At 73.3% G+C, this 113,783-nt stretch carries 99 protein-coding genes and 1 riboswitch (1 of these 100 only partly in view); of the genes, 30 read left to right on the top strand and 69 right to left on the bottom strand.

Going from position 1 to position 113,783, the window contains the following annotated elements; all coding sequences use genetic code 11:
- A protein-coding gene (gene eccB, locus ACNJ93_RS23790; protein ID WP_418959456.1) for a type VII secretion protein EccB crosses the window boundary here: on the bottom strand, positions 1 to 486 show its 5' end (the start). 969 nt of this gene lie to the left of the window's left edge; the window shows 486 of its 1,455 coding nt (coding positions 1-486); the start codon lies at positions 484 to 486; the stop codon falls past the left edge of the window.
- Between the two features lie 227 nt (positions 487 to 713).
- Between eccB and eccE the strand changes: the two genes are divergently transcribed.
- The 9 genes from eccE (at position 714) to ACNJ93_RS23745 (ending at position 13,200) form a co-directional block, all read left to right on the top strand.
- The gene (gene eccE, locus ACNJ93_RS23785) at positions 714 to 2,078 is read left to right on the top strand and encodes a type VII secretion protein EccE (RefSeq protein WP_418959455.1); all 1,365 of its coding nucleotides are present in this window, start codon (positions 714 to 716) and stop codon (positions 2,076 to 2,078) included.
- The gene (locus ACNJ93_RS23780) at positions 2,075 to 2,791 is read left to right on the top strand and encodes a hypothetical protein (RefSeq protein WP_418959454.1); all 717 of its coding nucleotides are present in this window, start codon (positions 2,075 to 2,077) and stop codon (positions 2,789 to 2,791) included. The genes eccE and ACNJ93_RS23780 overlap by 4 nt, the downstream gene beginning before the upstream one ends.
- 309 nt (positions 2,792 to 3,100) lie before the next feature.
- On the top strand, positions 3,101 to 6,454 hold the full coding sequence (locus tag ACNJ93_RS23775; RefSeq protein ID WP_418959453.1) for an SCO5717 family growth-regulating ATPase: 3,354 nt from the start codon (positions 3,101 to 3,103) through the stop codon (positions 6,452 to 6,454).
- A gap of 172 nt (positions 6,455 to 6,626) precedes the next feature.
- Positions 6,627 to 8,483: an ABC transporter substrate-binding protein gene (locus tag ACNJ93_RS23770; protein WP_418959452.1), complete on the top strand. Its 1,857-nt coding sequence runs from the start codon at positions 6,627 to 6,629 to the stop codon at positions 8,481 to 8,483.
- Between the two features lie 3 nt (positions 8,484 to 8,486).
- Positions 8,487 to 9,560: an ABC transporter permease gene (locus ACNJ93_RS23765; protein ID WP_418959451.1), complete on the top strand. Its 1,074-nt coding sequence runs from the start codon at positions 8,487 to 8,489 to the stop codon at positions 9,558 to 9,560.
- Positions 9,557 to 10,444, top strand: coding sequence for an ABC transporter permease (locus ACNJ93_RS23760; protein ID WP_418959450.1), 888 nt, complete (start codon positions 9,557 to 9,559; stop codon positions 10,442 to 10,444). Before ACNJ93_RS23765 ends, ACNJ93_RS23760 begins: the two co-directional genes overlap by 4 nt.
- Positions 10,441 to 11,406: an ABC transporter ATP-binding protein gene (locus ACNJ93_RS23755; RefSeq protein WP_418959449.1), complete on the top strand. Its 966-nt coding sequence runs from the start codon at positions 10,441 to 10,443 to the stop codon at positions 11,404 to 11,406. The genes ACNJ93_RS23760 and ACNJ93_RS23755 overlap by 4 nt, the downstream gene beginning before the upstream one ends.
- Positions 11,403 to 12,371 (top strand): ABC transporter ATP-binding protein, encoded by a 969-nt coding sequence (locus ACNJ93_RS23750; RefSeq protein WP_418959448.1) that lies wholly within the window; start codon positions 11,403 to 11,405, stop codon positions 12,369 to 12,371. The genes ACNJ93_RS23755 and ACNJ93_RS23750 overlap by 4 nt, the downstream gene beginning before the upstream one ends.
- Positions 12,372 to 12,408: 37 nt before the next feature.
- Positions 12,409 to 13,200, top strand: a complete 792-nt coding sequence (locus tag ACNJ93_RS23745; protein WP_418959447.1) for a hypothetical protein — start codon at positions 12,409 to 12,411, stop codon at positions 13,198 to 13,200.
- On the opposite strand, the gene ACNJ93_RS23740 is transcribed toward ACNJ93_RS23745, so the two are convergent.
- The 9 genes from ACNJ93_RS23740 to rimP form a co-directional block, all read right to left on the bottom strand.
- A complete protein-coding gene (locus tag ACNJ93_RS23740; RefSeq protein ID WP_418959446.1) occupies positions 13,170 to 14,138 on the bottom strand; it encodes a bifunctional riboflavin kinase/FAD synthetase in 969 nt (322 codons plus the stop codon). The two genes, ACNJ93_RS23745 and ACNJ93_RS23740, sit on opposite strands and share 31 nt — an antisense overlap.
- A 40-nt stretch (positions 14,139 to 14,178) precedes the next feature.
- Positions 14,179 to 17,817 carry a serine protease gene (locus ACNJ93_RS23735; RefSeq protein ID WP_418959445.1) on the bottom strand — a complete coding sequence of 1,213 codons (3,639 nt, stop codon included), beginning with the start codon at positions 17,815 to 17,817 and terminating at the stop codon, positions 14,179 to 14,181.
- A gap of 204 nt (positions 17,818 to 18,021) precedes the next feature.
- Positions 18,022 to 18,924 carry a tRNA pseudouridine(55) synthase TruB gene (gene truB, locus ACNJ93_RS23730; protein WP_418959444.1) on the bottom strand — a complete coding sequence of 301 codons (903 nt, stop codon included), beginning with the start codon at positions 18,922 to 18,924 and terminating at the stop codon, positions 18,022 to 18,024.
- Positions 18,921 to 19,361, bottom strand: a complete 441-nt coding sequence (gene rbfA / locus ACNJ93_RS23725; protein WP_418959443.1) for a 30S ribosome-binding factor RbfA — start codon at positions 19,359 to 19,361, stop codon at positions 18,921 to 18,923. Before rbfA ends, truB begins: the two co-directional genes overlap by 4 nt.
- Before the next feature lie 29 nt (positions 19,362 to 19,390).
- On the bottom strand, positions 19,391 to 19,684 hold the full coding sequence (locus ACNJ93_RS23720) for a DUF503 domain-containing protein (protein WP_418959442.1): 294 nt from the start codon (positions 19,682 to 19,684) through the stop codon (positions 19,391 to 19,393).
- A gap of 137 nt (positions 19,685 to 19,821) precedes the next feature.
- Positions 19,822 to 22,857, bottom strand: coding sequence for a translation initiation factor IF-2 (gene infB, locus ACNJ93_RS23715; RefSeq protein ID WP_418959441.1), 3,036 nt, complete (start codon positions 22,855 to 22,857; stop codon positions 19,822 to 19,824).
- 145 nt (positions 22,858 to 23,002) lie between these two features.
- Positions 23,003 to 23,272 carry a YlxR family protein gene (locus ACNJ93_RS23710; RefSeq protein WP_418961505.1) on the bottom strand — a complete coding sequence of 90 codons (270 nt, stop codon included), beginning with the start codon at positions 23,270 to 23,272 and terminating at the stop codon, positions 23,003 to 23,005.
- Between the two features lie 122 nt (positions 23,273 to 23,394).
- Positions 23,395 to 24,387 carry a transcription termination factor NusA gene (gene nusA / locus ACNJ93_RS23705; RefSeq protein WP_418959440.1) on the bottom strand — a complete coding sequence of 331 codons (993 nt, stop codon included), beginning with the start codon at positions 24,385 to 24,387 and terminating at the stop codon, positions 23,395 to 23,397.
- Positions 24,388 to 24,389: 2 nt separating this feature from the next.
- A complete protein-coding gene (gene rimP, locus ACNJ93_RS23700; protein WP_418959439.1) occupies positions 24,390 to 24,887 on the bottom strand; it encodes a ribosome maturation factor RimP in 498 nt (165 codons plus the stop codon).
- Positions 24,888 to 25,034: 147 nt separating this feature from the next.
- Between rimP and ACNJ93_RS23695 the strand changes: the two genes are divergently transcribed.
- From ACNJ93_RS23695 to ACNJ93_RS23680, 4 genes are all read left to right on the top strand, one after another.
- Complete coding sequence (locus ACNJ93_RS23695) at positions 25,035 to 25,586, top strand: hypothetical protein (protein ID WP_418959438.1); 552 nt, start codon at positions 25,035 to 25,037, stop codon at positions 25,584 to 25,586.
- Complete coding sequence (locus tag ACNJ93_RS23690; RefSeq protein WP_418959437.1) at positions 25,583 to 25,999, top strand: ferritin-like domain-containing protein; 417 nt, start codon at positions 25,583 to 25,585, stop codon at positions 25,997 to 25,999. Before ACNJ93_RS23695 ends, ACNJ93_RS23690 begins: the two co-directional genes overlap by 4 nt.
- 32 nt (positions 26,000 to 26,031) lie before the next feature.
- A complete protein-coding gene (locus ACNJ93_RS23685; RefSeq protein WP_418959436.1) occupies positions 26,032 to 26,931 on the top strand; it encodes an aminoglycoside phosphotransferase family protein in 900 nt (299 codons plus the stop codon).
- Between the two features lie 105 nt (positions 26,932 to 27,036).
- Positions 27,037 to 27,957: a slipin family protein gene (locus tag ACNJ93_RS23680; protein ID WP_418959435.1), complete on the top strand. Its 921-nt coding sequence runs from the start codon at positions 27,037 to 27,039 to the stop codon at positions 27,955 to 27,957.
- A gap of 315 nt (positions 27,958 to 28,272) precedes the next feature.
- Here ACNJ93_RS23680 and ACNJ93_RS23675 read toward each other — a convergent pair whose 3' ends face one another.
- From ACNJ93_RS23675 to ACNJ93_RS23615, 13 genes are all read right to left on the bottom strand, one after another.
- Positions 28,273 to 29,973: a proline--tRNA ligase gene (locus ACNJ93_RS23675; protein ID WP_418959434.1), complete on the bottom strand. Its 1,701-nt coding sequence runs from the start codon at positions 29,971 to 29,973 to the stop codon at positions 28,273 to 28,275.
- Positions 29,974 to 30,044: 71 nt separating this feature from the next.
- Positions 30,045 to 30,602 (bottom strand): GNAT family N-acetyltransferase, encoded by a 558-nt coding sequence (locus ACNJ93_RS23670; RefSeq protein WP_418959433.1) that lies wholly within the window; start codon positions 30,600 to 30,602, stop codon positions 30,045 to 30,047.
- Positions 30,603 to 30,622: 20 nt separating this feature from the next.
- Positions 30,623 to 31,468: a GNAT family N-acetyltransferase gene (locus tag ACNJ93_RS23665; RefSeq protein WP_418959432.1), complete on the bottom strand. Its 846-nt coding sequence runs from the start codon at positions 31,466 to 31,468 to the stop codon at positions 30,623 to 30,625.
- A 152-nt stretch (positions 31,469 to 31,620) separates the two neighbouring features.
- Complete coding sequence (gene ispG, locus ACNJ93_RS23660) at positions 31,621 to 32,778, bottom strand: flavodoxin-dependent (E)-4-hydroxy-3-methylbut-2-enyl-diphosphate synthase (protein ID WP_418959431.1); 1,158 nt, start codon at positions 32,776 to 32,778, stop codon at positions 31,621 to 31,623.
- Between the two features lie 139 nt (positions 32,779 to 32,917).
- Positions 32,918 to 34,234 (bottom strand): M50 family metallopeptidase, encoded by a 1,317-nt coding sequence (locus ACNJ93_RS23655; RefSeq protein WP_418959430.1) that lies wholly within the window; start codon positions 34,232 to 34,234, stop codon positions 32,918 to 32,920.
- Complete coding sequence (gene dxr, locus ACNJ93_RS23650; protein WP_418959429.1) at positions 34,231 to 35,478, bottom strand: 1-deoxy-D-xylulose-5-phosphate reductoisomerase; 1,248 nt, start codon at positions 35,476 to 35,478, stop codon at positions 34,231 to 34,233. The genes ACNJ93_RS23655 and dxr overlap by 4 nt, the downstream gene beginning before the upstream one ends.
- 52 nt (positions 35,479 to 35,530) lie before the next feature.
- Positions 35,531 to 36,256 (bottom strand): hypothetical protein, encoded by a 726-nt coding sequence (locus tag ACNJ93_RS23645; protein ID WP_418959428.1) that lies wholly within the window; start codon positions 36,254 to 36,256, stop codon positions 35,531 to 35,533.
- 94 nt (positions 36,257 to 36,350) lie between these two features.
- Positions 36,351 to 37,601, bottom strand: coding sequence for a 3-phosphoshikimate 1-carboxyvinyltransferase (gene aroA, locus ACNJ93_RS23640; protein WP_418959427.1), 1,251 nt, complete (start codon positions 37,599 to 37,601; stop codon positions 36,351 to 36,353).
- Positions 37,602 to 37,693: 92 nt separating this feature from the next.
- Entirely contained in the window at positions 37,694 to 39,616 is a 1,923-nt protein-coding gene (locus tag ACNJ93_RS23635; RefSeq protein ID WP_418959426.1) for an acyl-CoA dehydrogenase family protein, read from the bottom strand.
- Positions 39,617 to 39,717: 101 nt separating this feature from the next.
- Entirely contained in the window at positions 39,718 to 41,118 is a 1,401-nt protein-coding gene (locus ACNJ93_RS23630) for a GH1 family beta-glucosidase (RefSeq protein WP_418959425.1), read from the bottom strand.
- A 62-nt stretch (positions 41,119 to 41,180) separates the two neighbouring features.
- Positions 41,181 to 42,083, bottom strand: a complete 903-nt coding sequence (locus ACNJ93_RS23625; protein WP_418959424.1) for a carbohydrate ABC transporter permease — start codon at positions 42,081 to 42,083, stop codon at positions 41,181 to 41,183.
- Complete coding sequence (locus ACNJ93_RS23620) at positions 42,080 to 43,027, bottom strand: carbohydrate ABC transporter permease (RefSeq protein ID WP_418959423.1); 948 nt, start codon at positions 43,025 to 43,027, stop codon at positions 42,080 to 42,082. The genes ACNJ93_RS23625 and ACNJ93_RS23620 overlap by 4 nt, the downstream gene beginning before the upstream one ends.
- Positions 43,028 to 43,396: 369 nt before the next feature.
- On the bottom strand, positions 43,397 to 44,698 hold the full coding sequence (locus ACNJ93_RS23615) for an extracellular solute-binding protein (RefSeq protein ID WP_418959422.1): 1,302 nt from the start codon (positions 44,696 to 44,698) through the stop codon (positions 43,397 to 43,399).
- A 283-nt stretch (positions 44,699 to 44,981) separates the two neighbouring features.
- Here ACNJ93_RS23615 and ACNJ93_RS23610 point away from each other — a divergent pair, with 283 nt between their 5' ends.
- Positions 44,982 to 47,750 (top strand): glycosyl hydrolase, encoded by a 2,769-nt coding sequence (locus tag ACNJ93_RS23610; protein ID WP_418959421.1) that lies wholly within the window; start codon positions 44,982 to 44,984, stop codon positions 47,748 to 47,750.
- Positions 47,751 to 47,847: 97 nt separating this feature from the next.
- Here ACNJ93_RS23610 and ACNJ93_RS23605 read toward each other — a convergent pair whose 3' ends face one another.
- The 5 genes from ACNJ93_RS23605 to ACNJ93_RS23585 form a co-directional block, all read right to left on the bottom strand.
- Positions 47,848 to 48,873, bottom strand: coding sequence for a LacI family DNA-binding transcriptional regulator (locus tag ACNJ93_RS23605; RefSeq protein ID WP_418959420.1), 1,026 nt, complete (start codon positions 48,871 to 48,873; stop codon positions 47,848 to 47,850).
- A gap of 237 nt (positions 48,874 to 49,110) precedes the next feature.
- Positions 49,111 to 50,556: an aldehyde dehydrogenase family protein gene (locus ACNJ93_RS23600; RefSeq protein ID WP_418959419.1), complete on the bottom strand. Its 1,446-nt coding sequence runs from the start codon at positions 50,554 to 50,556 to the stop codon at positions 49,111 to 49,113.
- Between the two features lie 148 nt (positions 50,557 to 50,704).
- Entirely contained in the window at positions 50,705 to 51,694 is a 990-nt protein-coding gene (locus ACNJ93_RS23595) for an EamA family transporter (RefSeq protein ID WP_418959418.1), read from the bottom strand.
- A 158-nt stretch (positions 51,695 to 51,852) separates the two neighbouring features.
- A complete protein-coding gene (locus ACNJ93_RS23590; protein WP_418959417.1) occupies positions 51,853 to 53,415 on the bottom strand; it encodes a PucR family transcriptional regulator in 1,563 nt (520 codons plus the stop codon).
- A 168-nt stretch (positions 53,416 to 53,583) separates the two neighbouring features.
- Positions 53,584 to 56,181 carry an ATP/GTP-binding protein gene (locus ACNJ93_RS23585; RefSeq protein WP_418959416.1) on the bottom strand — a complete coding sequence of 866 codons (2,598 nt, stop codon included), beginning with the start codon at positions 56,179 to 56,181 and terminating at the stop codon, positions 53,584 to 53,586.
- A 286-nt stretch (positions 56,182 to 56,467) separates the two neighbouring features.
- On the opposite strand from ACNJ93_RS23585, the gene gabT reads away from it, so the two are divergent.
- On the top strand, positions 56,468 to 57,802 hold the full coding sequence (gene gabT, locus ACNJ93_RS23580; RefSeq protein ID WP_418959415.1) for a 4-aminobutyrate--2-oxoglutarate transaminase: 1,335 nt from the start codon (positions 56,468 to 56,470) through the stop codon (positions 57,800 to 57,802).
- An 89-nt stretch (positions 57,803 to 57,891) separates the two neighbouring features.
- Complete coding sequence (locus ACNJ93_RS23575) at positions 57,892 to 58,653, top strand: phosphatase PAP2 family protein (RefSeq protein WP_418959414.1); 762 nt, start codon at positions 57,892 to 57,894, stop codon at positions 58,651 to 58,653.
- A 35-nt stretch (positions 58,654 to 58,688) separates the two neighbouring features.
- Here the strand turns inward: ACNJ93_RS23575 and ACNJ93_RS23570 are convergent, their stop codons facing one another.
- The 7 genes from ACNJ93_RS23570 to ACNJ93_RS23540 form a co-directional block, all read right to left on the bottom strand.
- Complete coding sequence (locus tag ACNJ93_RS23570; RefSeq protein ID WP_418959413.1) at positions 58,689 to 59,147, bottom strand: hypothetical protein; 459 nt, start codon at positions 59,145 to 59,147, stop codon at positions 58,689 to 58,691.
- A gap of 191 nt (positions 59,148 to 59,338) precedes the next feature.
- Complete coding sequence (locus ACNJ93_RS23565) at positions 59,339 to 60,757, bottom strand: NAD(P)/FAD-dependent oxidoreductase (RefSeq protein ID WP_418959412.1); 1,419 nt, start codon at positions 60,755 to 60,757, stop codon at positions 59,339 to 59,341.
- A 25-nt stretch (positions 60,758 to 60,782) separates the two neighbouring features.
- Positions 60,783 to 61,577, bottom strand: a complete 795-nt coding sequence (locus ACNJ93_RS23560) for an ABC transporter permease (RefSeq protein ID WP_418959411.1) — start codon at positions 61,575 to 61,577, stop codon at positions 60,783 to 60,785.
- Positions 61,577 to 62,506 carry an ABC transporter permease gene (locus ACNJ93_RS23555; protein WP_418959410.1) on the bottom strand — a complete coding sequence of 310 codons (930 nt, stop codon included), beginning with the start codon at positions 62,504 to 62,506 and terminating at the stop codon, positions 61,577 to 61,579. Before ACNJ93_RS23555 ends, ACNJ93_RS23560 begins: the two co-directional genes overlap by 1 nt.
- A 91-nt stretch (positions 62,507 to 62,597) precedes the next feature.
- The gene (locus tag ACNJ93_RS23550; protein WP_418959409.1) at positions 62,598 to 63,749 is read right to left on the bottom strand and encodes an ABC transporter ATP-binding protein; all 1,152 of its coding nucleotides are present in this window, start codon (positions 63,747 to 63,749) and stop codon (positions 62,598 to 62,600) included.
- 46 nt (positions 63,750 to 63,795) lie between these two features.
- Positions 63,796 to 65,043 (bottom strand): polyamine ABC transporter substrate-binding protein, encoded by a 1,248-nt coding sequence (locus tag ACNJ93_RS23545; protein ID WP_418959408.1) that lies wholly within the window; start codon positions 65,041 to 65,043, stop codon positions 63,796 to 63,798.
- Between the two features lie 54 nt (positions 65,044 to 65,097).
- Entirely contained in the window at positions 65,098 to 66,612 is a 1,515-nt protein-coding gene (locus ACNJ93_RS23540) for a gamma-aminobutyraldehyde dehydrogenase (RefSeq protein WP_418959407.1), read from the bottom strand.
- 175 nt (positions 66,613 to 66,787) lie between these two features.
- On the opposite strand from ACNJ93_RS23540, the gene ACNJ93_RS23535 reads away from it, so the two are divergent.
- Positions 66,788 to 67,345, top strand: a complete 558-nt coding sequence (locus tag ACNJ93_RS23535) for an NADAR family protein (protein ID WP_418959406.1) — start codon at positions 66,788 to 66,790, stop codon at positions 67,343 to 67,345.
- 41 nt (positions 67,346 to 67,386) lie between these two features.
- On the opposite strand, the gene ACNJ93_RS23530 is transcribed toward ACNJ93_RS23535, so the two are convergent.
- A complete protein-coding gene (locus tag ACNJ93_RS23530; protein ID WP_418959405.1) occupies positions 67,387 to 68,058 on the bottom strand; it encodes a DUF4190 domain-containing protein in 672 nt (223 codons plus the stop codon).
- A gap of 91 nt (positions 68,059 to 68,149) precedes the next feature.
- Here ACNJ93_RS23530 and ACNJ93_RS23525 point away from each other — a divergent pair, with 91 nt between their 5' ends.
- The 5 genes from ACNJ93_RS23525 (at position 68,150) to ACNJ93_RS23505 (ending at position 73,060) form a co-directional block, all read left to right on the top strand.
- Positions 68,150 to 69,181 (top strand): adenosine deaminase, encoded by a 1,032-nt coding sequence (locus ACNJ93_RS23525; protein WP_418959404.1) that lies wholly within the window; start codon positions 68,150 to 68,152, stop codon positions 69,179 to 69,181.
- A gap of 38 nt (positions 69,182 to 69,219) precedes the next feature.
- Positions 69,220 to 69,909, top strand: a complete 690-nt coding sequence (locus tag ACNJ93_RS23520) for a glycerophosphodiester phosphodiesterase (RefSeq protein WP_418959403.1) — start codon at positions 69,220 to 69,222, stop codon at positions 69,907 to 69,909.
- Positions 69,910 to 69,941: 32 nt separating this feature from the next.
- Positions 69,942 to 71,066 (top strand): sensor histidine kinase, encoded by a 1,125-nt coding sequence (locus tag ACNJ93_RS23515; RefSeq protein ID WP_418961504.1) that lies wholly within the window; start codon positions 69,942 to 69,944, stop codon positions 71,064 to 71,066.
- The gene (locus tag ACNJ93_RS23510) at positions 71,063 to 71,755 is read left to right on the top strand and encodes a response regulator (RefSeq protein WP_418959402.1); all 693 of its coding nucleotides are present in this window, start codon (positions 71,063 to 71,065) and stop codon (positions 71,753 to 71,755) included. Before ACNJ93_RS23515 ends, ACNJ93_RS23510 begins: the two co-directional genes overlap by 4 nt.
- 108 nt (positions 71,756 to 71,863) lie before the next feature.
- A complete protein-coding gene (locus ACNJ93_RS23505) occupies positions 71,864 to 73,060 on the top strand; it encodes a serine hydrolase domain-containing protein (RefSeq protein ID WP_418959401.1) in 1,197 nt (398 codons plus the stop codon).
- On the opposite strand, the gene ACNJ93_RS23500 is transcribed toward ACNJ93_RS23505, so the two are convergent.
- Positions 73,008 to 73,544: a hypothetical protein gene (locus tag ACNJ93_RS23500; protein WP_418959400.1), complete on the bottom strand. Its 537-nt coding sequence runs from the start codon at positions 73,542 to 73,544 to the stop codon at positions 73,008 to 73,010. The genes ACNJ93_RS23505 and ACNJ93_RS23500 overlap by 53 nt on opposite strands.
- A 65-nt stretch (positions 73,545 to 73,609) precedes the next feature.
- Between ACNJ93_RS23500 and ACNJ93_RS23495 the strand changes: the two genes are divergently transcribed.
- Complete coding sequence (locus tag ACNJ93_RS23495; RefSeq protein ID WP_418959399.1) at positions 73,610 to 73,999, top strand: hypothetical protein; 390 nt, start codon at positions 73,610 to 73,612, stop codon at positions 73,997 to 73,999.
- 85 nt (positions 74,000 to 74,084) lie between these two features.
- Here the strand turns inward: ACNJ93_RS23495 and ACNJ93_RS23490 are convergent, their stop codons facing one another.
- On the bottom strand, positions 74,085 to 75,521 hold the full coding sequence (locus ACNJ93_RS23490; RefSeq protein WP_418959398.1) for a gamma-aminobutyraldehyde dehydrogenase: 1,437 nt from the start codon (positions 75,519 to 75,521) through the stop codon (positions 74,085 to 74,087).
- 203 nt (positions 75,522 to 75,724) lie between these two features.
- Between ACNJ93_RS23490 and ACNJ93_RS23485 the strand changes: the two genes are divergently transcribed.
- The 5 genes from ACNJ93_RS23485 (at position 75,725) to ACNJ93_RS23465 (ending at position 80,712) form a co-directional block, all read left to right on the top strand.
- Positions 75,725 to 76,216 carry an Lrp/AsnC family transcriptional regulator gene (locus tag ACNJ93_RS23485; protein ID WP_418959397.1) on the top strand — a complete coding sequence of 164 codons (492 nt, stop codon included), beginning with the start codon at positions 75,725 to 75,727 and terminating at the stop codon, positions 76,214 to 76,216.
- A complete protein-coding gene (locus ACNJ93_RS23480) occupies positions 76,201 to 77,580 on the top strand; it encodes an aspartate aminotransferase family protein (protein ID WP_418959396.1) in 1,380 nt (459 codons plus the stop codon). The genes ACNJ93_RS23485 and ACNJ93_RS23480 overlap by 16 nt, the downstream gene beginning before the upstream one ends.
- Before the next feature lie 209 nt (positions 77,581 to 77,789).
- Positions 77,790 to 78,518, top strand: coding sequence for an ABC transporter ATP-binding protein (locus ACNJ93_RS23475; protein ID WP_418959395.1), 729 nt, complete (start codon positions 77,790 to 77,792; stop codon positions 78,516 to 78,518).
- A complete protein-coding gene (locus ACNJ93_RS23470; RefSeq protein ID WP_418959394.1) occupies positions 78,500 to 79,636 on the top strand; it encodes a hypothetical protein in 1,137 nt (378 codons plus the stop codon). The genes ACNJ93_RS23475 and ACNJ93_RS23470 overlap by 19 nt, the downstream gene beginning before the upstream one ends.
- A 107-nt stretch (positions 79,637 to 79,743) precedes the next feature.
- Entirely contained in the window at positions 79,744 to 80,712 is a 969-nt protein-coding gene (locus tag ACNJ93_RS23465) for a hypothetical protein (protein ID WP_418959393.1), read from the top strand.
- A gap of 13 nt (positions 80,713 to 80,725) precedes the next feature.
- Here ACNJ93_RS23465 and ACNJ93_RS23460 read toward each other — a convergent pair whose 3' ends face one another.
- The 9 genes from ACNJ93_RS23460 to rpsB all read right to left on the bottom strand — a co-directional run bounded on the left by ACNJ93_RS23460 (position 80,726) and on the right by rpsB (position 90,398).
- Positions 80,726 to 81,754, bottom strand: coding sequence for an ABC transporter ATP-binding protein (locus ACNJ93_RS23460; RefSeq protein ID WP_418959392.1), 1,029 nt, complete (start codon positions 81,752 to 81,754; stop codon positions 80,726 to 80,728).
- Positions 81,754 to 83,367: an ABC transporter permease gene (locus ACNJ93_RS23455; protein ID WP_418959391.1), complete on the bottom strand. Its 1,614-nt coding sequence runs from the start codon at positions 83,365 to 83,367 to the stop codon at positions 81,754 to 81,756. The genes ACNJ93_RS23460 and ACNJ93_RS23455 overlap by 1 nt, the downstream gene beginning before the upstream one ends.
- Before the next feature lie 59 nt (positions 83,368 to 83,426).
- Entirely contained in the window at positions 83,427 to 84,521 is a 1,095-nt protein-coding gene (locus tag ACNJ93_RS23450) for a thiamine ABC transporter substrate-binding protein (RefSeq protein WP_418959390.1), read from the bottom strand.
- Between the two features lie 81 nt (positions 84,522 to 84,602).
- Positions 84,603 to 84,728, bottom strand: a riboswitch (TPP riboswitch).
- Positions 84,729 to 84,757: 29 nt separating this feature from the next.
- Positions 84,758 to 85,870 carry a 23S rRNA (adenine(2503)-C(2))-methyltransferase RlmN gene (rlmN, locus tag ACNJ93_RS23445; protein ID WP_418959389.1) on the bottom strand — a complete coding sequence of 371 codons (1,113 nt, stop codon included), beginning with the start codon at positions 85,868 to 85,870 and terminating at the stop codon, positions 84,758 to 84,760.
- A gap of 108 nt (positions 85,871 to 85,978) precedes the next feature.
- Entirely contained in the window at positions 85,979 to 87,010 is a 1,032-nt protein-coding gene (locus ACNJ93_RS23440; RefSeq protein ID WP_418959388.1) for a phosphatidate cytidylyltransferase, read from the bottom strand.
- On the bottom strand, positions 87,010 to 87,567 hold the full coding sequence (gene frr, locus ACNJ93_RS23435) for a ribosome recycling factor (RefSeq protein WP_418959387.1): 558 nt from the start codon (positions 87,565 to 87,567) through the stop codon (positions 87,010 to 87,012). Before frr ends, ACNJ93_RS23440 begins: the two co-directional genes overlap by 1 nt.
- 121 nt (positions 87,568 to 87,688) lie before the next feature.
- Positions 87,689 to 88,453 (bottom strand): UMP kinase, encoded by a 765-nt coding sequence (pyrH, locus tag ACNJ93_RS23430; RefSeq protein ID WP_418959386.1) that lies wholly within the window; start codon positions 88,451 to 88,453, stop codon positions 87,689 to 87,691.
- 157 nt (positions 88,454 to 88,610) lie between these two features.
- Positions 88,611 to 89,447 (bottom strand): translation elongation factor Ts, encoded by an 837-nt coding sequence (gene tsf / locus ACNJ93_RS23425; protein WP_418959385.1) that lies wholly within the window; start codon positions 89,445 to 89,447, stop codon positions 88,611 to 88,613.
- 102 nt (positions 89,448 to 89,549) lie between these two features.
- Positions 89,550 to 90,398, bottom strand: coding sequence for a 30S ribosomal protein S2 (gene rpsB / locus ACNJ93_RS23420; protein WP_418959384.1), 849 nt, complete (start codon positions 90,396 to 90,398; stop codon positions 89,550 to 89,552).
- A gap of 253 nt (positions 90,399 to 90,651) precedes the next feature.
- Between rpsB and ACNJ93_RS23415 the strand changes: the two genes are divergently transcribed.
- Positions 90,652 to 91,128, top strand: coding sequence for a peptidoglycan DD-metalloendopeptidase family protein (locus ACNJ93_RS23415; protein ID WP_418959383.1), 477 nt, complete (start codon positions 90,652 to 90,654; stop codon positions 91,126 to 91,128).
- Positions 91,129 to 91,143: 15 nt separating this feature from the next.
- On the opposite strand, the gene ACNJ93_RS23410 is transcribed toward ACNJ93_RS23415, so the two are convergent.
- From ACNJ93_RS23410 to ACNJ93_RS23330, 17 genes are all read right to left on the bottom strand, one after another.
- Positions 91,144 to 91,704 carry a TetR/AcrR family transcriptional regulator gene (locus ACNJ93_RS23410; RefSeq protein WP_418961503.1) on the bottom strand — a complete coding sequence of 187 codons (561 nt, stop codon included), beginning with the start codon at positions 91,702 to 91,704 and terminating at the stop codon, positions 91,144 to 91,146.
- 53 nt (positions 91,705 to 91,757) lie between these two features.
- Positions 91,758 to 92,594 (bottom strand): RNA polymerase sigma factor WhiG, encoded by an 837-nt coding sequence (gene whiG / locus ACNJ93_RS23405; RefSeq protein ID WP_418959382.1) that lies wholly within the window; start codon positions 92,592 to 92,594, stop codon positions 91,758 to 91,760.
- A 218-nt stretch (positions 92,595 to 92,812) separates the two neighbouring features.
- Positions 92,813 to 94,162 (bottom strand): DNA-processing protein DprA, encoded by a 1,350-nt coding sequence (gene dprA / locus ACNJ93_RS23400; RefSeq protein WP_418959381.1) that lies wholly within the window; start codon positions 94,160 to 94,162, stop codon positions 92,813 to 92,815.
- Positions 94,159 to 95,793 carry a YifB family Mg chelatase-like AAA ATPase gene (locus tag ACNJ93_RS23395; protein ID WP_418959380.1) on the bottom strand — a complete coding sequence of 545 codons (1,635 nt, stop codon included), beginning with the start codon at positions 95,791 to 95,793 and terminating at the stop codon, positions 94,159 to 94,161. Before ACNJ93_RS23395 ends, dprA begins: the two co-directional genes overlap by 4 nt.
- Positions 95,794 to 96,159 (bottom strand): YraN family protein, encoded by a 366-nt coding sequence (locus tag ACNJ93_RS23390; RefSeq protein WP_418959379.1) that lies wholly within the window; start codon positions 96,157 to 96,159, stop codon positions 95,794 to 95,796.
- Positions 96,160 to 96,285: 126 nt separating this feature from the next.
- Positions 96,286 to 96,594, bottom strand: coding sequence for a DUF2469 domain-containing protein (locus tag ACNJ93_RS23385; protein WP_055510545.1), 309 nt, complete (start codon positions 96,592 to 96,594; stop codon positions 96,286 to 96,288).
- Between the two features lie 55 nt (positions 96,595 to 96,649).
- Positions 96,650 to 97,171, bottom strand: a complete 522-nt coding sequence (locus ACNJ93_RS23380) for an NUDIX hydrolase (protein WP_418959378.1) — start codon at positions 97,169 to 97,171, stop codon at positions 96,650 to 96,652.
- A 74-nt stretch (positions 97,172 to 97,245) separates the two neighbouring features.
- A complete protein-coding gene (gene lepB, locus ACNJ93_RS23375; RefSeq protein WP_418959377.1) occupies positions 97,246 to 97,998 on the bottom strand; it encodes a signal peptidase I in 753 nt (250 codons plus the stop codon).
- 192 nt (positions 97,999 to 98,190) lie between these two features.
- Positions 98,191 to 99,111, bottom strand: a complete 921-nt coding sequence (gene lepB / locus ACNJ93_RS23370) for a signal peptidase I (protein WP_418961502.1) — start codon at positions 99,109 to 99,111, stop codon at positions 98,191 to 98,193.
- Entirely contained in the window at positions 99,062 to 100,090 is a 1,029-nt protein-coding gene (lepB, locus tag ACNJ93_RS23365) for a signal peptidase I (RefSeq protein ID WP_418959376.1), read from the bottom strand. The genes lepB (ACNJ93_RS23370) and lepB (ACNJ93_RS23365) overlap by 50 nt, the downstream gene beginning before the upstream one ends.
- Positions 100,083 to 100,916: a signal peptidase I gene (gene lepB / locus ACNJ93_RS23360; protein ID WP_418959375.1), complete on the bottom strand. Its 834-nt coding sequence runs from the start codon at positions 100,914 to 100,916 to the stop codon at positions 100,083 to 100,085. Before lepB (ACNJ93_RS23360) ends, lepB (ACNJ93_RS23365) begins: the two co-directional genes overlap by 8 nt.
- Positions 100,917 to 100,976: 60 nt before the next feature.
- Positions 100,977 to 101,327, bottom strand: a complete 351-nt coding sequence (gene rplS, locus ACNJ93_RS23355; RefSeq protein ID WP_418959374.1) for a 50S ribosomal protein L19 — start codon at positions 101,325 to 101,327, stop codon at positions 100,977 to 100,979.
- 132 nt (positions 101,328 to 101,459) lie between these two features.
- A complete protein-coding gene (gene trmD / locus ACNJ93_RS23350; protein WP_418959373.1) occupies positions 101,460 to 102,281 on the bottom strand; it encodes a tRNA (guanosine(37)-N1)-methyltransferase TrmD in 822 nt (273 codons plus the stop codon).
- On the bottom strand, positions 102,278 to 102,919 hold the full coding sequence (gene rimM, locus ACNJ93_RS23345) for a ribosome maturation factor RimM (protein ID WP_418959372.1): 642 nt from the start codon (positions 102,917 to 102,919) through the stop codon (positions 102,278 to 102,280). Before rimM ends, trmD begins: the two co-directional genes overlap by 4 nt.
- 82 nt (positions 102,920 to 103,001) lie before the next feature.
- The gene (locus ACNJ93_RS23340) at positions 103,002 to 103,241 is read right to left on the bottom strand and encodes an RNA-binding protein (protein WP_005311361.1); all 240 of its coding nucleotides are present in this window, start codon (positions 103,239 to 103,241) and stop codon (positions 103,002 to 103,004) included.
- Between the two features lie 2 nt (positions 103,242 to 103,243).
- Complete coding sequence (gene rpsP / locus ACNJ93_RS23335) at positions 103,244 to 103,684, bottom strand: 30S ribosomal protein S16 (RefSeq protein ID WP_418959371.1); 441 nt, start codon at positions 103,682 to 103,684, stop codon at positions 103,244 to 103,246.
- Between the two features lie 193 nt (positions 103,685 to 103,877).
- Positions 103,878 to 104,471, bottom strand: coding sequence for a hypothetical protein (locus ACNJ93_RS23330; RefSeq protein ID WP_418959370.1), 594 nt, complete (start codon positions 104,469 to 104,471; stop codon positions 103,878 to 103,880).
- Positions 104,472 to 104,886: 415 nt separating this feature from the next.
- Between ACNJ93_RS23330 and ACNJ93_RS23325 the strand changes: the two genes are divergently transcribed.
- Positions 104,887 to 105,639 carry an SAM-dependent methyltransferase gene (locus ACNJ93_RS23325; RefSeq protein WP_418959369.1) on the top strand — a complete coding sequence of 251 codons (753 nt, stop codon included), beginning with the start codon at positions 104,887 to 104,889 and terminating at the stop codon, positions 105,637 to 105,639.
- A 163-nt stretch (positions 105,640 to 105,802) separates the two neighbouring features.
- Here the strand turns inward: ACNJ93_RS23325 and ftsH are convergent, their stop codons facing one another.
- The 5 genes from ftsH to ACNJ93_RS23300 form a co-directional block, all read right to left on the bottom strand.
- Positions 105,803 to 107,725, bottom strand: a complete 1,923-nt coding sequence (gene ftsH, locus ACNJ93_RS23320) for an ATP-dependent zinc metalloprotease FtsH (protein WP_418959368.1) — start codon at positions 107,723 to 107,725, stop codon at positions 105,803 to 105,805.
- Between the two features lie 109 nt (positions 107,726 to 107,834).
- Positions 107,835 to 109,385 (bottom strand): signal recognition particle protein, encoded by a 1,551-nt coding sequence (gene ffh / locus ACNJ93_RS23315; protein WP_418959367.1) that lies wholly within the window; start codon positions 109,383 to 109,385, stop codon positions 107,835 to 107,837.
- Between the two features lie 224 nt (positions 109,386 to 109,609).
- Positions 109,610 to 112,054, bottom strand: a complete 2,445-nt coding sequence (locus ACNJ93_RS23310) for a [protein-PII] uridylyltransferase (protein WP_418959366.1) — start codon at positions 112,052 to 112,054, stop codon at positions 109,610 to 109,612.
- A 21-nt stretch (positions 112,055 to 112,075) separates the two neighbouring features.
- Positions 112,076 to 112,414: a P-II family nitrogen regulator gene (locus ACNJ93_RS23305; protein ID WP_030117734.1), complete on the bottom strand. Its 339-nt coding sequence runs from the start codon at positions 112,412 to 112,414 to the stop codon at positions 112,076 to 112,078.
- On the bottom strand, positions 112,411 to 113,760 hold the full coding sequence (locus tag ACNJ93_RS23300) for an ammonium transporter (protein WP_418959365.1): 1,350 nt from the start codon (positions 113,758 to 113,760) through the stop codon (positions 112,411 to 112,413). Before ACNJ93_RS23300 ends, ACNJ93_RS23305 begins: the two co-directional genes overlap by 4 nt.
- Positions 113,761 to 113,783 lie beyond the last annotated feature (23 nt).

Below are 113,783 nucleotides of genomic sequence, written 5' to 3'. Positions count from 1 at the left end.
GGCCCAGCGCTTGGCGCGGCCGGCCTCGTCCGGGGCGGGCAGCCGGTCGGGGGCATAGGGGATGCCGAGGATCGGGCCGCGCGGCGGGCGGCCCGCGTCGAGGACCTCGTCGTCGACGTACACGACCTCGAAGGCGCGCGGGTCGAGCAGGAGCCGGGCGGAGGCGAGGTTGAGGACGGGGTGGAGGAGCGTGCGGCGATGCTCGCCCCGGCCGGTCGTCAGCACGACGTAGCGGGTGGTGGACTGCTTGCCGACGACCACCTTCGTGCCCGGGGTGTCCCAGCCCTTGGGGGCCTTGGGCGCGAGCATCCCCCAGGCGCCGAAGCCGGCGAGCAGCAGCGCGGCCGTGACGAGTCCGGGGACGACCGCGCGCAGCGGGGCGGGCGCGCCCTCGTCCGTGCCGGCGGGCGAGGGGCGGAGGAACGCCGCCAGGGTGCGCTTCTTCGCGAAGGTGTACGCGCTCAGCTCGTCCCGCCGTGCCGCCATGGGTCCCCGTTCCCCGTCTCCGCCCGGTCCTCGCCCCGTGTCCGCCGCGCCGTCGCCCCGTCCGGCGCGTTCTCCGCCGGGCCGCGCCGGGGCCGGTGACGGCGCCGGGCCCCTACTATGCCCTCCGACCGGCCCGTTGTGCGGAGCGGGTACGGTGACCGGGCGCCGGCCGGGGCGTCGAAGCCCCGGCGGGCCGGGGCGATCGGGACGACTTCGGGGGATTCGGCATGGCTTTCGCGACAGGGACGCGGCCGGGCGAGGCCGCGGCTCCGCCCGCCCCGTCCGCCCCGGGCACGCCCGGTCCGGCGGTCCGCCCGCCCGTCCCGCCGGCCTCCGCACCGCCCGCACCGGCCTCCTCCCCGGCGTCGCCGGGCGGGCTCGTGCTCCGGCCCGTCGCCGGGCCCGGGCGGCCGGGCTCGTTCCGATTGCAACAGCTCGTCCTGCTCCAACTGGCCGCCGCCCTGCTGCTCGTGGCCCGCGCCGTCGACCCCCTGCTGCTCGCGCCGGCGGGCGTCGTCGCCGGTGCGCTGGTGCTGCTCGCCGTGGCGCGCCGCCGCCGGCGGGCGCTGCCGGAGTGGCTGGCGACGGCGCTCGCGTTCCGGGCGCGGACCCGGCGGGCGGCGACGGCCGCCGTGCCGGCGGGGACGGACCCGGGCCTCGCGCCGGTCGTGGAGTGCAGTCCGGCGCTGCGCACGTACTCGTTCGGCGACGACGCGGGCGACTCGGCTCGGGAGCGGCGGCCGGTCGGGCTGATCGGCGACGAGACGTTCCTGACCGCCGTCGTCCACGTGGAGGCCGACCACGGCGCCCTCCGGCGGGCGCTGCCGCTGCCGGTCGGGCTGGTGCACGAGGCGCTGGACGCGGACGGGATCCGGCTGGAGTCGGCGCAGATCGTGCAGCACACGCGGCCCGCGCCGCCGGCGTCCGACGGCTCCGTGGCGTCGCGCAACTACGCGCCGCTGCATGCCCTTTCGGGCACGCCCGCGCTCCGTCTCACGTGGATCGCGCTCAAGCTCGACCCGGAGCTGTGCCCGGAGGCCGTCGCGGCGCGCGGCGGCGGGGCGCTCGGGGCGCGGCGGTGCGTCGTACACGCCGCGGACCGGCTGGCGAGCCGGCTGGCCGGGGCCGGGTTCCGGGCCGCCGTACTGACCGAGCAGGAGGTGACGGCGGCGCTCGCGACCTCGGCCGGCGCGGACGCGCGCGCCCTGGCCGAGCCGGTACGGGGACGGGCGCGGGCCCCGCGGACGCGGGAGACGGCGCGGACCTGGCGGTGCGACGACAGCCTGCACACCACGTACGCGGTCGACCGCTGGCCGCGCCTCGACGGCGGCGCGGCGCCGGGGCCCCTGGCGCGGCTGTCCGCGCCGTCCGCCGCCGCGACGACGTTCAGCCTCACGCTGAGCGGCGGCGACGGGCGGGAGGCCGTGGTGGCCGGGCACGTACGGGTCACGGTGCGCGAGGAGGCGGGCCTGCGGGCGGCGCGGCGCGAACTGGAGCGGGCGGCACGGGAGGTGCGGGCCGGGCTCGTGCGCCTGGACCGGGAGCAGGTGCCGGGCATGCTGGCGACGCTGCCGCTGGGAGGGGCGCGATGAGGTGGCCGGCCGGCCTGGGGCGCGGGCTCGCCGGGCCGCGGCGCGGGCGGCACGCCGTACCCGTGGACCGACTCGGCCTGCTGGCGCTGCCGTTGGGCGACGACGGGGTGGTGATCGGCGTGGACCCGGACGGCGGGCCGGCCGTGCTCGGGCTCAACAGCCCCGCCCCGTACGCCGTCACGCTGGTCGGCGGCCTGTGGACGGCGCAGGTCCTCGCGCTGCGCGCCGCCGGCGCGGGGACGCGGGTCGTCGTGGAGACGGGCCGGGCGGCGGAGTGGGAGGCGCCGGCGCGGGCCGCGGGCGACGAGGACGGTACGCCGCGGGTGACGGTGCACGGGGTGGGGCGGGTGCCGCCGCCGGGCGCGTCGGCCGACCGTCCCGTGCTCGTCGTGCGGGACTGCGGGACGCGGCCGCCGCGCGGGCGGATCGCGGCCGCGCCCTGGCAGGCGGTGCTGACGCTGCTGCCGCATGTGAGTCCCGTCGCACCGGGGTTGATGCGGACGTCGGAACTGGTCGGGGTGCAACGGGTCTCTCCGGACGAAGCGGAACAGATCGGCTGGATCATGGGCCTTCCGCCCACGGAGACCGACGCGTTGCCGACGCTGGCGGACGGCGTGACGCTGTGGTGCACACCACGCGACCGGCGGCTGGCGATGACCCGGCCCACGGACGCGGAGTCCGGACTCCTGGGCGCCGCACGCCGGATGGACTGACGCCCCGCCCGCGCGGACGTTCCCGTGGACCGGATCCGGCCCGCGCCGGACATTCCGTGGACCGGATCCCGCCCGCGCGGACGCCCCCACGGCCTCGCGCCGGGGAGGCGGAGGGTCACTCGCGAACGACGGACAGGTCACGGTCATGTCCGGGACAGGACCCGGGAGACCGGCTGCCCTGCCGCACTGACACCCTTGACGTTTAGGGTGGGAGGGTGCGGGAGCCGGGCGGATCCGGACCGGACCGGAACATGGAGCGGTCGCCCCGCTCAGGAAGCACAACGGTGCTCGACCACACCAGGAGGCAAAGTGAACGGCGATCGTGACGACATCCGGGCGGGCTGGACCCCACCGCCCGACGGTCAGTCCGACGCGGAGCCCGCCGAGAAGTCGGGTGAGTTCACCATCGACTACACCCCGCCGGCCTGGTACACGCAGAACGCGTCGGGGGACGCCGAGGCAGCGGGCGCGGGGGCCGCTCCCGCGGCCGGTGGCACGACTCCGCCGCCCCCGCCGCCGACGGGCGCTCCCGTGGCGATGCCGGGCCTGCCCTCCGGCGGCGGCTTCGAGCCCAACTGGGCTCCCGCGCCGCCTCCCGCGCCGGGCCAGGACGCGTCGCAGGGCGCGGGGGCGCCTGCGGCGGGTCCCGCGTACGACGCCGCCGCCTCGGCGTCCGCGCCGGGCGACGAGGCCCCGCGGCCGGCCGTCCCGGACATGCCGTCGGTGCCGGTGCTGGCCGACCCGTTCGGCTCGGGCGACGTGGAGAGCGGCGCGACCATGCGCTTCTCGCCGGCCGCGCTGAAGAAGGAACTGGCCGAGCTGGAGGCGCGCGAGAAGGCCGCGAACGCCGGGGACGGCGATGCGGACGGCTCCGAGGGCGCGCTCGCGAAGGCCGACGGCGAGGCCCCCTCCGGCTCCTCCGACGGCTCCGGGCCCTCCGACGACGACGCGGCTCCGGCTCCCGCTCCGAACGAGGGCTTCGCCCTGGACCTGGACAAGGACCGGTACGAGGACGCCTCCGGCGACACGGACACGGCCGCCGAGGCGCAGGGCGACGCGGACGCGTCCGCCGACGCCGACTCTGCGCCGGGCGAGCCGGTCGACGCCCCGGTGAACGACGCGGTCCCCGCGAACGCGGAGCCGAACGACGCCGTCCCGGCGGACGCGGTCCCGAACGACGCGGTCCCGAGCGACGCCGTGCCGAACGACGCGGTCCCGGCCGACGCCGTGCCGAACGACGCGCTGCCCGCGCTGCCCCCGGCCGGTCCGACGCCGGGCGGCGAGGGGGCGCCGGGCGTCGTCGTGCCGCCGGCGCCGCAGGGCGGACTGCCCGCGCTGCCGGGCGGTTTCGCGCCGGCCCCGCAGGCCGGCGGCCTGCCGCCGCTGCCGCCCGCCTTCCAGACCGCGCAGCCCTCGGGCGCGCCGCAGTGGCCCGTGTCGGCGCCCAGCGGCGACCAGTCCGCGCTGCCCGCTCCGGCGCAGAACCCGGTGCCGCAGGGCGGTTACGGCTTCCCGCAACCCGACCAGACGGGCCGGCCGGGCCAGCCCGGTCAGCCGCAGGCCGAGATGCCGCCGCAGGCCCCCGTGCCCGTACCGGCGTGGCCGGCGCAGCAGCCGGGCGCAGGGGCCGCCCCCGTACCGCCGCAGGGCGGCTACGGCTTCCCGCAGCCGAACCAGCCCGGGCAGCCGGGTCAGCCGCACCAGCCCGGTCAGCCCGTGCCGCCGGCCGCGCCGCAGGCGCAGGGCGGTGCCGCGCCGCTGCCCGCCCCGGCGCAGAACCCCGCGCTGCCGCCGGCCGCGGACGCCAACGCCCCGGCCCCGCAGGGCGGCTACGGCTTCCCCCAGCCCGGCCAGCCGCTGCCCCCGCAGGTCCCGCAGCAGCCGCAGGGCCACGAGGCCAACGCCCCGGCCCCGCAGGGCGGTTACGGCTTCCCGCAGCCGAACCAGCCGGGTCAGCCCGGTCATCCGGGTCAGCCCGGTCAGCCGCAGGACCCCAACGCGGCGGTCCCGCAGCCGCCGGCCGGGCCGGTCGACCCGCGCACCGGCGCGGCCTGGCCGCAGCCGGTCACGCACGACCAGCGCGAGCGCTCCGTGCCGGGCGCGCCGCTCGGCTACACCGCCGCGGTGGAGCTGTCCTCGGACCGGCTGCTGCGCAACACCAAGCAGAAGCCCAAGTCCAGCCGCATCCCGGGCGCGGCCGCGCGCTTCAAGCTGGGCGGCAAGAAGGAGGAGGCGGAGCGGCAGCGCAAGCTGGAGCTGATCCGCACGCCGGTGCTCTCCTGCTACCGCATCGCGGTCATCTCCCTGAAGGGCGGCGTCGGCAAGACCACGACGACGACCGCGCTCGGCGCGACCCTGGCCACCGAGCGGCAGGACAAGATCCTGGCGATCGACGCCAACCCGGACGCGGGCACCCTGGGCCGCCGCGTGCGGCGCGAGACCGGTGCGACCATCCGCGACCTGGTGCAGGCGATCCCGTACCTGAACTCGTACATGGACATCCGCCGGTTCACCTCGCAGGCGCCGTCGGGTCTGGAGATCCTCGCCAACGACGTGGACCCGGCCGTCTCGACGACGTTCAACGACGAGGACTACCGCCGGGCGATCGACGTCCTGGGCAAGCAGTACCCGATCATCCTGACCGACTCGGGCACGGGTCTGCTCTACAGCGCCATGCGCGGGGTGCTCGACCTCGCCGACCAGCTGATCATCATCTCGACGCCGTCGGTCGACGGCGCGTCGAGCGCGTCGACGACGCTGGACTGGCTCTCCGCGCACGGATACGCGGAGCTGGTGCAGCGGTCGATCACGGTCATCTCCGGGGTCCGCGAGACCGGCAAGATGATCAAGGTCGACGACATCGTGTCGCACTTCGAGACCCGCTGCCGCGGCGTCGTCGTGGTGCCGTTCGACGAGCACCTGGCGGCGGGCGCCGAGGTCGACCTCGACATGATGCGGCCGAAGGTGCGCGAGGCGTACTTCAACCTGTCGGCGATGGTGGCCGAGGACTTCGCGCGGGCGCAGCAGGCGCAGGGGCTGTGGACCGGTGGCGCGCCGGGCCAGATGCCGCCGCACATGGCCCCGCCGATGCCGGGCCAGCAGGTCCCGGGCCAGCCGATGCCCGGCCAGCCCGGACAGCCGATGCCCGGACAGCCGATGCCGGGGCAGCCGATGCCGGGGCAGCCCGGCCAGCCCGGCCAGCCCGGCCAGCCGCCGATGGGCCAGGGGTACGCGCCCCAGCAGCCGGCCCCCGGTCAGCCGTACGGCGCCCCGCAGCCGTACCCGCAGCAGCAGCCGGGCGTCCCGGGCCAGCCGCCGCAGGCCGCCCCGGGCCAGCCGATGCCCGGCCAGCAGGGAGCCCCCGGCCAGCCGGGTCAACAGCCCGGCCAGCCGCCGCAGGCGTGGCAGCAGCAGGCCCCCGGCGCCCAGCCCCTGCCGGGCCAGCCGTTCCCGGGCCAGCCCGGCCAGCCCGGCGCGCCGTTCCAGGGGCACCCCGGTCAGCCGGGTCAGCCGCCGCTCGGTCAGCCGGGTCAGCCCGGTCAGCCCGGCGTGCCGGCCGTCCCGCCCGCCCCCGGCGCGCAGCCGGATTCCGCGAACCCGGCGCCGCCCGCCGGCTGGCCGCAGCAGCAGCCTCCGCAGGCGCCGCCAGCCCCTCAGCAGTAGGGCTTCAAGGGTCTGGACCAATGAGGGCCCGCACCGTCTCCACGGTGCGGGCCCTTTTCGTATTCCCGCAGTCCACAAGGGGTTTGACTCATCGTTGACGCGCCCCGCCGTCGCTGATAGACCTTCGCTTCACCGATTGGCGCCCCAAGATCCACGACGCGAGGTCAGTCCTATGGTCATGGTCAAGGTTCCATCCCGCCCGGTCCTCCGACGTCCCCTGACGCGCCTGCTCCTCGCGGTCGGCGTCACCGCCACCGCCCTCGTGGCCGTCCCGTCCGCCGCGCAGGCCGCCCCGCCGGCCGAGGGCGGGGACGCGAAGGGCGGGGGCAAGGTGCTCACCGTCGCCGTCTCGCAGAGCGTCGACTCGCTCAGCCCGTTCCTCGCCCAGAAGCTGCTGACGACCAGCATCCACCGGCTGGCGTACGAGTACCTCACCAACTACGACGTGAAGGACGCCAAGCCGATCCCGGGCCTGGCCACCGCGTGGACGTCCTCGGCGGACAAGCTGACGTGGACGTACACGATCCGCAAGGACTCGAAGTGGTCCGACGGCAGACCGGCCACCGCCGAGGACGCGGCGTGGACCTTCAACAAGATGATGACCGATCCGAACGCGGCCACCGCGAACGGCAGTTTCACCGCCAACTTCGCCGAGGTGACCGCCAAGGACCCGCAGACCCTCGTCATCCGGCTGAAGAAGCCGCAGGCCACGATGACGGCGCTCGACGTGCCGATCGTGCCCAAGCACGTCTGGGAGAAGGTCACCGACATCTCGAAGTTCAACAACGACCAGAGCTTCCCGATCGTCGGCAACGGGCCCTTCGTCATCACGGACTTCAAGGTCGACCAGTACCTGAAGCTGAAGCCGAACAAGACGTTCTGGCGCGGTGCGCCCAAGTTCGACGAGCTGGTGTTCAAGTACTACAAGGACGGTGACGCGGCCGTCGCGGCCCTGCAGAAGGGCGAGGTGTCGTTCGTCCCGAACCTCACCCCGGCGCAGGCCGAGGCGCTGAAGTCGGCGAAGAACATCAAGGTGAACGACGCCCCCGGCCGCCGCTTCTTCGCGCTCGCCACCAACCCGGGCGCGCGCGCCAAGGACGGCAAGAAGTTCGGCAACGGCCATCCGGCGCTGCTCGACCCGGCGGTCCGCAAGGCGCTGTTCCTCGCGGTGGACCGCGCGACCATCGTCGACAAGGTGTTCCAGGGCCATGCCGTCGAGGGCGAGGGCTACATCCCGCCGCGCTTCGGCGCGTACTTCTGGAAGCCGAGCGGCGCGCAGACGCTCGCGTACGACCCGGCGAAGGCGGAGCAGCTGCTCGACCAGGCCGGGTACAAGAAGAACGCGGCCGGCAAGCGGGTCGGCAAGGACGGCCGGGCGCTGGACTTCCGGATCCTGTGCCACGCCACCGACCCGAACGACAAGGCGATCGGCAAGTACCTGCAGGAGTGGTGGGGCAAGCTGGGCATCGGCCTGAAGGTCGAGTGCCTGGACAGCGTCTCCGACCCGTGGGTGAAGGGCGACTACGACCTGGCGTTCGACGGCTGGTCGGTGAACCCGGACCCGGACTACGTGCTGTCCATCCACACCTGCGGCGCGCTGCCCGCGACGCCGAAGGACACCGGCGCGACGGACAACTTCATCTGCGACCCGCAGTTCGACGCGCTGTACGCGCAGCAGGCGGTCGAGTACGACGCGGCCAAGCGGGCGGATCTGGTGAAGCGGATGCAGTCGCGGCTGTACGACACGGGGTACATGAACATCATGGCGTACCCGAACGCCCTCGAGGCGTACCGCACGGACCACATCGCGTCGATCACGACGATGCCCGAGGCCGCGGGCAACATCTACGGCCAGGACGGCTACTGGAGCTGGTGGTCGGCGGTGCCGGCCGGCAGCGGCTCCGACGCGGAGGGCGCCGGTTCCTCGACGGGCGTCTGGCTGATCATCGGCCCCGCCGTGATCATCCTCGCGGGAGTGGGCCTCTGGGCTGCCCGTCGCCGCCGCGCCACCGCCGACGACCGCGAGTAGCGGATGACGACGGCGAGCACGCCGGCCGACGTGGCGCGTCCCCCGGAAGGCACGGGTACGGCGGGGCGCGCCGCGGACGGCGCGGCGCAGGGCACGGCCGGCGCGTATCTGCGGCACGCGGCGGGCAGGCTGGGCGGCGCGGCCGTCTCGCTGCTCGCCGTCCTCGTGACGAGTTTCTTCCTGTTCCGGATCATCCCGGGCGACCCGGTGCGGGCGATGACCCACGGGGTGCCGACCTCGGCGGAGCAACTGGCGACGCTGCGGAGGCAGTTCGGGCTCGATCTGCCGCTGTGGCAGCAGTTCACGGACTACTGCGCGAAGGCGCTGACCGGGGATCTGGGGATGTCGTACCAGTTCCGCGCGCCGGTCGGGGAGCTGATCGTCCAGAAGCTGCCGGCGACGCTGCTGCTGACCGGGGTCGCGGTGCTGCTGTACTCGGCGCTGGGGCTGTGGCTGGGGACGCGTTCGGCCTGGCGGCACGGCAGTCTGGGCGACCGCCTGAACACGGGCGTGGCGCTGACGCTGTGGTCGGTGCCGTCGTTCTGGCTGGGGCTGCTGCTGATCATCGTGTTCTCGGTGGGCGTGGGCCCGGTGCCGGGCCTCTTCCCGACCGGCGGGATGGAGTCGGGCGACGGCTCGACCGGGTTCGCGTACGTGCTGGACGTGGCGCACCACATGGTGCTGCCGGTGCTGACGCTGGTGGCGGTCGGGTACGCGCAGACGCTGCTGGTGATGCGGTCGTCGCTGCTGGACGAGATGGGCGGCGACTATCTGACGACGGCGCGGGCGAAGGGGCTGCGGGACGACGCGGTGCGCCGCCGGCACGCGGTGCCGAACGCGCTGCTGCCGACGGTGACGATGGTCTTCATCAACCTGGGCCATGTGGCGGCCGGTTCGATCTTGGTGGAGACGGTGTACTCCTGGCCCGGCCTGGGCGGGCTGTTCTACCAGGCGCTGAGCGTGCCGGACCTGCCGCTGGTGCAGGGGCTGTTCGTGGTGTTCGCGGGGGCGATGATCGTGATGAACCTGCTGGCCGATCTGCTGTATCCGCTGCTCGATCCCCGGGTGGGCCGATGACCTCCTCTCTGGTGTGGCAGCGCCGGGGCGCCTCCGCCGCGCGCTTCTGGCAGAAGTACCGCACGCACCGGGCCGGGCTGTACGGTCTCGCCGGGCTCGCGCTGATCGCGCTGCTGGCGCTGGCGGCGCCGTGGCTGGTGGGCGCGGACGTGCAGTCGGTGACGAACGCGCCGGGCACGGCGCTGGAGTCGCCGAGCGCCGAGTTCCCGCTGGGCACCGACCAGTTCGGGCGTTCGCTGCTGGGGCTGCTGGTGTGGGGCGCGCGGATCTCGCTGCTCGTGGGGGTGCTCGCGGCGGCGCTGTCGGTGGCGATCGGGACGCTGGTCGGGATCGTGGCCGGGCACTACGGGGGCTGGTTCGCCACGGTCGTCATGCGGATCACGGACTGGTTCCTGGTGATGCCGGCGCTGGTCCTGGCGATCGTGCTGGCGACGGTGATGTCGCGGTCGGTGTGGACGGTGATCCTGGCGATCGGGGTGACCTGCTGGCCGACCACGGCGCGGCTGGTGCGGGCGCAGACGATCGCGGTGGAGTCCCGCCCGTACATCGAGCGGGCGAAGGCGCTCGGCGGCGGACATGCGCATGTGATGACCCGTCATGTGCTGCCGAACGTGATGCCGCTGGTGCTGGCGCAGACGACGCTGATGATCTCGGCGGCGATCCTGACGGAGGCGACGCTGGCGTTCCTGGGCCTCGGCGATCCGACGGTGGTGTCGTGGGGCGGGATGCTCCAGGACGCGCGGGAGGCGGGCGCGGTGTCCTCCGGGCACTGGTGGTACCTGGCCCCGCCGGGGCTGGCGATCGCGCTGGTGGCGCTGGCGTTCACGCTGTGCGGGCGGGCGATCGAGCAGGTGCTCAACCCGAAGCTGGGGGTGGGACGGTGAGCCTGCTGGAGATCCGGGACCTGTCGGTGACGTACGGCTCCGGCGCGGCGGCGGTGCCGGCGGTCCGCGGGGTGGACCTGACGCTGGAGGCCGGGCGGAAGCTGGGCGTGGCGGGCGAGTCCGGCTGCGGGAAGTCGACGATGGCGCTGGCGCTGCTGCGGCTGCTGCCGGCGTCGGCGCGGCTGAGCGGGCGGATCCTGCTCGACGGCGAGGACGTCCTGACCATGAAGTGGGGGCGGCTGCGGGCGGTGCGGTGGGCGGGGGCGTCGATCGTCTTCCAGGGCGCGATGCACTCGCTGAACGCGGTGCGGCGGGTGGGCGACCAGATCGCGGAGCCGCTGCTCGTGCACGGCCGGGCGACGCCGGCCGGGGCGCGGCGGAAGGTCGTGGCGCTGCTCGACCAGGTGGGGCTGCCGGCGGCGCGGGCGGACGCGTACCCGCACGAGCTGTCCGGCGGGCAGCGGCAGCGCGTGATGATCGCGATGGCGCTGGCCTGCGAGCCGCGGCTGATCGTGGCGGACGAGCCGACGACGGCGCTGGACGTGATGATCCAGGCGCAGATCCTGCGGCTGATCGAGGGCCTGGTGGCGGACCAGGACATCGCCCTGCTGATGATCAGCCACGATCTGGCGGTGCTGGCCGACACCTGCGACCGGCTCGCGGTGATGTACGCGGGGCGGATCGTGGAGGAGGGCCCGGCGCGGCAGGTGTACGAGGAGGCGGCGCACCCGTACGGGCGGGCGCTGTCCTCGGCGTTCCCGAGGATCGGCGACCCGGCGTCCCGGCGGGCGCCGCGGGGGCTGCCCGGCGATCCGCCGGACCCCGCGGCCCTGCCGGGGGGCTGCGCGTTCCATCCGCGCTGCCCTGTGGCGGTGGCGGCGTGCGGGTCGGAGGACCAGGAGCTGAGGGCCGCGGGCGAGGCCCGCAGGGCGGCCTGCGTACACGTGGGGAGCGGTGGGTGACGGGCTTGCTGACGGCACAGGGGCTGCGGGTGGTGTTCCCCGGGCGGCGGGGCGCGCCGCCGGCGCGGGCGGTGGACGGGGTGGACCTGGAGATCGGGGCCGGCGAGATCGTGGCCCTGGTCGGCGAGTCGGGCTGCGGGAAGTCGACGCTGGCCCGGGCGCTCCTGGGCCTGGTGCGGCCGACGGAGGGCGCGGTGTCCTTGGGGGGTATGCCGCTCGGGTACGGATCGCGGGCGCTGAAGGCGCACCGGAAGCGGGTGCAGCTCGTCCTCCAGGACCCGAGCGGTTCGCTGAACCCGCGGCACACGGTGTACGAGGCGGTCGCGGAGGGCCTGCGGATCCACGGGTACGAGGGGGACGAGCGCGCGGCGGTCGCGGAGGCGCTGTCACGGGCGGGCCTGCGGCCCCCCGAGCGCTTCTTCCTCCGCTACCCGCACGAGCTGTCGGGCGGTCAGCGGCAGCGGGTGGTGATCGCGGGGGCGCTGGTGCTGGGCCCGGAGCTGATCGTCGCGGACGAGCCGGTGGCGTCGCTGGACGCGTCGGTGCGCGGCGAGATCCTGGCGCTGCTGCTGCGCCTGCGCGACGAGTTGGGGCTGTCCGCGCTGGTGGTGACGCACGACCTGGGCCTGGCGTGGAACATCGCGGACCGGGTGGCGGTGATGTACCTGGGCCGGATCGTGGAGACCGGCTCGGTGGAGTCGGTCCTCACGGCCCCGCGGCACCCGTACACCCAGGCGCTCCTGTCGGTCCTCCCGGAGTCCCAGGAGCCCCCGGTCGTCCTCTCGGGCGAGCCCCCGGACCCGTCCCGCATCCCGTCCGGCTGCCGCTTCCACGCCCGCTGCCACGTGCTGGCAAACGGCAGGGCGGCCGAGGTGGCGACCCGCTGCCGCGAGGAGCCCCTCCCCGTCCTTCCCGGTCACCTCGGTGACCGGGCGGCCTGCCACTGGGCGGCCGGGGCACCCTGACGGGTGGGATGTCAGTGGCGGCTGACAGTCTGGGCCCATGCAGACGCCCGGACTCGACGCAGCCGAAGACGCCCCGCCGGAGCCCGGGGAGGACCTGACGGACCTCCCGGGCTTCTGGGCGGCCCATCTGATGTGGCTGTGCGGGACGGAGGACGAGGAGCCGGAGCCCGAGTGGTTCGGGGTCGACGGGGCCGATGTGGACGAGGCGTTCGAGGCGCTGTCCGATCCGGAGCGCCGGTTCGTCCTCCGCGTCCCGTTCGGCGGCGGGCACGTGGTGGAGATGCGGGTGCACAGCCTGCCGGGCGAGTTCGGCACGGAGTACGTCGTCACGCACCCGGCGTGGGACCGCGAGGGCCATCTCGCCACGCTCGACGGCCACTACGCGGGCCCGGGCCTGGCGTGGCGCGAACTCGTCCACACAGCCGGCACGCCGGACCTCGCGGCCCCCGGCCTCCACGACCCGCACACCCGCCTGCTGTTGCTCCTGCCCGCCCTCGGCGACGCCGACCTCCCGCCCGAGGCTGCCGAGGTCGTCCGCGAGGCCCTCGTCGGGGCCGGCATCCCGGAGCCCGAGGCACCACGGCTCAGCGAGGCCCTCCTCACGGACCACCCCTTCTGGGACCCGCCCAGCTGGGGCCCGTCCGCCACCACGTCCCCGCTCTCCGGAGCCGCACCGACGGACGACTCTTTCGACGGCATCCTCGTCTGCGACGAACCCCACAGCCCCCGCAACGGCCTCCGCCTGGCCCAGGGCATCACCCCCGAGCAGACCCGCTCCCTGGCCGAGGCCCTGGGCACCTACCCCTCGGTGCGGTGTTCGCGGTCGTAGGTGTCGGTGAGTTCGCGGGAGCGCTTGACGTCGTCGGACATGGCTTCGAGGAGGTCGTCGAGGGTGTCGAACTTCTGCATGCCGCGGACGTAGGCGAGGAAGTCCACCGTCACGTGGAGGCCGTACAGGTCCAGGCCGACGCGGTCGATGGCGTACGCCTCGACGGTGCGTTCCGTGCCGTCGAACTGGGGGTTGGTGCCGACGGAGATGGCGGCGGGCATGCGCTCGCCGTTCGCGGTGAGCCAGCCGGCGTAGACGCCGTCGGCGGGGATCGCGGTGTGCGGCAGGGTCTCGACGTTGGCCGTGGGGAAGCCGAGCTCGCGGCCGCGCTGCGCGCCGCGGACGACGACGCCCTCGACGCGGTGCGGGCGGCCCAGGATCTCGGCGGCACCGCGCATGTCGCCCTCGGCGACCAGGCGGCGGGTGAGGGTGGACGAGAACGGCGCGCCGCCGCCCGCGTCGCCGCTGACGTACAGGTCGACGACCTCGACCTCGTAGTCGTACGTGCGGCCCAGCTCGGTCAGGTACTCGACCGTGCCCGCGGCCTTGTGTCCGAAGCGGAAGTTCGGGCCCTCGATGACGGCCTTCGCGTGCAGCTTGTCGACGAGGACCTTCACGATGAAGTCCGCCGGGGACAGCTTCGAGAAGTCCGCCGTGAAGGGCAGGATCAGGCAGGCGTCGACGCCCAGCTCGGCCATCAGCTCCGCGCGGCGGTGGTGCGGGGCCAGCAGCGGCGGGTGACTGCCGGGGCGGACGACCTCGCTGGGGTGCGGGTCGAAGGTGACGACGACGGACGGCACACCGAGCTCGCGCGCCTTCTCCACCGCCCGCCCGATGATCAGCTGGTGTCCGCGGTGCACACCGTCGTAGGAGCCGATGGTGACGACGCTGCGTCCCCAGTCCTGGGGAATGTCCTCCAAGCCACGCCAGCGCTGCACTGTGACCGCTCCTCGTCCGCCTGTTCGCCCATTACGCCGATTACGCAGGTCTAAGGGTGCCATGTCCGCGGCCGTCGGTCGGCATCGGCATGGAACTGCCCAGCGTCTCGACGGTGCGCCGGGCGCTGGGGCCCACCACGGCGGCCCATTCGCGCGGCGCGTCCGCGAGCCAGGCGGCCACCAGTCCGGCGAAGCCGGGGGCCTCGCGGGCGAGCCCGACGAGCCGCTGGTCGAACCGGGTGGCGCCCTCCGGGGTGCGGACGAGCAGCAGCCCGACGCGGTGCACCAGCGCCCGCGTGCGGGGCTCGCTGCGCTGCTCCGCCGCGTGGGCGGCTGCGGCCAGGAGCGCGTCGAGCACGCCGGGTTCGGGCGCGCCGTCCAGACGGTCGAGGAGTACGTCGAGCAGTTCGCCGCGCAGGTGCCGGGAGGCCCCGGTGCCGGGCGCCGCGAGCGGGCCGGCGAGGGCGAGCCGCACCGGCTCGGCGCCGTCCCGGACGAGCCGTTCCACCAGCGGGTGGAGCACCGCGCGACCCACGGGCCCGTCCTCGAAGCGCCGGTCGACGAACGCGGCGACGTGTGCGGCGCCCTCGGGGCGCTGCCGGGCGTAGTCCAGGACGAGTTCGGCGATCCGGCGGGCGAGCCCGGGCGCGGACACCTCCGCGAGCGCGGCCAGCACGGGCCCGTCGTCGGCGGAGGCCCCGAGCAGCCGCTCGCGCAGCGCGTCCAGCACCGGCTCGGGCTCGGCGGCGAGGCCGTCGAGCAGCGCGGCGAGCCCCACGGCGCCCTCCGCGAGGGCCTGCGGCAGGTACCGGGCGCGGGTCACCGGGTCCAGGACGAGGATGCCGAGCGCGGCCGCGTGCAGGCCCTGGTCGCCGGGCCGGGCGAGCAGCGCGAGGGCGGCGTACCGCAGCAGCGCCCGGTCGTCCGGGGCGAGGTCCCGGCGGGCGACGAGCCGCCCGTACGTCGCCGCGGCGGACCGCCGCTGGGCGCGGCCGTCGTCGTGCGCCCACCGGTCCACGGCCCGGCACAGCGCGGCGGGCTCGTCCTCGACGAGGCCGGCGAGCAGTTCGTCGGCGCGCGGGTGGGCGGTCGCGACCAGCGCCTCGCAGAGGTCGTCGACGGCATCGCCGCGGTGCGCGTACAGCAGCGCCTGCGCGGCTGCGGCGACGCCGGTCCGCTCGTCCCCGAACCACCGGCACAGCAGCGGCTGCACCCCCCGTGGGTCGGCGACCAGCCGCTCGGCGGCGGCGTCGAGGTACCGCGCCGTCGGCGGCCCGTCCGGCCGGTCGGCGGGGACGAGGCGGCGCAGAAGGTCGAGGCGGTCGTCCTCCGGGATGCGCAGAGCGGTCCAGAAGGCGGGCCCGAAGGGCCCCGGGGCGAGCGCCGCGGTGCCGACGGCGTCCGCCAGACGGCGCAGGACCGGCAGGTACGGGCGCACGGCCGGGACCCGCAGCAGCACCTCGCGGAGCAGGCGGCGCGCCCACCAACGAGCGTCCTCCCGCCGCGCCGCCGGATCCCACGGGTCGCCGGACGCGACCGGGCCCGCCGCGGCCCCCGCCGGATCCCACTGGTGGCCGGACGCGGCCGCCCCGGCCCCTGCCGGATCCCACAGGCCGTCGGACGCTGCCGATTCCGTCCCAGCCCCAGCCGGACCCCACGAGTCTTCGGACGCGACCGACTCCGCCCCGGCCACCGCCGGACGCCACGCGTCGCCGGACCCGGCCAATCCCGCCCCAGCCCCCGCCGGACCCCCCGGGCCTTCGGGCGCTGCCCGGTCCGCCCCGGTCTCACCGAGGCGCTCGGCGGCGTCCACCAGCGCGCCCAGCCGCCCGGCGAGCGCCGTCGGGCCCTGCGTTCGGTCGAGGAGCAGGAGCGCCTCCAGGACGGGGGCGATGCGGTGCCGTGGTACGGGGTGGGAGCCCGCGGCACCCGGTTCCGCGTCGCCGTCGGCGTACCGGTGCACCAGGGCGTGCAGGGCCGCGTCGACCTCCAGGTGGGCCCCCTGGAGCCAGTCGGCGAGCTCCTCGTGGGCGAAGCGGTAGCCGGGGCCCGCGGGGACCAGGAGGCCCTCGGTGAGGACGGCGGAGGCCCAGCCGGTGCGCCAGGGGAACAGGGCCTCGAAGGCGGCCCGGTCCAGTTCGCCCTGGCCGGGACCCAGGCAGCGGCGGGCCGCCTCATGGACCTGGCCGGCGACCCGCGCCGCCAGGCGCCGTACCTCGGGGCCGGCCGGCACCGGACGCCGGCCGGCCGCGATGCGCACGGTCACGCGCAGGCACATCAGGTCGAGGTGGGCGGTGAAGATCTCGTCCCGGCCGGGCCGCCCCTCCACGTCCGCCGGAAGCGCGGCCCGCACCTCGGCCAGCAGGCGCAGGGCCAGCGGGTGCGCGGCGGCCTCGGGGGCGACCGCCGAGTCCGCCAGCCCGTGGCGCTCCCGGGCCAGCCGGGCGTCGGGCCCCGGCAGGGGCCCCAGGCGCACGGTGCGCGTCTCGCCGCCGTAGCGGTGCGCGGTCTGCTCCCAGTGCTCCGGGCGGCAGCCGACGGCGAGCCTGACGGCGTGCCGGCGCAGCCACTCCCCCGTGGCCCGGGTCCAGCCGGGCAGCCGGTGCGCGAGCGCCGGCGGCATCTCCTCGGGGGCGTCCAGCACGACGAGCAGGGGCCGGCCGCCCTCGTGGGCCAGCCGGGCCGCGTCCTGCGGGCCGGTGGCCGCCGGGTCGCCGGCCGCCCCGGAGGCGGCGACGATCCGCCCGGCCCGCTCCAGCGCGCGGGCGACCGCGTCGGCCAGACAGGTGTCGTCGGCCCGCAGGTCCGCCCCGCGCAGCCACACCGTGGGCGCGGGCTCGTCGCCGCGGGCCCGGCGGGCGCACAGGGCGGCGAGTTCCGTCGTACGGCCGGTGCCGGGCGCGCCGACGAGCGCCAGCACCAAGGCGTCGCTCTTCGGGAACGCCGCGGTCTCCCGCGCGCAGTCGGCCCGCTCGACGGGCTCGGGCCCCTCCCCCGGGCAGGCCGGCGGCGCGCCGGTCGCGGTGAGCTCCAGGACGCCCGCGAGGTTGAGGTCGGCCCCGTAGCAGGGGACGGTCGCGGCGTTGCGCCGCAGCAGGGCGCCGAGCGGCCCGGTCGCGGACCGGGGCAGCGGCAGCGCGTGCCCGCCGGCCCGCCGCCGCCCGTGCAGCGCGGTGCCGAGGACGGCGAGCACCGCGCCGGTGGCAACGTCGAGCACCGGCCCGCCGGCCGCTTCGCCGCTGCGTCGCAGCGCCTCGCGGCCGTCGGTGCCGATGGCGAGTTCGAGGACGCCGTCGACGGTGTGGCTCTGTTCGGTGGCCGTGTACGTGACGGGGCCGGTGCCCAGGACCCGCGCCTCGCGCCAGCCGCCCGCCGGGAGCCGTACGTACGTGCCCGGTTCGATAGACGCGGTGTCGCGGGCCGCGACCGGCAGCGGGCGGACGCCGAGGCCCTCGCTGCGGATCAGGGCGAGCCCGGCCTCGGGCAGGGCGGTGACGTCGGCGGCGCGGGCGACCCAGCTGCGGCCGCCGGGCGCGTCGAGGACGACGCGGGCGAGGCCGTCGACGGTCTCGTGGCCGGTGACGACGGTGCCGCGGTCGTCCGCGACGAAGCCGCTCCCCCGCGCCCGCCCCGCGGGATCGCAGATCCGCACCAGCGTCGCCCGGTCCCCGCGTCCCATGGGTCGACGGTAGTTCGGCGGTGATCACCGACCAAGCCGAGCGGGCGAACGCGCCCCCGCGCGCTCCCCGTCTCGCTCCGAGCGCCCGCCCGTTGGGGTGAACCCGGGGCGCGCGGCGGACAGACACTCGGCGGAGGGGGGTCGTGGGGCGGTCGCGCGGACGCGCGCGCCCGCCCCACGGCAGTACTCCGCGGACGAGCCGTCTCAGCCGAAGACGGCCAGGCTCTTCGCCCGCCCCTTCTGGTTCTCCACCAGCGCGAGCAGCCGGTTCCCCGGCCCGAAGACCGCCACCGGGCCCGGTCCGGTCTCCGGCATGTCCAGGCGGACGCCGTTCAGCAGCAGCCGGGCACGCCTCTCGTCCACCTCCCAGCGGACGAACGCCGCCGCGGCCGCCTCGGCGACCGGCATGACCGTCAGCTCCTGCTGGAGCTGGTCCAGCGTGCGGGCCGCGTCCAGCTTGTACGGGCCGACGCGGGTGCGCCGCAGCGCGGTGAGGTGGCCGCCCACGCCGAGCCCGGCGCCCAGGTCGCGGGCGAGGGCGCGGATGTACGTGCCGGAGGAGCAGACGACGGAGACGACCAGGTCGACGACGGGCGTGCCGTCCTCGGCGACGGCCTCGCGGACGTCGTACACCTGGAACGACGAGACGGTGACCGGCCGGGCCGGGATCTCGAAGTCCTCGCCGCCGCGCACCCGCGCGTACGACCGCTTGCCGTCGATCTTGATGGCGGAGACCTTCGACGGGACCTGCATGATGGCACCGGTGAGCTCGGCCACGCCCGCGTCGATCTGCTCGCGGGTGACCTTCGACGCGTCGACCGACGCCGTGATCTCGCCCTCGGCGTCGTCGGTGATCGTGGTCTGTCCGAGCCTGATGGTGCCCAGGTACTCCTTCTCGGTCAGCGCGAGGTGACCGAGGAGCTTGGTGGCCCGCTCGACGCCGAGGACGAGCACGCCGGTCGCCATCGGGTCGAGGGTGCCGGCGTGGCCGACGCGGCGGGTCCGGGCGATCCCGCGCATCTTCGCCACGACGTCGTGCGAAGTGAAGCCCGACGGCTTGTCGACGATGACAAGCCCGTCGGGCGTCCTGTCGTGCTGCTGGCTCATTCGGCGGCTTCGTCCTCGCCCGGCTTCTTGTACGGGTCGGGCTCGCCGGCGTACGTGGCGCCGGAGGACGCCTCGCGCACCTTCTCGTCGGAGGCGCGCGCCTTGTCGAGGAGGTCCTCGATGGTGCGGGCGTTCTCCGGGAGGGCGTCCGCGACGAAGGTCAGCGTCGGGGTGAACTTGGTGCCGGCGGCCCGGCCGACGGCCGAGCGCAGGATGCCCTTGGCGCTCTCCAGGCCGGCCGCGGCGCTCGCCCGCTCCTCGTCGTCGCCGTAGACCGTGTAGAAGACCGTGGCCTCCCGCAGGTCGCCGGTGACGCGGGTGTCCGTGATCGTCACGTGCGTTCCCAGGCGCGGGTCCTTGATGCCGCGCTGCAGCTTCTCGGCGACCACCTCCCGGATGAGGTCCGCCAGCTTTTTCGCCCGCGCGTTGTCGGCCACTGGTCCTTCTCCTTCTTTGCCTTGCTCATTCAGTCTTCATCAGTGTGGAGCCGCCGTCGCACCGACAGCAGTTCCACCTCGGGCCGGGCGGCGACCAGCCGCTCGCACCGGTCCAGTACGTCCGACACGAACCTCGCGTCGCCGGACACCAGCGCCACTCCCAGCTGGGTCCTGCGGTGGATGTTCTGGTCGCCCACCTCGGCCGCGCTCACGGAGAACTTCCGCTGGAGCTCGGCGACGATGGGCCGGACGAGGGAGCGCTTCTCCTTCAGCGAGCGCACGTCGCCGAGGAGCAGATCGAAGGACAGAGTCCCCACATACATGAATGTCCGGATGTCCCGCCGGTTCGGGGTCAGTGGCCCCGCCGACCACTTGGCGGGGACACCAGAACCGTACACGCAACGGCCGGGGCCGATCGACGGAATTCCTTCCGCCGACCGGCCCCTTCCGGTACCACCGATCAGGCGCGCGGCTTCTCGCGCATCTCGTAGGTGGCGATGACATCGTCGACCTTGATGTCGTTGTAGTTGCCGAGGTTGATACCGCCCTCGAAGCCCTCGCGGAGCTCGGTGACGTCGTCCTTGAAGCGACGCAGACCCGAGATGGTGAGGTTCTCCGCCACGACCTTGCCGTCGCGGATGAGGCGCGCCTTGCTGTTGCGCTTGACCTCGCCCGAGCGGACCAGGACACCGGCGATGTTGCCCAGCTTGGACGAGCGGAAGACCTCGCGGATCTCCGCCGTACCGAGCTCGACCTCTTCGAACTCCGGCTTCAGCATGCCCTTCAGGGCCGCCTCGATCTCCTCGATCGCCTGGTAGATGACCGAGTAGTAGCGGACCTCGACGCCCTCGCGCTCGGCCATCTGCGAGGCACGGCCGGCCGCGCGGACGTTGAAGCCGATGACGATCGCGTCGGAGCCCATCGCCAGGTTGATGTCCGACTCCGTGACCTCACCGACGCCGCGGTGCAGGACCCGGATGTCGACCTCCTCGCCGACGTCGAGCTGGAGCAGCGAGGACTCCAGGGCTTCGACGGAACCGGAGGCGTCACCCTTGATGATGAGGTTGAGCTGCTGGATCTCGCCGGCGGCGATGATCTTGTCGAGGTCCTCGATGGACACCCGGCGGGTGCGCTTGGCGAAGGCCGCGTTGCGCTCGCGCGCCGCGCGCTTCTCGGCGATCTGCCGGGCCGTGCGGTCCTCGTCGACGACCAGGAAGTTGTCGCCGGCGCCCGGGACGTTGGTGAGACCCAGGACGAGGACGGGAGTCGACGGGGTCGCCTCCTCGACGTTGTTGCCCTTGTCGTCGAGCATCGCCCGGACGCGGCCGTACGCGTCGCCGACCACCATCGTGTCGCCGATGCGCAGCGTTCCGCGCTGGACCAGGACCGTCGAGACCGCACCGCGACCGCGGTCGAGGTGGGACTCGATCGCGATGCCCTGCGCGTCCTGCTCCGGGTTGGCCCGCAGGTCGAGCGAGGCGTCGGCGGTGAGGATGACGGCCTCGAGCAGCTGCTCGATGTGCAGCCCCTGCTTGGCGGAGATGTCGACGAACATGGTGTCGCCGCCGTACTCCTCGGCCACCAGGCCGTACTCGGTCAGCTGACCGCGCACCTTGGTCGGGTCCGCGCCCTCGACGTCGATCTTGTTGACCGCGACCACGATCGGCACGTCGGCCGCCTTGGCGTGGTTCAGCGCCTCGACCGTCTGCGGCATGACACCGTCGTTGGCCGCCACCACGAGGATCGCGATGTCGGTCGACTTCGCACCACGGGCACGCATGGCGGTGAACGCCTCGTGACCCGGGGTGTCGATGAAGGTGATCTTGCGCTCTTCGTCGTTGACCTGGGTGGAGACCTGGTAGGCACCGATGTGCTGGGTGATGCCGCCGGCCTCGCCCGCGACCACGTTGGTCTTGCGGATCGCGTCGAGGAGTCGGGTCTTGCCGTGGTCGACGTGACCCATGACGGTCACGACCGGCGGACGCGCGACGAGGAACTCCTCGCCGCCCTCGTCCTCGCCGAACTCGATGTCGAAGGACTCGAGCAGCTCACGGTCCTCCTCCTCCGGCGAGACGATCTGAACGGTGTAGTTCATCTCGTCGCCGAGGAGCTGCAGCGTCTCGTCGGAGACGGACTGCGTGGCCGTGACCATCTCGCCGAGGTTCATCATGACCGCGACGAGCGACGCCGGGTTGGCGTTGATCTTCTCCGCGAAGTCGGTGAGGGACGCACCGCGCGACAGGCGAATGGTCTCGCCGTTGCCGCGAGGCAGCATCACGCCGCCCACGGACGGGGCCTGCATGGCCTCGTACTCCTGGCGCCTCTGCCGCTTCGACTTGCGGCCCCTGCGGGCCGGACCGCCGGGACGGCCGAAGGCGCCCTGCGTGCCACCGCGGCCACCGGGGCCACCGGGACGGCCACCGAAGCCGGGACGACCGCCGAAGCCGCCGCCACCGCCGCCGGGACCACCCGGACGACCGCCGCCGCCACCGCCGCCGGGACGGCCGGCGAAGCCGCCGCCACCGCCGCCGGGACCGGCCGGACGGCCGGCGAAGCCGGGACGACCGCCGCCGCCCGGACCGCCCGGACGACCGCCGGCCGCGGGACCGCGGCCGCCGGGGCCGGGGCGCGGGCCGGCAGCGGGACGCTGCGGCATCATGCCGGGGTTCGGACGGTTGCCGCCGGGGGCGCCGCCGGGACGCGGGGCCTGCGGACGCGGCATGCTGCCCGGGGTCGGGCGCGGAGCGCCGCCCTGCGGGCGGGGAGCACCGCCGGGACCGCCCTGCGGACGCGGAGCGCCCGGAACGGCGCCGGGGCCGCCGGGACGCGGAGCGCCGCCGCCGGGACGGGGTGCCTGCGGGCGCGCCATGCCGGTGGAGCCGCCGGAGGTGAAGGGGTTGTTGCCCGGACGCGGGCCGGCCGGACGGCCACCCGGACGCGGGGCCTGCTGGCCGCCGGGACGCGGGGCCTGACCCGGACGCGGGGCCTGCTGGCCCGGCCGGGAGGCCGGACGCGGACCGGGAGCCGCACCGGGGCGCGGACCGGCGGCCGGGGCCGACGGAGGCGCGGTGAACTCGGGGGCGGCCGGAGCCGGGGCGGCGGGCGCCGGCTTGGGCGCTGCCGCGGGCTTCGGGCCCGGGGTGGGACGCGGGCCGGGAGCCGGCGCCGCGGAGGGCTTCTCCGCCGCCGCGGGCTTGGGCGCCGGGGTGGGCGCGCCAGGCTTCGGGGCAGCAGTACGTGCCGCCGCCGGCGCCGGGGACGGCGCGGGGGCGGGCTTGGGGGACGGCGCGGCCTTGCGGGGCGCGCCGGGCTTTGCTGCGGTCTTGCCGGCGGAGCCGGGACCCTGCAGCGCGTCAGTCAACTTGCGCACAACCGGCGCCTCGATGGTCGAAGACGCCGAACGGACGAATTCACCGAGTTCCTGGAGCTTGGCCATGACGACCTTGCTCTCCACACCGAACTCCTTGGCGAGTTCGTATACCCGGACCTTAGCCACTTCGCTCCTTTTAGGTCCGGTTACCGCCGGACCGTCGCTACTTCATGGGCGTACTCATCGCGTACTCATCGAGTGCTCATCGCAATCTCGACCTACTTCCAACTCGCGAGGTACCTGACCGCACGGGGTTCCGTGCCGTACTTCTTTACTGGTCGAACAGCTCTGCCAGTGCCGCCGTGTCCAGCGGCCCCGGGACCTTGAAGGCCCGCGGGAACGCCCGGCGGCGGACCGCCAGGCCGAGACAGACCGAGGCGGGATGCAGATACGCACCCCGGCCGGGCAGCGTACCGCGATGATCGGGGACGCAGACGCCCTCGACCGCCACGATGCGCAGCAGATCGGTCTTGGCCGCTCGCTCCCGGCAGCCCACACAGGTTCGTTCAGGGCACGCCCGGGCACGCGTCCGGCCAGACACAATCAAGTCTACCTCCCCGTACCGACCTCACCCGTTTGGGGCAAAAATCGAACGGTCGTTTGTCGTGATCTCGCCGTAGCACAACGTCACCACGGCGCGACCTGTTCCCGCAGTCCGCCCTCCTACTCGGCGGGCTGCTGCTCCGTGTCGGGACGGATGTCGATCCGCCAGCCGGTCAGGCGGGCGGCGAGGCGGGCGTTCTGGCCCTCCTTGCCGATCGCCAGCGACAGCTGGTAGTCGGGCACGGTCACCCGGGCGGACCGGGCGCCGAGGTCGACGATCTCCACCTTCGAGACCCGGGCCGGGGACAGTGCGTTGGCCACCATCTCCGCCGGGTCGTCCGACCAGTCGACGATATCGATCTTCTCGCCGAGCAGCTCGGCCATCACGTTGCGGACCCGGCTGCCCATGGGGCCGATGCAGGCGCCCTTGGCGTTCAGACCCGGACGGGTGGCGCGGACCGCGATCTTGGTGCGGTGGCCGGCCTCGCGGGCGATGGCCGCGATCTCGACGGAACCGTCCGCGATCTCGGGCACCTCCAGCGCGAAGAGCTTCTTCACCAGGTTGGGGTGCGTACGCGAAAGGGTGACGGACGGACCGCGCACGCCCTTCGCCACGCGGACCACGTACGTGCGCAGCCGCAGGCCGTGCTTGTAGTCCTCGCCCGGCACCTGCTCCTGCACCGGAAGAATGGCTTCCAGCTTGTCGTCCAGCTTGACCAGGACGTTCTTCGGGTCCTTGCCCTGCTGCACCTGGCCGGCCACGATGTCGCCCTCGCGGCGGGCGTACTCGCCGAAGGTGACGTCGTTCTCGGCGTCCCGCAGCCGCTGCTGGATGACCTGCCGGGCGGTGCTGGCGGCGATCCGGCCGAAGTCCGACGGGGTGTCGTCGAACTCCTTGGGCTCCTGCCCCTCCTCCAGCTCGGCGGGGTCTTCCTCCGCCCACACCGTCACGTGACCGGACTGCCGGTTCAGCTCGACCCGGGCGTGACGGCGGGCGGAGGGGGTGCGGTGGTAGGCGATGAGGAGGGCCGACTCGATCGCCTCGACCAGCATCTCGAAGGAGATCTCCTTCTCCTGTGCCAAGCCCTTCAGGAGCTTCACGTCGATGTCCACGGCTACGCCTCCTCTTCCTTCTTGTCCTTGCGGTTGAACTCGATCTCCACGCGCGCCTTGGCGATGTCGGCGAACTCGACCCGGCGGGCGGTGGGCTTGCGCCCCTTCACGCCCGGCACCTCCATGTCCATGCCGTCCTCGTCCACGGTGAGGATCCGTGCGACCAGCTCCTCGCCCTCGTGCAGCTGCAGCTTGACCAGGCGGCCGGTGGCGCGCACGTAGTGGCGGTGCTGGGTGAGCGGGCGGTCGGCGCCCGGCGAGGTGACCTCGAGGTTGTACTCGCCCTCGCCCATCGCGTCCGTCTCGTCGAGCTTCGCGGAGACGGCGCGGCTCAGATCGGCGCAGGCGTCCAGATCCACGCCCTCGTCGGAATCGACGATGATCCTCAGCATTCCGCGGCGGCCCGCCCGGGACAGTTCGATGTCCTCGAGTTCGAGGTCATGCGCGTGAACGAGCGGCTCCACGAGCTCGCGCAGCCTGTCGCTCTGGGGGGTGCTCATCCGGGTGACTCCTCGGCCGCGTGTGCTGTTGTGGGATCGTCGCGTGTCAGACCAAAGGGTATCCGGTCCGGAGGGGTGTTGCCGTCCACCGGCGCGGTGGCCGCGGGTACGCTCGCCTGCGGTGATCTTCGATCGAGGGAGAGACGCGTGGGGCGCACGGTGACGATCGGCAGGCGCGCGCTCCTGGCGGCGGGCGCGGCCACCCTCGCGGCCTGCTCGGCCCCGGCGGAGGAGGGCGCGCCGAAGCGCCTGTCGGCCGCGGAGCGGGCGGCGCGGGCCGAACTGGCGCTGCGCCGGCGCGCGGTCGCGGCGAGCACGGCGCTGCGGGAACGTTACGACGCCACCCTGACGGCCCATCCGGCGCTGACGGACCGGCTGACGCCGCTGCGGGCCTCGGCGGCGGCGCACGTGAAGGCGCTGGCGGAGGGACTGCCGGCGGACCCGCCCGGGAAGACGGAGAAAGCCGCGGCCGGTTCGGCCGGGCAGGTGACCGCGCCGCCCGCCGCGGCCGTGACCGCCGATCCGGCCGCGGCCGTGCGGGAGCTCGCGGGCCTGGCGCGGCGGACCGCCGACGCGCACGGGGCCGCGCTGCTCGACGCGCCGCCCGAGTACGCCCGGCTGCTCGCCTCCGTGGCGGCGGCGGCCGCCGCGCACGCCGCCCTGCTGACCGCCCCCGAACCGGTGAGGAGCACCCGATGAGCGCCCTCGACGCCGCCCGCGCCGCGCTCAGCGCGGAGCACGCCGCCGTGTACGGCTACGGGGTCGTCGGCGGCCAGATCGGCGACGCCCGCCGGGCCGAGGCCCGGGCCGCGTACGACGCGCATCGCGCCCGCCGCGAGAGCCTGGGGCGGACCGTGCGGGACCTCGGCGGCGAGCCGCCGGCGGCCGCCGCCGCGTACGCGCTGCCCTTCGCGGTGCCGGACGCGGCCGCGGCGGCGCGGCTGGCGGCGGAGCTGGAGGACCGGGTCGCCGGGGTGTACGCCGACCTGGTGCGCGCGGCGGACGGACCGCTGCGCGCGGAGGCGGCGAGCGCGCTGCGCGAGGCCGCGGTGCGCGCCGCCCGGTGGCGCGGCGCCGACGTAACCTTTCCTGGGCTCGCCGAGCGCGCGTGACCACGCACGATCAGTAAGGAAACAGTGCAGGCATGGGTTTCGAACCGCCGCAGCGGCTGACGCGGGCGCTCGGCGAGACGTACGGGGACGCGGCGGCGGCCGAGTGGCTGGGCGCGCTCCCGGCGCTGGCCGAGGAGGCGCTGGGGCGGGCCTCGCTGACGGCCGAACGGGTGGTCGCGCCCGGCGGGCGCAGCAGCCTGGTGGTCCTCGTGCGCCGGCCCGACGGCACGCCCGCGGCGCTCAAGCTGGCGCCCGTGTTCACCCGTCCGGACCTGGAGCGCGCGGCGCTCGCGCACTGGAACGGCTGGGGCGCGGTGGAGGCGGTGGAGTCCGAGGACGGCACGTCGCTGCTGCTCGAACGGCTGCACCCGGAGGTGTCGCTGCGGTCGCTGCCGGACGCGAAGGCGCTGCTTGAGGCGGCCGGGGTGGTGCGCAAGCTGTGGGTGGAGCCGCCCGCCGGCCATGGTTTCGAGTCGGTTGCGGAGCGTACGGAGCGGCAGGCGGCCGCGCTGGAGCCCCACCGGGCGGACGCGGCGGCCGGGGCCCTGGCCTCGGCGGCGCTTCAGGCGCGGGACGAGCTGCTGGCCGGGGAGTCGGAGTCGGTGCTGCTGCACGGCTGCTTCCGGGAGGGCAAGGTGCTGGCCGGGGATCGCGCGCCGTGGCTGGCCGTCGGGCCGGAGCCGCTGGTGGGCGAGCGGGCGTACGACTTGGCGCGGCTGGTCAGGGACCGGGTGGAGGACCTGGTCGCGGCGAGCGCGGGCGCGTCGGCGGCGCGGCGGCGGCTGAACCGGCTCGCGGACTCGGTGGACGTGGACCGGGAGCGGCTGCGCGGCTGGACGCTGTTCCGCGCGGTGGAGTCGGCGGCGCGGTCGCTGGCGGCCGGGCGGCGGCAGGAGGCGGAAGTGCTGCTGGAGTTCGCGGGCTGGCTGTAGTTCGGGGGCGGCTGTAGTTCTGCGGCCGGCTGTAGTTCGGCGACCGGCGGGAGGGGAATACCCCTTCTGTAGCTTTTGTGGCGTTTTCGGCCTCTGGGGGTCGTCATGGTCGAGGAACTGCTGGCCGCAGCGGCGGGGCTCGGTGTAGCCGTCGCGGTGTACGGCGCGGCCGCGGCACGCGTGGTCAAGCAGTACGAGCGGGGCGTGGTGTTCCGTTTCGGCCGGCTGCGGGACCAGGTGCGGCAGCCGGGGTTCACGATGATCGTTCCGCTGGTGGACCGGCTGCACAAGGTGAACATGCAGATCGTGACGATGCCGGTGCCCGCGCAGGAGGGCATCACCCGGGACAACGTGACCGTGCGGGTGGACGCCGTCGTGTACTTCAAGGTGGTGGACGCGGCCGAGGCGCTGGTGCGGGTGGAGGACTACAAGTTCGCCGTCTCGCAGATGGCCCAGACCTCCCTGCGGTCGATCATCGGCAAGAGCGAGCTGGACGATCTGCTCTCCAACCGGGAGAAGCTCAACGAGGGCCTGGAGCTGATGCTCGACTCGCCGGCGATCGGCTGGGGCGTGCAGATCGACCGGGTCGAGATCAAGGACGTGTCGCTGCCGGAGACGATGAAGCGCTCGATGGCCCGGCAGGCGGAGGCGGACCGGGAGCGGCGGGCGCGGGTGATCAACGCGGACGCGGAGCTGCAGGCGTCGAAGAAGCTGGCGGAGGCGGCGCACCAGATGGCGGACGCGCCGTCGGCGCTGCAGCTGCGGCTGCTGCAGACGGTGATGGCGGTGGCGGCGGAGAAGAACTCGACGCTGGTGCTGCCGATCCCGGTGGAGCTCCTGCGCTTCCTGGAGCGCGGCACGCCGGGGGCGGCGGCCGCCGGGGAGGAACAGGAGCCCGCGCCCGAGGTGGTGCCGCCGAGCCCGGCGTACCTGCGCGGGGCGGCGGACGCGGCCGAGGGCTTCGACGCGATCGAGGACCTGACCGGCGCGCCGGTCGAACCCTCCCCCAAGGAGGAGGACGCGTAGCGCCCGCCGAAGCCGGCGACCCCACCGCTGTGGGCCGGTCCCGTGGGTGCGCCCCGCCCCCGCTGTGGGCAGTCGTTCCGCTGGGGTGGAACGGGTGGGCACAGCGGGGCGGCGCCTTTGCGCGCGCCTGCGCCCGTTGCCGTAACCCGCACCACCTGTACACCGCGCGGGGGTGCGGGTCCACGCGCGGAAGCGGAACGCGCCCGCAAGGGCGCCGTCCCGTGTGCCCACCCGCCCCGCCCTGAGGGACGACTGCCCACACGGCGGCGGCTGGGCCCGGGGGTGCGCCCCCGGGCCCGGAGCCTCCAGGGGCCGTCAGGCGGTGAGGCGGGCGAGGGCGTCTTCGACCGTGAGTTCCTCGCGGTCGCCCGTGCGGCGGTCCTTCAGTTCCACGACGCCCTCCGCCGCGCGGCGGCCGGCGACGAGGATCTTCGGGACGCCGATCAGCTCCGCGTCGGTGAACTTCACGCCCGGGGAGACGCCCGCACGGTCGTCGACGAGGACGCGCAGGCCCGCCGTGGAGAGCTTCTCCGAGACCTCGAGCGCCAGCTCGGTCTGGAGCGCCTTGCCCGCGGCGACGACGTGGACGTCCGCCGGAGCGACCTCCGCCGGCCAGCACAGGCCCTTGTCGTCGGCGGACTGCTCCGCCAGCGCGGCCACGGCGCGCGAGACGCCGATGCCGTACGAGCCCATGGTCACGCGGACCGGCTTGCCGTTCTGGCCCAGCACGTCGAGCTTCAGCGCGTCCGCATACTTGCGGCCCAGCTGGAAGATGTGGCCGATCTCGATCGCGCGGTCCAGCTTCAGACCGGTGCCGCACTTCGGGCAGGGGTCGCCGTCCTGGACGACGACGACGTCCACGTACTCGTCGACCTCGAAGTCACGGCCCGCGACGACGTTCTTCGCGTGCATGCCCTCCTTGTTGGCGCCCGTGATCCAGGAGGTGCCGGGGGCGACCCGCGGGTCGGCGACGTACTTCACCTTGTCCAGGCCCTGCGGGCCGACGTAGCCGCGGACGAGGTCCGGACGGGCGGCGAAGTCGGTCTCGGTGACCATCTCGACCGTGGCCGGCGCGAAGTGCGCCTCGACCTTGCCGAGGTCGACCTCGCGGTCGCCGGGCACGCCCACGGCGACGATCTCGCCGTCGACCTTCACCAGGAGGTTCTTCAGGGTGGCGGAGGCCGGCACGCCGAGCGAGGCGGCCAGGGTCTCGATGGTCGGGGTGTCGGGGGTGGGGATGTCCTCGGCGGCGGCGACACCCGTGGCGTCCTGCGCCTTCAGCTCGTACGTGATCGCCTCGGTGTTCGCGGCGAAGTCGCAGTTCGGGCAGTCCGCGAAGGTGTCCTCGCCGGCCTCGGCCGGGGCGAGGAACTCCTCGGACTTCGAGCCGCCCATCGCTCCGGCGGTGGCCGCGCAGATGCGGTAGTCGAGGCCGAGCCTCTGGAAGATCCGCTGGTAGGCGTCGCGGTGGAGGGCGTAGGAGTGGGCCAGGCCCTCGTCCTCCAGGTCGAAGGAGTACGAGTCCTTCATCAGGAACTCGCGGCCGCGCAGGATGCCGGCCCGGGGCCGCGCCTCGTCGCGGTACTTCGGCGCGATCTGGTACAGCACGACCGGCAGGTCCTTGTAGGAGGAGCACTGGTCCTTCACCAGCAGGGTGAAGATCTCCTCGTGCGTCGGGCCGAGCAGGTAGTCGCCGCCCTTGCGGTCCTTGAGCCGGAACAGCTCGGCGCCGTACTCGTCCCAGCGGCCGGTGGCGTCGTACGGCTCGCGGGGCAGCAGCGAGGGCAGCGAGACCTCCTGCGCGCCGATCGCGTCCATCTCCTCGCGGACGATGCGCTCGACGTTGGCGAGCACCTTCTTGCCGAGGGGCAGCCAGCTCCAGATTCCGGCGGCGGTGCGGCGGACGTAGCCGGCGCGGACGAGGAGCTTGTGGCTGAGGACCTCGGCGTCCGCCGGGTCGTCGCGCAGCGTCTTCGCCATCAACTGGGACATGCGCTGGACCGGTGCGTTGGCCATGGTTCTCGTACTCCTGCCGGATGTTTAGGTGATGGCTAGGAGGTTAGCCCCGGCGTGCCTCGACCCGGAAATCAGATACCCGTGCCGCCCGGCCGCCGCAGCGGCAGCGGGGCGCCCATCACCGCGTACGGCCGGGCCGCGGACGGGAAGCGGACCCGGCGGGCGAGGTCGGTGTAGCCGAGGCTGCGGTACAGGGCGCGGGCGGGGCTCTCGGTGTCGATGGCGGAGAGGATCGAACGGGGCTCGGCGGCGGTGTCGGTGATCGTGGTGATCAGTGCGCGGCCGAGGCCCCGGCCCTGGTACGCGGGGTGGACGTGGAGTTCGGTGATGACGAAGGAGTCGTCGAGCCAGCCGGCGTGGCCGCCGGCCCGCAGATACGGCTCGACGACGGTGGACCACCAGTGGGTGCGGTCGTTGGGCATGCCGTACACGAAGCCGACGAGCCGGCCCTCCGGGGTGAGCGCCCCGTACGCGCGGGCCCCCGGGTTGCGCAGGTGCCGCAGCACGATGCCGTGGCGCACGGCGATCTCGTCGTCGCTCAGCCCGAAGGCGAGGGCCTGCACCGCGAGCGCCTCGTCGACGCGCGCGGCGAGGTCGACCGGTCCGACCGTGATCTCGGCGTCATCCATGCGCGCACCCTACAAGCGGGTCAGAAGAGCACGCTCATGAACGCCCCGACCTCGCGGAAGCCGACCCGGCGGTAGGCGGCGCGGGCGGGGGCGTTGTAGTCGTTGACGTACAGGCTGACGACGGGGGCGACGTCGGCGAGGGCGTAGCGCAGCACGGCGGCCATGCCGGTCTCGGACAGGCCGCGGCCGCGGTGGTCGGGGTGGACCCAGACGCCCTGGATCTGGCAGGCATGCCGGGTCGCGGCACCGATCTCGGCCTTGAAGACGACGGTGCCGTCCTCGAAGCGGGCGAAGGACCGTCCGGAGCCGACGAGTTCGGCGACGCGGGCCTGGTAGAGCAGTCCGCCGTCGCCGGCCATCGGCGAGATGCCGACCTCCTCGGTGAACATGGCCACGCAGGCGGGCATGATCGCGTCCATCTCGTCCTTCCGGACGCGGCGCACGAGGGGGTCGGGGGCGATGTCCGCGGAGGGTTCCTCGGTGACCATGAGCGGCTGGTGGGCGCGGACGTCGCGGGCGGGGCCCCAGCCGGGCTCCAGGAGCCGCCAGAGCCGGGCGGTGGGTTCGGCGGGGCCGACGATGGAGGAGCAGCGGCGGCCGATGCGGCGGGCGCGGTCCGCGAAGGCGCGCACGGCCTCGGGGGTGGCGCAGATGGGGACGAGGTTGGCGCCGGAGTAGCACATCGAGCGCAGCCGGCCGTCCTCGTACCAGCCCCACATCTCACCGCCGAGGCGCCACGGGTCGAGCCCGGCGGCCTGGACGCGGGCGGTGACGAAGGCGTTCTCGACGGGCTCGCTCTCCAGGAGGGCGAGGGCGGCGCCGAGGTCGCCCGGGTCGAGCACCCGGAGGTTGGTCTGCGTCAACACGAGGGCCGCTCCAGCACTCCTTCGCGGCAACGACAGGATGTCGGCCTGCTGATCTGTGGAACTCTACCCGCCCTGCCGCGGCGGCACCGCTCCTGCGCGGAAGGGCCCGCCACGACTGTGGCGGGCCCGGTTCCCCGGCGGGTGGCGCCGGCTCAGCCGACGGTGAGGACCTCGGGCTCGCCGGAGGCTACGCCGTCCTTCTCCATCTGCTCGGCGATCTTCATCGCCTCCTCGATCAGGGTCTCGACGATCTTCGACTCGGGGACGGTCTTGATGACCTCGCCCTTCACGAAGATCTGGCCCTTGCCGTTGCCGGAGGCGACGCCGAGGTCGGCCTCACGGGCCTCGCCGGGGCCGTTGACGACGCAGCCCATGACGGCGACGCGCAGCGGGACCTCCATGCCCTCCAGGCCGGCGGTGACCTCTTCGGCGAGCTTGTACACGTCGACCTGGGCGCGGCCGCAGGACGGGCAGGAGACGATCTCCAGGCGGCGCTGGCGCAGGTTCAGCGACTCGAGGATCTGGATGCCGACCTTGATCTCCTCGGCCGGCGGGGCGGAGAGGGAGACCCGGATGGTGTCGCCGATGCCCTCGGAGAGCAGCGCGCCGAAGGCGACCGCGGACTTGATGGTGCCCTGGAAGGCGGGGCCGGCCTCGGTGACGCCGAGGTGCAGCGGGTAGTCGCACTGGGCGGCGAGCTGGCGGTAGGCGTTGACCATCACGACCGGGTCGTTGTGCTTGACCGAGATCTTGATGTCGCGGAAGCCGTGCTCCTCGAAGAGGGAGGCCTCCCAGAGGGCGGACTCGACGAGCGCCTCGGGGGTGGCCTTGCCGTACTTCTTCAGCAGCCGGGCGTCCAGCGAGCCGGCGTTGACGCCGATGCGGATGGGGGTGCCGGCCTCGGAGGCCGCCTTGGCGATCTCCTTGACCTTGTCGTCGAACTGCTTGATGTTGCCCGGGTTGACGCGGACGGCGGCGCAGCCGGCGTCGATCGCGGCGAAGACGTACTTCGGCTGGAAGTGGATGTCGGCGATGACCGGGATCTGCGACTTCTTCGCGATGGTGGCGAGCGCGTCGGCGTCGTCCTGCGTGGGGCAGGCGACCCGGACGATCTGACAGCCGGAGGCGGTGAGCTCGGCGATCTGCTGGAGCGTCGCGCCGATGTCGGAGGTGCGCGTCGTGGTCATCGACTGCACGGAGACGGGCGCGTCGCCGCCGACGGCCACGGACCCGACCATGATCTGGCGGCTCTTGCGCCGCTCGGCGAGCTTGGTCGGTACGGACGGCATACCGAGAGAAATCGCGGTCATCAGCTGTGCAACCCCAAGTGTGGCCAGGTGTGGATCGAGTCCCGTACGGCTGCGGGCTCCGGCCTTCAGAGGTTACAGCCCCGGGGGCGGGCGGCCGGACACCACGGGTGTCCGGCCGCCCGTACGGACTCGCGTCCGGTCAGGTGATCCTGACCGGATTGACGATGTCGGCGACGAGGACGAGCAGCGTGAAGCAGACGAAGACGCCCGCCACCACGTACGCCACCGGCATCAGCTTCGCCACGTCGAACGGACCCGGGTCCGGCCGCTTGAAGAGGCGGGCGGTGTGCCGGCGGACCGATTCCCAGAGTGCTCCGGCGATGTGGCCGCCGTCCAGAGGGAGCAGCGGCAGCATGTTGAACAGGAACAGGGAGACGTTGAACATCACGACGATGTTCATGATCCAGACGAGGATCCGCTCCGGCGGGGCCTCGACGGTCATCAGCTCGCCGGTGAGCCGGGCCGCGCCGACCACGCCGACCGGGGAGTCCTGGGCGCGTTCCCCGTCGCCGAAGGCGGCGTCCCACAGGGCGGGGATCTTGCCGGGCAGGGCGACGACGGACTGGGCGCCGGCCTGGACGAGGTCGCCCATGCGCTCGGTGGTCTCGCCGAAGCCGAGGGCCTGGACCTCGCTCTTGGAGACGAAGCCGAGGTAGCCGGCGGGCTCGTAGACCAGCGGCTGGACGAGCTTCCCGTCCTCGTCCTTCTTCGGGACCTTGTTCTCGACGAGCGTCGGGTGCAGGTCGAGCCGCTGTCCGGCCCGCTCGACGGTGACGGTGGCGGGGCCGATGGTGGCGCGGATGCGCTCGGAGAGGGTGTTCCAGTCCTCGACGGGCTTGCCGTTGAAGGCGACGATCTTGTCGCCCTCCTTCAGGCCGGCCGCGTGCGCGGGAGAGACGGGGTCGCCCTTCCGGCAGCTGCCGGCGTCGGCGCGCTTCTGGCTCTGGTCGATGACGCACTTCTGGACGCCGGCGACCTTGGTGGTCTGGCCCTCGATGCCCAGGGTCATCATGCTGCCGAAGAACAGCACGACGGCCAGGACCAGGTTCATGAACGGGCCGGCGAACATGACGATCACGCGCTTCCACGGCTTGCGCGTGTAGAAGAGCCGGTGCTCGTCGCCGGGCTGGAGCTCCTCGAAGGAGGCCTCCCGGGCGTCCTCGATCATGCTGCGCCAGGGGGAGGTGGAGCGGGCCTCGACGCGGCCGTCCTTGCCGGGCGGGAACATGCCGATCATGCGGATGTAGCCGCCGGCCGGGACTGCCTTGATCCCGTACTCCGTCTCGCCGCGCTTCCTCGACCAGATGGTGGGGCCGAAGCCGACCATGTACTGCGGCACGCGGATGCCGAAGAGCTTCGCGGTCGAGAGGTGCCCGAGCTCGTGCCAGGCGATCGACACGAGCAGCCCCACGGCGAACAGCACGATGCCGAGGGTGTAGAGCAGCACTTCCGTCATGCGCGCGCCTCCAGGAGCGACTTCGCCGCCAGTTCGCGGGCCCGGGCCCGGGCCCAGGTCTCCGCTTCGAGGACGTCGGACACGGTGAGCGAGGTTCCCGTGGGGGTGCCGTGCTCCGCGACGACGGCCGTGACGGTGTCCATGATGCCGTTGAACGGCAGCCGGCAGTCCAGGAAGGCGTCCACGCACTCCTCGTTCGCGGCGTTGAACACCGCCGGGGCGGTGCCGCCCAGGGCGCCGACGTGCCGGGCGAGTCCGACGGAGGGGAAGGCCTCGTCGTCCAGCGGGAAGAACTCCCAGGTGGACGCCTTCGACCAGTCGAAGGCGGGGGCGGCGTCCGGCACCCGTTCGGGCCAGCCGATGCCGATGGCGATCGGGCCGCGCATGTCGGGCGGGGTGGCCTGGGCGAGGGTGGAGCCGTCGGTGAACTCGACCATGGAGTGCACGTACGACTGGGGGTGGACGACGACCTCGATGCGGTCGAAGGGGATGTCGTAGAGCAGGTGCGCCTCGATGACCTCCAGGCCCTTGTTGACCAGGGTGGCGCTGTTGACCGTGATGACCGGGCCCATGGCCCAGGTCGGGTGGGCGAGCGCGTCCTCCCGGGTGACGTGCGCGAGCTCGGCGCGGGTGCGGCCGCGGAACGGGCCGCCGGAGGCGGTGACGACCAGTTTGCGGACGTCGGCGCGGGTGCCGGCGGCGAGTGCCTGGAACAGCGCGGCGTGCTCGGAGTCGACGGGGATGATCTGGCCCGGCGCGGCCAGGGCCTTGACCAGGGGGCCGCCGACGATCAACGACTCCTTGTTGGCCAGGGCGAGGGTGCGGCCCGCCTTCAGGGCGGCGAGGGTCGGGGCGAGGCCGATGGAGCCGGTGATGCCGTTGAGGACGGTGTGGCAGGCGGATGCGGCCACTTCGGTGGCGGCGTCCGGCCCGGCCAGGATCTCGGGCAGCGGCTCGGCGCCGTACCGCTCCTTCAGCGCCTCGGTCAGCTCCGGCACGGCCTCCTCGCGGGCGACGGCCACGGTGCGGACCTTCAGCCGGTGGGCCTGCTCGGCGAGGAGCGCGACCCGGCCGCCGGACGCCGCCAGCGCGGTGACGCGGAAGCGGTCGGGGTTGCGCAGGACGAGGTCGACGGCCTGGGTGCCGATGGACCCGGTGGCGCCGAGGACGACGATGTCCCGGCGGCCTTCGGCGGTGTCGAAGGCGGTGTGCGGGTCCGCGAGAGGAGAGGGGCGATCGCTCATGCCCCCCATTCTTGCCTCATTCACCGGCCGCCCCGACAGCGCGGTGGGCGGCTCAGGCCTTGGCGGCGCCCTGGAACTTCTGCCACTGGGCGTCGATCACCTCGGGCGGCACTCCCCCGATGTCCTTGGTGTCGGTGATCTCCCCGCGGAAGGACAGGGTGGTGGTGCCGGACCGGACGACCGTCAGGTACTCGTACAGCTTCAGCGAGCCCTTGACGTCGAGGATGGTGAACCGGAAGGCGACGGCCTCGTCGCCGAGCTTCGGCGCGGGCAGCGTCTCCACCTTCAGGTACCGCGCCTGAGCCACGGCCCGCTGCTCGGTGAAGCCGCCGGCGCACTGCTTGCCGGCGGTGTTCAGGCTCTTCATGACGGTGGCCGCGCCGTCCGAGCCGTAGGCGCGCAGGGTGACGGCGACGGTGGTGCCGGTCAGCTCGTCGGGGACGTCGGCCTTGCGGTGGACCTCGGCGGCCGGGTCCGGGTCCGCGACCTCCTTGGCGAGGCTGACCAGCGGCTGGCAGACGGCCCGGTCGGCGGTGTACGACTCGCCGAGCGGGGCGCCGAGGGTGTACTCGGAGGCGGTGTACCGGCCGACCTTCTGGCCGTCGGCGAGGGCGGCGGCCTTCAGCCGGTCGAGGGTGAGGGCGCCGGTGGTGTCGGGGGCGGCGGGGGGTGTGGCGCTCGCGGTGGCCCTCGGCTTGTCGCCACCGCCCTCGGAGGCGCCGCCGCAGCCGGTGAGCAGCGTGCCGCCGAGGAGGGCGGCGACGGCCGCGGCCGTCATCGGTCGTGTGTGTGTCCCCGTACGCGTCCCCATGTCCTGCCCCTGTCGGTGGTGTTCGTGACCCGCCCCGATTATCGGCGGCGGGCCGGGGCGGTCAGACGGCGGCCCTGCGGAACTCCTCGAAGGCCTGGTGGAATCCGGGGAACGTCTTGCGGACGCAGCCGGGGTCGTCGAAGGAGATCCCGGGGGTGCGCAGCGCGGTCACGGCGAAGGACATGACGATGCGGTGGTCGCCGTGGGTGGCGATCTCGACGGGTCCGGCGGGGGTGCCGGGGTGGATCTCGATCCAGTCGGGACCGGTGTGGACGGTGATGCCGAGCCGGCGCAGGTTCTCGGCGCAGGCGTCGAGGCGGTCGCACTCCTTGACCCGGGTGTTGGCGACGTCCTCGATGCGGACCGGGCCGTCGGCGAAGGGCGCGAGGGCGGCGAGGGTCGGCATGGTGTCGGAGATGTCCCGCATGTTGACCGTCAGACCGCGCAGGGCGCCGGTGGAGCGGACGGTGGTGCGGTCGTCCGCGAGGTCGACGTCGGCGCCCATGCGGCGCAGCACTTCGACGAAGCCGAGGTCGCCCTGGAGGGCGTCCTTGCCGAGGCCGGGGACGGTGACGGAGCCGCCGGGGAGGAGGGCGGCGGCCGCGAAGAAGTAGCTGGAGGTGGAGGCGTCGGGCTCGACTGCGTAGGTGGTGGCGGTGTAGCCGGTGGGCTCGACGGTGTACGTGCGGCCCTGCGGGCCGTCCTCGCGGGTCACGGTGGCGCCGAAGGCGCGCATCATCGCGAGCGTGATCTCGACGTACGGCTCGGAGACGAGGTCGGTCACGGTGACGGCCAGGCCCTCGGCGGTGAGCGGGCCGAGCATGAGCAGGGCGGTGAGGTACTGGGACGACTGGCCCGCGTCCAGGGTCAGCGCCCCTCCCTTGATGCCCCGGGCGGTGACGGTGAGCGGGTGGTGGCCCTCGTGCTCCTCGTGCCGCAGGTCGACGCCGAGGGTGCGCAGGGCGGTGGTGAGGGGGCCGAGGGGGCGGCGGCGCATCTGGGCGGAGGCGTCGAAGCGGTAGGTGCCGTGGCCGGCGGCGGCGAGGGTGGGCAGGAAGCGGGCCGTGGTGGCGCCGTCGCGGCAGTAGACGTCGGCGGCGTCACGGCCGGGGCCCTCGGGGCGGCCGGTGATGTGCCAGGCGTCCTCCTCCTGCCGCACCTCGTAGCCGAGGGCCTTCAGCCCCTCGGCGAAGCCCTCGGTGTCGTCGGACCGCAGCGGCCGCAGGAGGGTCGTGGTGCCTCGTGCGGCGGCGGCCAGGAAGAGGGCGCGGGCGGTCACGGACTTGGAGCCGGGGATGTCGATGACGGTCACGCCCCCATCCTGCCGGGCCACCCCCCGGCACGACGCCCCGTCCCGCATCCCGGACCCCCGGCTCCGTCAGGTCCGTCGCCGGCCGGGCGCGGTCAGGGGATGCGGCGGTGGACGTTCTCGTGCCCGGACGGGCCCGGGGCGGGGTCGGCGATCCACGGGGCGTCGCCGGACTGGTCGACGACGCCCTCCTCCAGCCATGCGTACGCGCCTGCGAGGACGCCGTCCACGACCCGGCGGTCCACGTCGTCCGTGTTGGCCCACAGGCGGCCGAACAGCTCCTCCACCCGCAGCCGGGACTGGCGGCAGAACGCGTCGGCCAGGCGGTACGCCTCGCGGCCGTGGTCGCCGGTCGCCCGCAGGTGCTCGGCCCGCACGCACGCCGCGCTCATCGCGAACAGTTCCGCGCCGATGTCGACGATCCGCCCGAGGAACGCCTGCTTCGTCTCCATCCGGCCCTGCCAGCGCGACATCGCGTAGAACGTCGAGCGCGCCAGCTTCCGTGACGTGCGCTCCACGTACCGCACGTGCGGGGCCAGCTCGCCGAACTCCGCGTACGCGCCCGGCACCTGCCCCGGCCCGGCGACCAGCTTCGGCAGCCAGCGGGCGTAGAAACCGCCGGCCTTCGCGCCGGCCCGCGCCTTGTCGGAGAGCGACTTCTCGGGGTCGATGAGGTCGCCCGCGACGGCCAGGTGCGCGTCGACCGCCTCGCGGGCGATCAGCAGGTGCATGATCTCCGTCGAGCCCTCGAAGATCCGGTTGATCCGCAGGTCCCGCAGCAACTGCTCGGCGGGGACCGCCCGTTCGCCGCGCGCCGCGAGCGAGGCGGCCGTCTCGTACCCGCGGCCGCCGCGGATCTGCACCAGCTCGTCCGCCATCAGCCAGGCCATCTCGGAGCCGTACAGCTTCGCGAGCGCCGCCTCGATGCGGATGTCGTTGCGGTCCTCGTCGGCCATCTGCGACGCGAGGTCGACCATCGCCTCCAGCGCGAAGGTGGTCGCCGCGATGAAGGAGATCTTCACCCCGACCGCCTCGTGCTTCGCGACCGGCCGCCCCCACTGCTCCCGCACCGCCGACCACTCGCGGGCGATCTTCAGGCACCACTTGCCGGCCCCGACGCACGCCGCGGGCAGCGAGAGCCGTCCCGTGTTGAGCGTCGTCAGGGCGATCTTGAGGCCGGCGCCCTCCGGGCCGATCCGGTTCGCCGCGGGCACGCGGACGCCGTGGAAGCGGGTCACCCCGTTCTCCAGGCCGCGCAGGCCCATGAACGCGTTGCGGTGCTCGACCGTGATCCCCGGCGAGTCCGCCTCGACGACGAAGGCGGTGATCCCGCCCCGGTGGCCCTCCGAGCTCGGCACCCGGGCCATGACGACGAGCAGGTCGGCGACCACGCCGTTGGTCGTCCAGAGCTTCACGCCGTCGAGCACGTAGTCGTCCCCGTCCGGCACCGCCGTCGTCGCGAGCCGCGCCGGGTCCGAGCCGACGTCCGGCTCGGTGAGCAGGAACGCCGAGATGTCGCTGCGCGCGAGCCGCGGCAGGAGCGTCTCCTTCTGCTCCCGCGTCCCGAACAGCTTCAGCGGCTGCGGCACGCCGATCGACTGGTGGGCGGAGAGCAGCGCGCCCAGCGCCGGGCTCACGGAGCCCACGAGCGCCAGGGCCTTGTTGTAGTACACCTGGGTGAGGCCGAGCCCGCCGTACTTCGGGTCGATCTTCATGCCGAGCGCGCCGAGCTCCTTCAGCCCGGCCACGACCTCGTCCGGCACCCGTGCCTCGCGCTCGATCAGCGCCCCGTCGACACGGGTCTCGCAGAACTCCTTCAGCCGGGCCAGGAACGCCTCGCCCCGTCGCACGTCCTCGTCCGCGGGCAGCGGATGCGGGTGGATGAGGTCCAGGCGGAAGCGGCCGAGGAAGAGTTCCTTGGCGAAGCTGGGCTTGCGCCAGTCCTGTTCTCGTGCCGCCTCGGCGACCTGTCGCGCTTCTCGTTCGGTGACCTTGGGCCGCTGGGTGGGTGCGGTCATGAGGAGCTCACCTCGCCGCTCGTCGGGGGCCTTGTGGCTACTCGTCCGTCGTACCCGATATCCGGGGGTTCGGAAAGGGGGGCCCGGCCACCGGAGTGACGTCAGTCGATCAGGCCGCCCCGGGCGATGACGTCGGCGTACCACCGGGCGCTGGACTTCGGGGTGCGGCGCTGGGTCGCGAAGTCGACGTGGACGATGCCGAACCGCTTGCCGTACCCGTACGCCCATTCGAAGTTGTCGAGCAGCGACCACAGGAAGTAGCCCCGTACGTCGGCGCCGTCCTCGATCGCGCGGTGCACGGCCGCCAGGTGGGCGCGCAGGTACGCCACCCGCTCGGGGTCCTTCACCGCGCCGGACGGGTCGGCGTAGTCGTCGTACGCCGCGCCGTTCTCGGTGACCATCAGCGGCAGGCCGGGCAGCTCGTCCCGCAGCCGGATCAGCAGGTCGTGCAGGCCGTCGGCGTCGACGGGCCAGTCCATCGCGGTCCGCGGCCCGGGGAGCGGGACGAAGCGGACGTGCCGTTCCGCGCCCGCCCACGGCGAGGGCGACTCGGAGGAGCCGGCGGCGACCTCGGCCGGCGCGTAGTAGTTGATGCCGAGCGAGTCGAGAGGGGCGGCGGCGGTCCGCAGGTCGCCGTCCTGGACGAAGGCCCAGTCGGTGATCTCCGCCGTGTCGCGGACGAGGTCCTCGGGGAGCCGGCCGTGGAACACCGGATCGAGGAAGATCCGGTTGCCGACGGCGTCGATCCGGCGGGCCGCGTCCCGGTCCTCGGGCGTGTCGGAGTGCGCCCGGACGGCGTGCAGGTTGAGCGTCAGGGACACCTCGGCCGGGGCGGGCAGCGCGGCGCGCAGCGCCTGGACGGCGAGGCCGTGGGCCAGGTTGAGGTGGTGGGCGGCGCGCAGCGAGTCGAGGGCGCTGGTGCGGCCGGGGGCGTGGACGCCGCTGCCGTAGCCGAGGAAGGCGGCGCACCAGGGCTCGTTGAGCGTGGTCCAGGTGGCCACGCGGTCGCCGAGCGCCTCGGCGGCGAGGCCCGCGTACTCGGCGAAGCGGTACGCGGTCTCCCGGTGCGGCCAGCCGCCCGCGTCCTCCAGCTCCTGCGGGAGGTCCCAGTGGTAGAGGGTGGCCACCGGCCGGATGCCGGCCTCGCGCAGTTCGTCGGTCAGCCGCCGGTAGAAGTCCAGGCCCTTGCGGGCGGCCGGGCCGGCGCCGGTCGGCCGGATCCGGGGCCAGGCGAGGGAGAAGCGGTAGTCGGTCACGCCGAGGTCCCGCATCAGCGCGATGTCCTCGCTCACCCGGTGGTAGTGGTCGGCGGCGGTGTCGCCGGTGTCGCCGTTGCGGACCTTGCCGGGGACGCGGCTGAACGTGTCCCAGATGGACGGGGTGCGGCCGTCCTCGGCGGCCGCGCCCTCGATCTGGTACGCGGCGGTCGCGGTGCCCCAGCGGAACCCCGCGGGGAACCGGAGCGGCGTGGCGGTGGCGGGGCGGGCGTCGAGCGCGGTCATGGGCGGAGAACTCCCGGGGATGAGGGGGTGGTGGGGAAAGGTGGAGCGGGTGGGCCCTGCGGTCAGCCCTTGACCGCGCCCTGCATGATGCCGCCGACGATCTGCCGGCCCAGCAGGCCGAAGACCAGCAGGACGGGCAGCGTGCCGAGCAGGGTGCCGGCCATGATCACGGACTGGTCGTCGACGTAGCCGCCGCCGAGCTGCCGCAGGGCGACCTGGACGGTCGGCTCGGAGGAGGACAGGGCGACGATGGGCCAGAAGAAGTCGTTCCAGGCCGCCATGAAGGTCAGCAGGCCCAGGACGGCCATGCCGGGCCGGGCGACGGGCACCACGATCGACCAGAAGATCCGTGCGCTGGAGGCGCCGTCGACGCGGGCCGCCTCGATCAGCTCGTCGGGCAGCGACTGCACGAGGTACTGGCGCATGAAGAACACGCCGAAGGCGGACACGAGGCCGGGCAGGATGACGGCCTGGAGCTGGTTCACCCACTGCAGTTCGGCGATCAGCATGAACAGCGGGATCACGCCGAGCTGCGGCGGGATCATCATCGTGCCCACGGTGACGGCGAGCAGCGCGCCCCGGCCGCGGAAGCGGAGCTTGGCGAAGGCGAAGCCGGCGAGGGTGCAGCACAGCACGGTGCCGACGGTGATGGACCCGGACACGACGAGGGAGTTGAGGAGCGCGGTGCCGATGTCCGCCTCCTCCGTCACCTTCTCGAAGTTCTCCATGAGGTGCGGGCCGGGCAGCAGCGACGGCGGGACCTTGGCCAGGTCGGCGTTGGAGCGGCTGGCCGCGACGAGCGTCCAGTAGAACGGGAAGGCCGAGACGAGCACGGCGACGACGAGGATCGCGTAGGCGAGTCTCCCGCCCCGCATCGTGCGGCCCGCGCCGGACCGGCGCCGTGCGCGGGCGGCCGGGCGCTCGGGCGCGGGGGCGGGGGCCGGCGGGGTGGCGAGCGCGGTCATCGGCCGGCCTCCTTGCGGGAACGGCGGCGGACGATCAGGGCGTTGACCCCGACGACCACCAGGATCAGCAGGAACATCACCCAGGCGATGGCGGCGGCCCGGCCCAGGTGGAAGAAGCCCCAGCCCTGCTCGTACATGTACAGGCCGAGCGTCTGGTACTGGTGCGAGATGCCGCCGGAGGCGGAGCCCTCGAAGAGCAGCGGCTCGCCGAACAGCTGGGTCGCGCCGATCGTGGAGACGATGACCGTGAAGACGATCGTGGGCCGCAGCCCCGGCAGGGTGACGTGGAAGAACTGTCGCAGGCGGGAGGCCCCGTCCATCTCGGCGGCCTCGTAGAGCTCCTGCGGGATGGACTGCATGCCCGCGAGGTAGATCAGCGCGTTGTAGCCCGTCCAGCGCCAGACGACGATGGTGGACACGGCGACCTGGGAGGCGAGGGTGCCGGTCTGCCAGTCGACGGGGCCGATGCCGACGAGCCCGAGCGCGTAGTTGACCAGCCCGAAGTCGTGGCCGAAGAGCTGCGCGAAGACGAGCGTGGCGGCGGCGACGGAGGTCGCGTACGGGAGCAGCATCGCGGTGCGGAAGAACGTCCGGCCGCGCAGGCGGTGGTTGAGCAGGTGGGCGAGGCCGAGCGCCATCACCAGCTGGGGGACGGTGGAGATCACCCCGATGGTGAAGGTGTTGCGCAGCGCGGTCCAGAAGAACTCGTCGTTCAGCAGCGCGGTGTAGTTGCCGAGCCCGCGCCATTCCATGTCGCCGGGCGTCTGGAGTTCGACCCGGTAGAGCGAGACGAAGGCGGTGTAGATCAGGGGGAAGAGCCCGAAGGCCGCGAAGAGGGTGAAGAACGGGGCGAGGTAGGCGTACGGGGAGAGCGTGCGCCACGCGCGCCGGACGCTGGACGTCCGGCTCAGTGGTGACGGTCGCGCGGGTGCGGTCAGGGTCACGCTGCGGCCCTTCGGGAGGAGGCGGTGCCGGGGGTCGAGGAGGGGCGGGACGGACGTACGGACGGGAGTGGGCCTCCGGCGCGGCCCGGGGCGGGGCGGGGCGGGGCGGGAGAGGAGGTGCCCGGGCCGGGCCGGAGGCGGTCGGGGGGCGGGGCGGGACTGGGGGCGGGGCGGGACTGGGGGCGGGAGTGGGGCGGCGGTCGGAGTGCGGCGGGCCGGAGGCCGCCGACCGTCCCGGTCGGCCGGCCTCGGACGGTCGGCTTCGGACGGCCGGTCGGCGTCGTCGGCCGGCGTCGACCGCCAGGCCCGGCTCGCGCGGTCGCTCAGTCCGGTCCCGCAGCCCCATCAGCCCGTCAACCCGTCAACCCGTCAACCCAGGGTGTTCGCGACGCCCTTCTTGGCGTTCTCCCAGGCCTTCTCCGGGGCCGTGCCCTTGCGCTCGACCTCGCTCAGCGCGTTGGTGATCTGCTGGGCGACGTTCTGGTCGTGCACGCCGAGGACCTGCACCGGGGCGGCCTTGGCGGCCTCGCCGAAGATCCTGCCGATCGGGGCGCCGGAGAAGTACGGGTCCGTCGCGTCGGCGATCTGCGTGATGGCGCCGGTCGACGACGGGAAGTTGCCCTGCTTGGTGAAGATCTTGGCCTGCTGCTCGGGCGCGGTGAGCCACTTGATCAGCTCGTACGCCTCCTTCTTGTGCTTCGCGGCGCGCGGCACGGCGAGGTACGAGCCGCCCCAGTTGCCGGCGCCGCCGGGCAGCGCGGCGACGTCCCACTTGCCCTTGCCGGACTCGCCGGCCTGGCCCTTGATGTAGCCGAGCATCCACGCGGGGCAGGGGATCGTGGCGAACGAACCGGCCGCGAACGCCTGGTTCCACTGCGGCGACCACTGGTCGAGCTTGGCGCTCAGACCCGCCTCGCTCGCCTGGACGGCGGTGTTCCAGGCGGTCTTGAGCGCCGGGTTGGTCTCCCAGATCAGCTCGCCGGACGCGTTGTAGTACCGCTCCTTCTGCTGGCCGATCATGACCGAGTAGAGGCTGCCGACGCTGTCCAGCCAGGCGCTCTTGCCGGGGGCCTTCGCCTTGTACTGCTCGCCGAGCTTCAGGTAGCCGTCCCAGGTGGACCAGCGCTTCGCCAGCTCCGTGCGGTCGGTCGGCAGGCCGGCCTGCTTCAGCAGGTCGGTGCGGTAGCACATCGCCTCGGGGCCGACGTCGGTGCCGAGGCCGAGCACCTCGCCCCCGCGCCCGGTGGCCGCCGCCCACTTCGCCTCGGCGAACTGCCCCTTGAGGGAGTCCGCGCCGTACTTCCGCAGGTCCACGAACTTGTCGGCCTGCTGCTGCGCCACTGAGGCGATCCGGCCCACTTCGACGGCCTGGACGTCGGCGAGACCGCCGCCGCCGGCGAGCCGCGTCTGCAGCGACTTCCAGTAGTCGGCCTCGTCCTCGGTGTCCGTCTGCTTGATCGTGACGTTCGGGTGGAGCTTCTCGTACTCGGCGTAGAGGCCGGCCTCCTTGTAGCCGAAGGAGCCGAACAGGTCGACGGTGATCGTGACCTTCCCGCCCGCCGCGTCGGCGGCGCCCTCGGACGCACCCCCGCAGGCGGCCAGCAAGGACCCGGCGAGGGCGAGCGCCCCCAGGCGGACGGCGGCTCTCGCGGCGGCTCGGGCAGTGGGCATGAGGGGCCTCCCTTGGCTCAGGCTCGAACGAGAGCAGCCTTGAGAGCGCTCTCAGAATGGGCCAGAGCTTGCCTACGCCGCGCGCGATCCGTCAAGACTCGAACGCACAACGACCTGGATCCGGCCTCAACTTCCCCTGTTGCGCGAAGTATTGACACCCCTGTTTCCAGAGGCTTACGTTTCCGGCCGGTCTGAGAGCGCTCTCGGATTCGACTCGCGGACACGACCAGCCGCGTCCCGCATGGCCCCCTGCCGCCCATCGTGATCGACACGAGGTGCCCCCATGCCCTTCCTCCCCCACCCACGCCCGGCCGCCGCCCTGGCGCTGGCCGCGGCCCTGACCGCCGTCGGGCTCGGCCCCGCCGCCGCCCCCGCGGCGGCCGCCGCCGTCCCCGTCGGCGCCGGCAGCTACTCCGACACCCGCCCCGCCGGCACGTCCGGCCCCACCACGAACACCGGCGCCCCGGTGACCCCCAAGGTCACCGCCGCCGCCCGGGACCTCCCGGTGCCCACCAACGACTGGTGGTCCTCGCTCGCCTTCCAGCGCTACGGCGACAACCCGTACTCCACCCCCATGTACGGCCACCCGCTCACGTACCAGGCGGTCGCGGGCGGACTGCAGATCGGCTACCCGACGAGCCCCGCGATCGTCGGGGACGGCCGCCAGTACGAGTTCGCCCACAAGCCCGACCTCACCCTCGGCCTCACCGGCCTCAACTCCCCCGACACCAAGGCGGACGCCTGGTCCGACTGGACCGTCACCCCGTACTGGTCGGACGGCGCCCGCACCCTGCGCGCCACCATCGGCCACGGCCTGCCCTACGTGTACGCCCAGGGCACCGGCGGCAACGCCCAGATCACCACCGCGGGCGCGCCCGCCGTCTTCGCCGACCAGGGCAACGTCCTCGGCATCACCGTCGCGGGCCACCACTACGCCCTCTTCGCCCCCAGCGGCAGCGACTGGAACGTCTCCGGCACCACCATCAGCGCCGGCCTCGGCGGCCGGGACTACTTCTCGCTCGCGGTGCTGCCCTCCCCCGACGCCCTCGCGACGTACCGGAAGTACGCGTTCAGCTTCGTCACCGGCTCCCGCGTCGACTGGAGCACCGGCGGCGGCACCGTCCGCGCCACGTACTCCCTGACCACCCAGGCCAAGGAGGGCACGGAGCGGGGCACCCTCCAGGCGCTCTACCGGCACCAGTGGCTGCACACCGCCGACGCCCTCACCGGGTACACGTACGTCTCGCCGCGCGGCACCATGAAGGTCCGCGAGGGCACGTCCTTCAGCACCGTGCAGAAGGCCGCCCCGGTCCTGCCCGCCCTCCCCCGGACGAGCGCCGTCGACACCGCGCGGCTGCGCGGCCACCTGAACGAGGTCCTCTCCTCCGCCGACCCGTTCTCCGGGGCCGTCGACACGTACTGGACCGGCAAGGCGCTCGGCAAGCTGGCCCAACTGGCGCCGCTGGCCGACCAGATCGGCGAGACCGCGGCACGCGACCGGCTGCTCGCGCTGCTCAAGGGCCGGCTCCAGGACTGGTTCACCGCCGGCGGGGCCAACGAGTTCGCGTACGACCGCCAGTGGAAGAGCCTCACCGGCTACCCCGCCTCGTACGGCAGCGACACCGAACTCAACGACCACCACTTCCACTACGGCTACTACGTCTACGCGGCCGCGGTCATCGCCCAGTACGACCCGGGCTGGGCCGCCGACTCCGCCTGGGGCGGGATGGTGAGGACCCTGATCCGGGACACCGCCAACCCCAGCCGCACCGACGCCTCCTTCCCGTTCCTGCGCGGCTTCGACGTCTACGCCGGGCACAGCTGGGCCTCCGGCCACCAGGGCTTCGCCGCCGGCAACAACCAGGAGTCCTCCTCCGAGTCCACCAACCTCAGCGCGGCGCTCGTGCTGTGGGGCTCGGCCACCGGTGACACCGCCCTGCGGGACCTCGGCGGCTACCTGCTCGCCACCGAGAGCGAGGCCGTCGCCCAGTACTGGTTCGACGCCGACCAGCAGGTCTTCCCCGCCTCCTTCGGCCACGACACCGTGGGCATGGTCTGGGGCAGCGGCGGCGCGTACGCCACCTGGTGGACCGCCAACCCCGAGGAGATCCACGGGATCAACGCCCTCCCGATCACCGCCGGCGGCTCCCTCCAGCTCGGTGCCCACCCCGCCGCGATCCGGCGCAACCTGGCCGAGATGGAGCGGGAGAACGGCGGGCCGGCCGTGGAATGGCGGGACGTCCTGTGGGAGTTCGAGGCCCTCGCCGACCCGGTCGCCGCGAAGGCGAAGTGGGACGCGGGCCACGCCGGGTACACCCCGGAGGCGGGCGAGTCCAAGGCGCACACGTACCACTGGATCACGGCCCTGAACGCCTTCGGCGCCCCCGATGCCTCGGTGACCGGCGACCTGCCGACCTCCGCGGTCTTCACGAAGAACGGCGTCCGCACGTACGCGGCCCACAACCACGGCTCCACCGCGCGCACCGTGACCTTCTCGGACGGCAAGACCCTGACCGTCCCCGCCCGCTCCACCGCCACCGGAACCGGGAGCGGCACCACTCCCGATCCGTCCACCGGGAACACCTTCCAACTCCGGTCCGGGGGCCTGCTCACCACGGCCACCGGCGGCACGCCCGGCAGCGACACCATCCCCTCCGCCGGCGGCGCCAACCACGACGGCACGCCCTACCGGCCCCTGGTGTACGAGGCGCGCGGGGTGAACGGGACGCTCAGGCCGGGCGCCTCGACCGCGTTCCGCCTGCCGGTGGACGCCGGCACCGCCGTCGGGCTCGGGCAGCAGGCCCGGGTCAGCTACGACCTCACCGGGGACGGCACCTTCGACCGGACGGAGACGTACCACTACTTCGCGACCGACCCGGTCGCCGGCTGGGAGGAGTACAACCAGTCCCGCGGCCTGAAGTCCGCCACCGGCACGCTCGGGAACCTGCGGAACGGAACGGTGCGCCTGGAGGTGTGGAGCGCGATCGGCAACGCCGACTCGCGCCTGCGGACGGGGACCGACACGGCCGTCGTGGTCGTCCCGTACGACTGACGCCGGTGACGACGGCGGCGGGTGCGGGGCCGAGGCCCCGCACCCGCCGTTTCCTCATGCCCGCGCCCGCCGTTTCCTCATACCCGCGCCCGCCGCCTCATGCCGAGGCGCGCCGGACCAGGCTCGTCTGGGTGATCACGGACGCCGAGGCCGCCTCTGCGGCCCCGTCCAGGAGCCGCATCAGCAGCTTGACCATCAACCGGCCCATGCCCTCGATGTCCTGACGGACCGTGGTGAGCGCCGGGTCGGTGTCCCTGACCACCGCGTCCATGTCGTCGAAGCCGACCACCGCCACGTCCTGCGGCACCCGGATCCCGCGTTCGCGCAGCAGGCCCAGTGCCCCCGCGGCCATCAGGTCGTTCGCCGCGAAGACCGCGTCGAGGTCCGGCCGCCGCTCCAGCAGTTCGGCCATGGCCCGGGCGCCGCTCTCGCGGGTGAAGTCGCCCTGGCACAGCAGCGCCGGGTCGGCGTCGACCAGGACGTCGTGGTAGCCGGCGATCCGGTCCTGGGCGGAGGTCTGGTCGCGCGGACCGGCGATGTGCGCGATGCGCTCGCGGCCGAGGGACACCAAGTGCCGTACGGCCTCCCGCGCGCCGCCTCGGTTGTCGCAGTCCACGAACGGCACGGTCACGCCGGAGCCGGCGGGGCGGCCCCCGAACACCGCGGGGACGCTGCTCCGGGCGATCAGGGCGGGCAGCCGGTCGTCGCTGTGCAGGGAGAACGCGAGGGCCCCGTCGACGTGGCCGCCGTTCAGGTAGCGCTCGATCCGCTGGTGGTCGCCCGGGCCCTCCACCCACAGCAGCACGAGCTGGGTGTCATGGGTCGTCAGCTCCCGGCTGATCCCGCGCACCTGGCGCTCGAAGAAGGGGTCCGAGAAGATCCGGAACTCCGGCTCCGCGATGATGACGGCCACCGCGCCGTGGCGCCGGGTGACCAGCGAGCGGGCCGCGTGGTTCGGCACGTAGCCCAGTTCCTCGACGGCCTTGCGCACCTTGTCCACCAGGGCCCGGCGCACGCCCGCACCGCCGTTGACGACCCGGGAGACCGTCGCCCGGGACACACCGGCGTGCGCCGCGACGGCCTCCAGCGTGGGGCGGGACGCCCCCGTGGTCTGCTCGGGCAAGGCGGGAACTCCTCGTCATTCATGGTGCGGCCGCGGCCCGTCGTGGCGCGGTCCGGCCGCACGCCGTTCCGACGCCGACCAGGATAGACGCAGCCGCCGACATTCTGAGAGCGCTCTCAGGATCTGGGCCGTCCTCGTCCCGGGCACGAGGACGGCCCGAACCCCCGCACAGTGGGTTCGGGCCGCCGGTCTCGGTGGCGTACGGGCGCACGTGCCGGCGCGCGCCCGTACGGTGCGTCAGAGCGCCAGGCCGGTGAGGACCAGGACGCGCTCGTAGGTGTAGTCGTCCATCGCGTACTTGACGCCCTCGCGGCCGACGCCGGACTTCTTGGCGCCGCCGTACGGCATCTGGTCGGCGCGGTACGAGGGGACGTCGCCGATGATCACGCCGCCGACCTCGAGGGCGCGGTGGGCGCGGAAGGCGGCCTGCAGGTCGTGCGTGAAGACGCCGGCCTGGAGGCCGAAGTCCGAGTCGTTGACCGCGGCGAACGCCTCGGCCTCGCCGTCGGCCTTGGAGACGGTGAGGACCGGGCCGAAGACCTCGCAGCGGGCCAGGGTGACGTCGTCCGGCAGGTCGGCGAGGACGGTCGGGGCGTACGAGGCGCCGTCCCGCTTGCCGCCGGCGAGCAGCTTCGCGCCGGCCGCGACGGCCTCGTCCACCCAGGACTCGACGCGCTTCGCGGCGTTCTCGTCGACCAGCGGGCCGACGTCGGTGGCGTCGTCCGCCGGGTCGCCGGTGACCTGCGCCTCGACGGCCGCGACGATCTTCGGGAGCAGCCGGTCGTACACGGACGCGTCGGCGATCACCCGCTGCACGGAGATGCAGGACTGGCCGCCCTGGTAGTTGGAGAAGGTGGCGATGCGGGTCGCCGCCCAGTCCAGGTCCTCCTCGGAGGCCCAGTCGCCGAGGACGACGGCCGCCGCGTTGCCGCCGAGCTCCAGGGTGCAGTGCTTGTGCGGCACGGACTCCTGGATGGCGTAGCCGACCTTGTCGGAGCCGGTGAAGGAGATGACCGGGAGGCGCTCGTCCTGGACGAGGGCGGGCATCCGCTCGTTCGGCACGGTCAGCACGGACCAGGAGCCGGCCGGCAGGTCGGTCTCGGCCAGCAGCTCGCCGAGCACCAGCGAGGAGATCGGGGTGGCCGGGGCCGGCTTGAGGATGATGGGGGCGCCGGCGGCGATGGCCGGGGCGACCTTGTGGGCGCTGAGGTTCAGCGGGAAGTTGAACGGCGCGATGCCGAGCACGACGCCCTTGGGGATACGGCGGGTGAGGGCCAGCCGGCCGACGCCGCCGGCGTCGGTGTCCAGGCGCTGGGCCTCGCCGCTGTTGAAGCGGCGGGCCTCCTCGGCGGCCCAGCGGAACACGGAGACGGCGCGGCCGACCTCGCCGCGGGCCCACTTGATGGGCTTGCCGTTCTCGGCGGAGATCAGCTGGGCGATCTCCTCGGAACGCTCGACGAGCCGCTTCGACACGTGGTCGAGGGCGGCGGCACGGACGTGCGCCGGGGTGGCGGCGAACTCGTCCACGACGGCGTGGGCCGCGGCGACGGCCTCCTCGACCTGGGCCTCGGTGGGCACGCTGACCTTGCCGACGAGCCGGCCGTCCCAGGAGGACGTCACGTCGAAGGTCGTCTCGCCGGTGGCCTCGCGGCCGGCGAGCCAGAAGGCGTGGGTGGCAGTCATTGCGGGCCCGGCCCTTTCGTGTGCGGTCGTCGCGGGAGGGGCGCTCCCGCTTGTCGTCACTCACGTTAGGGCCGAGCGCGCGCCCGGTGGTTTGTCCGGGATGGAGTGGTGGCGGCGGGGCTCTGTCCGGTTTGGCCGAAGCGGCAGGTCAGCGGCGCCGCTCCGTGGACACGATGAGCCCGACGCCGAGGACGACGACCGCGCCGCCGAGCACGATGGGCAGGGTGAGGGCCTCGCCCAGGATCAGCGCGCCGAGCAGCACGGCGACGACCGGGTTGACGTACGCGTACGTGGCGACCAGCGACAGCGGCGCGGTCTGCAGCAGCCAGGCGTAGGCGGTGAAGGCGACGACCGAGCCGAAGACCACGAGGTAGGCCCAGGCGACCCAGGAGCGGGTGGAGATCTCGCCGACGTCGAGGCCGAGGTGCTCGCCGCGGGTCAGCGCGAGCGCGGTGCAGGCGAGTCCGCCGGCCAGCATCTCGTACGCGCTCGCCGTGAACGGGTTCTTCGGCATCGGGATCCGCGAGGACGAGAAGGAGCCCGAGGACCACAGCAGCGTGCCGAGGACGACCAGGAGCACCCCGCCCAGGTGGACGTCGCCGGTCAGGCCGGGCAGCGTCAGGACGGCGAGCCCGGCGAGGCCGAGCAGCACGCCGGCGACGCCGCCGAGGGTGGGCCGCTCGCCGAAGCACGCCTTGATGATCACGACCCAGGCCGGGACGACGGCGACGAGGAGCGCGGCGAGGCCGGAGTGGATGGAGGTCTCGGCGAGGGTGATGAGCCCGTTGCCGCCGAGGAGCAGCAGGACGCCGACGAGGGCCGCGGAGCCGAGCTGCCGGGGGGTCACCTTCAGCGCCGCGACGCCCTGGCGCGCGGCGATGATCGCGGCGAGCAGCAGTCCCGCGACGACGAAGCGGGCGCCGGCGGAGAGGAACGGCGGCATGGTCTCGACGACCACCCGGATCCCGAGGTACGTCGAGCCCCAGACGACGTACACGATGGCGAGCGCCGCCCATATCGCGCCGGTGATCCGGCGGCCGGCGGGAGCGGGGGGCGCGGCGGGGGCGACGGAGGGGGTGGCGGTGGCGTCGGGCGGTGACGGGACCTCGGAGGCCGGCTCGGCGGCAGGGCTTGTCATGAACAAGAGCGTAGAGACGCCTGTCGCGAAAGGCCAAGAATTTTGCCCGAGTTCGGGCACCGCAAGCGGAATTCGGACGCGGACTTCGGGTTCCAGAAGGTGTCCGGCGAAGGCGCGTGCCGGGCGTCGCGGGCCGGACAGGACTTTTCGGGCGCTGCCTACGCGCTTGCACCGTCCTCGCCGGTCGCCTTCAGCGCCAGCCACAGCTCCATCCGGACGTCCGGATCGTCGAGGGAACGGCCGAGGATCTCCTCGACCCGGCGCATCCGGTAGCGCAGGGTGTGCCGGTGCACGCCCAGGTCCGCGGCCGCCGCGTCCCACTGGCCGTGCCGGGACAGCCAGGCCCGCAGCGAGGCGACCAGATCGCCCCGCCCGGTGGCGTCGTGCTCGCGCAGCGCGCGCAGCATCCCGTCGGCGAAGGCCCGTACCGCGTCGTCGGCGAGCAGCGGCAGCACCGAACCGGCCGCCAGCTCCTCGTGCTCGACCAGGGCGCGCCCGCGCCGCCTGGCCACGGACAGGGCCTGCTCGGCCTGCTTGTACGCCGCGCTCGCCGCGCTCGGCCCGGTCGGCGCCGACAGGCCCACGACGACCCCGGCGTCCTCGGCCTCCCGCTCCGCGTACCCCTCGCAGGCCGCGACGACGGCCCCGCCGTCGCCCGCCAGGACCACCAGCCGGTCGTCGTTCTCCGGCACCGCGAGCACCGCCTCGCCCGCCCGGGCCGCGGCCGACTCCAGCGCCTCCGCCAGCACCGGCAGCGGCGGCTCCGCGTCCGTCGCGGCGCCCGCCGCCGGCTCGGCGATCAGCAGCCGGAACGGCGCGTCGAGCAGCCCGCCGTACAGATCGCCGGCCACGGCGCGGGCGTGGTCGGGCTGCCCGGAGAGCAGCATCCGCAGCACCGCCGCGCCGAGCCGCTGCTCGGCGGCCTGGAGGGAGCGCGAGCGCTCCGTGGTCAGGGTCAGGAGGGCGATCGCCGAGTGCACCGCGTACCGCTCGGCCGTGCCCAGCGGGGCGCCCGTGCCGACCGCGAGGGCGCCGCGCACCCGCCGTCCGGTGCCGAGGGACTGCAGCTCGACGCGGTCGTCCGTGCCGCCGACCACCGCGCTCGCCGGGGCGGGCCGCTCGCGCAGCCGCTCCACGTCCGCGGTCAGCCGGGCCGCCCGGCGCGCCGCCCAGTCCGGCGAGACCGCGAGCACGGAGCCGGAGGCGTCGTACAGCGCGGCCCAGCCGTCGACGTGGGCGGCCAGCCGGGCGACCACCGCGTCCGGTCCCTCGGCGAGGGCCGCCCGGGTCAGCTCGCGCTGCGCCTCGAAACCGGCGGTCACCGCGCGGTACTGGTCCGCCGCGATCGCCGCCGACACGGCCTTGCTGATCGCCAGGAACGGGGTGCGGCGCGGCACCTCCAGGAGCGGCAGCCCCTCCGCGCGGGCCGCGTCGACCAGCGGCTGCGGGATGTCCTCGTAGTTCACGCCGATCGCGAAGCCGAGCCCGACGACGCCCGCGCCGACGAGCCGCCGCACGTACCGCCGGGTGGTCTCGGCGTCCTCCGCGTCCAGCGTCAGCGCGGTGGTGAGCAGCAGCTCGCCGCCCTCCATGTAGGGGACGGGGTCGGCCAGCTCGCTGACGTGCGCCCAGCGCACGGGCGTGTCGAGCCGGTCCTCTCCGGCGCGGACCGTGAGTTTGAGGGCGGAGTGCTGGACGAGGGACGCGAGGGTGGGCGGCATGGACCGTCGGACCTTTGAGCAGAGGACTGCCTCGGCAGGGGAGTGCCTCCGGCAGCGGGCGGGCGCCGCTCCGGGGAGCGGCGCCCCCCGATTCTGCCAGGGCGGTCCGGCCCGCGCGTCCGGTCCCGGACACCCGCGCGCGGCCCGCACGGCCGTGCCCGGCCGGGGTCAGCCGCGCAGGTCCACCAGGAGCGGCGGGGTGCTCCCGCCCCGTACGTCGGTCAGGGACAGCACCGCGTGCCCGGCCGGCACCTCGTGCGCCAGCTCGGAGGCGGACCAGCGCTCCCGCTCCACCTCGCGCACCGTGACCGCGTCCGTCGTCACCGCCTTGCCGGTGATCATCTTCCGTACGGCGTGCAGCGCCCGGGTCATCGGCTGGTCGGCGAACACCGTGTGGTGGGCGACCTCGGTGGTCTCCACCCGCTCGGTGCCCCACGCCTCGGCGAAGGCCCGGCCGTCCCAGGTGGTGACCCCGGAGTACGCCATCCGGCAGCCCACCGCCGCCAGCAGCTGCCCGTGCAGCGCCTCGGGCACCTCGGCGAGGGTCCGCAGCGCCAGCACCACGCCCGCGTTCTGCGGCCGCAGCCGCGCAAGCCCGCGCACGGTCCCCGGGGTCAGCGCCCCGGCCGCGTCGTCCAGGACCAGGCAGACGAAGTGCCGGCGGCCGGTGTCGGCGCGGGCGACCGCCTGGAACTGGGCGAGCAGCAGCCGGGCAAGGAGCCGCCCGGTCTCCTCGTGGCCGCCCTCGGGCAGCGCGACCCGCACCCGCAGCGGATGCGTGCCGACGGAGCGCAGCGAGAACGGCCGTACGCCGCTGCCGCCGCCGAAGAACTCGGCGAAAACGGGCCGGTCGAGCGAGGCGAGCCGGTCGGCGAGCGCCGGGCCGACGTCGGCGGCGGTGCCGGCCTGCCGGATCCGGGACTCCAGCTCCCGGCGCATCCCCGGCGCGGCGTCGGCCGGCAGCCGGCCGAGCAGCCCCTGCAGGGTCTCCGGGCGGCCCTCCAGCAGCTCGCGCAGCGCCGGGACGCCCGGGAACGCGCCGTACGCCTCGCGGTACGGGCCGATCAGCTGGGCCAGCGCGGTCGCGGCCCGCCGGGTCTCGACGCCCTCGACGTCGCCGACCAGGCCCTCGGCGAGGAGCGCGGCGGCCTCGTCGGGGTCGGTGGCCCCGGCGTACAGGTCGAGGTCGTGGCGCGAGGCCGGGTCGCCGAGCCGGATCACCACGTCGTACGCGTCGTCCGGGCCCAGCGGCGCCCCGGCCGCGCCGACGGCGACGACCGCGCAGGCCCCGGTGAGCGCCTGCAGGGTGAGCGACTCGACGAGCGGCGCGGTCAGGGTGCGGGTCTTGCCAGCACCGGACGGGCCGACGGCCAGCAGCGAGGTGCCGAGCAGTCCGGCGTCCAGGGCGGCGCCGGCGCCCTGGTAGGCGTGCGGGGTGCGTTCGGCGGGGGCGTACCGGCCGAGACGGACCTGTCCGAGGAGCAGGTCGTGCTCGGCGGCGCGGCGCGACAGGTCCCGGCCGCCGGAGGGGTGCAGCGCCGCCTCGGCCCCCTGCGCGACGACCGTGTCGACGAAGGCGGCCCGGCGGCGGGCGTCGCCACGGGCGAGCGTCCAGGCGCGGCGGACCCGGGCGACGTCCACGTCGTTCATCCGCCCGGCGCGGACCTCGGCGGTCAGCACCTCGGCGGCCCGCGGCTCGCCGGCGGCGCGCAGCTCGGGCCACTGGGAGGCGGGCGGTTCGGGGGCGGCGGCCCCGGCGGGCCGCGGCGAGCGGCTGCGCCACCGCTTGAACAGCGGCAGCCAGCCGCCGACCCGGGCGAAGGGCCAGACGACGGCGGCGGTGATCACGGCGTACAGGGGGTACACCAGGAACGGCGAGGTGAGCACGGTGTAGCCGTCGCCGACGAGCACGACGAGCGACAGCACGGGCTGGGCGATCGGCAGCGGGTCCCAGCCGACGCCGAAGGCGCTCGGCCAGACGAACACGAGCGCGGCCAGCGCGCCCGCCGCGGTCAGCGCGGCGCGGGTGCCGGGGCCGAAGCGGTCGAGGTAGTGGTGGACCACCTTGCCCCAGGAGCCGAGGCGGGCGACGGCGTACGCGATGAGGAGGAAGACGACGCCGCTGTAGACGACGTGGGCCTCCGCGCCGCGCCAGTCGCGGGGCGAGGTGGTGCCGCTGTGCCACCACTCGGCGGGGGTGAGGGTCTGCAGCGGGATCCAGAGGTACGGCACGGTGCCGCGCCGCCACGCGGACCACAGGATCAGCCCGACGGCCAGCGGGATCAGCAGGCCGGCGACGGTGATGGGCGCGAGCCGGGCCGGCTCGCGGCGCGGCGGCTCCACGTACCGGAACCTCCAGATCCCGAGCCCGGCCCGGGGCCGCGGCGCGTCCAGCCACGCGACGACGGCGGACCCGGCCCGGGACGGCTGCTCGGACCCGCCCGTGGGCGGGCCGCTCGGCCGGGGCGGCGGCGCACTGGGCCGCGGCGGGACGCCGGGCGGCGCGGAGGCGGTCTCCGGAGCGGGAACGCCCTCCGGAGCCGGGGCGCTCGACGAGGCCGCCGGACCGCCCGGCGGAGCCGGGGCCTGGGCCGGCGACGGACCCTGGGCCGGAGCCGGGGCCTGGGCCGGTACGGGCGGGGGGCTCGGCGGGCTCGGCGGGCGCCGGTTCCCGGCGCGCTCGGGCGCGTCGCCGCGCGTGCCCCGGGCCTCGTACGCGCCGTCCGTCTCCGTGCCCCGGGCCTCGTACGTGCCGTCCGTCTCCATGTCCCGCTTCCCCCTGACCCGCCGGGCCGCGCCGCACCGCATCTGTCCGACCGTCAATCTAGTGCCCCGGCAGGGGAGGTTCACCGTTCTGCGGACGCGTCTCGCGCCCCGGCCGGGCCGAGCGCCGCACAATGGGGGTCGGCCCGCCCTCCGACCCCGCTATGTCCGCCGCGGACAACGACCGACCCCCAACACTCCCGATCGGCGCATGCCCGCCCCCGGCCCGCCCGCCTAGCCTGCGGGAGAAACCCGCACAGTGCGTCCAGAACACCCCCAGGAGCCCCGCATGAACGCTGTCCCGCAGGAGCGGCGCGTCGTCACCGCCATCCCCGGTCCGAAGTCGCAGGAGCTTCAGGCCCGCCGCCTCGACGCCGTGGCCGGCGGCGTGGGCTCCGTACTGCCCGTCTTCACGGCCAAGGCCGGCGGCGGCGTCATCGAGGACGTCGACGGCAACCGTCTGATCGACTTCGGCTCCGGCATCGCCGTGACGACCGTCGGCGCCTCCGCCGAGGCCGTGGTGCGCCGCGCCACCGCGCAGCTCGCCGACTTCACCCACACCTGTTTCATGGTCACCCCGTACGAGGGCTACGTCGAGGTCTGCGAGGCACTCGCCGAGCTGACCCCGGGCGACCACGCGAAGAAGTCCGCGCTGTTCAACTCCGGCGCCGAGGCCGTCGAGAACGCGGTCAAGATCGCCCGCTCGTACACCAAGCGCCAGGCTGTCGTCGTCTTCGACCACGGCTACCACGGCCGCACCAACCTGACCATGGCGCTGACGGCGAAGAACATGCCGTACAAGCACGGCTTCGGGCCGTTCGCCCCCGAGGTCTACCGCGTGCCGGTCGCCTACGGCTACCGCTGGCCCACCGGCCCGGAGAACTGCGGCCCCGAGGCCGCCGCCCAGGCGATCGACCAGATCACCAAGCAGATCGGCGCCGAGAACGTCGCCGCGATCATCATCGAGCCGGTCCTCGGCGAGGGCGGCTTCATCGAGCCGGCCAAGGGCTTCCTGCCGGCGATCGTGAAGTTCGCCAACGACAACGGCATCGTCTTCGTCGCGGACGAGATCCAGTCCGGCTTCTGCCGCACCGGCCAGTGGTTCGCCTGCGAGGACGAGGGCATCGTCCCGGACCTGATCACCACCGCCAAGGGCATCGCCGGCGGTCTGCCGCTGGCGGCCGTGACCGGCCGCGCCGAGATCATGGACTCCGTCCACGGCGGCGGCCTGGGCGGCACCTACGGCGGCAACCCGGTGGCCTGCGCCGGAGCGCTGGGCGCGATCGAGACCATGAAGGAGCTCGACCTCAACGCCGCGGCGAAGAACATCGAGTCGATCATGAAGTCGCGGCTGACCGCGATGCAGGAGAAGTACGAGATCATCGGCGACATCCGCGGCCGCGGCGCCATGATCGCCATCGAGCTGGTCAAGGACCCGGCCACCAAGGAGCCGAACCCGGAGGCCGCCGGCGCCCTGGCCAAGGCCTGCCACGCGGAGGGCGTGCTCGTCCTCACCTGCGGCACCTACGGCAACGTGCTCCGCTTCCTGCCGCCGCTGGTCATCGGCGACGACCTCCTGAACGAGGGTCTCGACGTCATCGAGTCCGCCTTCGCCCGGATCTGACCGTACGTGTGAAGAGGTTGTGGGGGGCCGATGGCGGGTTGGAGTTCCGGCTGTCGGTCCCCCCGGCCTCTGCCGTACGGTTTCTGCAGATGAGAGAAACACCCCGCCCGCAGGGGACTGCGGGCAACGGGGCGGAGCCTCCCCAGCCTCGCCCTGACCGTGCCCTCGCGCACACCGCTGGAGCCCCCGGCTCCGGAACTCCTCACCGATCGGACGGTCGCCCGCCCCACACCCCCCGGGGCGCGCGGCAGCCCGGTCCCCGCGACCGCCCCGGAGCAACCCCCCCTGCTCCGGGGCGGTCGGCCGTGTTCTGGGCCCTCCTGGTCCTGGCCGTGACCACCTGGCAGGTCCTCGTCCGGGGCCCGCTGGCCCGCCTGGACGAGCGCGTCTCGCGCGCCGTGGTCGACACCGTCCCCCGCCCGCTCTCCGAACTCGGCGCGGACCTGGGGAACATGGAGGTCGCGCTGCCGGTCCTCGGCTGCGCCGCCGCGTACGCCGCCTGGCGCGGCCACCGCCGGGCCGCGCTCCTCGCCGTGCTCGCCATGGCCGCCGTCCCCCTCCTCGTGATCCCGCTGAAGGAGTGGACGGCCCGCCCCGGCCCCCTGGAACCCTGGGCCGCCGGCTACTTCCCGTCCGGCCACACCGCCACCGCCCTGGTCGCCTACTGCGGCGCGGCGATGCTCGTACGGCGGCGCTGGACGATGCCCGTCGCCTGGGCGCTCACCGCGGCGACGGGCATCGGACTGGTCCTGCGGGGCTACCACTGGCCGCTGGACGTGCTGGCCAGCGTCTGTCTGGGCCTGCTGATCCTGACCGCCGGCGCCCGCGGCACGCGCGGGCGGTCCGGCTGACGCGCCCGCGTGCCGGCCGAACGCGCCGGCCGCCGCTACTCCCCCGGCTCCCGGGCCAGTTGGCCCGCCGCCTCGTGCATGGCGAGTTCGAGGAGGGTGGGGTCGGTGAGGGTGCCCGAGCCGTCCGGGGGGACGAGCCAGCGGACCGCGCCGTTGGCCCGGCCCGGGTACGGCACGACGATCCAGGTGCCGCCGCCCGCGCCCCGTACGCCGGTGCCGACCCAGCGGGTGACCGTGCCCGGCGGGACGAAGAAGCCCATGCGGGCGTCGCCGAAGTCGGCGAGGACCGGCCCGGGCCGGTCCACCAGGCGGGTGAGCACGTCGAGCGTCGGATAGCCGAGCTCGGCCGGCAGGATCAGCACGTCCCAGCGCCGGCCGGCGGGCAGCAGGGCCACCCCGAGCGGGTTGCGCTCCCACTCCCACCGGCAGGCGTCGGGGTTCGGCGCCACCGAGACGAGCCACTCCACCGCGGCCTTGGCCCCCGAAGCAGTCATCGCGAACGGTCTCCCTTCGAAGCGCGGACACCATGTCCACACGCCCTGAGAGAGCGCTCGGCCCCGATCATTACGCGATTCCGGGGAGGAAATCCGCAGCGTGGGGAAGCAAAAAGGATTCGCCCGGCGTGCGCCCCGCGCACACCGGGCGTATCACCCGATGAACGGCCGAACCGCCGTCCCGCCGGCCGTCAGCTGTCGAAGCCGAGGCCCAGCCGGTCCATGGCCTTCAGCCACAGGTTCCGCCGGCCGCCGTTCTCGTCGGCGCGGGCCAGCGACCACTTGGTGAGCCCGATCCCGGCCCACGCCAGCGGCTCCGGCGGGAACGGCAGCGGCTTGGAGCGGACCATCTCCAGCTCCGTGCGCTCGGTGCGCTCCCCCGCCAGCAGGTCCAGCATCACGTCCGCGCCGAACCGCGTCGCGCCCACGCCGAGACCGGTGAACCCGGCCGCGTACGCGACCTTCCCCTTGTACGCCGTGCCGAAGAAGGCCGAGAAGCGCGAGCAGGTGTCGATCGCGCCGCCCCAGGCGTGGCTGAAGCGCAGCCCCTCCAGCTGCGGGAAGCAGCGGAAGAAGTGCTCGGCGAGCGTGAGGTACGTCTCCGGGCGCTGGTCCATCTCGGCGCGCACCCGCCCGCCGAACGCGTACACCGCGTCGTAGCCGCCCCACAGGATGCGGTGGTCGGCGGTGATCCGGAAGTAGTGGAACTGGTTGGCGCTGTCGCCGAGGCCCTGCCGGTTCTTCCAGCCGACCGAGGCCAGCTGCTCGGGGCTCAGCGGCTCGGTCATCAGGGCGTAGTCGTACACCGGGACGGTGTAGTGGCGCAGCCGCTTGACCAGGGACGGGAAGACGTTGGTGCCGAGGGCGACGCGACGGGCGACGATCCTGCCGTACGGGGTCTTCACGCCCATGCCGGGGCCGACGGCGAGCAGGTCGAGGGCGGGGGTGTTCTCGTAGATCCGCACCCCGGCCTCCTGGCAGGCCCGCTTCAGGCCCCACGCCAGCTTGGCGGGGTGGAGCATGGCGACGCCGCGGCGGTCCCACAGGCCGCCGAGGAAGGTCGGCGAGTCGACCTCGGCGCGGACGGCGTCCCGGTCGAGGAGTTCGAGGCCGCCGGCGAGTCCGCGCCGGTCGGCCTCGGCGTACCAGTCGTGGAGCTCCTCGACCTGGTGCGGCTCGGTGGCGACGTCGATCTCGCCGGTCCGTTCGAAGTCGCAGTCGATGCCGTAGCGTGCGACGGCCTCCTCGATGGCGTCGAGGTTGGCCTCGCCGAGCCGCTCCAGGGTCGCCAGCTCGTCGGGCCAGCGGGCCAGCCCGTTGCCGAAGCCGTGGGTGAGGGAGGCGGCGCAGAAGCCGCCGTTGCGGCCCGAGGCGGCCCAGCCCGCCTCGTGGCCCTCGATGAGCACGACGTCCCGGGAGGGATCGCGCTCCTTGGCGAGGAGCGCGGTCCACAGTCCGCTGTATCCGCCGCCGACGACGAGGAGATCGCAGTTCTCGGTGTCGGTGAGGGCGGGCAGCGCTCCGGGCTTGCCGGGGTCTTCCAGCCAGAAGGGGACGGGCTGGGCGTCGGAGAGTGATTGTGCAGCGAGACGCATGGCGACTGGGGCCATGGTTTCCAACTCCTTCAGGCGTTGCTCAGGTTGTCGCTTGTTTCTTCCGCCGGTTCGCGAGGAGCTGGCCGGCGACGACCACCAGGACGGCGATGACGAACATGGCCGTGCCGATGACGTTGATCTGGACGGGCGTACCGCGCTGGGCCGAGCCCCAGACGAACATGGGGAAGGTGACGGTGTTGCCCGAGTTGAAGTTGGTGATGATGAAGTCGTCGAAGGAGAGCGCGAAGGACAGCAGCGCTCCGGACGCGATGCCCGGCGCGGCGATCGGCAGGGTCACCCGCAGGAAGGTCTGCACGGGCCCGGCGTAGAGGTCACGCGCGGCCTCCTCCAGGCGCGGGTCCATCGACAGCACGCGCGCCTTGACGGCGGCGACGACGAAGCTGAGGCAGAACATGATGTGGGCGATGAGGATCGTCCAGAAGCCCAGCTCGATGCCCATGTTGAGGAAGAGAGCGAGCAGCGAGGCCGCCATGACGATCTCCGGCATGGCCATGGGCATGAAGATCAGCGAGTTCACCGCGCCGCGCGCCCGGAAGCGGTAGCGGACCAGCGCGAAGGCGATCATCGTGCCCAGCGCGGTCGCGCCGAGGGTGGCCCACAGCGCGATCTGCAGGGACAGCGAGAGCGAGCCGCACAGGTCGGCCACTCCGCAGGGGTCCTGCCACGCCTCCAGGGAGAACTCCCGCCAGGCGTAGTTGAACTTGCCGGCCGGGTTGTTGAAGGAGAACACCGTGACGACGACGTTCGGCAGGATCAGGTACGCGAGCGTGAACAGGCCCGCGAGCACGACGAGGTTCCGACGGAGCCAGCGCATCAGACCAGGTCCTCCGTTCCCGCGCGGCGGATGTAGACGGTGACCATGACCAGCACGATCGCCATGAGGATGAACGACAGCGCGGCGGCGGTCGGGTAGTCGAGGATGCGCAGGTACTGCGACTGGATCACGTTTCCGATCATGCGGGTGTCCGTGGAGCCGAGGAGTTCGGCGTTGACGTAGTCGCCGCTCGCCGGGATGAAGGTGAGCAGGGTGCCGGAGACGACGCCCGGCATCGACAGCGGGAAGGTCACCTTGCGGAAGGTGGTGACCGGGGAGGCGTACAGGTCCTTGGCGGCCTCGTGCAGCCGGCCGTCGATCCGCTCCAGCGAGGTGTAGAGCGGCAGGATCATGAACGGCAGGAAGTTGTACGTGAGGCCGCAGACCACCGCCAGCGGGGTGGCGAGCACGCGCTCGCCCTCGGTCCAGCCGATCCAGCTCGTCACGTCGAGGACGTGCAGGGTGTTGAGGACGCCGACCACGATGCTGTCGTCGGCCAGGATCGTCTTCCAGGCCAGCGTCCGGATGAGGAAGCTGGTGAAGAACGGGGCGATGACCAGGACCAGCAGCACGTTGCGCCAGCGGCCGGCGCGGAAGGCGATCAGGTACGCCAGCGGGTAGCCGAGCAGCAGGCACAGGACGGTGGCGGTGCCCGCGTACAGCAGGGAGCGGACGAACTGCGGCCAGTACTCCTGGAAGGCGTCCCAGTACGTCTGGAAGTGCCAGGTGACCTGGAAGCCCTGTTCCAGGGAGCCGGTCTGCACGGAGGTGGACGCCTGGTACACCATCGGCAGCACGAAGAACACGAGCAGCCAGACGATGCCGGGCAGCAGCAGCCAGTACGGGACGAGCCGCTTGCGGCGCGAGGGCTTGCGCAGCACCGGCTCGGGCACGGCCGGCGGCGCCTCCTTCGTCAATGTCGTGCTCATGCTGCACCTCCCATGTTCGCTTCTCCGCCCGCGAGGCGCAGAGGTGCGGGCATCGTCGCCGACTGCGGGCCGGTGGCCTCGCGTGCGTCGCTCACAGCGCGTCCTCCACCGTCTCGACGCCCGCGTCGATGTCCTGGGCCGCGTCGAGGCCGAAGGTGTGGGCCGGGTTCCAGTGCAGGACGACCTCGGCGCCGGGCACCAGGCGGGTGTCGCGCTCGACGTTCTGCTCGTAGACCTGGAGTTCGGCGCCCGCCGGGCTGTTCACCACGTACTGGGTGGAGACGCCGATGAAGGACGAGTCGGCGATGCGGCCGGTGACCCGGTTGCGTCCGTCGGCGATCCGGCCCGCGTCGTCGGCGTGCGCGAGCGAGATCTTCTCCGGGCGGACGCCCACCAGGAGCTTGCCGCCGGTGCGGACGGCGTCGGTGCAGCGGTCGCCGGGGACGCGGAGCTTGCCGCCGCCCGCGGTGACCACGACCTCCGTGCCGCCGGTCTCGACGACCTCGGCCTCGATGAGGTTGGAGGTGCCGAGGAAGTTCGCGACGAAGGTGGTGCGCGGGTTCTCGTACAGGTCGGCGGGCGCGCCGAGCTGCTCGACGCGGCCGCCGTTCATCACCGCGACCTGGTCGGCCATGGTCATGGCCTCCTCCTGGTCGTGGGTGACGTGCACGAAGGTGATGCCGACCTCGGTCTGGATCCGCTTCAGCTCCAGCTGCATCTGGCGGCGCAGCTTCAGGTCGAGGGCGCCGAGCGGCTCGTCGAGGAGGAGCACCTGCGGGTGGTTGATCAGGGCGCGGGCGACGGCGACGCGCTGCTGCTGGCCGCCGGAGAGCTGGTGCGGCTTGTGCTTGGCCTTGTCGCCGAGCTGGACCAGCTCCAGCATCTCGTCGACCTGCTTCTTCACGGACTTGATGCCGCGGCGGCGCAGTCCGAAGGCGACGTTCTCGAAGATGTCCATGTGCGGGAAGAGCGCGTAGGACTGGAAGACGGTGTTGACCGGCCGCTTGTGGGGCGGCAGGTCGGTGACGTCCTTGTCGCCGAGGAAGACGGTGCCGGTGGTGGGCTCCTCCAGGCCGGCGATCATGCGCAGCGTGGTGGTCTTGCCGCAGCCGGAGGCGCCGAGCAGGGCGAAGAAGGAGCCCTGCGGCACGGTCAGGTCGAGCGGGTGGACGGCGGTGAAGGCGCCGTAGGTCTTGCTGATCCCGGAGAGACGGACGTCGCCGCCGGTGTTCGTGTCAGTCATGGGTGCGATCCCAGGGTGTCGAGGGGCTGGAGGGCTGGGGACCGGCTCAGGCGCCGATGAGCTTGGCGAACTTCTCCTCGTACGCCGTCTCTTCCTTGCTGCTGAGGGAGCGGAAGGCGCGGGACTTCGCCGCCATCGCCTTGTCGGGCAGGATCAGCGTGTTGCTCGCGAGCTCCGGATCGATCTTGGCGAGCTCGTCCTTCACCCCGTCGACCGGGCAGACGTAGTTGATGTACGCGGCGAGCTGGGCCGCGACCGGGAGTTCGTAGTAGTAGTCGATGAGCTTCTCGGCGTTGGTCTTGTGCCGGGCCTGCGCCGGGACCAGCAGGTTGTCGCTGGAGGTGATGTAACCGGCGGACGGGATCGCGAACTTGATGTCCGGGTTGTCGGCCTGCAGCTGGATCACGTCGCCGGCCCAGGCGAGACAGGCCGCCAGGTCGCCCTTGTCGAGGTCCGAGGTGTAGTCGTTGCCGGTGAAGCGGCGGATCTGCTTGGTGTCGACGCCCTTCTGGAGCCGGCCGAGCGCCGCGTCGAAGTCGGCGTCGGTGAAGGAGCCCGGGTCCTTGCCCATGTCGATGAGCGTCATGCCGATCGAGTCGCGCATCTCGGTGAGGAAGCCGACCCGGCCCTTGAGGGCGGGGTCGTCGAGCAGCTGGGTGACCGAGTCGACCTTCCTGCCGCCGGTGGCCTTGGAGTTGTACGCGATGACCGTGGAGATGCCGGTCCACGGGTACGAGTACGAGCGGCCCGGGTCCCAGTCGGGGCGGCGGAACTGCGCGGAGAGGTTGGCGTACGCGTTCGGCAGGTTCGCCGGGTCGAGCTTCTGCGCCCAGCCGAGGCGGATGATGCGGGCGGCCAGCCAGTCGGTGACGCAGATCAGGTCGCGGCCGGTGTCCTGGCCCGCGGCGAGCTGGGGTTTGATCTTGCCGAAGAACTCGACGTTGTCGTTGATGTCCTCGGTGTACTTGACCTTGATCCCGGTCCGCTTGGTGAACGCCTCCAGCGTCGGCCGGGACTTCTCGTCCTCGCTGACGTCCATGTACTCGGTCCAGTTGGAGAAGGAGAGGGTCTTCTCCTTGGCCGAGACGTCGATGGAGGCGGGCCCCTGGCCCTCCCGCTTCGCCGGCGGGATGCCACAGGCGCTCAGCCCGGCGAGACCGCCGAGGGTGAGCGCGCCGACGCCGCCGGCGCGCAGCATCGAACGGCGGGTGAGCGCGCCCCGGCCGCTCGTGAGACTGCGCCGCATCGCCGCTTCCTGCGCGGCGGACAGGCTGTCGGGCTCGTACTGCTCCATGCGCTGTGCCCTTTCGGGAGGGTGTCGGGCCGCTGGTCGGGCGGCGAACAGGTGCTATCGGTCCCCGAAGATCGTGCGGTGCCAGTCCTTCGCGGCGACCGCCGTATTGTCGAACATGACGTGCTTGACCTGCGTGTACTCCTCGAAGGAGTAGGCGGACATGTCCTTTCCGAAGCCGGACGCACGGAAGCCTCCGTGCGGCATCTCGCTGATGATCGGGATGTGGTCGTTGATCCACACGCAGCCCGCCTTGATCTCGCGGGTGGCGCGGTTCGCCCGGTAGACGTCGCGGCTCCACGCGGAGGCGGCGAGTCCGTACGGGGTGTCGTTGGCGAGCCGGATGCCCTCGTCGTCGCCGTCGAAGGGCAGCACGACGAGCACCGGTCCGAAGATCTCCGACTGCACGACCTCGCTGTCCTGCGCCGCGTCGGTGATCAGTGTGGGCCGGTAGTACGCGCCCTTGGCGAGCTCTCCGCCGGGGGCCTCGCCGCCGGTGACGACGGTGGCGTAGCCGCGGGCGCGGTCGACGAAGCCGGCGACGCGGTCGCGCTGGGCGTGGCTGATGAGCGGGCCGAGGTCGGTGGACGGGTCGAAGGGGTCGCCGAGCCGGACGGACTCCATCAGCTCCGCGACCCGCTCGACGAAGGCCCGGTACAGCGGGCGCTGGACGTAGGCGCGGGTGGCGGCGGTGCAGTCCTGGCCGCTGTTGATGAGCGAGGCGGCGACGGCGCCGTGCGCGGCGGCCTCGGGGTCGGCGTCGTCGAAGACGACGAAGGGCGCCTTGCCGCCGAGTTCGAGGTGGAGCCGCTTGACGGTGGCGGTGGCGAGTTCGGCGACCCGCTTGCCGACGGCGGTCGAGCCGGTGAAGGAGGTCATCGCGACGTCGGGGTGGCCGACGAGGTGCTCGCCCGCGTCGCGGCCGGCGCCGGTGACGATGTTGACGACGCCGTCGGGGATGCCGGCCTCCGTGGCCGCCTGGGCGAACATCAGGGAGGTGAGCGGGGTGAGCTCGGCCGGCTTGAGGACGATCGTGTTGCCCGCGGCGATCGCCGGGAGGATCTTCCAGGCGGCCATCTGGAGCGGGTAGTTCCAGGGGGCGATGGAGCCGACCACGCCGATCGGCTCGCGCCGGACGTACGAGGTGTGGTCGCCGCTGTACTCGCCGGCCGACTGGCCCTGCAGATGGCGGGCCGCGCCGGCGAAGAAGGCGGTGTTGTCGACGGTGCCGGGCACGTCGAACTCGGTGGACAGCTTGACGGGCTTGCCGCACTGCAGCGACTCGGCGGCGGCGAACTCCTCGGCGCGCGCGGCGAGGACGCCCGCGAAGCGGTGCAGCGCGTCGGAACGCTCGCCGGGGGTGGCGCCGGCCCAGCCGGGGAACGCGTCCCGGGCGACGGCGACGGCGGCGTCCACGTCGGCCGGGGAGGCGAGCTCGTAGTCGTACACCGCGTCGCCGGTGGCCGGGTCGACGACGCTGTGGGTCCTCCCGGACGTACCGGGGCGCAGCCGTCCGCCGATGTACTGCGCCCCGTCCGCGAAGCGGTCCGTTGCCTGGAAGCGGTTGCCCATGACGCTCTCCGTTGTCCCAGCTCGAATTGAGTGCCGATCCTGGCAGAGGGCCGCCGGTCCAACAAGTGATTCCGTCGTTGCCTTTTTATTACGCGACGGAATCGGTCGACCAAGTGTCGAGGTGGCCGGAAAATCTCGGTACGGAGTGTCCGTGGCAGCTGTCAGACTCGCGTGCATGGGGATGCTCGAGGAACTGACACAGCAGGTCAACGAGGGTGGGAAGGTCAAGTTCCTGCACTTCTGGGGCCATCGGCCGCGGCACGACGGACAGCTCTCGGCGAGCTGTCTGAGCCAGTGGTGGCCGTCGCCGTTCGAGGTCGACGGCGTACGCTACGCGACCGCCGAGCACTGGATGATGGCCGGGAAGGCCCGCCTGTTCGGCGACGCGGAGGCGGAGCGGGCGGCCCTGGAGGCGACGAGCCCGGCGGCGGCCAAGAAGGCCGGCCGGCTGGTCCGGGGCTTCGACGAGACGGTCTGGGAGCGGGAGCGCTTCGGGCTGGTCGTGGCCGGCAGCGTCCACAAGTTCGGCTCGGACGAGGGCCTGCGGGCGTTCCTGCTCGGTACCGGTCAGAGGGTGCTGGTGGAGGCGAGCCCGCTGGACCGGATCTGGGGCATCGGACTGGCCGCGGACGATCCGCGCGCCTTCGACCCGGCGCGCTGGCGGGGCCTGAACCTGCTGGGCTTCGCGCTGATGGAGGCGCGCGAGCGGCTGCGGCAGGGCCGGGACGCCTGAGCCGGGCCCGCGGGCCCGGCTCGGCGCGTCATGACGGACGGTCAGCGGCGGTCGGTGACGACCAGGCTGGTCTTGAACGGGTCGTCGTCGCTGCCGCTCTCCTTGTCCCACTTCTCGGCGTTGGCGATGATGAAGCCGAAGAGCGCGATCATGGCGACGCCGAGGACCACGCCGATCGAGCCCATGATGATGCCGGCCAGCGCCTGGCCCGCGTTGTTGGCCTCGCCGCGCTGGACGCGCTTGCGTCCCAGGATGCCGAAGATCAGCGCGAGCGCGCCGAGGACGATGCTCGGCAGGCCGTAGAAGCAGAAGAGGCAGAGGGCCAGGATGCCGAGCACCATGCTCGCGGTGCCCATCCCGTTCTGCGGCTGCTGCCCCCAGCCCTGCTGGCCGTAGCCGTACGCCGGGTAGGCCGGGGCGGGGTAGCCGTACGCGCCGCCGGGCGGCGTGGGGGCCGTCGGGTAGCCGTAGCCCGGACCGGTCGGGGCCACCGGGGGCGGCGGCACGTCACCGGTCGGCACGCCCGCGGGCGGGGTCACCGACGGCATGGCCGCCATCGTCGGCTGGTCGTGCACGGTCGGCGGCGTGGGCGCGGCGGGCTGTCCGGACGTCTTGCCGAGGTCGACGCGCTCCGGCGGCGCCCACGGGTCCGCGGGGTCGAAGCCGCCCTGGCCGCTCTGGCCGCCCTGCGCGGCTCCGCTGCTGTCGGTCATGGTCCTCCCCCATCGTGGTCCGCTCATGCTACGACCTCGTTCGGACACGGGTGCGGCCCGGCCTCCGGCGGCCCCCGCCTACGATGACCCGATGACCGATCTGCATCCGTTCATCGCGGGCCTGCCGAAGGCCGAGCTGCACGTCCACCACGTCGGGTCCGCGTCCCCGCGGATCGTCGCCGAGCTCGCCGCCCGGCACCCCGACTCGAAGGTGCCCACCGACCCCGAGGCGCTCGCCGACTACTTCGTCTTCACCGACTTCGCGCACTTCATCGAGGTCTACCTGTCGGTCGTGGACCTGGTCCGCACCCCCGAGGACGTCCGGCTGCTGACCTTCGAGGTCGCCCGCGACATGGCCCGGCAGAACATCCGGTACGCCGAGCTGACCGTGACGCCGTACAGCTCCACCCGCCGCGGCATCGACGAGCGGGCGTTCATGGACGCGATCGAGGACGCCCGCCGGGCCGCCGAGGCCGAGCTGGGCGTCGTCCTGCGCTGGTGCTTCGACATCCCGGGCGAGGCCGGCCTGGAGGCCGCCGCCGAGACCGCCCGGCTCGCCGTCACCGACGGGCTGCGCCCCGAGGGCCTGGTGTCCTTCGGGCTCGGCGGCCCCGAGATCGGCGTGCCGCGCCCGCAGTTCAAGCCGTACTTCGACCAGGCGCGCGCGGCCGGTCTGCGTTCCGTCCCGCACGCCGGAGAGACCACCGGCCCCGAGACCGTCTGGGACGCGTTGAACGAGCTGGGCGCGGAGCGCATCGGCCACGGCACCAGCTCGGTGCGGGACCCGAAGCTGCTCGCGCACCTGGCCGAGCACCGGATCGCGCTGGAGGTCTGCCCGACGTCCAACATCGCGACCCGCGCGGTGGCCCGGCTGGAGGAGCACCCGATCCGGCAGATGGCCGAGGCCGGGGTGCTGGTGACGGTCAACAGCGACGACCCGCCGATGTTCGGCACCGACCTGAACAACGAGTACGCGGTGGCGGCCCGGCTGCTCGGCCTCGACGAGCGCGGGATCGCGGAGCTGGCGAAGAACGCGGTCGAGGCGTCCTTCCTCGACGCGGCGGGCAAGGCCCGGATCGCCGGGGAGATCGACGCGTACACGGACAAGTGGCTGGCGCGCTGAGCACCGGCGACCCCGCCTCCGGCCGCGAGAATGAGGTCATGCGCAACGTCAGAGTCGTGGCCCACCGCGGCGACCCCTACCGCGCCCGCGAGAACACGCTCCGCTCGATCGCCTCGGCGGTCGGGCGGGGCGCGGACGCGGTCGAGATCGACGTCCGGCTCACCAAGGACGGCGTGCCCGTCCTGCTGCACGACGACACCCTGAAGCGGCTGTGGGGCCACGACCGGCCCCTGTCCTCGCTCACCTACGCGGAGGTCCGCGGGCTCAGCCTCGACGAGGTGCCGAGCCTGGACGAGGCCCTGGCGGCGGCGAAGGACCACCCGCTGATGATCGACCTGCCCGGCGGGAACGAGGCGTCGGTCCGCGCGATCGTCGGCGCGGTCCGCGACTCGGGGGCCGCGGACCGCGTGTACTACTGCGCCGGCGGCGTGGCGATGCTGCACGTACGGGCCGCCGACCCGTCCGCCGAGATCGCCCTGACCTGGACCTCGCTGGCCCCGCCGCGGCCCGTCCTGCTGGACGTGGTGAAGCCGCGCTGGCTCAACTACCGCTTCGGCCTGGTGACCCGCGCCCTGGCCGACCGGGTCCACCGCGACGGCCTGCTCCTGTCCGCCTGGACGGTGGACACCCGCCGGACCATGCGCCGCATGATCGCGGCCGGGGCGGACTCGGTCACCACCAACCGCGTCGACGCCCTCGTCGCCGAGCTGGGGCGCCGGCAGCGGTGAACGGCATATTCCGGTACGCCCGGGACCTCGGGATGCGGGCCCGGACGCTGGGCGGGGCCAACCCGTGGGCGGTGGACATCGGCCTGGCCCTGCTGGTGCAGGCGGCGATGACGATGCCGTTCGTGGTGCCGCGCGCACCGGATCTGCCGCCGGCGACCTGGGCGGCGTACGGGCTGACGAGCCTGACGGTGCTGCCGCTGGTGTGGCGGCGGCGCGCCCCGTTCACGGTGCTGCTCGCGGTGATGGCGGCGAGCGCCCTGTACGAACTGGCCCTGGACGGGCCGGGGCAGCCGCTGCCGTACACCGGACTGGTGGTCGTCTACACGATCGCCGCGCTCTGCCCGGCCCGGGTCCGGCTGGGCACGGCGGCGCTGCTGGCCGTGGCGGTGCCGGTGTCGGTGTGGCTCAACACCCGCTCGGCGCGCGAACTGACCTTCTCGCTCTTCGTGTTCGGCGCGGCCTACGCGCTCGGCCGGCTCACGGACGCGCGGCAGCGGGCCGCGCGCGTGGAGGCGGAGCGGGCGGCGGCGCGGGAACGGGCGCGGATCGCCCGGGAGATGCACGACATCCTGTCGCACGCGGTGAGCCTGATGGTGGTGCAGGCGGAGGCGGGACCGCTGGCGGTGCGCCGCGCGCCGGAGAAGGCGGAGGCGGCGTTCGACGCGATCTCGGAGACCGGGCGGGACGCGATGGCGCAGCTGCGGGAGATGCTGGGCGTGCTGCGGGACGGCGAGGACCCGGCGCCGCGCGCGCCGCAGCCGGGCCTGGACGCGCTGCCGGAGCTGCTGGCGCGGGTACGGGCGGGCGGTCTGGACGTGGCGTACGAGACGGCCGGCGAGGTGCGGTCGGTGCCGCCGGCGCTGGGCGCGACGGTGCACCGGATCGTGCAGGAGGCGCTGACGAACGTGGTGAAGCACGCGGCGGCGGCCACCGCGACGGTACGGCTCGCCCGCGCGCCGGGCCGGCTGACGGTGACGGTGACCGACGACGGGCGCGGGCCGCGGGGCGGCGCGTCCGGCGGGCACGGCCTGGTCGGGCTGCGGGAGCGGGCCGCGGCGCACGGCGGCACGGCGGCCGCGGGGGCGGGCCCGGGCGGGCGGGGTTTCGAGGTGCGGGCCGAGTTCCCGCTGGACGAAGGGGCGGGGGTGCGGGGGTGACGATCCGTGTGGTGGTCGCGGACGACCAGGAGCTGGTGCGCAGCGGCTTCGCGATGATCCTGGACGCGCAGCCGGACATCGAGGTGGTCGCCGAGGCGGGCGACGGGGCGGCGGCCGTCGACGCGGTGCGGCGGCTCGCGCCGGAGGTGGCGCTGCTGGACGTCCGGATGCCGGGCACGGACGGCATCGAGGCGTGCCGGGCGATCACCGCGGGCACGGCCTGCCGGACGGTGATGCTGACGACCTTCGACGCCGACGAGTACGTGTACGAGGCGCTGCACGCGGGCGCGAGCGGCTTCCTGCTGAAGGACGTGCGGCGGGACGACCTGGTGCACGCGGTCCGGGTGGTGGCCGCGGGCGACTCACTGCTGGCCCCCTCGGTGGCGCGCCGGCTGGTGGAGCGGTACACGGCGGGCGGAGCGGCCCGCCCCGATCCGCGGCTCGACGCGCTGACGGCGCGGGAGCGGGAGACGCTGCTGCTGCTCGCGCGGGGCCTGTCGAACGCGGAGATCGCGGCGGAGCTGGTGGTCAGCGAGCACACGGTGAAGACGCACGTGGGCCATGTGCTGGCGAAGCTGGGGCTGCGGGACCGGATCCAGGCGGTGATCTGCGCGTACGAGACGGGCCTGGTGACGCCGGGGGCTCCCCCGGTCGGGCGAGGAGGGCCGGGCGCGGGCTCCCCCGCGTAGGGGAGGGCGGGGCGCACGCAAGATCGCCGAGGCGGGCGATCCGTGCGACGCCGCAGGTCAGCAGGATGGTGAGGAAGCCAACGAGGGCCTCATCCCGAGGAGTTGACCATGAACGGCACCCTGCGCACCCTGCTCGCCACCGCGCTCGCCCTGGGCGTCGCGTCGGGCGCGGCGGTCGTCCCGGCGGCCGCGGACCCCACCGCCACCCCCACCGCCTCCGCCTCCGCCTCCGATGCCACCGCCGCCCTGGAGGCGGCGATCGCCGGCCTGCCGGACGACCACGCGACGGCGGCGCTGGTGCGCGTCGGCGGCACCGAGGGGACCTGGCGGGGCTCGGCGGGCGTGCACGACCTGCGGACGAACCGCCCGGCCGACCCGGGGGCCCGGTTCCGGGCGGGTTCGGTGACGAAGGTGTTCACGGCGGCGGTCGTGCTGCGCCTCGCGGCGGAGGGCCGGCTCGACCTGGACCGGCCGGCCCGCGCGTACCTCCCGGAGCTGATCCCGGCGGCGTACGCGGGGGTGACGGTGCGCCAGCTGCTGAACCACACGCACGGCATCCCGGCCGCGGACCTGCCGGGCACGACGGTCGAGGAGTGGTACGAGAACCGCTTCGCGGTGCACCGCCCGGAGGACCTCGTGCGCTCGGCGACGGCGAAGCGGCCGGAGTTCGCGCCCGGCAAGCGCCAGCACTACCTGAACATCGGCTACACGATCGCGGGCCTGCTGATCGAGCGGGTGACCGGCGAGCGGTACGAGGACGTGCTCGCCGACCGCGTGCTGCGCCCGCTCGGCCTGCGCGACACGTACTCCCCCGGCACGAACCCGCGCATCGTCGGCCGGCACAACCACGGCTACCAGTGGCTGCGGCAGCCGGACGGCACGAAGGCACTGCGGGACGTGTCGGTGTGGAGCACGACGGACGGCTGGGCGGCCGGTGACCTGGTCTCCACGACGGCCGACCTGGAGCGCTTCACCCGCGCCCTGTTCGCCGGCCGGGTGGTGAGCGGCCCCCTGCTGGAGGAGATGTTCACCCTCCCCCGGGTCCGGGACTTCAGGACCGGCGCCCCGGCCGCGTACTCGGCGGGCCTGTCGATGAAGAGGCTCGGCGGCCGCGAGGTGTGGGGCAAGACGGGCGGCCGCTGGGGCTACAACGCGGCCGTCGCCTCCACCCGCGGCGGCGAGCGCACCCTCGTCTACAGCGTCAACTCCACCGACGCCAAGGGCCAGGACACGAACCGCGTCGCCCTGATGCTCATGCTGGCGACGTACGGAGCGCCGGACCCGTCTGCCGCTCCAGACGCTTGATCATGCGGCGGACGACGAGCAGGGGCAGGATGCCGAACACCCCGAAGGACATGTCGATCACCGACCACCAGAAGGGGATGTCGCGGATCGGTCCGCAGATCAGGGCGAGCGGGACGATGCCGGCGCAGGCGATCATGGCGAACTCGACGACCCAGATGTTGCGGACGGGATCGCGGTACACGCCGTAGAAGGCGACGGCGATGACGAGGTGGGCGAAGGCCAGCCAGTCGGTGCCGTAGAGGAGGTACGGGGACGCGGCGTCGGCCCGGTCGAGGCCGCCGCGGACGCGGGCGATCCACTCGGCGAGACCGGGGAAGACGTCCGCGACCGGGGCGGCCCAGGTGGTCAGGGCGCCGTCGAGCAGGCGGAGTTCGGTGACGAGCGGGAAGGCGGTGAGTCCGCTGAGGACGAGGCAGACGACGAAGAACGCCAGCCAGACGCGGATGCGCGTGAGAAGGGCCCTCGGCCCGTTCGAGTCGCTCATGACGGCAGCGTACGCCTCCGACTGAACACGTTCAAAAGTGGGGCTCCGTGTGGCAGGCTGACCCCATGAGCTTCGACATGTTCGTGCTCCGGTACGTGGCCGGGGAGCCGGCGCCGCTGGACCGGGACGTCCTGGACGAGGTCCTCGGCCCGTACGTGGCGGCGCGCGACCCGGCGGTGGATCTGCTGCAGCTCCGCGTGGGCGAGCGCGGCGGGGCGGACGTCTGGCTCCGGGAGACCTCGCTGACCCTCAACCACGTGGCGGGCCAAGGGGCGTTGGACCTCGTCTGCGCGCTGCTCCGGCGGCTGGGCGCCGTGCTCGCCCTGCCGGGCGGGACGGTGGTCCTGTACCGGGACGAGGACCGCGAGCGGCTGCCCCCGGAGCTGCGGGACGCCGCCGTCCTCGTCGTCGCGACGACGGGGGCGGAGCTCGGCCGGGCGATCCGGGAGTCGTGAGAACCGGCGGCGGGAGAACGGGCGCGGCCCCGGCGCCCTGCCGTGGACGGGCAGGGGGCCGGGGCCGCGGGGCGGGCCGGGAGGGTCAGCCGAGGGACGTCATCACGTGCTTGATGCGCGTGTAGTCCTCGAAGCCGTACGCCGACAGGTCCTTGCCGTAGCCGGACTTCTTGTAGCCGCCGTGCGGCATCTCGGCGACCAGCGGGATGTGGGTGTTGATCCACACGCAGCCGAAGTCGAGGGCCTTGGACATGCGCATCGCGCGGGCGTGGTCCTTCGTCCAGACCGAGGAGGCGAGGGCGTACTCGACGCCGTTCGCGTACTCCAGGGCCTGCTCCTCGTCGCGGAACGACTGGACGGTGATGACCGGGCCGAAGACCTCGTTCTGGACGATCTCGTCGTCCTGCTTGAGGCCGGAGACGACGGTCGGGGCGTAGAAGTAGCCCTTGTCGCCGACGCGGTGGCCGCCGGCCTCGACCTTGGCGTGGGCCGGGAGGCGGTCGATGAAGCCGGAGACCTGCTTGAGCTGGTTCTCGTTGTTCAGCGGGCCGTAGAGCACGTCCTCGTCGTCCGGCTGCCCCGTCTTGGTCTCGGCGGCGGCCTTGGCGAGCGCGGAGACGAACTCGTCGTGGATGGACTCGTGCACCAGCACGCGGGTCGCGGCGGTGCAGTCCTGGCCGGCGTTGAAGAAGCCGGCCACGGAGATGTCCTCGACGGCCTTGGCGATGTCGGTGTCCTCGAAGACCACGACCGGCGCCTTGCCGCCCAGCTCCAGGTGGACGCGCTTGACGTCCTTGGACGCCGACTCGGCGACCTGGATGCCGGCGCGCACGGAGCCGGTGATGGAGGCCATCGCCGGGGTGGCGTGCTCGACCATCGCGCGGCCGGTCTCGCGGTCGCCGCACAGGACGTTGAAGACGCCCTTGGGCAGGATCTGCCCGATGATCTCGGCGATCAGCACGGTCGACGCGGGGGTCGTGTCGGACGGCTTGAGGACGACGGTGTTGCCCGCGGCGAGCGCCGGGGCGAACTTCCACACGGCCATCATCATCGGGTAGTTCCACGGCGCGACCTGCGCGCAGACACCCACCGGCTCGCGGCGGATGATCGAGGTCATGCCCTCCATGTACTCGCCGGCGGACTTGCCCTCGAGCATCCGGGCGGCACCCGCGAAGAAGCGGATCTGGTCCACCATCGGCGGGATCTCCTCGCTCGCGGTGAGCGCGACCGGCTTGCCGGTGTTCTCGACCTCGGCGGCGATCAGGTCCTCGGCGCGCTCCTCGAAGGCGTCGGCGATCTTCAGCAGCAGCTTCTGGCGCTCCGACGGCGTGGTGTCGCGCCAGGCGGGGAAGGCGGCCGCGGCGGCCTCCATGGCGGCGTCGACGTCGGCCTGGCCGGAGAGCGGGGAGGTCGCGTACACCTCGCCGGTGGCCGGGTTGATCACGTCGATCGTGCGGCCGTCGGCCGCGTCCCGGAACTCCCCGTTGATGTAGTTGCGCAGCCGGCGCAGCTCGGTGGTCACTTGCCACCCCTCCTGTCACGTTCTGTGTCGCACGTCGTCGTGCGTGTCCCGATGGGTGAGACACCCAAGCCTAAACGCTGAACCGACGCTTTCAACAGGGCTGACGGCCACCAACTTCGGATTCAGCATGATCGAGCACTCGAAACAACGAATTTCATCGCTCTCGGGTTGCCAGACCGACGACCTTCGTGCACAGTGAAGTCGTGGCCAGTCAAAGCACCCACTCCAGAACCGGAACCGGTTCGTCCCCGACGATCGATGCCGTCTCCCTGGCGATCATCGAACAGCTCCAGGAGGACGGCCGCCGTCCGTACGCCGCCATCGGCAAGGCCGTCGGCCTGTCCGAGGCGGCCGTCCGGCAGCGCGTCCAGAAGCTGCTCGACCAGGGCGTCATGCAGATCGTCGCCGTCACCGACCCGCTCACCGTGGGCCTCCGGCGTCAGGCGATGGTCGGCATCAACGTCGAGGGTGACCTGGATCCGGTCGCGGACGCGCTGACGGACATGCCCGAATGCGAGTACGTGGTGATGACCGCGGGCTCCTTCGACCTGATGGTGGAGATCGTCTGCGAGGACGACGACCACCTTCTGGAAGTGATCAACAAGCGGATCCGCACGCTCCCCGGCGTGCGGTCCACCGAGAGCTTCGTCTACCTGAAGCTCAAGAAGCAGACCTACATGTGGGGAACCCGATAGCCGTGAGCAAGGACCTCTCCCAGACCGCCTACGACCACCTGTGGATGCACTTCACCCGCATGTCGTCGTACGAGAACAACCCCGTCCCCACCATCGTCCGCGGTGAGGGCACCTACATCTACGACGACAAGGGCAGGAAGTACCTCGACGGCCTCGCCGGCCTGTTCGTGGTCCAGGCCGGTCACGGCCGTACCGAGCTCGCCGAGGTGGCTGCCAAGCAGGCCCAGGAGCTCGCCTTCTTCCCCGTGTGGTCCTACGCCCACCCGAAGGCCGTCGAGCTGGCCGAGCGTCTCGCCAACGAGGCCCCCGGCGACCTCAACAAGGTCTTCTTCACCACGGGCGGCGGCGAGGCGGTCGAGACCGCCTGGAAGCTGGCCAAGCAGTACTTCAAGCTGGTGGGCAAGCCGACCAAGTACAAGGTCATCTCCCGCGCGGTCGCCTACCACGGCACCCCGCAGGGCGCCCTGTCCATCACCGGCCTGCCGGGGCTCAAGGCCCCCTTCGAGCCGCTGGTCCCCGGCGCGCACAAGGTGCCGAACACCAACATCTACCGCGCGCCGCTGTTCGGCGACGACCCGGAGGCCTTCGGCCGCTGGGCCGCCGACCAGATCGAGCAGCAGATCCTCTTCGAGGGCCCCGACACCGTCGCGGCCGTCTTCCTGGAGCCGGTGCAGAACGCCGGCGGCTGCTTCCCGCCGCCGCCCGGGTACTTCCAGCGGGTCCGCGAGATCTGCGACAAGTACGACGTGCTGCTCGTCTCCGACGAGGTCATCTGCGCCTTCGGCCGCCTCGGCACCACCTTCGCCTGCGACAAGTTCGGCTACGTGCCGGACATGATCACCTGCGCGAAGGGCATGACCTCGGGCTACTCCCCGATCGGCGCCTGCATCGTCTCGGACCGCCTGGCCGAGCCGTTCTACAAGGGCGACAACACCTTCCTGCACGGCTACACCTTCGGCGGCCACCCGGTCTCCGCGGCCGTGGGCCTCGCCAACCTCGACCTGTTCGAGAAGGAGAAGCTCAACCAGCACGTGCTCGACAACGAGGGCAACTTCCTGTCGACGCTGCAGAAGCTGCACGACCTGCCGATCGTCGGCGACGTCCGCGGCAACGGCTTCTTCTACGGCATCGAGCTGGTGAAGGACAAGCACACCAAGGAGTCCTTCAACGACGAGGAGACCGAGCGCGTCCTGTACGGCTTCCTCTCCAAGGCGCTGTTCGACAACGGCCTGTACTGCCGCGCCGACGACCGTGGCGACCCGGTCATCCAGCTGGCTCCGCCGCTGATCTCGGACCAGTCCACGTTCGACGAGATCGAGCAGATCCTCCGCGCCACCCTCACCGAGGCGTGGACGAAGCTCTGATCCCGCGACATCACGCCGCCCTCACGGCGTGACCCCCGGCCCGGGCATGCCGCCATCCGAGTGGATGGCGGCGGCCCGGGCCGCGTGCTGTCCGTACAAGCGGATCTGAATCCTTACGGTGCCGAGTGACCCACGTGACCCACAGGCCCGTCTCCTCGTTCCCCCGTACGGGGGAACACACATCAGATCCGACCAACGAGGTGTACGCGATGGTGGCCCCACCGGACAACGACGTGCTCTGGGCACGCTCCCTGCACTGCTCCCTCGGCGGCACGCCCGCCCTCAGCGGGGTCTCCCTCGGCGTCCGCGAGGGCGAGATCCTCGCCGTCACCGGACCGCGCGGCAGCGGCAAGACGACCCTGCTGCGCTGCCTGTCCGGCCAGCTCGTCGCCGACAAGGGCGAGGTCTGGTTCAACAGCGGCCCCGTGCACACCCTCGGCCTCGTCCAGCGGGAACGGCTGCGGCGCGACCGGTTCGGCTGGATCGACCCCGAGCCCGGACTCGTCCCCGAGCTCACCGCCTGGGAGAACGCCGCCCTGCCGCTGCTGCTGCGCGGCGTCTCGCACCGCACCGCCAAGTCCGCCGCGACGGAATGGCTGGACCGGCTCGACATCGGCGCCGCCGCCCGCAAGCGGCCCCACGACCTCAGCCAGTCCCAGCGGCAGCGGATCGCCACCGCCCGGGCCCTGGTCACCACCCCGGCCGTGCTCTTCGCCGACGAGCCCACCGCCACCCTGCACCGCGCCGACGGGGCGCAGGTGCTGCGCACGCTGACCGCCGCCGCCCGCTCGCACCGCATCACCGTGCTGCTCGCCACCCACGACCCCGAGGTGGCCGCGCTCGCCGACCGGGCCGTCACGCTCGTCGACGGCCGCCGGGTCGCCGACGCCCGCCCGACCGGTTCGGAGGGCCGCGCCGCGTGCTCGCTCTCCGTCTGACCCGGGGCTCCCACCCGCTGGTCCTGCTGCGGCGGCTCCTCGTCGCCGCGGCGGCGGCCGGCACGGGCTTCCTTCTGCTGTGCACCCTCGGTCATGCCGTCGGCCACCCCGCGCAGGCCCCCGGCTCCGCGCTGCGGCTGCTGTGGTGCGTGATCCCGCTGGCGGCGACCGTGCAGTTCGCCGTCGCCGTGGCCCGTACGGACCCCAGCACCCGGCCCCGGCCGGGACTGTCCGCCGTCGGGCTCGGCCCCGCCCGGCTGACCGCGATCGCCGCCGCGTCCACGGCCGTCGCCTGCACGCTCGGCTCGGCCGTGGCGCTGCTGTTCTTCCTGCACCTGCGCGGTGACCTCACCGGGCTCCCGTTCGACGGGGCCGCCGCGGAACTGCTCGGCGCCGACCGGCCGCTGCCGCTCGCCGCGGCGCTCACCCTGCTCGCGGTGCTGCCGGTGGCGGCCGCCACCGCCGCCGCGCTGGCGCTGCGCCCCCGCCCGGCCCGGCCCGCCGAACGCGTCGCCGGACTGCCGGGGGGCCTGCCCTGGGGCGTCGCGCTGGTGGCGTCCGGGCTCGCGATCGAGACCTACGCGGCGCGCGGCGGCGGCGACGCCGCCACGCTGCCGGGCCGCGTCGAGGCCGGCCCGCTGGGCGTCCTCGCCGGCTGGGCGCTCACCGCCGCCGGCCTGGCCCTGGCCGGTCCCGCGCTCACGTACGTGTCCGGCCGGCTGCTGCAGACGTTCCGCCCGGGGGCGCTGCGGCTGCTCGCCGGCCGGGTCCTGATGGGCGAGGCGGGCCGCATCGGCCGGCCGCTGGGCGTGGTCGCCGCCGTGGCCTCGGCCTCGATCGCCGCCGTCACGGTCGGCGGGCTCGGCCCCGGCGGCTCCGGCCCCCTGACGGCCCTCGGCGCCACCCTGGTCGTCGCCTGCACCACGGCGACGCTGCTCACCGCGGCCCTGGAGGCGAAGCAGACCCGCACCCACACCACCGCCGCCCTCCACCGCCTCGGCGCCCCGCCCACCGTCCTGCGCACCGCCGCCCTCCTGCGCACCGCCGCCCTCCTGGCCGTCCTCGTCCCCGTGACCTGGACCGTCGCCACCCTCGCCGCCACTCCCCTCAAGGGCTGACCGCTCCCCGGGACGTACGGCCCCTCCCCCGGGCGGCGGAGCCGGACACCCGGGGTTACGTCCGTGGGGCGATGCCGGGGGGTGCGGGTGGCCGCCAGGCTCGGTGCATGAGCTGGAAGAGGATCACGGGCTCCTGGCCGCTGTGGGCCGAGCGGGCCGCGCTGTGGTGGTCGGTGCTGTACGCGGGCGGCGCGGCCGTCGCCGCGGCAACCGGGCCCGCGTACGGGTACGCACTGCTCGGCAAGGCGACCGGGACCGCCGCCGAAGCGGCCACGGCCGGCCTGTACGGGGCGGCCGCCCTGCTCGCGTACACCCTGCCGCGCCGCCCGGACCGCGCATGGCCGTCGCGGCTCGCCTGGCCGGTCGTCGCGCTCTGTCTGACCTCGGGCTTCGCCTTCCTCTTCAGCCCCGCGCACGCGCTCGCCGTCCTCTTCGGCCGGAACCAGCCGCCGATGGACTGGGCCGCCTGGGCGAACCAGGGCCTCGCGGTGGCGGGCGCGGTGCTGTGGGCCTGCGCCGCCGTGGCGCACCGGCGGCGGGCGCGCGGACGGTGCGTGTCCTGCGGGGGCCGCGCGGCCGCCGCGCCGGGCGGGCGGCGGACCGCGGCCGGGCTCGTCGCGGTCGCCGCCCTCGTCCCGTACGCGACCTTGAAGACCGCCTGGGCGCTCGGCGCGACCGTCGGCTACACCGGCGCGGGCAAACCCGGCATGGACCCGCGCTACACCAGCGACCTGGGCATCCGGCTGTACGAGCACGGCGTGGACATCACGGCGCTGCTCGCCCTCGTCGGCATGGCGCTGGCCCTCGCGCTGACCCGCCCCTGGGGCCGGGCGCTGCCCCGGCTGCCGCTGCTCGCGCTCGGCTGGGCGGGCGCGGGCGCGCTCGCGCCGTTCGGGATCTTCCTCGCCGTGATGGGCGCCCTGGCGTGGTCGGGTCTGACCGACTGGGGCGTCGCCGACCACGCGCCGTGGGTGGTCGTCGTCGCGTACGGCGGCTTCTCCGCCTACGGCCTGGCCCTCGGCCGCGCGACCCGTTCCTACCAGCGGACCACCCGCCGGGCGTGCGCCCGCTGTTAGGGGGCGTCCTCTGTCAGGGGGCGTCCTCGCCCAGCAGGACGACCTCGTCCGCCGCGAAGTCGACGCCGACCCGGGCGCCCGGTTCCGGGGCCGTGCGCAGCGGGACCTCGGCCTCCAGGGGCGGCGCGTCCGAGGGGTGCAGGAGGAGGGCTGCGTGGTGGCCGCGGAAGGTGCGGCCGGCGACGGTGCAGGGCAGTCCCTGGCCCGCCGGGACGACGCGGACGCCCATGGGGCGGACCATCAGGCGCCGTTCGCCCTGCGGGGAGCCCGGCGGGACCGGGATCTTCCCCCAGGGGGTGTCCGCGGACTCACCGGTCACCGTCGCCGGGACGACGTTGTCGAAGCCGAGGAACCGCGCCACGAACTCGGACGCGGGGCGCTGCCACACGTCGAGCGGCGTACCGGACTGGGCGATCCGCCCGTCCCGCATCACCACCACCCGGTCGGCCAGCGCGAACGCCTCGCCCTGGTCGTGCGTGACGGCCAGCACCGTCGTGCCCAACCGGCCGAACAGCTGCCGCAGTTCGACGACCAGCCGCTCCCGCAGCCCGCGGTCGAGCTGCCCCAGCGGCTCGTCCAGCATCAGCAGCCGCGGCCGCGGCGCGAGCGCCCGGGCCAGCGCGACCCGCTGCTGCTCCCCTCCGGACAGCTCCGCGACGGAGCGCCGCTCCGCGCCCGGCAGACCGACCAGATCCAGCAACTCACCGACCTGGGCGGCCTGTCCGGCCCGGGACACCCCGTGCATCCGCAGGCCGAACGCGACGTTCCCCGCCACGTCCCGCTGCGGGAACAGCTGGTGGTCCTGGAACATCAGCCCGACCCCGCGCCGGTGCACCGGCACCCCGCTCTGGTCCGCGCCGCCCAGCAGCACCCGGCCGCCGTCCAGCGGCTGGAGCCCCGCGACGGCCCGCAGCAGCGTCGACTTGCCGCTGCCGCTCGGCCCGAGCACGCACACGATCTCGTGCTCGGCGACCTCCAGGTCCACCGCGTCGAGCGCGGCGCGCGCCCCGAAGCGCACCGTCGCGCCGTCCAGCCTCAGCATCAGAACTCCCCGGAGGTCCGCTCGGTGCGCAGCCGTTCGAGCAGCAGCAGGGCCGCCGCGCACACCGCCATCAGAATCGTCGACAGGGCCATCGCCTGCCCGTAGTTCAGCTCCCCCGGCCGGCCGAGGAGTCGCGCCACCGCGACCGGCAGCGTCGGGTTGTCGGGCCGGGCGATGAACACCGTCGCCCCGAACTCGCCCAACGACACCGCGAACGCGAACCCCGCGGCGATCAGCAGCGCCCGCCACACCATCGGCAGGTCCACCTCCCGCCAGGCCCGCAGCGGCGAGGCGCCCAGCACGGCCGCCGCCTCCCGCAGCCGCGCGTCCACCGCCCGCAGCACCGGCAGCATCGTCCGTACGACGAACGGCACGCCGACCAGCGCCTGCGCCAGCGGCACCAGGATCCACGAGGCCCGCAGGTCCAGCGGCGGCTCGTCCAGGGTGATCAGGAACCCGAAGCCGACCGTCACCGCGGACACCCCGAGCGGCAGCATCAGCAGCGCGTCGAAGCCCCGCACCAGCCGCCCCGCCTTCGTCGTGAGCGCAGCCGCGGCGAGGCCGCCGATCAGCAGCGCGATGCCGGTGGCGACCAGCGCGTACTCCAGCGAGTTCCCGACCGCCTCCAGCGGCGGGACGAGGAACGTCCCCGACGCGTCGAGCGAGCCCAGCGCCCGGTAGTAGCGCAGACCGTACCCGTCAGGGCCGGCGAAGGACCGCTCCACCAGCATCGCCAGCGGCAGCAGGATCAGCAGCGCCACCGACGCCAGCACCCCGCCGAGCAGCGCCCACTGCCCGGCACCGCGCGGCCGGCGCGCCGTGCTCCCGGCGGGCACCAGCTTCAGCGCCGACTCCCGGCGCCGTACCGTCCATGCGTGCACGGCGAGGATCGCGCCGACCGCCACGAACTGCACCATCGTCAGCACGGCCGCCGTCGGCAGGTCCAGCAGCCGGGCGGTCTGCCGGTAGATCTCCGCCTCCAGCGTCGCGTACGCCGTCCCGCCGAGGATCTGCACCACACCGAAGGAGGTGAAGGTGAACAGGAAGACCATCAGCGCCGCCGCGGCCACGGACGGCACCAGCGCCGGCAGCGTCACCCGCCGCCACGCCTGCCACCGGGACGCGCCCAGCACCCGCGCGGCCTCCTCCTGCCGCGGGTCGAGCTGCGCCCACAGCCCGCCGACCGTACGGACGACGACCGCGTAGTTGAAGAAGACGTGCGCCAGCAGGATCGCCCCCACGGACGTGTCCAGGCGCAGCCCCCACAGCTCGTCCGTCAGCCCGCCCCGCCCGACCAGCGCCAGGAAGGCCGTGCCGACCATGACCGTGGGCAGCACGAACGGCACGGTCACCACGGCCCGCAGCACCCGCTTGCCGGGGAAGTCGAGCCGCGCGAACACGTACGCGCCGGGCAGCGCGACCAGCAGCGTCAGCGCCGTCGAGGCCGCCGCCTGCCACACCGTGAACCACAGCACGTCCAGCAGGTCCGGCCGGCTCAGCGTCTCGCCGATCCGGCCGAACCGCCACGTCCCGTCGGTCTTCACGCCGCGGGCGACGATCGACGCGACGGGCCAGGCGAAGAACACCGCGAAGAACGCGACGGGCAGGGCCATCAGCCCGAGCCGCGCCGCGCTCCCCCGCAGGTCCCGGCGCCCGCCGGAGCGACGCCCGGCTACTTCAGGACGAGCGACGACCACGCCTGGATCCACGCCTCACGCTTCTCGGCGATCTTCTGCGGCGCCATGGTCTGCGGCTTCTCGATCACCGCGCCGTGCTTCGTGAACAGCTCCGGCAGCGTGGCGTCCTTCGCCACCGGGTGGACGAACATCTGCAGCGGCATGTCGTCCTGGAACTGCTTCGAGATCAGGAAGTCGATCAGCGCCTTGCCGCCCTCGGGGTTCTTCGCCCCCTTCAGCAGGCCCGCGAACTCGGTCTGCCGGAAGCAGGTGCCGGTGGAGACGCCCGTCGGGGCCTCCTTCGGCTGCGGCTGCGCGTACAGCACCTCGACCGGCGGGCTGGAGGCGTACGACACGACCAGCGGCCGGTCGCCCTTGGCCTGCTTGCCGCCCGCGGAGCCGGAGAACTCCTGGTTGTAGGCGAGCTCCCAGCTGTCGACGGTCTTCACGCCGTTGGCCTTGAGCTTCTTCCAGTAGTCCTGCCAGCCCCCGTCGCCGTACCGCGCGGCGGTGCCGAGCAGGAAGCCGAGGCCCGGGGAGGACCGCTCGGGGTTCTCCACCACGAGCAGGTCCTTGTACGCGGGCTTCGCCAGGTCGTCGAAGGTCTGCGGCGGGGCGAGCTTCTTGTCGGCGAAGTACTTCTTGTCGTAGTTGACGCAGATGTCGCCGGTGTCGACCGGGGTGACCCGGTGCTCGTCCTTGTCGAGCTGCAGCTCGGCCGGGATCCGGTCCAGGCCCTTCGCCTCGTACGGCTCGAACAGGCCGTTGTCGAGGCCGCGGGAGAGCAGCGTGTTGTCGATGCCGAAGAAGACGTCGCCCTGCGGGGAGCCCTTGGTGAGGATCTCCTTGTTGAGCGCCTCGCCCGCGTCGCCGCTCTTGAGGACCTTGACGGTGAAACCGGTCTGCTTCGTGAACGCCGCGAGGACGTCCTTGGAGGCGTTGAACGAGTCGTGGCTGACGAGGGTGACCGTCTTCGGGGCCGGGCCGCCGGTGGCCTTGCCCTTGTCGCCGTCCCCTCCGCCGCAGGCGGCGAGCGTGGTGACGCCGAGCGCGGTGGCGACCGCGACGGCGGCCAGCTTGGTGGTGTGCACTGGATTCCTCCTGGGTGTGACCAGGAAGAGACGCGGCCCTGCCCGCGCCCGGGGAAACCGGGCGCGGGCAGGGCGCAACAGCTCGAGTTACGACCGAACTTCCTACCCAGAATGACCTGGGCGAGGTTCAGAGGGTCTGCGGCCGCTGTGTTTGATTCCCAGCGTGTACCGCACTCTCAGCGCTGTGGCGCTCCCCTGTCGGAATATGCAGATGTGTTCGAGCTCAGACTACAAGGTCAGCGTTCGGCGGCGGCCAGCTGTCCACAGGCGCCGTCGATCTCCTGACCGCGGGTGTCCCGGACGGTCACCGGCACGCCGTGCGCGGCGATCGCCTCGACGAACGCCTTCTCGTCCTCCGGGCGGGACGCCGTCCACTTCGAGCCGGGCGTCGGGTTGAGCGGGATCAGGTTGACGTGCACCCGCTTGCCCTTGAGCAGCCGGCCGAGGAGGTCGCCGCGCCAGGCCTGGTCGTTGATGTCGCGGATCAGCGCGTACTCGATGGAGACCCGGCGGCCCGACTTCTCCGCGTACTCCCAGGCCGCGTCGAGGACCTCGCGGACCTTCCAGCGGGTGTTCACCGGGACGAGCGTGTCGCGCAGCTCGTCGTCGGGGGCGTGCAGCGAGACGGCGAGCCGGCACTTGAAGCCCTCGTCGGCGAACCGCAGCATCGCCGGCACGAGACCGACGGTGGAGACGGTGATGCCGCGCTGCGACAGGCCCAGGCCGTCCGGCTCCGGGTCGGTCAGCCGGCGGATCGCGCCGACGACCCGGTTGTAGTTGGCGAGCGGCTCGCCCATGCCCATGAAGACGATGTTCGACAGCCGCGCCGGGCCGCCGGGGACCTCGCCGTCGCGCAGGGCGCGCATGCCGTCGACGATCTGGTGCACGATCTCGGCGGTCGACAGGTTCCGGTCCAGGCCGGCCTGGCCGGTGGCGCAGAACGGGCAGTTCATGCCGCAGCCCGCCTGCGAGGAGATGCACATCGTGACCCGGTCCGGGTAGCGCATCAGGACCGACTCGACGAGCGTGCCGTCATGCAGACGCCACAACGTCTTGCGGGTCGTGTCGTCGTCGCAGGAGATGTGCCGGACCACCGACATCAGGTCGGGCAGCAGCTCCCCGGCGAGCTTCTCCCGGGCGGCGGCCGGAATGTCCGTCCACTGCGCGGGGTCGTGCGCGTACCGGGAGAAGTAGTGCGTCGACAGCTGCTTGGCGCGGAACGGCTTCTCGCCGATCGCGGCGACGGCCTCCTTGCGCTCGGCGGGCGTGAGGTCGGCGAGGTGCCGCGGCGGCTTCTTTGCTCCGCGGGGGGCGACGAAGGTGAGCTCTCCCGGTGCGGGGCGGGCCATGGCAGGTACTCCTCGTAATGACGAAAGGCGCGCCGCTCGGAGCAGCGCGCCCTTCCAGGGTACGGCAGAGCTTCGGTTCAGCCCGTGCCGACGAACAGCCGGCCGGCCTCAGCCCGTGCCGACGAACAGCACCAGCAGCAGCCACACCACCGGCGCGGTGGGCAGCAGCGAGTCCAGGCGGTCCATGATGCCCCCGTGGCCCGGGAGCAGCGTGCCCATGTCCTTGATGCCGAGATCGCGCTTGATCATGGACTCGCCGAGGTCGCCGAGCGTCGCGGACGCCGCCACCGCGAGACCCAGGAGCAGGCCCTGCCACCAGGACCCGCCGTCGATCAGGAACTCCATGCACAGCGCGCCCGCCGCCATCGCGAACGTCACCGCGCCGACCAGACCCTCGCGGGTCTTGCCGGGGCTGATCCGCGGGGCCAGCTTGTGCTTGCCGAAACGCCAGCCGATCGCGTACGCGCCCGTGTCGCTGACCACGGTCAGCAGCAGGAACGTCAGCACCCGCTCCGCCCCGTCGTCCGCGGTGAGCATCAGTGCCACGAACGTCGCCAGGAACGGCACGTAGAACGCGGCGAAGACACCCGCCGTGACGTCCTTCAGATAGCCCTCGGGCGGCTCGGTCATGCGCCACACCAGCACCGCGAGCGCGGTCAGCGCCATCGCGACCCAGGCGCCCTCCGCACCGCGGACGTACCCGGCGACGACCATCGCCGCACCGCCGACCGCGAGCGGCACCAGCGGGGCCTTGAGGCCCTTGCGCTCCTGCAGACGGGTGGTGAGCTCCCACAGCCCCACGACGACGGCGAGCGCTATCACGCCGACGAACGCGGGCTTCCAGATGAACAAGGAGGCGATGATGACGGCGCCGAGTCCGACGCCGACCCCTATCGCCGCCCCCAGATCACGTCCCGCGCTCTTCTTCTGCGGGGGCGGGGGCGGCGGCGTGGGCATGGGCTCCTGGTCTCCGGCGGCCGGAACATCGGGCACGATGGGCATGGGCGCAGTCTGCTGTGCCCGATGCTGATCGTATGCGGGACCCGCCGGGTGCGGCCCCCCGGGACCCGCCGGGGCGGGCCCCTGGTGAGGTCCCCAGACGCCGGCGGGGACCGGGGCTCCCCAGGAAGAGTCGTTCATCAGACCTCGAGAAGCTCGGCTTCCTTGTGCTTCAGCAGCTCGTCGACCTGCGCGACGTACTTCGCGGTGAGGTCGTCGAGCTCCTTCTCGGCACGGCGGCCCTCGTCCTCGCCGATGTCGCCGTCCTTGATGGCCTTGTCGACCGTGTCCTTCGCCTTGCGGCGCACGGAACGGATCGAGATCTTCGAGTCCTCGGCCTTGCCCTTGGCGACCTTGATGTACTCGCGGCGGCGCTCCTCGGTGAGCTCGGGGAACACCACCCGGATGATGTTGCCGTCGTTGCTCGGGTTGACGCCCAGGTCCGAGTCACGGATGGCCTGCTCGATGTTGCGCAGGGCGCTCTTGTCGAACGGGGTCACCACGGCCATGCGCGGCTCGGGCACCGAGAACGACGCCAGCTGGTTGATGGGCGTGAGGGCGCCGTAGTAGTCGGCCACGATCTTGTTGAACATCGCCGGGTGCGCACGGCCGGTGCGGATCGCGGCGAAGTCCTCCTTGGCGACCACGACGGCCTTCTCCATCTTCTCCTCGGCCTCGAGGAGGGTCTCTTCGATCACCACTTGCTCCTGCGTGTCGTCGCGTGTTGTCCTGCACGGTGCACGACCGGCAGGGCTCTGTCCATCCCATGGGGGTCCCCCCGGGGCCCGTCGGGCACCGGGGGCGGGGCGGTCACCGGTCTCAGGCCCGGGTGCCCTGGTCGCTCACGAGAGTGCCGATCTTCTCACCCTTCACCGCGCGGGCGATATTGCCCTCCGCGAGAAGCTCGAAGACGAGGATCGGGAGGTTGTTGTCGCGGCAGAGCGTGATGGCGGTGGCGTCCGCGACCTTCAGGTCACGCGCGAGCACCTCGCCGTACTCCAGCGCGTCGAACTTCACCGCATCCGGGTTGGTCTTCGGGTCGGAGTCGTAGACACCGTCGACGCCGTTCTTGCCCATGAGCAGGGCCTGGGCGTCGATCTCCAGGGCGCGCTGGGCCGCGGTGGTGTCGGTGGAGAAGTACGGCATGCCCATGCCCGCGCCGAAGATGACCACACGGCCCTTCTCCAGGTGCCGCACGGCGCGCAGCGGGATGTACGGCTCCGCGACCTGGCCCATGGTGATGGCGGTCTGGACGCGGGAGTCGATGCCCTCCTTCTCCAGGAAGTCCTGGAGGGCCAGGCAGTTCATGACGGTGCCGAGCATGCCCATGTAGTCGGAGCGGGCCCGGTCCATGCCGCGGACCTGGAGCTCGGCGCCCCGGAAGAAGTTGCCACCGCCGATCACGATCGCGATCTCCGCGCCGTCGCGGACGACCGCGGCGATCTCGCGCGCGATGGCGTGGACGACGTCGGGGTCGACGCCGAGGCCGGTGCCTCCGGAGAAGGCCTCACCGGACAGCTTCAGCATGAAGCGGCCGGCCTTGGTGGCGTGGTTGTCGTCGCCCTGTGCGGCGCCCTGGTTCATGGAGATCTCCTCGTGCACATACGAAGAAGGCCATTGCCGGTGGGTCTGGTGTCCCTGCGGCAATGGCCTCCTCGTCAGATCCGCCGTCGTCGGTTCCCGCGGGGCCGGCGACTGCTGGGGAAGCCCTGGCGGGCTCCCTGGTCGATCACGTACCGGCTCAGATGCCGACCTTGATGCGCGCGAAGCGCTTCAGGGTGACACCGGCCTCGTCCAGGATCTGCTGGACGGACTTCTTGTTGTCCAGCGCGTACGGCTGGCCGAGCAGCGTGGCGTCCTTGAAGAAGCCGTTGACGCGACCCTCGACGATCTTGGCGATCGCGGCCTCGGGCTTGCCCTCGGCGCGGGTGGTCTCCTCGGCGATGCGACGCTCGGACTCGACGACCTCCGCCGGGACGTCCTCCTTGGTGAGGTACTTCGGCGCGAAGGCGGCGATGTGCTGGGCGACGCCCTTGGCGATCTCCGCGTTCGGCTTGTCGAGCTCGACCAGGACACCGATCTGCGGCGGCAGGTCGGGCATGGTGCGGTGCATGTAGGCGGTCACGTACGCGCCGGAGAACTGCGCGAAGCGGTCCAGGACGATCTTCTCGCCGAGGTTGGCGTTGGCCTCGTCGACGTACGCCTGGACGGTCTTGCCGGCCTCGATCTCGGAGGCGAGCAGCGCCTCGATGTCGGCCGGGGAGGTGGCGGCGACGTGCGCGGCCAGCGTGTTGGCGACGGCCTGGAACTTCTCGCCCTTGGCGACGAAGTCCGTCTCGCACTTCAGCTCGACGATGACACCGGAGGTGTTGTCGTCGGCGATGAGGGAGACCACGGCGCCGTTCTCGGCGGAGCGGCCCTCGCGCTTGGCCACACCCTTCTGGCCCTTGATGCGCAGCGCCTCGACGGCCTTGTCGACGTTGCCCTCGGCCTCGTCGAGCGCCTTCTTGCAGTCCATCATGCCGGCGCCGGTGAGCTCGCGGAGCTTCTTGACGTCAGCGGCGGTGTAGTTCGCCATGAGTCTGTATTTCTCTCTCGAAGTCTGAAAGATCTACGAAGATCTACGGGTCAACGGCGGGGGCCTCGTGAGCCCCCGCCGTCGACGACCGAAGTGTGAAGGTCAGGCCTGCTCGGCGTCGGCGGCCGGAGCCTCCGGGGCCTCCGGAGCCTTCTCCGCCTCGTCGGCCTTCTTCTCGCCCTCGAGCAGGTCGCGCTCCCACTCGGCGAGCGGCTCGCCCGCAGCCTTCTCGCCCGGCTTCGAGTCGCCGGTCGCGGCGCCGGAACGGGCGATGAGGCCCTCGGCGACGGCGTCGGCGATCACGCGGGTGAGCAGGGTGACGGAGCGGATCGCGTCGTCGTTGCCCGGGATCTTGTAGTCGACCTCGTCGGGGTCGCAGTTGGTGTCGAGGATCGCGACGACCGGGATGTGGAGCTTGCGCGCCTCACCGACGGCGATGTGCTCCTTCTTGGTGTCGACGATCCAGACGGCGCTCGGCACCTTCTGCATCTCGCGGATACCACCGAGGGTCTTCTCCAGCTTGGCCTTCTCGCGCGAGAGGACCAGGAGCTCCTTCTTGGTGAGGCCGGAGGCGGCCACGTCCTCGAAGTCGATCGCCTCGAGCTCCTTCAGACGCTGAAGGCGCTTGTAGACGGTGGAGAAGTTGGTCAGCATGCCGCCGAGCCAGCGCTGGTTGACGTAGGGCATGCCCACGCGCGTGGCCTGCTCGGCGATGGCCTCCTGGGCCTGCTTCTTCGTGCCGACGAACATGATGGAGCCGCCGTGCGCGACGGTCTCCTTGACGAACTCGTAGGCGCGGTCGATGTACGACAGCGACTGGAGCAGGTCGATGATGTAGATGCCGTTGCGCTCGGTGAAGATGAAGCGCTTCATCTTCGGGTTCCAGCGACGGGTCTGGTGACCGAAGTGGACGCCGCTCTCCAGCAGCTCCCGCATCGTGACGACGGCCATGGCCGTAACTCCTTGGGTTTCTCGGTTGTGTCCTGACGCCCCGGCGCGCCGTGCCACGAGGGACCGAAAGGCGCTGCCACGACCGGTGAGGGCGGTGGCGGGGCGTGCGAAGTCGACCCGGTGACCCGGGTCGCCATAGGAAGTGTACGGGACCTGGGACGTGCCGGGTGACGGCGCTGCCCACAACCGGTCGGTTGTCCACAGATGCGGCCCGTCGCCCCCACGGGGCCGGCCGGCGGGGAACGCTGTCCCCATGAACGCGACCGCCCTGTTGCTGGGCCTGGCCCTGCCGGCCCTCTTCGTCTGGCCCCTGGGCCCGCCGAAGCCCGACGTGGTACGGCCCTGGTCCCCGCCGCCGTCCCCGTACGGCCCCGGCCACCGGGGCGTCGACCTGGCCGCCCGCCCGGGCGCCCCTGTCCGCGCCACGGCCGCGGGCGTGATCACCTTCGCGGGCCGCGTCGCCGGCCGCGGCACGCTGACGATCACCCTCCCGGACACCGGCGACCCACCCCTGCGGACCACGTACACCCCCGTCGACCCGCTCCTGCCGCGCGGCACCCCCGTGGCCCCCGGCGACGTGGTCGCCGAGGTCGCCGCGGAACCCCGCCACTGCGAGCAGACCTGCCTGCACTGGGGCTTGTTGAGGGGCGACCTGTATCTGAACCCCCTGACCCTGGTCCGTCGACCCCCGTCACGGCTGCTGCCGGTACTGGGGGTGGGGCGGGGCTGAGCGGGGGCAGCGCGGTCAGGCGCCGCGGGCGCCGGTGAGGGCCATGGAGACGGCGGTGTCGGCGATGGTGGCCGGGTCCTCGGCTGCGCCCAGTTCGATGCGGCGGACGGCGGCGTCGACGATGCCCTGGAGAAGCATGGCCGAGAGGCGGGGCTCGGGGCGGCCGAGGTCGGCGAGGGCCTCGACGATCATGGCGATCAGGCCGCCGTGCGCCGCGCGGATCTTCTCGCGGGCGCCGTCGTCCAGCTCGCCCGCGGAGATCGCGACGACGGCGCGGTGCCGGCGGTCGCCGACGAGGTCGAGCTGCTTGCGGACGTACGCCTCGACCTTGCCCTCGGCGGTGTCCGCGGCGGCCATCGCCGCCTCCACCTCGGCCGCCCACACCGGGAAGTCGACCGCGCACAGCTCCTCGACGACGGCGGCGCGGGAGCGGAAGTACTCGTACACGGAGGAGCGGGCGAGGCCCGTGCGCTCGGCGAGGGCGGGGAAGGTCAGCGCCTCCGTCCCGCCTTCGGACAGCAGGGCGCGCGCGGCGTCCAGCAGGGCGCCGCGCTGCATGGTCCGGTGCTCGGCCACGGAGGCCGCTCGAATCCTGGGCACGGCTCCACTGTACGACCGGCCCCGCGCGGTCAGCGTCCTACATCGGCCAGCTTGGCGCGCAGCTGCAGGACGGACTTGGTGTGGATCTGGCTCACCCGGCTCTCGGTGACGCCGAGGACGTGGCCGATCTCGGCGAGGGTCAGGCCCTCGTAGTAGTAGAGGGTGACGACGGTCTTCTCGCGCTCGGGGAGGGTGTTGATGGCGCGGGCGAGCAGCCGGCGCAGTTCGCGGTCCTCGGCGACCTCGACGGGGTTGTCCGCCGCGGTGTCCTCCAGGGTGTCCATCAGCGACAGCCGGTCGCCGCCTTCGCCGCCGACGTGCAGCAGCTCCTCCAGGGCGACGACGTTGGCGAGGGACAACTGGCTGAAAACCGCGTGCAGTTCCTCCAGGGCGATGCCCATCTCGGCGGCGACCTCGCCCTCCGAGGGGGTGCGCCGCAGCTGCGCCTCCAGGGTGGCGTAGGCGCGTTCCACGTTGCGTGCCTTCTGGCGTACGGAGCGCGGGATCCAGTCGAGGGCGCGGAGTTCGTCGATCATCGCGCCGCGGATGCGGGTGATGGCGTAGGTCTCGAACTTGATGGAGCGCTCGATGTCGAATTTCTCGATGGCGTCGATGAGCCCGAAGACCCCGGAGGAGACGAAGTCGGCCTGCTCGACGTTGGAGGGCAGCCCCACGCTGACCCGTCCGGCGACGTACTTGACCAGGGGCGAGTAGTGCAGGATCAGCTGCTCGCGCAGCCGCTCGTCGCCGGTGTCCTTGTAGGAGCGCCAGAGTTCGTCGAGCGAGGACGGTGCGGCCGGTCGCACGGTGCCCCGGGCTGCTGGGGGCACCGCGGCGCGGTCAGACCCGGAGGTGTGCTGGGGCATGCGTTGCCTTGTGCCGTTCTGCCGTCTGGGTGGGGATCCTTGCGAGCGTAGCGTGACTGGACCGTCGCGGTATGCGAACGCCTGCGGATCGCGCCGGTGCGGGTGGCCGGGCTCGACCGCATCTTCGAACCCGGGCCGTGGCGTGGGTCGGCCCCTCGGGTACGGCCGAGAGAACTCGATTGCTCATCTGCCTCACCTTTTCACCCGAATGCTCCGGGTCAAGAACCGCCTCGCCGCGCGTTCGACGCGCTTCTGCGGGTGTTCGTCAATCGCCAGCTGCCGTTCACTCGTTCGACGAACCCCAGTGAGTGCAGTTCGTACAGGCGCGCGACGGTCTCGTCGGGGGGTGTGCCGCCGCGGCGGGCGATCTCCTGGGCGGAGGTCGCGCCGTACGCGGGCAGCGCGTCGAGGACGCGGACGCAGTCGGGGTCGAGGAGGTCTCTGGGGAGGATGGGGCCCCGGCGGTCGGGGGCCAGTTCACCGATCGCGCCGACGAGTTCGATCACCTCGGCGGCGTCGGTGACCAGGGTGGCGGGGCCGCGCAGCAGTTCGTGGACGCCGGCGGAGAGCCCGGAGGTGACGGGGCCGGGCACGCCCATGGTGTGGCGGCCGAGGCGCTGGGCGGCGCGGGCGGTGACGAGCGAGCCACTGCGGTATTCGGCCTCGACCACGACCGTTCCTCGGGTGAGGGCGGCGATGACCCGGTTGCGGAGGATGAACCGGGCGGGGGTGGGGTGGCTGCCGGGCGGCAGTTCGCCGAGGACGAGGCCCTGCTCGGCGATCCGCAGGAGCAGCCCGGCGTGGCCGCGGGGGTAGGGGGTGTCGACGCCGCAGGCGAGTACGGCGACGGTGGCGCCCTGGGCGGCGAGTGCGCCGCGGTGGGCGGCGCCGTCGATGCCGAAGGCCGCGCCGGAGACGACGACCCAGCCCTGTTCGGCGAGGCCGCCGGCGAGGGCGGTCGCGGTGTGCGCGCCGTACGGGGTGCAGGCCCGTGCGCCGACGACGGCGACGGAGCGGAGCGCCCAGGTCCGCAGGTCGGCGGGGCCGCGGAGCCAGAGCCCGAGGGGGCGGGCGTCGCCGAGGTCGTCGAGTTGCCGGGGCCATTCGGCGTCGCCGGGGACGACGAAGCGTCCGCCGAGCGCGGCGACGGCGTCGAGGTCCCGCTCGGGTGAGGTGTCCACGGCGGCCTGCGCGGCGCGGTGCCGCCAGCCCTGGACGCGTTTCTCGCCGGTCCCGGGGAACGAGGCGCCGGCGTCGCCGGGGTGCCGGAGCCGTGCCAGGAACTCGGCCGGGCCGTAGCGTCGCAGCCACTGGCCCGCCTGCTCGTCGCCCGGCTCCACCACGCGCGTCAGCGCCGCCCGGGCCGCCCGCTCGCCGTCCGCCCCGCCGGGCGGCCCGTGCGGGCGCTCCGCCTCGTCCGGCTCTCCCAGGGGGGTGGGCCCGGGGTCCCGTTCGGCGCCCGGCGGCGGGCCGATGCCCTCGCGTCCGGGTTCCCGTCCGGCACCCGTCAGCCGGCCGGCGCCGTCGTGCCCGGTCGGGTCGGGCCGGTACTCGTCGGGTGGGGTCATGGCCACTCCCCCGGCTCGGCAGGGGCGCCCGCGGGCACCAGGTCCGCGCCTCGGGGGATGCCGGTGCGCAGTTCCAGGGCGAGGGCGACGTCCTGGGCGTCGGGGCGGTCGTGGCCGGAGAGATCGGCGACGGTCCAGGCGACGCGGAGGACGCGGTCGAGGCCGCGGGCGGTGAGCAGCCCGCGTTCGACGTCGCGTTCGGCGGCGGCCAGGGCGCCGGGGGCGGCGACGAAGCGGGTGCGCAGTTCGTGGCCGGGGACTTCGCAGTTGACGCGCCAGGGTGTGCCGTCGAGCCGGGCGGCCGCTCTGTCGCGCGCCTCGCGTACGCGGTCGGCGACCACGGCGCTGGTCTCGCCGCGTCCTCCGTGGCCGAGCAGGTCGGAGCGGGTGACGGGTTCGACCTCGACCCGTAGGTCGACGCGGTCGAGGAGGGGGCCCGACAGGCGGGCCTGGTAGCGGCGGATGAGGGACGCGGGGCATTCGCAGCCCGCGCCGTGCAGCGTGTGCCGGCCGCAGGGGCAGGGGTTGGCGGCCAGGATCATCAGGAACCGGGCGGGCAGCCGTACCACTCCGGCGGCGCGCGCGACGACGACGTGGCCGGACTCCAGCGGCTGCCGCAGCGCGTCGAGGGCCTTGCCCGAGAATTCGGGCGCTTCGTCAAGGAAGAGGACGCCTCGGTGGGCAAGCGACACCGCGCCCGGCCTCGGCAGGCCGTTGCCGCCGCCGACGAGGGACTGCATGGTCGCGGAGTGGTGCGGGGCGCAGTACGGGGCGCGGCGCACGAGGGGTTCGCCGGGCGGGAGGATGCCGGCGACCGAGTGCACCGCGGTGACCTCCAGGGATTCCTGGCGGGTGAGCGGCGGGAGCACGGTGGGGAGGCGTTCGGCGAGCATGGTCTTGCCGGCGCCGGGCGGTCCGGACAGGAGCAGGTGGTGGCCTCCGGCGGCGGAGACCTCGATGGCCGTGCGGGCGGCGCGCTGTCCGGCCACGTCGGCGAGGTCGGGGCCGTCGCCCGGGTCGGAGGACAGTCCGGTGCCGACGCCCGCGCCGGGGACGAGGAGTCCCGCGAGCATCGCGTCGGGCCGGCCTTCCTGTGCGGGTTCCTCGTCGGGTACGGGTTCGTCGGCGAGGATCGCGATGAGCTGGCGAAGGCTGCGGACGCCGAGGACGCAGACGCCGGGGACGAGCGCGGCTTCGCCGGCGGTCTGTTCGGGGACGACGACCTGCTCGTATCCGGCTTCGGCGGCGGCGAGGACGGCGGGCAGGACGCCGCGCACCGGCCGGACGCGGCCGTCGAGGCCGAGTTCGCCGATGAGGACGAGGTCGGCGACGGCCCTGGGGTCGATGCGTTCGGCCGCGCCGAGGACGGCCGCGGCGACGGCGAGGTCGAAGCCGCTGCCGCTCTTCGGGACGGAGGCGGGGCTCAGTCCGACGGTGAGTTTCTTCTGCGGCCACTCCGCGCCGGAGTTCACGATGGCGGCGCGGACCCGGTCGCGGCTCTCGGTGAGGCTCTTGTCGGGCAGGCCGACGAGGGTGAAGGCGGCGACTCCGGCTTCGAGGTCCGCCTGGACCTCGACGACGACCCCTTCGACTCCGACCAGGGCCACGGAGCAGGCGCGGGCGAATCCCATTCACGCCACCCCCTTGGCGTGGGTGAGGGCGGGGGCGCCGCGGTGCGGCAGGACGACGCCGACGAGGTCGATGCGCACGCCCCCGGGCGGTGCTCCGCCGTGCCGGTGGAGCCAGCAGTCCGCGAGCCGTTTGAGCCGGGCGGCCTTGCTGGGGGTGACGGCCGCCATGGGGTGTTCGTACGCCCCTTGCCTGCGGGTCTTCACCTCGCACAGGACGATCGTGTCGCCGTCGCGGGCGACGATGTCGATCTCTCCGTAGCGCCCGCAGCGCCAGTTGCGCGCGATCACCGTCATGCCCGTCTCGGTGAGCCGGCGTGCGGCCAGCCCTTCTCCGTACCGTCCGAGCGCCCCCGTGGCCTTGTTCATGGGTACCACCTCCGTCACCGACTGTGACGGATCCGCGGATGCGGTGGGGGCCTCGTCGGAGATCAGTGGACAACCCGGGCCGCTGTGGAGAACCGGGCCACCCGTCCGGGTGGTTTCAGCGGCGGCTCAGCTGCTCGGGAGCTCCAGGTCGCTCTTGTTGAGCTCCTCGATGTTCACGTCCTTGAACGTCAGTACGCGCACCTGCTTGACGAAGCGGGCCGGCCGGTACATGTCCCAGACCCAGGCGTCGGCCATGGAGACCTCGAAGAACACCTCGCCCTGGACCGAGTGCACCTGCATCTCGTAGTCGTTGGTGAGGTAGAAGCGCCGCTCGGTCTCGATCACGTATTTGAACAGCCCGACGACGTCGCGGTACTCCCGGTAGAGCTTCAGCTCCATCTCGGTCTCGTACTTCTCGAGGTCCTCGGCGCTCATGGCATGTTCCCCTTCAGCCGTGCGTGCCCCCATTGTGCGCCAGTCATGCGGGGCCCTAGGCAATTTCCGGGGCGAGCACGAGCGGTTCACGCGGGGGTCCCTCGTCGAGCAGCGTGCGCAGCAGCTCGGCGAGCTTTGTCGGGTACACCGTCTCACGCGCCGCCGACAGTTCGGCGGAAGTCCACCATCTCAGCCCCGCGACACTGCGCTCCTCCAGTTCGGTGAGCGCGGCGGGGGCGACGTCGGTGCGGCGGGTGCGGGCCAGGTAGTACCACTCGTCCTGGTACCAGCGCCGTCCGTCGAAGGGGAAGGAGCAGGTCCGCTCCCAGAGGACGGGGCCGAGTTCGGCGTCGGTGATGCCGGTCTCCTCGGCGAGCTCGCGCAGGGCGGCCTGTTCGCGGGTCTCCTCGCCCTCCACGCCGCCGCCGGGGGTGAACCACCAGGTCTGCTCGGGGTCGTCCGGCTCGAAGCCGTGGATGAGGAGGATGCGGTCGTCCGGGTCGAGCAGCACGACCCGCGCCACCCGCCGCAGCTCCGCCCCGCCCGGCACACCGGGCACCGCCGGCGCTTCCGGCATGACCGGCACCCCGGCCACCGCCGAGGCTTCCCCAGCCCCAGCCGTCTCAGCCGCCCCGTCCCGCCTCGTGTCCGTCATGCCGCCGCCGTCTCGTTCTCGCGTCGTGCCCCGCCGCCGCGCCGGCCGGTGAGCCGGGCCAGCGGCCCGTACGCGGCTCCGGCGAGGATCAGGGCGGCGCCGGCGGCGATCGCCGTGACGATCGTCCGTACCGGCCCGGGCTCGGAGATCCCGCCGGGCATCGCGGCGAAGCCGGTCGGCCGCGCGAGGACGCCGTCCATGGGCCAGGCGATGGCGTCGATCCTGCCGGTGACGGCGGAACGCGGCACGGAGCCCTGTCCGGCCTCCTGGAGGTGGACGCGGGAGTCCATGGAGTTGCGCCGCTCGTCGCCGAGCAGGAACAGCTTGCCTTCGGGCACGGTCACACTGAAGTCCTGCCCCTCGGTGGCGTCCTTCGACCGCAGATAGGGCTCGTCGACCGGTTCTCCGTTCACCGTGAGCCGGCCGTCGGCGGCGCAGCACGCGACCTTGTCGCCGCCCACGCCGACCACCCGCTTGATCATGGGCATGTCGCCCCAGAGGGCCTCCCGGAAGACGACGACATCGCCGCGCTTCACCTGGCTGCCGTCGATGCGCTGCGCGAGGACCCGGTCGCCGACCTCGACGGTCGGCGCCATGGAGTCGGTGGGCACCGTGTAGGGCTGGTAGACCAGCGCGCCCCAGACGAAGCCGCCGAGGAAGAGCAGGCAGCCGAGGCCGACCGCCAGCCCGGACAGCACACTGCCGACGCGGCCCGCGCCGCCGCCCTGGGTCCGTACCGTTCCGCTCACCGCTCGCCCCGCATCCGCTCCGACGGTCCGCCGCATCAGCCGCATCCGAGTTCGGACCTTAACCCGCCGGTAGGCGGGCGAGAAAGGGCTCGCTGCCCGCACGACCCGCCGCCCGGTCCCGGGAGCCCCGGAACGCGCGGGACCCCGTACCGCGCACGGTACGGGGTCCCCGGGTCACTCGGGCCGGCCGGTTCAGCCCTGCTCGGCGAGCTTCTTCCGCCGCCACAGCACCAGCGGCACCGCACCGGCCAGACCGGCGGCGCCGGGGGCGACCGTCAGGGCCTGGTTCAGGCCCGGCTGGTCGAAGACGTCCGGGACGGGCAGCGTGGACCAGCGGGTGACCGGCCAGGCGACCACGATCGCACGGCCGACGACGTCCTCGTTGGAGACGGTGCCGCCGCCGGGCAGCTCCTGGTGCCAGCGGGAGTCCATCGAGTTCTGCCGGTTGTCGCCCATCACCCAGATCCGGCCCTCCGGGACCTTGATCGGGCCGAACGGCTTGTCGCCGCAGGGCGTGGAGCCGGGCTTGATGTACGCGGTCTCGTCCAGCTCCTTGCCGTTCAGGACGACCTTGCCGCCGGCCTTGCACGACACGGTGTCCCCGCCGACCGCGACGACCCGCTTGATCAGGTCCTTCTCCTCGGCGGACGGCATCAGGCCGATGAAGCTCAGGAACTTCTGCAGCGCGTTCGGGTCGGGGGTGGGCTCGCCCTCCAGCCAGCCGCCCGGGTCGTGGAAGACGACGACCTCGCCGCGCTCCGGCTCGGAGCCGAACCAGGGGGTGAGCTTGTCGACCAGGACCCGGTCGCCGCGCTTGAGCGTGTCCATCATCGACTCGGACGGAATCGAGAACGCCTGGACGAGGAAGGTCTTGATCAGCAGCGCGAGCAGGAGCGCGATGCCGATCAGCAGCGGCAGCTCCTTCCAGAAGGAGCGCTGCGGCCTCCTGGCCGGGCGGTCGTCCCCGGTCTCGTCGCGTCCCGCGCCGTCGCCGGCCGGGGGCTCGCCTTCGGGGCGCCCCGGTCCGTCGTCGGTCATGGCCGCGGGCGACTGGCCGAGCTGGTCAGGCCTCTTCTCGGGCTCGTCGTGTCCGGATCGTGCCCCGACGGCCAAATCCCCCACATCCACTCCTCAGTCCGTGCAATCGCCTGCCCCAGAACAGGGACAGGCCCACCACTCCCATAACGAGCGGGAGTTCCGCAGGGGTCGGGAGCCAGAGGAATCCGTTCAGATTCCGCGAGGACACACTATGCGACGCGCCGCGCGCCGCCGTGGATCCCTGCCGCGCGTCAGGGACGGCCGCGAACGTCTCGCGCTCCTCCAGCGTCCGCCAGTGCGACACGGGCCAGATGATGGAGAACGCACGTCCGACGACCTGCTCCTCGGCGACGGTTCCCTGCCCCGGTTCGTCGAGGTGGAAACGTGAGTCCGCCGAGTCGGAGCGGTGATCGCCGAGGACGAAGATCCGGCCCTGAGGCACCTTCACCTCGAACTTGATCTTCGAGGGCTCGTCGCCGGGATGCAGGTACGGCTCGGTCAGCGGTACGCCGTTGACGGTGATCCGGCCGTCCTTGCCGCAGCACTTCACGGTGTCCCCGCCGACGGCGACGACGCGCTTGATCAGGTCCTGCTCGTCGGCGGACGGCAGCAGCCCGATGAAGGTGAAGAACTGCTTCACCTGCTTGACGCCCACCGGGTCCTCGCCGGGCGGCGTGATCTCCTGCTGGAGCCAGCCGCCGGGGTCCTTGAAGACGACGACGTCGCCGCGCTGCGGCTTGCTGCCGAACCACGGCGTGAGCTTGTCGACGAGCACCCGGTCCTGGACCTGGATCGTCTGCTCCATGGAGCCGGACGGGATGACGAAGGCCTGCACCAGGAAGGTCTTCAGGACGAGCGCGATGAGGATCGCCACCGTGATCAGCAGCGGGATCTCCTTGGCCGCGGAGCGCTGCCGCCGGCGCTTGACCTTGCGCGCCAGTCTGCGCCGCTCGGCGCGGCCGGGCAGCGCCCGCTCGCCGTCGGTGGGCCGGGAGCCGGTGGGCAGCCGGGTGTCGGCGCGGTGGCCGGCCGCGCGCCGCCCACGGTTACCCATGGCCGCCCGCCCCGGACGGTACGGAAGCGGCGGCCGGAACCCGCGCGAAGGCGTCGGTGCCGGGCAGGGAGGTCCAGCGGGCGACGGGCCAGCCGATCCAGTCGACCCGGCCGATCACGCGCTCGACGGGGACCATGCCGCCGCCCGGGGAGCCGAGGTGGTCGCGGGAGTCGCTGGAGCGGCTGCGGTGGTCGCCCATGACCCACAGGGTGCCTTCGGGGACGACGATGTCGAAGGGGACCTTGGAGGGGGCGTCGCCGAGAAACACGTACCGCTCCTCGATCTGTGTGCCGTTCACCCGGATCCGGCCCTCCTTGTCGCAGCAGACGACGCGGTCGCCGCCGACGCCGACCACCCGCTTCACGAAGTGGGTCTCGTCGGGCTCGGCGAGGCCGAGGGCCGCGGCCGCGCCGTGCAGCAGGTCGGTCACCGGGTTCCCGTCGGCGGGTTCCCGTACGAAGGAGTCGGTGCCGTCGAAGACGAGGACGTCGCCGCGGCGCGGCTGGTCGCCGAAACGGTACGCCAGCTTGTTCACCAGGACCCGGTCGCCGACCTGGAGCGTGGGCTCCATGGAGCTGCTGGGGATCAGGAACGGCTGGAGCACGAAGTGGCTCAGGAGCAGCAGGAAGACGGCGCAGGCGACGCCGAGCAGTCCGGCGCCCCGCCAGGAGAGCCGCCCGCGCGCGGATCCGCCCTCGGAGGGATCGCTGGACGCGGCGGGGCCGGAGGGTTCGGAGGAGTCGTCCCCCGATATGCGCGCGGAGCGCGACCGCTCCTCCACTGGGGAGGGGCGGTCGCGCTCCGTGTGCTGTGCTTCGGTGTCCATCGGGGCCAGAGCCTATCCGGCCGACCTGTGGACCCGGACGCGCGACGGTGAGCCGGTGGCTCAGTTGTCGCGCTTCTCCTTGATCTTGGCAGCCTTGCCGCGCAGCTCACGCAGGTAGTAGAGCTTGGCGCGACGGACGTCACCGCGGGAGACGAGCTCGATCTTCTCGAAGATCGGGGAGTTCACCGGGAAGGTGCGCTCGACGCCGACGGAGAAGGAGACCTTGCGGACGGTGAAGGTCTCGGAGACGCCGGAGCCCTGGCGGCGGATGACGACGCCCTTGAACTGCTGGATACGGGAGCGGTTGCCCTCGATGACGCGGACGTGCACGTTGATCGTGTCACCCGGGCGGAAGGCCGGGACGTCCGAACGCAGGGAGGCGGCGTTCACACCGTCGAGGAGAGAAGACATGTTCTTCGTCTGCTTTCTTCGCACGACGCCACAGGTCGACGTGCGGGAGTTCGTTGAGAATTCGGGAGCCGCGGCGCCCGGCCGCGACGGTCCCCCTGTGGCAGGGGCGCGGTGCGGGCGTACGACAGCGGCCTATTCTTCCACGTCGGTGGCCCGGCGCCAAAATCGGCCACCGGGTTCCGGGGCCCAGCCGAGGATCGAGAGCAGCTCGCGGTCCTTCTTGTCGAAGACGGCGGGGTCGCAGCGCTCGATCAGGTCGGGCCGGTTGCGGACGGTTCGGCGGAACGCCTCGTCGCGGCGCCAGCGGGCGATCTTGCCGTGGTGGCCGCTGAGCAGCACGTCCGGGATCCCGCGGCCGCGCCACTGGGGCGGCTTGGTGTAGACGGGCCCTTCGAGGAGGTTTGCCATGGCGCCCGGCGCGAAGGAGTCGTCGCGGTGGGACTCGGCGTTGCCGAGGACGCCGGGCAGCAGGCGCGCGACGGCCTCGGTGATCACCAGGACGGCCGCTTCGCCGCCGGCCAGCACGTAGTCGCCGATGGAGACCTCGTAGACCGGCATGCGGGTGGCGTACTCGTCCATGACCCGGCGGTCGATGCCCTCGTAGCGGGCCGGGGTGAAGATCAGCCAGGGCCGTTCGGAGAGCTCGACGGCGAGTTCCTGGGTGAACGGCCGGCCGCTGGGCGTGGGGACGACGAGGACGGGCTCGTGGGCGCCGGCCTCGTAGCCGTCGGCGAGCGTCTGGTCGAGGGCGTCGCCCCAGGGCTCGGTCTTCATGACCATGCCGGGGCCGCCGCCGTACGGGGTGTCGTCGACGGTGTGGTGCCGGTCGTAGGTCCAGTTCCGCAGGTCGTGGACGTGGACGTCCAGCGGGCCGCGGGTGCGGGCCTTGCCGACGAGGGAGACGTTCAGCGGTTCCAGGTACTCGGGGAAGATCGTGACGACGTCGAGCCTCATGCTTCGCCGCCCTCCGCGGCCTTCCCGCCCTCGGCGGCCTTGCCGGAGCCCGCGTTGCCGCCCTCGGCGGCCTTGCCGGACCCCGTCGCTTCGCCGGACTCGGCGTCGCGGGCCGAGGCGATCTCCGCGCGGTCGTCGATCAGGCCGGGCGGCGGGGCGATGACGGCCCGCTGCTCCTCCAGGTCGATCTCGGTGACGATCTCCTGCACGAACGGGATCATCACCTCGCTGCCGTCCTCGCGCTCCACGATGAACAGGTCCTGCGAGGGCAGGTGCGAGATCTCGGTGATCCGGCCGATCTCGGTGCCGTCGGCGAGCACCACGTCCAGGTCGATCAGCTGGTGGTCGTAGTACTCGTCCTCCTCCTCCGGCAGCTCGGAGGGGTCGACCTCGGCGATGAGCAGGGTGTTGCGGAGTGCCTCGGCGGCGGTGCGGTCCCGTACGCCCTCGAAGCGCAGCAGCAGCCGGCCGCTGTGCACCCGGCCGCTCTCGATGGTCAGCGGCCCGGTGGAGGCCGGGTCGGTGAGCAGCACGGCGCCCGGGCCGAGCCGCAGCTCGGGCTCGTCCGTACGGACCTCCACGGTGACCTCGCCCTTGATGCCGTGGGCACGGCCGATCCGCGCGACTACCAACTGCACGCTTCATTCTCCTGTCCGGACGACGACAAAGGCCGGGGTGGGCCCGAAGACCCTCCCCGGCCCGTGCCGGTGCTTCAACTTCTCAGCGGACCTGGTCCACGTCGACGAGGTCGACACGGATGCCCCGGCCGCCGATGGCGCCCACGACGGTACGCAGCGCACGCGCGGTGCGGCCGTTGCGGCCGATCACCTTGCCGAGGTCGTCGGGGTGCACCCGGACCTCGAGGACGCGGCCGCGGCGCAGGTTGCGCGAGGCGACCTGCACGTCGTCGGGGTTGTCGACGATGCCCTTCACGAGGTGCTCGAGAGCCTCCTCGAGCATGCTCAGGCCTCGGTCGACTCGGTGGACTCGGCCGCAGCCTCGTCCGCCTTCTTGTCGGCCTTCTTCGCCTTCGGGGTGATGGCCTCACCCTTGGCGTCGCCCTCTTCGAGGGTCTTCGCGAACGCGTCGAAGGAGGCGCGCTTGTCCTCCTTGGTCGCCGGCTGCAGCAGCGGCGCCGGGGCCGGCAGGCCCTTGTGCTTCTGCCAGTCGCCGGTGAGCTTCAGGATCGCGAGAACCGGCTCGGTCGGCTGGGCGCCGACGGACAGCCAGTACTGGGCGCGCTCCGAGTCGACCTCGATGCGCGACGGGTTGTACGTCGGGTGGTACAGACCGATCTCCTCGATGGCCCGGCCGTCACGGCGGGTGCGGGAGTCGGCGACGACGATGCGGTAGTGGGGCTGGCGAATCTTGCCGAGACGCTTCAGCTTGATCTTGACTGCCACGGGAGTGGTGTCTCCTGGTGTTGACGTGGTTGGGCACATGAGATGCCACGTGGGGTTGCGGTACTCGGGTGCCCGATGGACGCGTCAGCCGGAGGAGAGAGGGGTCCTGTGCGACTGTCGAGTACAGCTAGCCATTGTGCCATACGCGTACGCGGCGGGACGCCCCTGCCCCTGGGGCGGTCCGGGACCGGGCTCAGCTCGCCGCGCCGACCGTCTCCGGGATGCGGAACGGCTTGCCGCAGCCGCCGCACACGATCGGCGCCTGAGCGAGGACGGACGGCACCACGCGCACGTTGCGCCCGCAGTCGCAGACCGCCTTCACCCGCACGCCGCCGCCGGAGGAGCCGTGCCGTGCGGCTGGCCCGCGGAAGGAGCGCTTGGTGTCGGCGGCGGTCGCGACCGTGTGCGCCTTGAGCGCGCGCTGGAGTCTCTCCATCGTCGGCCGGTAGCGCCGCTTCGCCTCGGGGGTGAGCGTGACCAGGGAGAAGCCGCTGCTGGCGTGCGGCTCCTCGGGATGGTCGAGGCCCATCTCCTCGGCGATCGCGAGGAAGCGTCGGTTGTGGTAGCGGCCGGCGCGGGAGGTGTCGCGGACGCCTCTGGCGGCGGCGATGCCGTGGACTGCCTCGTGGAGCAGTCGCTCGAAGGAGAGCTCGGCGCCGCAGGCGGACGAGGACTCTCCGATCAGGGACTCGGGCGCGGCAAGGTCCGGCAGCTCGGGGTGGTGCCGCTGAATGTCGGCCCACGCCTGTGCCAGCTCTGCGGCGAGAACAGGTGGTGTCGTGCTCACGTCGCGTACAACGAGCCGGAAGCCCCCCGGGTTCCATTCCGGGGCAACTCAAATAATTTGCTCGTACCCGTCAGTTGCCGTTGATGCGTCGCGACGAGGGCGGGTGCGCCGAACTGCGGAGAAGCGGCACAGCTCGCATCAAGCCGGTACGTAGCGGCGCGTACGCCCCGGCGCGTGCGGGCCGGTGCGCGCCGGGCGTCCGGCATGCCGGGAGTGACCCTAGCGGCTCGGCCGGAGGCGTGGAGCACCACCCCCGCCCGGACGCAAGGCGGCGCGACCACTGGACGCGGGGAGCATTGGGGAGTTCCCTGACTTACGGGGGGTGTGCGCGCTCGCGTACGCGGGAGCACGCACGGGCACGGGGACACGCACGTTCGGCCACGACATGGACCTTTCGCGGATTGGGGCCCCTTCCATGACTTCCACCCTCGTCCGGCACGACCCCGTCCGGGACTGGGTCGAGATCCAGGAACGGATGCTCGTCCCGCTGTACGAGGCGGTGTACGAGCGCCTCGGCGTGGGCTCCGGCACCCGGCTGCTCGGCCTGGACTGCGGCTCCGGGCTCGCGCTGCTCATGGCGGCGGCGCGCGGGGCCCGCGTGGCGGGCGTCGAACCGGACGCCGCGCGGCTGGCGCAGGCCAGGAGCCGCCTGGGCGGGTACGGCGCCGACCTGGCCGCGGACCGGCCGGGCCCCGGCCCGTACGACGTCGTCACCGCGTTCCACCCGGCCGGCTGCGGCACCCGCGCCACGGGAGCGGCTCCGGACGCGCTCACCGGCCCGCCGGCGGTCCGCGGCGCGGCGGTGGTGCTGGCGGGCTGGGGCCCGCCGGAGCGGTGCGCCTCGGCGGCGGTGCTGGCGGAGGCGGGCGCGGACGGGGCGGGCGCGGAGCCGGCCGGGGCCTGGGACGACGACCTCGACGCGCGGGCGGAGCGGGCGGGCCTGCGGCCGGACGGCTCGGGCCGGGTGGCGTGCCCGTTCGGCTACGCGGACCTGGACAGCGCGGTCCGGGGGCTGCTCTCGACGGGCCTCCTCGACCCGGCCGTGTCGGCGACGGACCCCGCGCGGGTCGAGAAGGAACTGACCGAGGCCCTGCACCCGTACGTGCGCCCCGACGGCACGGTCTGGATGCCGAACGTCTTCCGGTACGTGATCGCCCGCGTGCCGTAGCGGACGGCGCGCGGTCGGGCGCGTGCGTAGGGAACGGATACGCGCGCGTGCGGACGTGACCGCCGGGCGGTCGCGTCCGCACGCGCGGGCGCATCGCGCGCATCCCTGCGGGCGGGTTCGTACGCCTGCGCGCGAAAGCGCGAACGCTCCGGCCGCGCGCCGCCTACTCCTCCTTGGCCAGTCGCGGGATGCCCGCCACCCGGTAGGCGTCCGCCTCCTCCAGCGTCTCGCGGGCGAGCAGCGCCTCGGCCAGGGCGTCGAGCCGGTCGCGGTGCTCGCGGAGCTGGCGGCAGGCGCTCTCGTAGCACTCGTCGACGATCCGCCGCATCTCCGCGTCGACCGTGTCGAGGGTCCCCGGCGCGGCCGACAGGCCGTACGCCTGCTGGGCGTCGCCCGGGATCGCGGTCAGCCGGCCCACCCGTTCGCTCATGCCCCAGCGGCCGACCATGCCGCGCGCGATGCTGGTGACCTGTTCGAGGTCGCTCTCCGCGCCGGTGGTGATCACGCCGAAGACGACGTGCTCGGCGGCCATCCCGCCGAGCGCGCCGATGATCCGGCCGCGCAGGTACTCCTCGGTGTACGCGTACTTGTCGCGCTCGGGCGTCGACAGCGTGACGCCCAGGGCCCGGCCGCGCGGCACGATGGTGACCTTGCGGACCGGGTCGGCGCCCGGCTGGAGCATGCCCAGCAGCGCGTGGCCGCTCTCGTGGTACGCGGTGCGGCGGCGCTCCTCCAGCGGCATCACCAGGGGCCGTTCGGCGCCGAGCTGGACCTTCTCCAAGGCATCGGACAGGTCGGACTGGGTGACCTCCCGCTGCCGGCGCTTGACGGCGAGCAGCGCCGCCTCGTTCGCCAGGTTGGCCAGCTCCGCGCCCGTCATGCCGGGGGTCGTACGGGCCACCTGGCCCAGGTCGACGCCCTTCGCCAGCGGGATCTCCCGGGTGTGGATCCTCAGGATGGCCTCCCGGCCGTTGAGGTCCGGGGAGTGGACGTGCACGACCCGGTCGAAGCGCCCGGGACGGGTCAGCGCGGGGTCGAGGACGTCGGCGCGGTTGGTGGCCGCGAGCACGATGACGCCCTCCGAACCGGTGAAGCCGTCCATCTCGGTGAGGATCTGGTTGAGCGTCTGCTCCCGCTCGTCGTGCCCGCCGACGCCCGCACCGGCGCCGCGCGCCCGGCCGATGGTGTCGATCTCGTCGATGAAGATGATCGCCGGCGCGACCTTCCGCGCCTCCGCGAACAGTTCGCGGACCCGGGAGGCGCCGACGCCCACGATCATCTCGATGAACTCGGAGGCGGACGCGGAGAAGAACGGCACCCCGGCCTCCCCCGCCACCGCCCGGGCGAGCAGCGTCTTGCCGGTGCCGGGCGGGCCGGCGAGCAGGACGCCGCGCGGCATCTTGGCGCCCATGGCGCGGTAGGCGTCGGGGTTCTTCAGGAAGTCGACGACGTCGTTGAGCTCGCCCTCGACCTCGTCGATGCCGGCCACGTCCTCGAAGGTGGTGCGCTTGCCGGCCTCCAGCTCGACCGGTTTCGGCGGGGCCTTGCGGCCGAGCATGCCGCCGGCGCCGCCCAGGCCGGCGCTCATCCGGCGGGCGATGAAGACCCACAGGAGGACGAGCAGCACCATGGGGGCGAGGGAGATCAGCAGGTTGGCGAGGAAGCTGCGTTCCTGGACGACCGGTTCGGCGGTGACCGTGACGCCCTTCTGGGTCAGCGAGTTCCACAGCTCGTCGTCCGCGAAGGCGGGGCGCTGGGTGACGAACTTGGTGTAGTCGCCCTTGTCGCCGTTGGGCAGGGGCTGCTTGTTCCGCAGCTCGCCCTGGATGGCGTCGCCCTTGGAGTAGATCTTGGTGACGTTGCCGGCGGTGACCTGCCTGCTGAACTCGGTGTACGAGATCGTCGGCTCGTCCCCGCGGTTCACGTACGACAGGACGATGTTCGCGACGATGTAGACGAGGAGCGCGGCGAGGACGAGCCCGCCCCAGCCGCCGGGCATCTTCCGCCTCGCCGGCGAGGGCGGCGGGGCTCCCTCCGAACGCCACGGCTGGTCGGTGCGGTCGCGCGGGGGTACGGGATTGGCCACGGGCTCATTATTCGAGAGCCCGACAATCGGGGCATTCCGGGTGGGGCGCGGGCGTGAAAGAGGCCCGGGGCGGTTCGCACCGCCCCGGGCCCTCGTCGTACGGGCTCGGTCAGCCCATGAACTTCTTGAACTCGTCCGGCAGCTCGAAGTCCTGCGCCTGGCCGTCGGCCGGCAGCCCGAAGGCCCCGCCCTGCTGGGCCTGCTCGCGGCGCGCCTGGGCGGCCTGCTCCTCGGCCTTCCGCTTCATCGGGTTGCCGCTCTTGCGCTTGCCCTTGGCCTGCTTGACCTGCTTCTTCTGCCGGCCGGGGCCGCCGCCCATGCCCGGGATCCCCGGCATGCCGGGCATGCCGCCGCCCTGGGCCATGCGGGACATCATCTTGCGGGCCTCGAAGAACCGCTCGACCAGGCCCTTCACGGCGCTGACCTCGACGCCCGAACCGCGGGCGATACGGGCACGGCGCGAGCCGTTGATGATCGTCGGGTCCTGGCGCTCGGCCGGGGTCATCGACTTGATGATCGCGCCGACGCGGTCGACCTCGCGCTCGTCGATGTTGTTGATCTGCTCCTTCATCTGCGCCATGCCGGGCAGCATGCCGAGGAGCTTGGAGATGGAGCCCATCTTGCGGACCTGCTCCATCTGGGCGAGGAAGTCGTCCAGCGTGAAGTCCTGGCCCTTCTTCGAGGCCAGCTTCGAGGCGACCTTGGCGGCCTCCTCCTGGCTGAAGGTCTGCTCGGCCTTCTCGATGAGGGAGAGGATGTCGCCCATGCCGAGGATGCGGGACGCCATGCGGTCCGGGTGGAACGCGTCGAAGTCGTCCAGCTTCTCGCCGTTGGAGGCGAACATGATCTGCTTGCCGGTGACGTGCGCGATGGAGAGCGCGGCACCACCGCGGGCGTCGCCGTCGAGCTTGGACAGCACGACGCCGTCGAAGCCGACGCCGTCGCGGAAGGCCTCGGCGGTGTTGACCGCGTCCTGACCGATCATGGCGTCGACGACGAAGAGGATCTCGTCGGGCGACGTGACGTCACGGATGTCCGCGGCCTGCTGCATCATCTCGGCGTCGATGCCGAGGCGGCCGGCGGTGTCGATGATCACGACGTCGTAGACCTTGGTGCGCGCGTACTCGATCGAGTCCTTCGCGACCTGGACCGGGTCGCCGACGCCGTTGCCCGGCTGCGGGCCGTAGAAGCCGACGCCGGCTCGCTCGGCGACGACGCCGAGCTGGGTGACGGCGTTGGGGCGCTGGAGGTCGCAGGCGACGAGCAGCGGGGTGTGCCCCTGGCCCTTGAGCCAGAGACCGAGCTTTCCGGCGAGGGTGGTCTTACCGGCACCCTGGAGACCGGCGAGCATGATCACGGTCGGCCCGGACTTGGCGAACCGCAGGCGTCGGGTCTCGCCGCCGAGGATCGAGATCAGTTCCTCGTTGACGATCTTGATGACCTGCTGTGAGGGGTTGAGCGCCTTGGAGACCTCGGTGCCGAGGGACCGCTCCTTGACGCGCGCGATGAACGAGCGCACGACGGGCAGGGCGACGTCGGCCTCAAGGAGGGCGATACGGATTTCCCGGGCCGCGCTGTCGATGTCCTGCTCGGAGAGGCGGCCTTTGCCCCGGAGGGACTGGAAAGTCGCGCTGAGGCGGTCGGAAAGCGTATCGAACACGGTGGTCGCGATCCTCGGGTCGGGGCGGATGGTCGCCACCCAGGGTATCCGGCCCGGAGACGGAGCCGCCCTTGCCGGTCGCATTCGACCGGCAAGGGCGGAATCCCCGCGTGCGCGGGGAGCAAGCCTCGGCGAGGCGTCCTTTGCCCCGGAGGGTGGGACCATCCCCGCTCGCGCGGGGAGCACGCCGTGCGCAACGACCGACCCACCCGAAGGTCACGCCCTCACCGCAATGCCCCCTCCAGCGCCTGGGCCACGTCCACCGCCTCCTCGTCCGCCAGGGGCGAGCCGTCCGGCCGGGTCACGTACAGCGTGTCCACCGCGTTCGCGCCCAGCGTGGACACGTGGGCGCTGCGGACCCGCACCGCGGCGCCCTCCAGGGCGCGGCCGATCCGGTGCAGGAGCCCGGGGGCGTCCTGGGCGCGGACCTCGATGACCGTGGCGTGGCGGGAGGCGGCCGGGGCGACGGTGACCCGGGGCGGCGGGGCCTGCAGACCGCGCCGGCGCGGGTACGCCGCCTCCCGCTCGGCGAGGCGGGCGGGGATGTCGAGGGTGCCGTCCAGCGCGCGGACCAGGTCGGCGCGCAGGCGCGCGGCCTGGGGCAGGGAGCCGTACTCGGCGGCGACCCGCCAGTTGAGCAGCAGGACGGCCGTGCCGGTGCCGCCGAGCTCGTGCGGGAGGTCCAGCGCGCGCAGGTCGGCCGCGCGGACGGTGAGCCGGTGCAGGGCGAGGACGCCGGCGGCCGCGGGCAGGACGCCCGGCTGGTCGGGGACGGCGATGAGCAGTTCGACGCCCAGGGGTTCCGGTTCGCCGGAGTCCTCCCCCGGTTCGGTGCGCAGGGTCAGGACGGGTTCGCCCGTGCGCAGGGCCTCGATCGCGAGGCGTTCCTGCTCGGCGCTGGGCGCGGCGGGTTCCGGTTCCGCGACGGGCTCCCCCGCCAGGACCGCGCCGACCCGCTTCACCAGGTCGGCGACCAGGGAGGCGCGCCAGGAGGACCAGGCGGCGGGTCCGGTGGCGAGGGCGTCGGCCTCGGTGAGGGCGTGCAGCAGTTCGAGGGTGCCGACGGTGCCGACGGCGTCGGCGACGGACCGTACGGTCGCGGGGTCGTCGAGGTCGCGGCGGGTGGCGGTCTCGACGAGCAGCAGGTGGTGGCGGACGACGGTGGCGAGGACGGCGACGTCGGCGCGGTCGAAGCCGATGCGGGCGGCGAGGTCGCGGGCGATGGTCTCGCCGGCGACGGAGTGGTCGCCGGGCCAGCCCTTGCCGATGTCGTGCAGGAGGGCGGCGACGAGGAGCAGGTCGGGGCGGCCGACGCGGCGGGTGAGGGAGGAGGCGCGGACGGCGGTCTCGACGAGGTGCCGGTCGACGGTCCAGGTGTGGACCGGGTTGCGCTGGGGGCGGCAGCGGACGCGTTCCCAGTCGGGCAGCAGGCGGGTGATCAGGCCCTCGGCTTCCAGGGCCTCCCAGACGGGGACGGTGGCCTCGCCGGCGCCGAGCAGGGTGACGAGTTCCTCGCGGGCCTCGGCGGGCCAGGGCACCGGCAGGGGCGCGCCGGCGGCGGCGAGCCGGCGTACGGCGTGCAGGGAGATCGGCAGGCCGGACTGGGCCGCGGCGGCGGCGGCGCGCAGCGGGAGCACGGGGTCGCGGTCGGGTTTGGCGGTGAGCGCGAGGACGGCCTCGCCGTCCATCTCGACGACGCCCTCGGCGAGCGGGGTGCGTTCGACGGGCGGTTTCGGGCCGCCGCGGCCGAGGAGGCCGCGCAGCCGGGGACGGGCGGAGCGGGCGCGCAGGACGCGGCCCACCTCGCGCCAGGTGACGTCGGAGGCGTACGAGACGACGCGGGCGGCCTCGTAGACCTCGCGGAGCAGGGTGTCGGCGTCGAGGAGGCCGAGCCGCTCGGCGACGGCGTCCTGTTCCTGAAGGGCGAGCCGGTCGGTGGCCCGGCCGGTGGTCAGGTGGAGGGCGTCGCGGGCGTCGAGGAGCCGGCGGCGGGCGCCGTCGAGGCCCTCGCGGGGGGCGTCGGCGACCCAGGAGGCGGCGACGGCGCGCAGGGCGGTGGCGTCGCGCAGGCCGCCGCGGGCCTCCTTGAGGTCGGGTTCGAGGAGGTACTGCAGTTCGCCGGCGCGTTCGGCGCGTTCGCGGCAGAGGGCGTCGAGCTCGGGCAGCCGCTCGGTGGCCTGGTTGCGCCAGTCGGCGAGGACGGCGGTGCGCAGGGCGGCGGCGAGGGCGTGGTCGCCGGCGAGGGGCCGGGCGTCGAGCAGGCCGAGCTGGACTTTGAGGTCCTCGCCGGCGGTCTTCCGGGCCTCGGCGGGGGTGCGTACGGAGTGGTCGAGGGCGAGGCCGAGGTCCCAGACCGGGTACCAGATCCGGTCGGCGAGCGCGGCGACGTCGGCGGGGTCGGCGCTGCCGTCGTGCAGGAGCAGCAGGTCGAGGTCGCTGCGCGGGGAGAGCTCGCCGCGGCCGTAGCCGCCGACGGCGACGAGCGCGGTGCCGCGCGGCGGTGCGGCCGCGGCGAACAGGCCGGAGAGCCAGTCGTCGGTGAGCCGGGCGAGCGCGGCACGGCGCAGCGGCCCGGACTGCTCCTTCTCGGTGAGAAGGCGCAGCCGGGCCGCCGCATAGCCACCGGGTCCGGGTTCTTCCGTTGCGTGGGTCGTGTCGACGCTCGTCACCCTGTGGCTCCTTGTCCGTGGTTACAGCGCGTCCGGGCCGCGCTCGCCGGTGCGGACGCGTACGGCGGTGTCGACCGGGACGCTCCACACCTTGCCGTCTCCGATCTTGCCGGTACGGGCGGCCTTGACGACGACCTCGATGAGCTGTTCGGCGTCCTCGTCCTCCACCAGGACCTCGATGCGGATCTTGGGGACGAGGTCGACGGTGTACTCGGCACCGCGGTAGACCTCGGTGTGGCCGCGCTGGCGGCCGTAGCCGCTGGCCTCGGTGACGGTGAGGCCGTGGACGCCGAAGGCCTGCAGGGCCTCCTTGATCTCGTCCAGCCGGTGCGGCTTCACGACTGCGGTGATGAGCTTCATGCGTCCACCTTCTTGGTCTGCTGGGCGGCGGTGACGGGGGCGGTGGCGGTGCTGCGCGAGGACGCGCCGCCGCCGGCTCCGCTGAAGTCGTACGCGGTCTCGGCGTGCTCGACCTGGTCGATGCCGGAGATCTCGTCGTCCTCGCTGACCCGCATGCCCATCGTCTTGTCGATGATCAGCGCGAGGATCGCGGAGGCGATCAGAGAGTAGGCGAGGACGGCGAAGACGCCGATGGCCTGCTTGACCAGCTGGTCGAAGCCGCCGCCGTAGAAGAGGCCCTTGGCGTCGGACTGGACGCCGCCGGTGGCGAAGAAGCCGACGAGCAGGGAGCCGATGACGCCGCCGACGAGGTGGACGCCGATGACGTCGAGGGAGTCGTCGTAGCCGAACTTGTACTTGAGGCCGACGGCCATGGCGCAGACGAGGCCGGCGATGGCGCCGATGGCGATCGCGCCGAGCGGGGAGCAGGAGCCGCCGGCGGGGGTGATGGCGACGAGGCCGGCGACGGCACCGGAGGCGGCGCCGAGGGTGGTGAAGGCGCCGTGGCGGATCTTCTCGTAGAACAGCCAGGCGAGCATGGCGGCGGCGGTGGCGACCTGGGTGTTGACGAACATCACCGCGCCGACGCCGTCGTCGTTGCCGAGCCAGGAGCCGGCGTTGAAGCCGAACCAGCCGAACCAGAGCAGACCGGCGCCGAGCATGACCAGCGGGAGGCTGTGCGGGCGCATCGGGTCCTTCTTGAAGCCGACGCGCTTGCCGATGACGAGGATCACGCCGAGGGCCGCGGCGCCCGCGTTGATGTGCACGGCGGTGCCGCCGGCGAAGTCGATGACGCCCATCTCGAAGAGCCAGCCGCCGGCGCCCCAGACCCAGTGGGCGACGGGGAAGTAGACGACGGTGACCCACAGGGCGATGAACAGGGCCCAGGCGGTGAACTTGACCCGGTCGGCGAGGGCGCCGCTGATCAGGGCCGGGGTGATGATCGCGAACATCAGCTGGAAGACGGCGAAGACGTACACCGGGATGGTGTAGCCGTCCCAGAGTTCGACGACGCCGATGTCGCTGAAGCCGGCGTACTCGGTGGACCAGCCGACGACGGAGCCGATGTCGGTGCCGAAGGCGATGCTGAAGCCGTAGAGCACCCACAGGATCGTGACGATCCCGAGGCTGATGAAGCTCATCATCAGCATGTTGAGGGTGGACTTGACGCGGACCATGCCTCCGTAGAAGAAGGCGAGCGCCGGGGTCATCAGCATGACCAGGGCGGAGCAGATGAGCATGAACCCGGTGTTGGCGGCGGACAGCTCGGGGGCGTCTGCTGCCAGGGTCGTGATGGCTGGTGCCATCGGCGTCTCCTCGTCGTCGGTAC

The organism is Streptomyces tritici, from assembly GCF_048500665.1.
In the GTDB taxonomy this organism is placed as follows: Bacteria; Actinomycetota; Actinomycetes; order Streptomycetales; family Streptomycetaceae; genus Streptomyces; species Streptomyces tritici.
This window is presented reverse-complemented; position numbering and strand designations above follow the sequence as displayed.

Bases quoted from the DNA above. Each gene is read 5' to 3' on its own strand.
- ACNJ93_RS23560 (WP_418959411.1), bottom strand. From the start codon at position 61,577: ATGCGCTGGCTCCGTCGGAACCTCGTCGTGCTCGCGGGCCTGTTCACG.
- ACNJ93_RS23685 (WP_418959436.1), top strand. From the start codon at position 26,032: ATGGGTTTCGAACCGCCGCAGCGGCTGACGCGGGCGCTCGGCGAGACG.
- dxr (WP_418959429.1), bottom strand. From the start codon at position 35,478: ATGAGCGATCGCCCCTCTCCTCTCGCGGACCCGCACACCGCCTTCGAC.
- gabT (WP_418959415.1), top strand. From the start codon at position 56,468: ATGAACGCTGTCCCGCAGGAGCGGCGCGTCGTCACCGCCATCCCCGGT.
- pyrH (WP_418959386.1), bottom strand. From the start codon at position 88,453: ATGAACCAGGGCGCCGCACAGGGCGACGACAACCACGCCACCAAGGCC.
- ACNJ93_RS23575 (WP_418959414.1), top strand. From the start codon at position 57,892: ATGAGAGAAACACCCCGCCCGCAGGGGACTGCGGGCAACGGGGCGGAG.
- ACNJ93_RS23305 (WP_030117734.1), bottom strand. From the start codon at position 112,414: ATGAAGCTCATCACCGCAGTCGTGAAGCCGCACCGGCTGGACGAGATC.
- ACNJ93_RS23555 (WP_418959410.1), bottom strand. From the start codon at position 62,506: ATGAGCACGACATTGACGAAGGAGGCGCCGCCGGCCGTGCCCGAGCCG.
- ACNJ93_RS23340 (WP_005311361.1), bottom strand. From the start codon at position 103,241: ATGCTCGAGGAGGCTCTCGAGCACCTCGTGAAGGGCATCGTCGACAAC.
- ACNJ93_RS23610 (WP_418959421.1), top strand. From the start codon at position 44,982: ATGCCCTTCCTCCCCCACCCACGCCCGGCCGCCGCCCTGGCGCTGGCC.
- ACNJ93_RS23520 (WP_418959403.1), top strand. From the start codon at position 69,220: ATGCGCAACGTCAGAGTCGTGGCCCACCGCGGCGACCCCTACCGCGCC.
- ACNJ93_RS23655 (WP_418959430.1), bottom strand. From the start codon at position 34,234: ATGACGGAAGTGCTGCTCTACACCCTCGGCATCGTGCTGTTCGCCGTG.
- ACNJ93_RS23585 (WP_418959416.1), bottom strand. From the start codon at position 56,181: ATGGAGACGGACGGCACGTACGAGGCCCGGGGCACGGAGACGGACGGC.
- ACNJ93_RS23500 (WP_418959400.1), bottom strand. From the start codon at position 73,544: ATGAGCGACTCGAACGGGCCGAGGGCCCTTCTCACGCGCATCCGCGTC.
- rpsB (WP_418959384.1), bottom strand. From the start codon at position 90,398: ATGGCCGTCGTCACGATGCGGGAGCTGCTGGAGAGCGGCGTCCACTTC.
- ACNJ93_RS23630 (WP_418959425.1), bottom strand. From the start codon at position 41,118: ATGACCGCGCTCGACGCCCGCCCCGCCACCGCCACGCCGCTCCGGTTC.
- lepB (WP_418959375.1), bottom strand. From the start codon at position 100,916: ATGGACACCGAAGCACAGCACACGGAGCGCGACCGCCCCTCCCCAGTG.
- tsf (WP_418959385.1), bottom strand. From the start codon at position 89,447: ATGGCGAACTACACCGCCGCTGACGTCAAGAAGCTCCGCGAGCTCACC.
- ACNJ93_RS23475 (WP_418959395.1), top strand. From the start codon at position 77,790: ATGGTGGCCCCACCGGACAACGACGTGCTCTGGGCACGCTCCCTGCAC.
- ACNJ93_RS23645 (WP_418959428.1), bottom strand. From the start codon at position 36,256: ATGACGGCCGCGGCCGTCGCCGCCCTCCTCGGCGGCACGCTGCTCACC.
- eccE (WP_418959455.1), top strand. From the start codon at position 714: ATGGCTTTCGCGACAGGGACGCGGCCGGGCGAGGCCGCGGCTCCGCCC.
- ACNJ93_RS23615 (WP_418959422.1), bottom strand. From the start codon at position 44,698: ATGCCCACTGCCCGAGCCGCCGCGAGAGCCGCCGTCCGCCTGGGGGCG.
- ACNJ93_RS23440 (WP_418959388.1), bottom strand. From the start codon at position 87,010: ATGAACGACTCTTCCTGGGGAGCCCCGGTCCCCGCCGGCGTCTGGGGA.
- ACNJ93_RS23505 (WP_418959401.1), top strand. From the start codon at position 71,864: ATGAACGGCACCCTGCGCACCCTGCTCGCCACCGCGCTCGCCCTGGGC.
- ACNJ93_RS23550 (WP_418959409.1), bottom strand. From the start codon at position 63,749: ATGACTGACACGAACACCGGCGGCGACGTCCGTCTCTCCGGGATCAGC.
- truB (WP_418959444.1), bottom strand. From the start codon at position 18,924: ATGAGCCAGCAGCACGACAGGACGCCCGACGGGCTTGTCATCGTCGAC.
- rimP (WP_418959439.1), bottom strand. From the start codon at position 24,887: ATGAGCACCCCCCAGAGCGACAGGCTGCGCGAGCTCGTGGAGCCGCTC.
- ACNJ93_RS23745 (WP_418959447.1), top strand. From the start codon at position 12,409: ATGCAGACGCCCGGACTCGACGCAGCCGAAGACGCCCCGCCGGAGCCC.
- ACNJ93_RS23760 (WP_418959450.1), top strand. From the start codon at position 9,557: ATGACCTCCTCTCTGGTGTGGCAGCGCCGGGGCGCCTCCGCCGCGCGC.
- ACNJ93_RS23570 (WP_418959413.1), bottom strand. From the start codon at position 59,147: ATGACTGCTTCGGGGGCCAAGGCCGCGGTGGAGTGGCTCGTCTCGGTG.
- ACNJ93_RS23590 (WP_418959417.1), bottom strand. From the start codon at position 53,415: ATGCCGCCCACCCTCGCGTCCCTCGTCCAGCACTCCGCCCTCAAACTC.
- ACNJ93_RS23565 (WP_418959412.1), bottom strand. From the start codon at position 60,757: ATGGCCCCAGTCGCCATGCGTCTCGCTGCACAATCACTCTCCGACGCC.
- ACNJ93_RS23770 (WP_418959452.1), top strand. From the start codon at position 6,627: ATGGTCATGGTCAAGGTTCCATCCCGCCCGGTCCTCCGACGTCCCCTG.
- ACNJ93_RS23680 (WP_418959435.1), top strand. From the start codon at position 27,037: ATGGTCGAGGAACTGCTGGCCGCAGCGGCGGGGCTCGGTGTAGCCGTC.
- ACNJ93_RS23735 (WP_418959445.1), bottom strand. From the start codon at position 17,817: ATGGGACGCGGGGACCGGGCGACGCTGGTGCGGATCTGCGATCCCGCG.
- ACNJ93_RS23600 (WP_418959419.1), bottom strand. From the start codon at position 50,556: ATGACTGCCACCCACGCCTTCTGGCTCGCCGGCCGCGAGGCCACCGGC.
- ACNJ93_RS23670 (WP_418959433.1), bottom strand. From the start codon at position 30,602: ATGGATGACGCCGAGATCACGGTCGGACCGGTCGACCTCGCCGCGCGC.
- ACNJ93_RS23385 (WP_055510545.1), bottom strand. From the start codon at position 96,594: ATGAGCGCCGAGGACCTCGAGAAGTACGAGACCGAGATGGAGCTGAAG.
- ACNJ93_RS23515 (WP_418961504.1), top strand. From the start codon at position 69,942: ATGCGGGCCCGGACGCTGGGCGGGGCCAACCCGTGGGCGGTGGACATC.
- whiG (WP_418959382.1), bottom strand. From the start codon at position 92,594: ATGCCCCAGCACACCTCCGGGTCTGACCGCGCCGCGGTGCCCCCAGCA.
- ACNJ93_RS23625 (WP_418959424.1), bottom strand. From the start codon at position 42,083: ATGACCGCGCTCGCCACCCCGCCGGCCCCCGCCCCCGCGCCCGAGCGC.
- ACNJ93_RS23690 (WP_418959437.1), top strand. From the start codon at position 25,583: ATGAGCGCCCTCGACGCCGCCCGCGCCGCGCTCAGCGCGGAGCACGCC.
- ACNJ93_RS23325 (WP_418959369.1), top strand. From the start codon at position 104,887: ATGACTTCCACCCTCGTCCGGCACGACCCCGTCCGGGACTGGGTCGAG.
- ACNJ93_RS23635 (WP_418959426.1), bottom strand. From the start codon at position 39,616: ATGACCGCACCCACCCAGCGGCCCAAGGTCACCGAACGAGAAGCGCGA.
- ACNJ93_RS23525 (WP_418959404.1), top strand. From the start codon at position 68,150: ATGACCGATCTGCATCCGTTCATCGCGGGCCTGCCGAAGGCCGAGCTG.
- ACNJ93_RS23535 (WP_418959406.1), top strand. From the start codon at position 66,788: ATGGGGATGCTCGAGGAACTGACACAGCAGGTCAACGAGGGTGGGAAG.
- lepB (WP_418959376.1), bottom strand. From the start codon at position 100,090: ATGGGTAACCGTGGGCGGCGCGCGGCCGGCCACCGCGCCGACACCCGG.
- ACNJ93_RS23455 (WP_418959391.1), bottom strand. From the start codon at position 83,367: ATGGCCCTGCCCGTCGCGTTCTTCGCGGTGTTCTTCGCCTGGCCCGTC.
- ACNJ93_RS23675 (WP_418959434.1), bottom strand. From the start codon at position 29,973: ATGGCCAACGCACCGGTCCAGCGCATGTCCCAGTTGATGGCGAAGACG.
- dprA (WP_418959381.1), bottom strand. From the start codon at position 94,162: ATGACCCCACCCGACGAGTACCGGCCCGACCCGACCGGGCACGACGGC.
- ACNJ93_RS23390 (WP_418959379.1), bottom strand. From the start codon at position 96,159: ATGAACAAGGCCACGGGGGCGCTCGGACGGTACGGAGAAGGGCTGGCC.
- rlmN (WP_418959389.1), bottom strand. From the start codon at position 85,870: ATGGCCCGCCCCGCACCGGGAGAGCTCACCTTCGTCGCCCCCCGCGGA.
- rplS (WP_418959374.1), bottom strand. From the start codon at position 101,327: ATGTCTTCTCTCCTCGACGGTGTGAACGCCGCCTCCCTGCGTTCGGAC.
- ACNJ93_RS23780 (WP_418959454.1), top strand. From the start codon at position 2,075: ATGAGGTGGCCGGCCGGCCTGGGGCGCGGGCTCGCCGGGCCGCGGCGC.
- ACNJ93_RS23415 (WP_418959383.1), top strand. From the start codon at position 90,652: ATGAACGCGACCGCCCTGTTGCTGGGCCTGGCCCTGCCGGCCCTCTTC.
- ACNJ93_RS23495 (WP_418959399.1), top strand. From the start codon at position 73,610: ATGAGCTTCGACATGTTCGTGCTCCGGTACGTGGCCGGGGAGCCGGCG.
- ACNJ93_RS23540 (WP_418959407.1), bottom strand. From the start codon at position 66,612: ATGGGCAACCGCTTCCAGGCAACGGACCGCTTCGCGGACGGGGCGCAG.
- ACNJ93_RS23460 (WP_418959392.1), bottom strand. From the start codon at position 81,754: ATGCTGAGGCTGGACGGCGCGACGGTGCGCTTCGGGGCGCGCGCCGCG.
- ACNJ93_RS23720 (WP_418959442.1), bottom strand. From the start codon at position 19,684: ATGTATGTGGGGACTCTGTCCTTCGATCTGCTCCTCGGCGACGTGCGC.
- ACNJ93_RS23300 (WP_418959365.1), bottom strand. From the start codon at position 113,760: ATGGCACCAGCCATCACGACCCTGGCAGCAGACGCCCCCGAGCTGTCC.
- ACNJ93_RS23765 (WP_418959451.1), top strand. From the start codon at position 8,487: ATGACGACGGCGAGCACGCCGGCCGACGTGGCGCGTCCCCCGGAAGGC.
- ACNJ93_RS23545 (WP_418959408.1), bottom strand. From the start codon at position 65,043: ATGGAGCAGTACGAGCCCGACAGCCTGTCCGCCGCGCAGGAAGCGGCG.
- ACNJ93_RS23465 (WP_418959393.1), top strand. From the start codon at position 79,744: ATGAGCTGGAAGAGGATCACGGGCTCCTGGCCGCTGTGGGCCGAGCGG.
- ACNJ93_RS23380 (WP_418959378.1), bottom strand. From the start codon at position 97,171: ATGCCGGAAGCGCCGGCGGTGCCCGGTGTGCCGGGCGGGGCGGAGCTG.
- ispG (WP_418959431.1), bottom strand. From the start codon at position 32,778: ATGACCGCGATTTCTCTCGGTATGCCGTCCGTACCGACCAAGCTCGCC.
- ACNJ93_RS23530 (WP_418959405.1), bottom strand. From the start codon at position 68,058: ATGACCGACAGCAGCGGAGCCGCGCAGGGCGGCCAGAGCGGCCAGGGC.
- ACNJ93_RS23395 (WP_418959380.1), bottom strand. From the start codon at position 95,793: ATGGGATTCGCCCGCGCCTGCTCCGTGGCCCTGGTCGGAGTCGAAGGG.
- ACNJ93_RS23595 (WP_418959418.1), bottom strand. From the start codon at position 51,694: ATGACAAGCCCTGCCGCCGAGCCGGCCTCCGAGGTCCCGTCACCGCCC.
- trmD (WP_418959373.1), bottom strand. From the start codon at position 102,281: ATGAGGCTCGACGTCGTCACGATCTTCCCCGAGTACCTGGAACCGCTG.